Origin of the sequence: Methylobacterium guangdongense, from assembly GCF_038442355.1 — a bacterium.
Lineage (GTDB): Bacteria > Pseudomonadota > Alphaproteobacteria > Rhizobiales > Beijerinckiaceae > Methylobacterium > Methylobacterium guangdongense.
On sequence record NZ_JBBXMX010000008.1, the window covers coordinates 1 to 111,523 of the forward strand.

General features: G+C 70.3%; 103 protein-coding genes and 1 riboswitch. Of the genes, 60 read left to right on the top strand and 43 right to left on the bottom strand.

Annotated features, from left to right (window positions below):
- From AAHG09_RS16170 to AAHG09_RS16180, 3 genes are all read left to right on the top strand, one after another.
- Positions 1-988 (top strand): autotransporter outer membrane beta-barrel domain-containing protein (locus tag AAHG09_RS16170; RefSeq protein WP_342108464.1); only part of this gene is annotated, 988 nt, incomplete at its 5' end.
- Positions 989-1,923: 935 nt separating this feature from the next.
- Positions 1,924-2,445, top strand: a complete 522-nt coding sequence (locus tag AAHG09_RS16175; RefSeq protein WP_342108465.1) for a sigma-70 family RNA polymerase sigma factor — start codon at positions 1,924-1,926, stop codon at positions 2,443-2,445.
- A 61-nt stretch (positions 2,446-2,506) separates the two neighbouring features.
- The gene (locus AAHG09_RS16180; RefSeq protein ID WP_342108466.1) at positions 2,507-3,490 is read left to right on the top strand and encodes a FecR family protein; all 984 of its coding nucleotides are present in this window, start codon (positions 2,507-2,509) and stop codon (positions 3,488-3,490) included.
- Positions 3,491-3,633: 143 nt separating this feature from the next.
- On the opposite strand, the gene AAHG09_RS16185 is transcribed toward AAHG09_RS16180, so the two are convergent.
- The 5 genes from AAHG09_RS16185 to AAHG09_RS16205 form a co-directional block, all read right to left on the bottom strand.
- Entirely contained in the window at positions 3,634-3,966 is a 333-nt protein-coding gene (locus AAHG09_RS16185) for a thioredoxin family protein (protein ID WP_342108468.1), read from the bottom strand.
- The gene (locus AAHG09_RS16190) at positions 3,963-5,750 is read right to left on the bottom strand and encodes an ABC transporter ATP-binding protein/permease (RefSeq protein WP_342108470.1); all 1,788 of its coding nucleotides are present in this window, start codon (positions 5,748-5,750) and stop codon (positions 3,963-3,965) included. Before AAHG09_RS16190 ends, AAHG09_RS16185 begins: the two co-directional genes overlap by 4 nt.
- Positions 5,751-5,773: 23 nt before the next feature.
- Positions 5,774-6,688 (bottom strand): hypothetical protein, encoded by a 915-nt coding sequence (locus tag AAHG09_RS16195; RefSeq protein ID WP_342108471.1) that lies wholly within the window; start codon positions 6,686-6,688, stop codon positions 5,774-5,776.
- A gap of 8 nt (positions 6,689-6,696) precedes the next feature.
- On the bottom strand, positions 6,697-9,069 hold the full coding sequence (locus AAHG09_RS16200; RefSeq protein ID WP_342108473.1) for a TonB-dependent siderophore receptor: 2,373 nt from the start codon (positions 9,067-9,069) through the stop codon (positions 6,697-6,699).
- Positions 9,070-9,749: 680 nt separating this feature from the next.
- The gene (locus tag AAHG09_RS16205) at positions 9,750-10,787 is read right to left on the bottom strand and encodes a KpsF/GutQ family sugar-phosphate isomerase (protein ID WP_342108476.1); all 1,038 of its coding nucleotides are present in this window, start codon (positions 10,785-10,787) and stop codon (positions 9,750-9,752) included.
- A 194-nt stretch (positions 10,788-10,981) separates the two neighbouring features.
- Here AAHG09_RS16205 and AAHG09_RS16210 point away from each other — a divergent pair, with 194 nt between their 5' ends.
- Positions 10,982-12,415, top strand: coding sequence for an FAD-linked oxidase C-terminal domain-containing protein (locus AAHG09_RS16210; protein WP_342108477.1), 1,434 nt, complete (start codon positions 10,982-10,984; stop codon positions 12,413-12,415).
- Positions 12,416-12,560: 145 nt separating this feature from the next.
- On the opposite strand, the gene AAHG09_RS16215 is transcribed toward AAHG09_RS16210, so the two are convergent.
- From AAHG09_RS16215 to AAHG09_RS16230, 4 genes are all read right to left on the bottom strand, one after another.
- Complete coding sequence (locus AAHG09_RS16215; protein WP_342108479.1) at positions 12,561-13,100, bottom strand: Ros/MucR family transcriptional regulator; 540 nt, start codon at positions 13,098-13,100, stop codon at positions 12,561-12,563.
- 434 nt (positions 13,101-13,534) lie between these two features.
- Entirely contained in the window at positions 13,535-14,746 is a 1,212-nt protein-coding gene (locus AAHG09_RS16220; RefSeq protein ID WP_342108481.1) for an ABC transporter permease, read from the bottom strand.
- A 229-nt stretch (positions 14,747-14,975) separates the two neighbouring features.
- Positions 14,976-15,452 carry a DUF4112 domain-containing protein gene (locus AAHG09_RS16225; RefSeq protein WP_342108483.1) on the bottom strand — a complete coding sequence of 159 codons (477 nt, stop codon included), beginning with the start codon at positions 15,450-15,452 and terminating at the stop codon, positions 14,976-14,978.
- An 81-nt stretch (positions 15,453-15,533) separates the two neighbouring features.
- On the bottom strand, positions 15,534-16,688 hold the full coding sequence (locus AAHG09_RS16230; protein WP_342108485.1) for an aminotransferase: 1,155 nt from the start codon (positions 16,686-16,688) through the stop codon (positions 15,534-15,536).
- A 363-nt stretch (positions 16,689-17,051) separates the two neighbouring features.
- Between AAHG09_RS16230 and AAHG09_RS16235 the strand changes: the two genes are divergently transcribed.
- The 8 genes from AAHG09_RS16235 (at position 17,052) to AAHG09_RS16270 (ending at position 29,860) form a co-directional block, all read left to right on the top strand.
- A complete protein-coding gene (locus AAHG09_RS16235; protein ID WP_342108487.1) occupies positions 17,052-17,189 on the top strand; it encodes a hypothetical protein in 138 nt (45 codons plus the stop codon).
- Positions 17,190-17,536: 347 nt separating this feature from the next.
- Positions 17,537-18,931, top strand: a complete 1,395-nt coding sequence (locus AAHG09_RS16240; protein ID WP_342108488.1) for an MdtA/MuxA family multidrug efflux RND transporter periplasmic adaptor subunit — start codon at positions 17,537-17,539, stop codon at positions 18,929-18,931.
- Between the two features lie 238 nt (positions 18,932-19,169).
- A complete protein-coding gene (locus tag AAHG09_RS16245; protein ID WP_342108490.1) occupies positions 19,170-22,295 on the top strand; it encodes an MdtB/MuxB family multidrug efflux RND transporter permease subunit in 3,126 nt (1,041 codons plus the stop codon).
- Positions 22,292-25,744, top strand: a complete 3,453-nt coding sequence (locus tag AAHG09_RS16250) for an efflux RND transporter permease subunit (protein ID WP_342108491.1) — start codon at positions 22,292-22,294, stop codon at positions 25,742-25,744. The genes AAHG09_RS16245 and AAHG09_RS16250 overlap by 4 nt, the downstream gene beginning before the upstream one ends.
- A gap of 170 nt (positions 25,745-25,914) precedes the next feature.
- Positions 25,915-27,450, top strand: coding sequence for an efflux transporter outer membrane subunit (locus tag AAHG09_RS16255; RefSeq protein ID WP_412760048.1), 1,536 nt, complete (start codon positions 25,915-25,917; stop codon positions 27,448-27,450).
- A gap of 223 nt (positions 27,451-27,673) precedes the next feature.
- Positions 27,674-29,200 carry a glucose-6-phosphate dehydrogenase gene (gene zwf / locus AAHG09_RS16260; RefSeq protein WP_342108494.1) on the top strand — a complete coding sequence of 509 codons (1,527 nt, stop codon included), beginning with the start codon at positions 27,674-27,676 and terminating at the stop codon, positions 29,198-29,200.
- An 88-nt stretch (positions 29,201-29,288) separates the two neighbouring features.
- Entirely contained in the window at positions 29,289-29,576 is a 288-nt protein-coding gene (locus tag AAHG09_RS16265; RefSeq protein ID WP_342108495.1) for a hypothetical protein, read from the top strand.
- Entirely contained in the window at positions 29,573-29,860 is a 288-nt protein-coding gene (locus tag AAHG09_RS16270; protein WP_342108496.1) for a type II toxin-antitoxin system RelE/ParE family toxin, read from the top strand. Before AAHG09_RS16265 ends, AAHG09_RS16270 begins: the two co-directional genes overlap by 4 nt.
- Before the next feature lie 30 nt (positions 29,861-29,890).
- On the opposite strand, the gene rnhA is transcribed toward AAHG09_RS16270, so the two are convergent.
- From rnhA to AAHG09_RS16290, 4 genes are all read right to left on the bottom strand, one after another.
- Positions 29,891-30,364 carry a ribonuclease HI gene (gene rnhA, locus AAHG09_RS16275; protein WP_342108497.1) on the bottom strand — a complete coding sequence of 158 codons (474 nt, stop codon included), beginning with the start codon at positions 30,362-30,364 and terminating at the stop codon, positions 29,891-29,893.
- 7 nt (positions 30,365-30,371) lie between these two features.
- Positions 30,372-31,337, bottom strand: a complete 966-nt coding sequence (locus AAHG09_RS16280) for a homoserine kinase (RefSeq protein WP_342108498.1) — start codon at positions 31,335-31,337, stop codon at positions 30,372-30,374.
- Between the two features lie 209 nt (positions 31,338-31,546).
- Positions 31,547-32,548, bottom strand: coding sequence for a 4-hydroxy-3-methylbut-2-enyl diphosphate reductase (ispH, locus tag AAHG09_RS16285; RefSeq protein WP_342108499.1), 1,002 nt, complete (start codon positions 32,546-32,548; stop codon positions 31,547-31,549).
- 121 nt (positions 32,549-32,669) lie between these two features.
- A complete protein-coding gene (locus AAHG09_RS16290; protein ID WP_342108500.1) occupies positions 32,670-33,515 on the bottom strand; it encodes a C40 family peptidase in 846 nt (281 codons plus the stop codon).
- A gap of 287 nt (positions 33,516-33,802) precedes the next feature.
- Here AAHG09_RS16290 and AAHG09_RS16295 point away from each other — a divergent pair, with 287 nt between their 5' ends.
- The gene (locus AAHG09_RS16295; protein WP_342108501.1) at positions 33,803-34,135 is read left to right on the top strand and encodes a hypothetical protein; all 333 of its coding nucleotides are present in this window, start codon (positions 33,803-33,805) and stop codon (positions 34,133-34,135) included.
- Between the two features lie 21 nt (positions 34,136-34,156).
- On the opposite strand, the gene AAHG09_RS16300 is transcribed toward AAHG09_RS16295, so the two are convergent.
- From AAHG09_RS16300 to AAHG09_RS16310, 3 genes are all read right to left on the bottom strand, one after another.
- On the bottom strand, positions 34,157-34,843 hold the full coding sequence (locus AAHG09_RS16300; protein WP_342108502.1) for an SDR family oxidoreductase: 687 nt from the start codon (positions 34,841-34,843) through the stop codon (positions 34,157-34,159).
- A gap of 152 nt (positions 34,844-34,995) precedes the next feature.
- Positions 34,996-35,526 (bottom strand): DUF2239 family protein, encoded by a 531-nt coding sequence (locus tag AAHG09_RS16305; protein WP_342108503.1) that lies wholly within the window; start codon positions 35,524-35,526, stop codon positions 34,996-34,998.
- Positions 35,527-35,697: 171 nt separating this feature from the next.
- Positions 35,698-36,231 carry a PAS domain-containing protein gene (locus AAHG09_RS16310; RefSeq protein ID WP_342108504.1) on the bottom strand — a complete coding sequence of 178 codons (534 nt, stop codon included), beginning with the start codon at positions 36,229-36,231 and terminating at the stop codon, positions 35,698-35,700.
- Between the two features lie 240 nt (positions 36,232-36,471).
- On the opposite strand from AAHG09_RS16310, the gene AAHG09_RS16315 reads away from it, so the two are divergent.
- Positions 36,472-36,702: a hypothetical protein gene (locus AAHG09_RS16315; protein ID WP_342108505.1), complete on the top strand. Its 231-nt coding sequence runs from the start codon at positions 36,472-36,474 to the stop codon at positions 36,700-36,702.
- Positions 36,703-37,174: 472 nt separating this feature from the next.
- Here AAHG09_RS16315 and AAHG09_RS16320 read toward each other — a convergent pair whose 3' ends face one another.
- Positions 37,175-37,885 (bottom strand): MgtC/SapB family protein, encoded by a 711-nt coding sequence (locus AAHG09_RS16320; RefSeq protein WP_342108506.1) that lies wholly within the window; start codon positions 37,883-37,885, stop codon positions 37,175-37,177.
- Positions 37,886-38,106: 221 nt separating this feature from the next.
- Between AAHG09_RS16320 and AAHG09_RS16325 the strand changes: the two genes are divergently transcribed.
- From AAHG09_RS16325 to crcB, 10 genes are all read left to right on the top strand, one after another.
- Positions 38,107-39,108: an AAA family ATPase gene (locus tag AAHG09_RS16325; RefSeq protein ID WP_342108507.1), complete on the top strand. Its 1,002-nt coding sequence runs from the start codon at positions 38,107-38,109 to the stop codon at positions 39,106-39,108.
- Between the two features lie 110 nt (positions 39,109-39,218).
- A complete protein-coding gene (locus AAHG09_RS16330) occupies positions 39,219-40,082 on the top strand; it encodes a DUF58 domain-containing protein (protein ID WP_342108737.1) in 864 nt (287 codons plus the stop codon).
- Positions 40,083-40,232: 150 nt separating this feature from the next.
- Positions 40,233-40,697, top strand: coding sequence for a DUF4381 family protein (locus tag AAHG09_RS16335; RefSeq protein WP_342108508.1), 465 nt, complete (start codon positions 40,233-40,235; stop codon positions 40,695-40,697).
- Positions 40,694-41,728, top strand: a complete 1,035-nt coding sequence (locus AAHG09_RS16340) for a VWA domain-containing protein (protein WP_342108509.1) — start codon at positions 40,694-40,696, stop codon at positions 41,726-41,728. Before AAHG09_RS16335 ends, AAHG09_RS16340 begins: the two co-directional genes overlap by 4 nt.
- 241 nt (positions 41,729-41,969) lie before the next feature.
- The gene (locus AAHG09_RS16345; RefSeq protein ID WP_342108510.1) at positions 41,970-42,899 is read left to right on the top strand and encodes a VWA domain-containing protein; all 930 of its coding nucleotides are present in this window, start codon (positions 41,970-41,972) and stop codon (positions 42,897-42,899) included.
- Entirely contained in the window at positions 42,899-43,819 is a 921-nt protein-coding gene (locus tag AAHG09_RS16350; protein WP_342108511.1) for a tetratricopeptide repeat protein, read from the top strand. Before AAHG09_RS16345 ends, AAHG09_RS16350 begins: the two co-directional genes overlap by 1 nt.
- A 293-nt stretch (positions 43,820-44,112) precedes the next feature.
- On the top strand, positions 44,113-45,387 hold the full coding sequence (locus tag AAHG09_RS16355; protein WP_342108512.1) for a hypothetical protein: 1,275 nt from the start codon (positions 44,113-44,115) through the stop codon (positions 45,385-45,387).
- Between the two features lie 113 nt (positions 45,388-45,500).
- Positions 45,501-45,926 (top strand): EF-hand domain-containing protein, encoded by a 426-nt coding sequence (locus tag AAHG09_RS16360; RefSeq protein ID WP_342108513.1) that lies wholly within the window; start codon positions 45,501-45,503, stop codon positions 45,924-45,926.
- 176 nt (positions 45,927-46,102) lie between these two features.
- Positions 46,103-46,612 (top strand): hypothetical protein, encoded by a 510-nt coding sequence (locus AAHG09_RS16365; protein WP_342108514.1) that lies wholly within the window; start codon positions 46,103-46,105, stop codon positions 46,610-46,612.
- A 36-nt stretch (positions 46,613-46,648) separates the two neighbouring features.
- Positions 46,649-46,720: riboswitch (Fluoride riboswitch) on the top strand.
- An 83-nt stretch (positions 46,721-46,803) separates the two neighbouring features.
- Positions 46,804-47,193 (top strand): fluoride efflux transporter CrcB, encoded by a 390-nt coding sequence (gene crcB / locus AAHG09_RS16370; RefSeq protein WP_342108515.1) that lies wholly within the window; start codon positions 46,804-46,806, stop codon positions 47,191-47,193.
- 133 nt (positions 47,194-47,326) lie between these two features.
- Here the strand turns inward: crcB and AAHG09_RS16375 are convergent, their stop codons facing one another.
- Positions 47,327-48,157, bottom strand: coding sequence for a pyruvate, water dikinase regulatory protein (locus AAHG09_RS16375; RefSeq protein ID WP_091716387.1), 831 nt, complete (start codon positions 48,155-48,157; stop codon positions 47,327-47,329).
- Positions 48,158-48,618: 461 nt separating this feature from the next.
- Between AAHG09_RS16375 and AAHG09_RS16380 the strand changes: the two genes are divergently transcribed.
- The 3 genes from AAHG09_RS16380 to AAHG09_RS16390 all read left to right on the top strand — a co-directional run bounded on the left by AAHG09_RS16380 (position 48,619) and on the right by AAHG09_RS16390 (position 50,629).
- Positions 48,619-49,755 (top strand): uroporphyrinogen decarboxylase, encoded by a 1,137-nt coding sequence (locus AAHG09_RS16380; protein ID WP_342108516.1) that lies wholly within the window; start codon positions 48,619-48,621, stop codon positions 49,753-49,755.
- A gap of 10 nt (positions 49,756-49,765) precedes the next feature.
- Positions 49,766-50,197, top strand: a complete 432-nt coding sequence (gene hemJ / locus AAHG09_RS16385) for a protoporphyrinogen oxidase HemJ (protein WP_342108517.1) — start codon at positions 49,766-49,768, stop codon at positions 50,195-50,197.
- An 84-nt stretch (positions 50,198-50,281) separates the two neighbouring features.
- Positions 50,282-50,629 (top strand): lysozyme inhibitor LprI family protein, encoded by a 348-nt coding sequence (locus AAHG09_RS16390; protein WP_342108518.1) that lies wholly within the window; start codon positions 50,282-50,284, stop codon positions 50,627-50,629.
- A 28-nt stretch (positions 50,630-50,657) separates the two neighbouring features.
- On the opposite strand, the gene AAHG09_RS16395 is transcribed toward AAHG09_RS16390, so the two are convergent.
- The 4 genes from AAHG09_RS16395 to AAHG09_RS16410 form a co-directional block, all read right to left on the bottom strand.
- Complete coding sequence (locus tag AAHG09_RS16395) at positions 50,658-51,065, bottom strand: helix-turn-helix domain-containing protein (RefSeq protein ID WP_342108519.1); 408 nt, start codon at positions 51,063-51,065, stop codon at positions 50,658-50,660.
- 4 nt (positions 51,066-51,069) lie between these two features.
- Complete coding sequence (locus tag AAHG09_RS16400) at positions 51,070-51,357, bottom strand: type II toxin-antitoxin system HigB family toxin (protein ID WP_342108520.1); 288 nt, start codon at positions 51,355-51,357, stop codon at positions 51,070-51,072.
- An 83-nt stretch (positions 51,358-51,440) separates the two neighbouring features.
- Positions 51,441-52,421 (bottom strand): ATP phosphoribosyltransferase, encoded by a 981-nt coding sequence (gene hisG, locus AAHG09_RS16405; RefSeq protein ID WP_342108521.1) that lies wholly within the window; start codon positions 52,419-52,421, stop codon positions 51,441-51,443.
- Entirely contained in the window at positions 52,418-53,569 is a 1,152-nt protein-coding gene (locus tag AAHG09_RS16410) for an ATP phosphoribosyltransferase regulatory subunit (protein ID WP_342108522.1), read from the bottom strand. Before AAHG09_RS16410 ends, hisG begins: the two co-directional genes overlap by 4 nt.
- Positions 53,570-54,016: 447 nt before the next feature.
- On the opposite strand from AAHG09_RS16410, the gene AAHG09_RS16415 reads away from it, so the two are divergent.
- Positions 54,017-55,303 carry a histidine-type phosphatase gene (locus tag AAHG09_RS16415; RefSeq protein ID WP_342108523.1) on the top strand — a complete coding sequence of 429 codons (1,287 nt, stop codon included), beginning with the start codon at positions 54,017-54,019 and terminating at the stop codon, positions 55,301-55,303.
- A 126-nt stretch (positions 55,304-55,429) separates the two neighbouring features.
- On the opposite strand, the gene AAHG09_RS16420 is transcribed toward AAHG09_RS16415, so the two are convergent.
- The 3 genes from AAHG09_RS16420 to AAHG09_RS16430 form a co-directional block, all read right to left on the bottom strand.
- On the bottom strand, positions 55,430-55,684 hold the full coding sequence (locus AAHG09_RS16420) for a hypothetical protein (RefSeq protein ID WP_342108524.1): 255 nt from the start codon (positions 55,682-55,684) through the stop codon (positions 55,430-55,432).
- A gap of 68 nt (positions 55,685-55,752) precedes the next feature.
- Positions 55,753-57,291, bottom strand: a complete 1,539-nt coding sequence (gene hisS / locus AAHG09_RS16425; RefSeq protein WP_342108525.1) for a histidine--tRNA ligase — start codon at positions 57,289-57,291, stop codon at positions 55,753-55,755.
- A 356-nt stretch (positions 57,292-57,647) separates the two neighbouring features.
- Positions 57,648-58,151, bottom strand: coding sequence for a DUF3429 domain-containing protein (locus AAHG09_RS16430; RefSeq protein WP_342108738.1), 504 nt, complete (start codon positions 58,149-58,151; stop codon positions 57,648-57,650).
- A 375-nt stretch (positions 58,152-58,526) separates the two neighbouring features.
- Between AAHG09_RS16430 and rho the strand changes: the two genes are divergently transcribed.
- The 13 genes from rho (at position 58,527) to AAHG09_RS16495 (ending at position 69,960) form a co-directional block, all read left to right on the top strand.
- Entirely contained in the window at positions 58,527-59,888 is a 1,362-nt protein-coding gene (gene rho, locus AAHG09_RS16435) for a transcription termination factor Rho (protein ID WP_412760049.1), read from the top strand.
- A gap of 389 nt (positions 59,889-60,277) precedes the next feature.
- Entirely contained in the window at positions 60,278-60,889 is a 612-nt protein-coding gene (locus AAHG09_RS16440) for a Maf family protein (protein ID WP_342108526.1), read from the top strand.
- A 14-nt stretch (positions 60,890-60,903) separates the two neighbouring features.
- A complete protein-coding gene (locus AAHG09_RS16445; RefSeq protein ID WP_342108527.1) occupies positions 60,904-61,920 on the top strand; it encodes a cation diffusion facilitator family transporter in 1,017 nt (338 codons plus the stop codon).
- On the top strand, positions 61,917-62,777 hold the full coding sequence (locus AAHG09_RS16450; RefSeq protein ID WP_342108528.1) for a shikimate dehydrogenase: 861 nt from the start codon (positions 61,917-61,919) through the stop codon (positions 62,775-62,777). Before AAHG09_RS16445 ends, AAHG09_RS16450 begins: the two co-directional genes overlap by 4 nt.
- The gene (gene coaE / locus AAHG09_RS16455; protein WP_342108529.1) at positions 62,774-63,412 is read left to right on the top strand and encodes a dephospho-CoA kinase; all 639 of its coding nucleotides are present in this window, start codon (positions 62,774-62,776) and stop codon (positions 63,410-63,412) included. The genes AAHG09_RS16450 and coaE overlap by 4 nt, the downstream gene beginning before the upstream one ends.
- Positions 63,413-63,536: 124 nt before the next feature.
- Positions 63,537-63,695 carry a hypothetical protein gene (locus tag AAHG09_RS16460; protein ID WP_342108530.1) on the top strand — a complete coding sequence of 53 codons (159 nt, stop codon included), beginning with the start codon at positions 63,537-63,539 and terminating at the stop codon, positions 63,693-63,695.
- 71 nt (positions 63,696-63,766) lie between these two features.
- On the top strand, positions 63,767-64,489 hold the full coding sequence (dnaQ, locus tag AAHG09_RS16465; protein ID WP_342108531.1) for a DNA polymerase III subunit epsilon: 723 nt from the start codon (positions 63,767-63,769) through the stop codon (positions 64,487-64,489).
- Between the two features lie 176 nt (positions 64,490-64,665).
- Positions 64,666-65,874 (top strand): extracellular catalytic domain type 1 short-chain-length polyhydroxyalkanoate depolymerase, encoded by a 1,209-nt coding sequence (locus AAHG09_RS16470; RefSeq protein WP_342108532.1) that lies wholly within the window; start codon positions 64,666-64,668, stop codon positions 65,872-65,874.
- A 116-nt stretch (positions 65,875-65,990) separates the two neighbouring features.
- Positions 65,991-66,869, top strand: a complete 879-nt coding sequence (locus AAHG09_RS16475; protein WP_342108533.1) for a TIGR01459 family HAD-type hydrolase — start codon at positions 65,991-65,993, stop codon at positions 66,867-66,869.
- A gap of 125 nt (positions 66,870-66,994) precedes the next feature.
- On the top strand, positions 66,995-67,747 hold the full coding sequence (locus AAHG09_RS16480) for a bacteriorhodopsin (protein ID WP_342108534.1): 753 nt from the start codon (positions 66,995-66,997) through the stop codon (positions 67,745-67,747).
- Between the two features lie 5 nt (positions 67,748-67,752).
- Positions 67,753-68,691 (top strand): Brp/Blh family beta-carotene 15,15'-dioxygenase, encoded by a 939-nt coding sequence (locus tag AAHG09_RS16485; RefSeq protein WP_342108535.1) that lies wholly within the window; start codon positions 67,753-67,755, stop codon positions 68,689-68,691.
- 109 nt (positions 68,692-68,800) lie between these two features.
- Positions 68,801-69,625, top strand: a complete 825-nt coding sequence (locus AAHG09_RS16490; RefSeq protein WP_342108536.1) for a 2-keto-4-pentenoate hydratase — start codon at positions 68,801-68,803, stop codon at positions 69,623-69,625.
- 83 nt (positions 69,626-69,708) lie between these two features.
- Complete coding sequence (locus tag AAHG09_RS16495; RefSeq protein WP_342108537.1) at positions 69,709-69,960, top strand: hypothetical protein; 252 nt, start codon at positions 69,709-69,711, stop codon at positions 69,958-69,960.
- A 154-nt stretch (positions 69,961-70,114) separates the two neighbouring features.
- On the opposite strand, the gene AAHG09_RS16500 is transcribed toward AAHG09_RS16495, so the two are convergent.
- From AAHG09_RS16500 to AAHG09_RS16510, 3 genes are all read right to left on the bottom strand, one after another.
- Positions 70,115-71,260 (bottom strand): class I SAM-dependent methyltransferase, encoded by a 1,146-nt coding sequence (locus tag AAHG09_RS16500; protein WP_342108538.1) that lies wholly within the window; start codon positions 71,258-71,260, stop codon positions 70,115-70,117.
- Positions 71,261-71,564: 304 nt separating this feature from the next.
- Positions 71,565-72,272 (bottom strand): response regulator, encoded by a 708-nt coding sequence (locus AAHG09_RS16505; RefSeq protein WP_342108539.1) that lies wholly within the window; start codon positions 72,270-72,272, stop codon positions 71,565-71,567.
- Complete coding sequence (locus AAHG09_RS16510) at positions 72,269-72,940, bottom strand: MarR family winged helix-turn-helix transcriptional regulator (RefSeq protein ID WP_412760050.1); 672 nt, start codon at positions 72,938-72,940, stop codon at positions 72,269-72,271. Before AAHG09_RS16510 ends, AAHG09_RS16505 begins: the two co-directional genes overlap by 4 nt.
- A 133-nt stretch (positions 72,941-73,073) precedes the next feature.
- Here AAHG09_RS16510 and AAHG09_RS16515 point away from each other — a divergent pair, with 133 nt between their 5' ends.
- The 3 genes from AAHG09_RS16515 (at position 73,074) to AAHG09_RS16525 (ending at position 75,508) form a co-directional block, all read left to right on the top strand.
- On the top strand, positions 73,074-74,441 hold the full coding sequence (locus tag AAHG09_RS16515; protein ID WP_342108541.1) for an 8-oxoguanine deaminase: 1,368 nt from the start codon (positions 73,074-73,076) through the stop codon (positions 74,439-74,441).
- 378 nt (positions 74,442-74,819) lie between these two features.
- On the top strand, positions 74,820-75,077 hold the full coding sequence (locus AAHG09_RS16520; RefSeq protein ID WP_342108542.1) for a type II toxin-antitoxin system Phd/YefM family antitoxin: 258 nt from the start codon (positions 74,820-74,822) through the stop codon (positions 75,075-75,077).
- Positions 75,077-75,508 carry a type II toxin-antitoxin system VapC family toxin gene (locus AAHG09_RS16525; RefSeq protein WP_342108543.1) on the top strand — a complete coding sequence of 144 codons (432 nt, stop codon included), beginning with the start codon at positions 75,077-75,079 and terminating at the stop codon, positions 75,506-75,508. The genes AAHG09_RS16520 and AAHG09_RS16525 overlap by 1 nt, the downstream gene beginning before the upstream one ends.
- Positions 75,509-75,550: 42 nt before the next feature.
- Here the strand turns inward: AAHG09_RS16525 and AAHG09_RS16530 are convergent, their stop codons facing one another.
- Positions 75,551-77,224, bottom strand: coding sequence for a formate--tetrahydrofolate ligase (locus tag AAHG09_RS16530; protein ID WP_342108544.1), 1,674 nt, complete (start codon positions 77,222-77,224; stop codon positions 75,551-75,553).
- A gap of 398 nt (positions 77,225-77,622) precedes the next feature.
- Here AAHG09_RS16530 and AAHG09_RS16535 point away from each other — a divergent pair, with 398 nt between their 5' ends.
- A complete protein-coding gene (locus tag AAHG09_RS16535; RefSeq protein ID WP_342108545.1) occupies positions 77,623-77,943 on the top strand; it encodes a GIY-YIG nuclease family protein in 321 nt (106 codons plus the stop codon).
- A gap of 124 nt (positions 77,944-78,067) precedes the next feature.
- Here AAHG09_RS16535 and AAHG09_RS16540 read toward each other — a convergent pair whose 3' ends face one another.
- From AAHG09_RS16540 to AAHG09_RS16555, 4 genes are all read right to left on the bottom strand, one after another.
- The gene (locus AAHG09_RS16540; protein ID WP_342108546.1) at positions 78,068-79,936 is read right to left on the bottom strand and encodes a tetratricopeptide repeat protein; all 1,869 of its coding nucleotides are present in this window, start codon (positions 79,934-79,936) and stop codon (positions 78,068-78,070) included.
- Positions 79,937-80,080: 144 nt separating this feature from the next.
- Positions 80,081-80,677 carry an RES family NAD+ phosphorylase gene (locus AAHG09_RS16545; protein WP_342108547.1) on the bottom strand — a complete coding sequence of 199 codons (597 nt, stop codon included), beginning with the start codon at positions 80,675-80,677 and terminating at the stop codon, positions 80,081-80,083.
- On the bottom strand, positions 80,664-81,350 hold the full coding sequence (locus tag AAHG09_RS16550; RefSeq protein WP_342108548.1) for an antitoxin Xre/MbcA/ParS-like domain-containing protein: 687 nt from the start codon (positions 81,348-81,350) through the stop codon (positions 80,664-80,666). The genes AAHG09_RS16545 and AAHG09_RS16550 overlap by 14 nt, the downstream gene beginning before the upstream one ends.
- A gap of 70 nt (positions 81,351-81,420) precedes the next feature.
- Positions 81,421-83,094, bottom strand: a complete 1,674-nt coding sequence (locus AAHG09_RS16555; RefSeq protein WP_342108549.1) for an electron transfer flavoprotein-ubiquinone oxidoreductase — start codon at positions 83,092-83,094, stop codon at positions 81,421-81,423.
- Between the two features lie 385 nt (positions 83,095-83,479).
- On the opposite strand from AAHG09_RS16555, the gene AAHG09_RS16560 reads away from it, so the two are divergent.
- Both AAHG09_RS16560 and ypfJ read left to right on the top strand, forming a co-directional pair.
- Positions 83,480-84,370, top strand: coding sequence for a uracil-DNA glycosylase (locus AAHG09_RS16560; RefSeq protein ID WP_342108550.1), 891 nt, complete (start codon positions 83,480-83,482; stop codon positions 84,368-84,370).
- Between the two features lie 142 nt (positions 84,371-84,512).
- Positions 84,513-85,424: a KPN_02809 family neutral zinc metallopeptidase gene (gene ypfJ, locus AAHG09_RS16565; RefSeq protein WP_342108739.1), complete on the top strand. Its 912-nt coding sequence runs from the start codon at positions 84,513-84,515 to the stop codon at positions 85,422-85,424.
- A gap of 261 nt (positions 85,425-85,685) precedes the next feature.
- On the opposite strand, the gene AAHG09_RS16570 is transcribed toward ypfJ, so the two are convergent.
- Positions 85,686-85,946 (bottom strand): hypothetical protein, encoded by a 261-nt coding sequence (locus tag AAHG09_RS16570; RefSeq protein ID WP_342108551.1) that lies wholly within the window; start codon positions 85,944-85,946, stop codon positions 85,686-85,688.
- A 184-nt stretch (positions 85,947-86,130) separates the two neighbouring features.
- On the opposite strand from AAHG09_RS16570, the gene AAHG09_RS16575 reads away from it, so the two are divergent.
- Together AAHG09_RS16575 and AAHG09_RS16580 are read left to right on the top strand one after the other, a co-directional pair.
- The gene (locus AAHG09_RS16575) at positions 86,131-87,753 is read left to right on the top strand and encodes an ABC-F family ATP-binding cassette domain-containing protein (RefSeq protein ID WP_342108552.1); all 1,623 of its coding nucleotides are present in this window, start codon (positions 86,131-86,133) and stop codon (positions 87,751-87,753) included.
- An 84-nt stretch (positions 87,754-87,837) separates the two neighbouring features.
- Positions 87,838-88,317, top strand: coding sequence for a hypothetical protein (locus AAHG09_RS16580; protein WP_342108553.1), 480 nt, complete (start codon positions 87,838-87,840; stop codon positions 88,315-88,317).
- 13 nt (positions 88,318-88,330) lie between these two features.
- Here the strand turns inward: AAHG09_RS16580 and mnmE are convergent, their stop codons facing one another.
- Positions 88,331-89,656 carry a tRNA uridine-5-carboxymethylaminomethyl(34) synthesis GTPase MnmE gene (mnmE, locus tag AAHG09_RS16585; protein WP_342108554.1) on the bottom strand — a complete coding sequence of 442 codons (1,326 nt, stop codon included), beginning with the start codon at positions 89,654-89,656 and terminating at the stop codon, positions 88,331-88,333.
- 97 nt (positions 89,657-89,753) lie between these two features.
- Here mnmE and bla point away from each other — a divergent pair, with 97 nt between their 5' ends.
- The 5 genes from bla (at position 89,754) to AAHG09_RS16610 (ending at position 94,174) form a co-directional block, all read left to right on the top strand.
- A complete protein-coding gene (gene bla, locus AAHG09_RS16590) occupies positions 89,754-90,623 on the top strand; it encodes a class A beta-lactamase (protein ID WP_342108555.1) in 870 nt (289 codons plus the stop codon).
- A 21-nt stretch (positions 90,624-90,644) separates the two neighbouring features.
- On the top strand, positions 90,645-91,133 hold the full coding sequence (locus tag AAHG09_RS16595; RefSeq protein ID WP_342108556.1) for a YbaK/EbsC family protein: 489 nt from the start codon (positions 90,645-90,647) through the stop codon (positions 91,131-91,133).
- A gap of 305 nt (positions 91,134-91,438) precedes the next feature.
- A complete protein-coding gene (locus AAHG09_RS16600; RefSeq protein WP_342108557.1) occupies positions 91,439-91,795 on the top strand; it encodes a hypothetical protein in 357 nt (118 codons plus the stop codon).
- 58 nt (positions 91,796-91,853) lie between these two features.
- Positions 91,854-92,702 (top strand): pantoate--beta-alanine ligase, encoded by an 849-nt coding sequence (gene panC, locus AAHG09_RS16605; RefSeq protein WP_342108558.1) that lies wholly within the window; start codon positions 91,854-91,856, stop codon positions 92,700-92,702.
- Between the two features lie 188 nt (positions 92,703-92,890).
- On the top strand, positions 92,891-94,174 hold the full coding sequence (locus tag AAHG09_RS16610) for an OprO/OprP family phosphate-selective porin (RefSeq protein ID WP_342108559.1): 1,284 nt from the start codon (positions 92,891-92,893) through the stop codon (positions 94,172-94,174).
- An 83-nt stretch (positions 94,175-94,257) separates the two neighbouring features.
- Here the strand turns inward: AAHG09_RS16610 and AAHG09_RS16615 are convergent, their stop codons facing one another.
- Positions 94,258-95,727, bottom strand: coding sequence for an EAL domain-containing protein (locus AAHG09_RS16615; RefSeq protein WP_342108560.1), 1,470 nt, complete (start codon positions 95,725-95,727; stop codon positions 94,258-94,260).
- Between the two features lie 286 nt (positions 95,728-96,013).
- Between AAHG09_RS16615 and AAHG09_RS16620 the strand changes: the two genes are divergently transcribed.
- Both AAHG09_RS16620 and AAHG09_RS16625 read left to right on the top strand, forming a co-directional pair.
- A complete protein-coding gene (locus AAHG09_RS16620; protein WP_342108561.1) occupies positions 96,014-96,886 on the top strand; it encodes a MipA/OmpV family protein in 873 nt (290 codons plus the stop codon).
- 64 nt (positions 96,887-96,950) lie between these two features.
- Positions 96,951-97,172 (top strand): heavy-metal-associated domain-containing protein, encoded by a 222-nt coding sequence (locus AAHG09_RS16625; RefSeq protein WP_342108562.1) that lies wholly within the window; start codon positions 96,951-96,953, stop codon positions 97,170-97,172.
- A 370-nt stretch (positions 97,173-97,542) separates the two neighbouring features.
- Here AAHG09_RS16625 and AAHG09_RS16630 read toward each other — a convergent pair whose 3' ends face one another.
- Positions 97,543-97,692: a hypothetical protein gene (locus tag AAHG09_RS16630; protein ID WP_342108563.1), complete on the bottom strand. Its 150-nt coding sequence runs from the start codon at positions 97,690-97,692 to the stop codon at positions 97,543-97,545.
- A 387-nt stretch (positions 97,693-98,079) separates the two neighbouring features.
- On the opposite strand from AAHG09_RS16630, the gene mnmG reads away from it, so the two are divergent.
- From mnmG to AAHG09_RS16650, 4 genes are all read left to right on the top strand, one after another.
- A complete protein-coding gene (gene mnmG / locus AAHG09_RS16635) occupies positions 98,080-99,966 on the top strand; it encodes a tRNA uridine-5-carboxymethylaminomethyl(34) synthesis enzyme MnmG (protein ID WP_342108564.1) in 1,887 nt (628 codons plus the stop codon).
- A gap of 229 nt (positions 99,967-100,195) precedes the next feature.
- Entirely contained in the window at positions 100,196-100,834 is a 639-nt protein-coding gene (rsmG, locus tag AAHG09_RS16640) for a 16S rRNA (guanine(527)-N(7))-methyltransferase RsmG (RefSeq protein ID WP_342108565.1), read from the top strand.
- Positions 100,831-101,688, top strand: coding sequence for a ParA family protein (locus tag AAHG09_RS16645; protein ID WP_279602319.1), 858 nt, complete (start codon positions 100,831-100,833; stop codon positions 101,686-101,688). The genes rsmG and AAHG09_RS16645 overlap by 4 nt, the downstream gene beginning before the upstream one ends.
- Positions 101,689-101,749: 61 nt before the next feature.
- Entirely contained in the window at positions 101,750-102,643 is an 894-nt protein-coding gene (locus AAHG09_RS16650; RefSeq protein ID WP_342108566.1) for a ParB/RepB/Spo0J family partition protein, read from the top strand.
- A gap of 353 nt (positions 102,644-102,996) precedes the next feature.
- Here the strand turns inward: AAHG09_RS16650 and holA are convergent, their stop codons facing one another.
- The 6 genes from holA to AAHG09_RS16680 all read right to left on the bottom strand — a co-directional run bounded on the left by holA (position 102,997) and on the right by AAHG09_RS16680 (position 111,447).
- A complete protein-coding gene (gene holA, locus AAHG09_RS16655; protein WP_342108567.1) occupies positions 102,997-104,028 on the bottom strand; it encodes a DNA polymerase III subunit delta in 1,032 nt (343 codons plus the stop codon).
- A 6-nt stretch (positions 104,029-104,034) separates the two neighbouring features.
- Positions 104,035-104,580: an LPS assembly lipoprotein LptE gene (gene lptE / locus AAHG09_RS16660; protein WP_342108568.1), complete on the bottom strand. Its 546-nt coding sequence runs from the start codon at positions 104,578-104,580 to the stop codon at positions 104,035-104,037.
- Between the two features lie 117 nt (positions 104,581-104,697).
- A complete protein-coding gene (locus tag AAHG09_RS16665) occupies positions 104,698-105,690 on the bottom strand; it encodes an AEC family transporter (RefSeq protein WP_342108569.1) in 993 nt (330 codons plus the stop codon).
- Positions 105,691-105,808: 118 nt separating this feature from the next.
- Positions 105,809-107,992, bottom strand: a complete 2,184-nt coding sequence (locus tag AAHG09_RS16670) for a TonB-dependent siderophore receptor (protein WP_342108570.1) — start codon at positions 107,990-107,992, stop codon at positions 105,809-105,811.
- Positions 107,993-108,201: 209 nt separating this feature from the next.
- Complete coding sequence (locus AAHG09_RS16675; RefSeq protein WP_342108571.1) at positions 108,202-110,430, bottom strand: TonB-dependent siderophore receptor; 2,229 nt, start codon at positions 110,428-110,430, stop codon at positions 108,202-108,204.
- A gap of 129 nt (positions 110,431-110,559) precedes the next feature.
- On the bottom strand, positions 110,560-111,447 hold the full coding sequence (locus tag AAHG09_RS16680) for an acid phosphatase (RefSeq protein ID WP_342108572.1): 888 nt from the start codon (positions 111,445-111,447) through the stop codon (positions 110,560-110,562).
- Positions 111,448-111,523: the final 76 nt, after the last annotated feature.

A 111,523-nucleotide genomic window follows, 5' to 3' on the forward strand; every position in this document is an offset into this window, starting at 1 on the left:
CGACCGGCACCTGCGCGGCCAGGGCGGCGGGGCGGCTGCGTTCAGCGCGGGCGATCCGGGGCTCGGCCCGAACCGCTCGGCGCTGCAGCTGCGCGGGGCGGCGGGCACGCCGGACCAGCCGCTGGCGTCGGGCGAGGGCCGGGTCTGGGCTGACGCGCTCTACGGGTTCGGGTCGCGGGCGGGCGACCGGGCGGCGGCCGGGGCGGACCTCGGCGCGGGCGGGCTGCTCGTGGGCGTCGACCGGCAGGTCGGGGCCGACACGCTGGTGGGCGGGGCGTTCGGCTACCTGCGCGAGACCGGCACGGCCAAGGGCCAGAGGCAGGGTCCGGGCTTCGGCCTGGGTCGGACCACCGCGGACAGCTACGGCGGCACGCTCTACGCCGGCACGCGGCTGGGCGCGGTGGTGCTGCGCGGCACGGCGGGCCTGTCCTACGCGGACGGGCGGATCGACCGGAGCGTGGTGCTGGGCTCGGGGGTGGCGCGGGCGAGCGGGCTGGCCTCGGGCTGGGACGCTGGGGCGTCGGGCTTTGCCGGGTATGCGCTGGGCCTGGGGCTGCCGGTCGAGCTCGTGCCGGAGATGGGCTTCGGCGTCGACCGGCTGACCCGGGCGCGGGTGGCCGAGCGGGGCGGTCTGGCGCGCCAGGGCTTCGCCACGGCCGACCTGACCGCGGCGCGTGTCCTGATGGGCGGGCGTGTGGCGAGCCTGGCGCTGGACGGGCCGACGACCGATACGGCGGGGCTGCGTCTGGAGGGGCGGGCCTACTGGGGGCACGAGCTCGCCGACACGGTCGCCACGACGCGCTCGAGCCTGTTCGGGGTGCCGTTTGCGACGCGCACGAGCGCGCTGGGGCGGGACGGGGCGGTGCTGGGGGTGAGCCTGACCGGGCCGGTGGCGGCGGGGGTGCAGCTGTCGCTGAGCTACACCGGCGACCTGCGGCCCGGCGCCACCGCACAGGTCCTCTCCGCCGGACTCCAGGCCCGCTGGTGAGATCCATCCTACCAGCGTTAGAGCCATGCCCGATCGCGTTGCACACCGTACACGACAGCACGCGACGCGAAGGCGGTCAGGTCGATCCCATCACCCCACCTCATCCTGAGGGGCCCGCGTCAGCGGGCCTCGAAGGAGGGCGCCAGGGATCTCGGAGCTGGCTGGAGGGCTCCTTCGAGGCCTCCGCGACGCTGCGGCGCCTCAGGATGAGGGTGTCGGTTGGACAACCGATCCGAAGCGTCCGAATTCGTGTCGTGTACCGTGCGCGTTGCAATCGTGCGCGGCTCCAAGTCTCTGTTGTGCCGCGCTCTCTTGCGCCGAACCGGTATCCACTTCGGCGGAGAGCGCTCGAGGGGACGCGTCGCGCGCTCCGGTCCTGCTCCCCCCCCCCGGCGCGTCAAGCGCTGCCCGTCAGCCGGGAACACCTCAACCCGACACCGCGAATCACGTCACGCTTGCCGCAGGATCTGTCTTGAAACGGAGACGCGCGGCCTCTCCCCGGTGACGGTCGACCGGGAGGGAGCCCCGACAGAAGCGAGCGCAGCCCCGCGGACCCTTTGCGCAGACCGCCCGCAGGAGCGACGCTGGAGCGATAGGCAAGAATTCCGGTTTCGTCTCGAATTTTTCCCGATTTCCTGGCACTATCTTTAAATTCAAGCGTGTCATCTCGACTATAATCAGACCGATCCGTCAGAAATCTGATCTCTTTCTTCAACTCATCCATACGTTTCGATCCATATCAATGGCTCAAGTATTTTAACATCGGAAAAATTGCATAAAAAATATCCCGGTGCCAAACATATGGAAAGATTCTGCTTCGACTTTGGGCGCGTTCGGAATGGATCCAGACTGCCTGCCGGCTAAGATGCGAGTCGCAAACGCGGGTTGAACCTGCGTGATCTCGGGCATGCAGGTTCAGGGTCTTTGAGGACGCCATGACGGGGGTTACGGCACTTCATAAAAACGCATCCGTTCTCGATGTCTTGTTTCGAGAACACAGCCAATGGTTGACGCGGTGGTTGAATCGACAACGCTGGACCGTTGCCGCCTCGGACGACCTGACGGCGGACGTCTTTATGGCCCTGCTGCAATTGCCCGATCTGGAGCGGGTTCGGCAGCCCCGCGCGATGATGACCACGATCGCCCGGCGGCTGATCTGCGACGCGCGGCGCCGCAGCGATCTCCGGCTCGCCTACGAGGCCGAGCTGGCGGCGATGCCGGAAGCGGCCGAGATATCCGCGGAGGACCGGATGATCCTCGTGCAGGCGCTCGAAGCCATCGACACCATGCTCGCCCGGCTCTCGCAGAAGGCTCGTGCGGCATTTCTCATGAGCCAGATCGACGGCCTGCCCTATGCGGAGATCGCCGCGGAGCTGAAGGTCTCGGTGAGCATGGTGCGCAAGTACGTTGCGCAGGGGCTGCGCGCCGCCTACGAGGCGCAGATGCGCCAAGGGTGACCGGGGTAACCGTGATCACGGTGCGCGTGAGCACGTCGAGCGGATCGCACGGAGGCCGGCGATGACGAGATCCGCCAAGCACGATGCCGATCCGGGTGAGGCCGCGATCGGCTGGATGGTCGAGCTGTGTTCCGGAGCAACCACCGAACGGCAGAAGCGCGCCTTCGCGGCGTGGCTCGAGGCCGACCCACGCCATGCGGTGGCGTGGGCCCAGTTGCAGCGGGGCCTCGCACCCTGCGGGATCGCGGCCGAGCAGAAGCTGCCGGCGGGTCGGCTGAGGCGGCAGCTCGTCGAGCGCCGGCCCGATCGGCGCGCCGTGCTCGCCGGCTTGATGGCGGCTCTGGGTCTCGGGACGGCCGGCGCGGTGGTGGCGGACCGGTTCGTGCCGCTCGGCAGCCTCCTCGCCGATCACGTGACGCGGACCGCCGAGCAGACTCGCGTGCGCCTCGACGATGGCAGCGAGGTCGTGATGGCCCCCCGCACCGCCTTCGACATCGCTTACGCGCCCGGCCAGCGCGGTATCCACCTGATCGAGGGCGAGATTCTCCTGCAGGTTGCGTCCCGGGCCGCGCCGTTCCGGCTGGATGCCGGGGCCCTCAGCCTGACGGCCGCATCCGGCCGCTTCCTGATCGAGAAGCGGTCCGACAGTCTCGCGGCCACGGGCCTTGAGGGGACGGGGCAGCTCGCGTTCGGGTCGCAGCCCGCCGGCTCGATCGGGCGTGGCGAGCGCATCGGCCTCCGGGCCGGCCGGCCCGACCGGCAGCCCGTGGAGGTCGAGGATGCCGCGGCTTGGCTCGACGGGCTCCTGGTGGCGAAGAACCGCCCGGTCGCGGCGATCGTCGAGGCCCTACGTCCCTACTTCCCGGGCGTCATCCGCCTGAATCCGGCCGTGGCGGAGATCCGTGCCACGGGCGTGTTCCCCCTGCGGCGCCCGGTCGACGCCCTGGACATCCTGGGCGCCTCCCTCAACCTGTCGGTCACGCAGAGAGCGCATTATTGGGTGGCGATCGGGCCGGGCGCGCCCGGAGACGCCCGACCCGGCTAGTGCATCGATCCAAGCGGAGGCTTCAGCCGAGTCTGGAGAATTGATGCTGGAACAATGAGCGAGTGCTCACTCGCATGAACGAAGTGAGTGCGTCTGAGCACCAGGGCGCTCGCCGCCGAACCGGATTCCCATCCGGCCGCGCATCACTGGGCCGGGCCGAGATGCCCGTCGATGAAGGCACAGACCCGGGTCTTCGACAGCACGCCGGAGACGCGCCCGACCTCCGCGCCACCACGGAACAGGACGAGGAGCGGGATGCCGCGGACCGCCAGCCGCTCGGCGATCGCCGGATCGGCCTCGATGTTCGCCGCCCGCACGGTGATCTCGCCTGCATACTCGGCCGCGACCTCGTCGATGACCGGGTTCATCGCCCGGCAGGGGCCGCACCAGGGCGCCCAGAGCTTGAGAAGCACCGGCGCTGCGGCGTCGAGAATCTCGGGCTGGAAGGTGGCATCGGTCACAGGGGCTACGGTCATGCGGCTTCCTCGCGCGCGTCGTTCGACTCGCCGAGGACGAGCCGGTGGGTGTGGAAGTCATCGAGCACGTCGGAATGCGCGACGCTGATCAGGGTCAGGTTCGGCAGCGCGTCGAGGAGCAGCGCGTACATGGCCCGCGCGTTGCCCGGATCGAGGGCGCTGGTCGCCTCGTCGAGCAGGATCAGCGTCGGGCGCAGCAGCAGGGGGCGCAGGAAGGCGAGGCGCTGCTGCTCCCCCGGCGAGAGGTGCTGGTCCCATTCCGCGGTGCGGTCGAGATCCGCCGCCCGATCCCCGAGGCCGACGCGCCCGAGGAGGTCGCGCAACACCGCGTCCGGCACCGGGTCGGGCGACGGGTAGGTGATCGCCTCCCGCAAGGAGCCGACCGGCAGGTAGGGCACCTGCGGCATGAACAGGGTCGCCGCCCGCGGCGGCATGGTCAGCCGGCCTGTCGTCTCCGGCCAGATCCCGGCGAGCGCCCGCAGCAGGGTGCTCTTGCCGATGCCCGAGGGGCCGCGGATCAGCCAGCGCTGCCCGGGTGCCACCCGCCAGGCGGGAAGGCTGAGGAGCGGCGCGCCGCCGGGCCGGCCGATCGTCAGCGCCTCGACCTGCAGTGCCTCGACCTGCAGTGCCCCGACCTGCAGCGCGGCGGCCTCGGCCCGGGGCCGGCCGGGATCCGGCCGGGACGGGACGGCATCCAGCACGGCATCGAAGGCGCGCAGGCGGCGGATCGTGCCGCGCAGGATCTGAATCGTCGCCGCGGCCTCGGCGAAATACGCGATCGCCCCGTGGAACTGCTCCATCGACCGCTGAGTCTGGAACAGGTCGCCGAGGGAGAGTTCGCCCGCGACGTAGCGTGGCAGGATCAGCAGCAACGGGAACAGGCTGTTGACCTGGCCGATCGTGGCGTTCGTGACCTGGATCTTCACGGTCTGGCCGATCTGGGCGAAGAAATTCGTGCGGATCGCCGTGAAGCGCGCGGTCAGGGCCGCCTGCTCGGCCGCTTCGCCGCGCAGCAGCGCCACCTGCTCGGCGGAGCGGCGGACCTGGATCAGCTTGAAGCGGAAATCGGCGGCGCGATGCTGCCCCTCCGCGACGAGGCGCGGCAGCCTGCGCCCGGCACCCAGCACCGCGGCCGTGTGCAGGACGGTCCAGGCCACCGTCGCCCAGAGCAGCAGGCCGGGGATGTGCAGGCTCACGGGGCCGAGGGTGATCGCGCCGGCGCCCGACGCCGACCACAGGATGATCCCGAAGGTGATCCCCATCGAGGCGACCTGGATCAGCGCGAAGACGAGCAGGACCATGGACTTGGTGAAGGCCTCGACATCCTCGGCGATGCGCTGGTCCGGGTTGTCGAGGAGGTCGCGGCGCTGGGTCTCGTAATAGGCGCCGCTCTGCAGCCAGCGCGCCACGTAGCGGCCGGTCAGCCACTGGCGCCACTCGAACGCGATGGTTTCGGGCACCGAGAAGGCGATCACCGTCTGGACGATGGCGGCGCCCAGCACGACGGCGAGCAGGCCCAGCACCCCGGGCAGCCGGTCCAGCGCCCGTTCGGCCAGCATGTCGTAGAGCGCCTTGGTGTAGCGGGTGCTCAGGACGCTCGTGTAGACCATCAGGCTCTGGGCGGCGAGGTTGATCGCCACGAGCGCCCAGGCGCGGAGCGCGCTGCGGGTGATCCAGAACCCGAGCGCCAACCGGCCGAAATGGCGGAGCTTCGCTATCGGCGGGATCGCGGGTCCGGGCGCTCCCGCGCCCAGCTCCGGTCCTCCGGCGTCGTTCGACGGCACGGGGCTCGCTCTCCGCGGTCGCGTCATGCCGCCGCCGGCATGCCCGGCGGCCGGGCCGCCGCGAGATGATCGAGGCACCGTTGCGCGAGCGCGTGGACCGCCTGGAAGTAGGCCGCGTTGGCGGCGGCGAGTTGCGTGTCGAATCGCCGGGCGAGGTCCGGCGCGCGTGCGTGGAAGCGTGGCGGGAAGGCGAACGCCTCGAGCTGCTCCCCCGCCTCCAGGCTCTCGGTCCGGCAGGCCTGGAAGCAGCGCTCGACAGCCGCGTCGTCCGCCGCCGTCCAGCCGGTGGCCGCAGCCGCGGCGTGAGCTTGGATCTCGAGCCACGCCATCACGACCTCCTGGAGGATCGACGACGAGGTCGCCGGGTCCCAGGCCGCCGCTTCGACCAGCCGGCCGACGCGCTGTCCGTCTGGCTCTTGCGCGGCATCGGTCGCCGCCACGGCGGCGGCGCGGGCCGCGCGCCACGCGGCGGCTCCCGGCCGTTCGCCCGCCATCGTGGCGCGGTGCAGGGCCACGATGCGGTCCCGGGCGGCGATGACCCCCGGCTCGTCTCCGGCTTGCGCGGCCGCCTCGTCCAGCAGCGCGCACAGGATGAGACCGGGCAGGTTCGTCAGGTCGGCCCCCGGCGTCACGCCCATGAGCCAGGCCCGGGCGAGGTCGGCGGCCTCGCCCGCGTCGGCGCTCCGCTCCACATCTCCGCAGCGTGGGCAGAGGAAGTCGAGGAGCGGCATCAGGGACGGGGGAAAGCCCGTCGCCCGCGCGAAGTCCGCCGGATCGTTCGAACCGGCGATGCAGCCGGCGGGCGTCCCGCCCGTGCCGGTCCAGCTCGGCCCGAACGGCATGATCGTTCCGGCGTCGCGGTGCTCGTCGAGGCGTGCCAGCAGGACGGCCCGACGCGTCTCATCGCCCCCGAAAGCGAGATGGGAAGAGGTCGACATGACGGCGCTCAGAATTTGATCCGGGCTTCGGCCAGGATGCGACGGCCTTGACCGAGCGGGATGAAGTCCGAAACCTGAGTTGGTTCGTAGTAATAACGATCGAATATATTCCTGACGTTGAGCGAAAAAGTCAGGTTGTCCGCCGTGTAGCCCAGCATCGTGTCGAACGTCACATAGCCGGGAATCTTCGAGTTGCCCTGTTTCGGCCCGAAGTTGCTGTAGGTGCTGCTGACGGCCGCGAGTCCCCCGCCGACCTGGAAGCCACGGAGAAGGCCGTCGGTGAAGGTGTAGACGGCGAACAGGGTCCCCTTGTAGGGCGGGATTCCAGGATAGGCGTCGCCGGGCTTGGCGGTCGCGCCGCGTACCAGGGTCCGGCCGATCCCGCCGATCAGGCTGATGTTGTCGGTCAGTTGGCCCTGGAAATCCATCTCGAGCCCGCTCGACCTGCTGCCCGGGCCGAGGATGTTGCCGCGCTGGCCCGGATCATAGATCAGCACGTTACTGTAATCGTTATCGAACCGGGCCATCGTGACGATGAACCGATCATCGAGCAAGCTGAACTTGAAGCCGTACTCGGATAGATTGCTGTATCGCGGCGGCGCTGCCTGACCGTTGGCAAGGATACCTTGATTGGCCGCAAAACCGGTTCCCATCGTCCCATACACGCTCATCCACTTGGTGATGTCGTAAACGGCACCGCCGTTGTAGGTCAGAGCCGAATTATCGGAATGGAACATCTTTTTATCAAAGGTGTGCGTCTCGTTGACGCTGACGAAGTCCTCTCTGACCGATCCGAGGATATGCAGACGATCGAACAGATCGATCTTGTCCTGAAACGCGATGCCGATGTCATCGCGGTCCGTATAGGTCTTCCTCGGAAAGATTGAGCGGTTCGGCAGAAGCAAATTCAAAGGAGGATTTCTGGCATCGAATGTCAGCGGGGATCCGGGAAGGGAACTGAAATACGACTGGAAGTCGTACTGATAATCTACGCCGAACCGCATCGTCTGCTTGTAATCGCCCAGGGCGTAGACCACGATGAGGTCCGATTGGCTGACGGCGAGGCGCTCCGTTTGGGAGATATTGGCACCCAGCGGTCTGACTTCGGTCGGAGCTGCCCCCGTAGGAGCCATGATGTAGCCAACCGACGTGTAGTTGTTGGCGAAGTAAGCCGATCTGTTGCGAAGCGTAAAATCGAACGTGCCGAGTTCAGCCGTGTTAATCGTGTCGAACTTATGCTCGATGTCGATGTACGGGTTGAAGGCACGAAACGATGCGCCGGCATCGGCCGTGCCGATCGGCCGATCGCGCGAGACCCGGATCGGGCGGTCGTTGAAGGCGTAGTTGCCCACGGTGATCGGCGACAGTCCGACCACTTGGTCGAAATACCGTGCGCCCGCCGTGACGATCGTCTCGCCATCGTCCCACCGGACCTTGGGCGAGATCAAACCTTCATGAGGGGACCTGTCGCCGCCCGGCGCCGTATCGGCCGTGTTGCCCGAGAGGTTGAGGCGATAGGTCAGGCCGTCGGCGCCCTCGACAGGGCCGCCGAGATCGAAGGCGAGCGTCCGATAGAAGCGGTCGCCGAGGTAGATGCTCGCTTCCCGGATCGGTTCGGCAGTCGGCATCTTGGGGATGATGTTGATGCCGCCCCCTGCGAGGCTCTGGCCGGTGAGGTCCGTGGTCGGCCCCTTGATGACGTCGACGCGCTCCACATCCTGGATCGGCACGTTGACGCCGCGCGGCCCGACCCGGCCGCCGATCATCACGTTCTCGACGTCGAAGCCGCGGACGTAGTAGCTCGCGACGCCCTGTTTCTGGCCGGCACCGTAATCGACCGAGACGTTGCTGACGTTGCGGGCCGCGTCGAGGATCGAGGTCACCCCCTGCGCCCGGATCACCTCCTGGGTGATGCCGACCACGGAGCGGGGATTCTCCTTCAGCGGAATGTTGAGGCGGTCCGAGGTCGTGGTGTTGCCGGCGGCGAAGCCGCGGTCCCCGGTCCCGCCCGCGAGGTCGGCCACGTCGATGGCGGCGAGCGTGTCGCCGCCCGGCGCCGGAACGGACGGTGCAGCGGCCTGCGCCCGCCGGATGATCAGGCCGCCATGCGCACCCGACACCGCCGTCAGCCCGGTGCCGGCCAGGGCCCGGGCGACGGCCTCGCCGACGCTCATCTGTCCGACGATCGGCCCGGTCGTGCGGCCGCGGGTCAAGTCGGCCGGGAAGGCGATCGCCTGACCGCTGGCCCGCCCGATCTGCGCCAGCGCGCTACCGAGATCGCCCGCCGGGATGTCGAAGGCGATCTGGCTCTGGGCATGGGCCAGCGGTGCGAGCGGCAACAGCAGCGCCGACGCCGCGGTGGACAACAGGATGGCGAGCAAAGGCCCACGCCCGCGCGCCCGAAATCGCCGCTCGTCGCCGCACCCACGCGCCAACGCCAAGGTCTTCGTCATTGCAGCCCCGCCAGGGTCGCGGTTCCATCCGCGCTCACCTCCCCTGTCGATCGAGCCGCCAAAAGCGTCAGTTCAGGCGTGTAATTTTAACCGTCGCGCTTGTGCGCCCCGGTGGTACCCACAGCGGCGAACGGAAGCGGCAACCGCGGCCTCCACGTCGGCCGCTGTAGGACGGGCACTGCAGGACGGGCGCTGCCGGGCCTCCCGCGCGACGAGGCCCGTAATGCCCGATCGGATCGGTCTCCGTGAGTCCATCGAGGCGCGACAGCAGCCTCCGCCAATCGGCCGGCTCTGTACCCGGTTCGACGATCGCCAGGCGTTGGAGGGGGTTCGCCGCCCGTGATCCCGATGCCGGGACGGACGATCAGCCTCCGATCCGGCCCGAGCCGCTCCGCGGCCGCGATGACGTCAGGGGACGAAGGCGACGCCGTGATGGTCGGTGACAGCCACCGCGCAAAACCCGCGGCGGCACGCCCTGGCGACGAAGGCGCCGGCCCGACGGCTCACGTGCCGGGAAGCGCCCCGCATCCGGGGGCGAGCCTCGATGATCAGGCTGAACGCGCGTCGATAAACGTCCTGCACGCGCGCAAGGGCAGAGCCCTGGCCGGTCAGGCGATGCCGGCGCGCAGCAGGTCGTGGACGTGGACGATGCCCACCGGCCGCCCGTCCGTGACCGCGAAGACCGCGGTGATGAGCCGGCGATTCATCACTTCGAGCGCCGCCTGGGCGAGCTTGTGCGGCTCGACGGTGACGGGATCGCGGGTCATGATCGTCGAGACCGGCGTGTCGAGGAGCGCCGGGCCCATGTGGCGGCGCAGGTCGCCGTCCGTGACGATGCCGACGAGACGCCCGGCCCCGTCGGTCACGCCCACGCAGCCGTAGCGCCGGGCCGCGATCTCGATCAGCACCTCGGACATCAGCGCGCTCTCGTGGACCAGCGGCATGTCCTGCGGCCCGTGCATCACCTGCTGCACGGTCTTCAGGCGGGCGGCCAGCGTGCCGCCGGGATGAAGCGTGTGGAAGCGCGCCGAGGTGAAGCCGCGCCGCTCGACCAGCGCCACCGCCAGCGCGTCGCCCAGGGCCAGCTGGATCAGGCTGGAGGAGGTCGGGGCGAGGTCGTGCGGGCAGGATTCGCGCACGCGCGGCAGTTCCAGCAGCACGTCGGCGGCCCGGCCGAGGGTGCTCTCGCCGTTGCGGGTGATGGCGACCAGCGGAATCGAGAACCGCCGGCTGAAGCCGACGAGGTCGGACAGTTCCGCGGTCTCGCCCGACCACGACAGGGCGATGATCACGTCATCCCGGGCGATCATGCCGAGGTCGCCGTGGCTCGCCTCCGTGGGGTGGACGAAGAACGCGTGGGTACCGGTGGAGGCGAGCGTCGCGGCGATCTTGCGCCCGACATGGCCGCTCTTGCCGATACCGCTGACGATCACCCGGCCCTTGCTCTGCAGGATCGTCTGGACCGCCTCCTCGAAGGCCGCGCCCAGCCGGCCCTGGAACGCCGCGCTCGCCTCCTGAAGGGCCGCGATGCCGAGCTGCAGGCTGCGGATCCCGAGATCCCGGGTGGTGGCCAGATGCGGCGCGGGCGCGTCGTAGAGGTCGTCGCGGCGGTCATCGCGCAGGGCGCTGGAGGCGGGAGCGTTCATCGGTTCCGTTCTGAACCCGGCGGCCGGGCCGGCGATGCGAAGCATATGCGACGACGCTAGGCAGGGGTCGTGGTTGAAATGTGACGCCGGGACGACGGGGCGCCGCAGGTCGATCGCCCGCAATGCGGTTGAAGCCGCAGCCGCCCGGGTCCATGCTACCGGCACGCCACCCACAAGCAGAGGGCCCACGCCCCATGTCGATCCGCTTTCCCGAACCCGATCCCGCCATCCTCGCCCGGCGCGAGGCGATCCTGGCCGGCCTCGCGCCCCTGGTGGCGCCGGAGGCGCTGGTGGTGAGCGAGGACGAGCGCCGGGCCTTCGAGACCGACGGGCTCACCGCCTACCGGCAGATGCCGCTCGCCGTGGTGCTGCCCTCCACCACCGCGGAAGTCGCCGCGGTGATGGCGTATTGCCACGCGAACGGCGTGCGGGTCGTGCCCCGGGGCGCCGGCACCTCGCTCGCGGGCGGCGCCATCGCGCAGGCCGACGCCATCATCCTGGGCGTCGGCAAGATGACCAAGGTCCTCAACATGGACTTCGCCAACCGCACCGCCCGGGTGCAGAGCGGCATCACCAATCTCGCGATCTCCGGGGCGGTTGCCCACGAGGGCTTCTTCTACGCCCCCGACCCGTCGAGCCAGCTCGCCTGCACGATCGCGGGCAACATCGCGATGAATTCGGGCGGCGCGCACTGCCTCAAATACGGCGTGACCACCAACAACCTGCTCGGCGTCACCCTGGTGCTCAACGACGGCACCGTGGTGGAGATCGGCGGCCAGCACCTCGACAGCGGCGGCTACGACCTGCTCGGCCTCGTCTGTGGCTCGGAGGGGCAGCTCGGCATCGTCACCGAGGCCACCGTGCGGATCCTGCGCGCGGCCGAAGGGGCCCGGCCGGTGCTCATCGGCTTCTCGAAGGTCGAGGATGCGGGCGATTGCGTCGCCGCCATCATCGCGGCCGGGATCATCCCGGTGGCGATCGAGTACATGGACCGCGAGGCGATCCTGATCACCGAGGATTTCGCCCAGGCCGGCTATCCCCGCGACGCCGAGGCGATGCTGATCATCGAGGTCGAGGGCTCGGATGCCGAGTGCGACGCGATGCTGGCGCGGATCGAGACGATCGCCAAGGACTTTCGCCCGACGAGCGTGCGGGTCTCGCGCTCGGAGGCCGAATCCGCCGCGATCTGGAAGGGCCGCAAATCGGCCTTCGGCGCCACGGGGCGGATCTCCGACTACATCTGCATGGACGGCACGATCCCCACCGGCCAGCTCGGGCCGGTGCTGGAGCGGATTGGCGCGATCTGCGCCGAGAAGGGCCTGCGCGTCGCCAACGTGTTCCACGCTGGCGACGGCAACCTGCACCCGCTGATCCTGTTCGACATCAACAAGCCCGGCGAATTGCAGAAGGCCGAGGCCGCGGGCGACGAGATCCTGAAGCTCTGCGTCGAGGTCGGCGGCTGCCTCACGGGCGAGCACGGCGTCGGCATCGAGAAACGCGAATTGATGCGCTTCCAGTACGATCAGGTCGATCTCGAGCAGCAGATGCGGGTCAAGGCGGTGTTCGATCCGGACTGGATGCTGAACCCCGCCAAGGTCTTCCCGCTGGACGGCCGCTTGGCGGCCTGAGCCGGGTTTCCAAAGGGCCCAGCCCTTTGACGGGGTTCGGGGGCGGAGCCCCTGAGCCTGGACCAGCGTCCGGCGCCAGGGCTCTGTCCTGGACCCGCGAAAGGTCTCGACCTTTCGAAACCACAAGTTGCTCTGAGCGGCCGTGTCAGGCGGCCTCGACCTTGCGGCTGCCGCCGCGCCCACGGCCCCCGGCGGCCGCGCCCCGGCGGCGTGCCTGCGCGGTGGTGGCCACATCGTCGGCGACGTCGTCGTCCTGATCGGCCTGCTGGCCACGGCCGGGCTGGCCGAGCCCGAGGCTCTTCGCCAGGGCCGAGCGCTGCGCCGAGTAATTCGCCGACGTGGTCGGGTAATCGGCCGGCAGCCCGAAACGCTCGCGGTAGCTCTGCGGGTCCAGGCCGTGCTTGGTGAGGTGGCGCTTCAGCGTCTTGTACGACTTGCCGTCGATGAAGCTGATCAGCCCGTCGGGCCGGATCGACTTGCGGATCTGCGCCGGGGTCGGCCGCTCGACAGTGTCGGCGACCGGGGCGGCCGGGCCGGACCCGATCGAATTCAGCGCGCTGTGGATGCTGGCGATCAGGCTGGGCAGTTCGGCCGACGGCAGCGAGTTGTTGGACACGTAGGCCGCGACGACGTCCACGGTCCGTTCGATGTAATCCAGTTGGGATGTCGGCGTAGCGTCAGACATTCTCTGTTCCTTGCTTCGGAAACTTGGTGGGGTCCCCTCTTTTCGCGAGTTAAGACACCGCCCGAAAAAAGCAAGCTCATCTGCGCATCGTTCTGTGTCTAGCCAAAAGTCTAAGTGTGCATAGCACATCCATTCATACAGGGTGCGGTTGCATTGGCGCCATTTCGAAGGCACTTCGCGGCCGCTTTATCGCGGTCCACCGGGTGAATGCTGCACGGATCCTGGAAGCAAGTTTTTGCTGGCGGGAGAGACCTTTACCGCCGAAGGCAGCCTCAGTCTCAGCCGGTCTTGCGATCGGGTTTAAGGGTCTGCCCGAAACATCCGCAGGCTGCGTGCAAGTTTTCGTGAGGCATTGGCGCGGCTGCGACATTCGGCGCCACTGCGGGTCCGACCGATTCGCAAAAAGGTAACCTGAGGTCGCCGTCCGGTCTGGGTCAGACGAAGGTCTTGCGGGGATCGAACGCGTCGCGCACGGCCTCGCCGGCGAAGACGAGCAGGCTCAGCATGACGGCGATCACCAGGAAGCCCGTGAGGCCGAGCCAGGGGGCCGTGAGGTTATCCTTGCCCTGGGCCAGAAGCTCCCCCAGCGAGGGCGAACCCGGCGGCAGGCCGAAGCCCAGAAAGTCGAGCGACGTCAGCGTCGTGATCGACCCGTTCAGGATGAACGGCAGGAAGGTGAGCGTCGCCACCATGGCGTTCGGCAGCAGATGCACCGCCATGATGCGCATATTCGACAGGCCCAGCGCCCGGGCGGCGCGGACATATTCGAAGTTCCGGGCGCGCAGGAACTCGGCGCGCACGACGCTGACCAGCGCCACCCAGGAGAACAGCAGCATGATCCCGAGCAGCACGAAGAAGCCCGGGGCGATGAAGGCCGAGATGATGATGATCAGGTAGAGGGTCGGGATCCCGCCCCAGACCTCGATGAAGCGCTGGAAGGCGAGATCGACCCAGCCGCCGAAATAGCCCTGGACGGCGCCCGCCACCACGCCGATCGCCGAGGAGACCGCCGCCAGGATCAGGCCGAATAGCACCGAGATGCGGAAGCCGTAGATCACCCGCGCCAGCACGTCCCGGGTGGTGTTGTCGGTGCCGAGCCAGTGCCAGGGGATGTCCGAGCAGGTCGAGCCGCCAAGCTTCTCCGCGACCGGCTTGCACTGGGCGTCCATCAGCATCCAGGTCGGCGGCGACGGCGAGGGGGTCGGCAGATCCTCGTTGATCGTGTCGTAGGAGAACGGGATCGGCGGCCAGAGCGCCCAGCCGTTCTCGGCGATCTCCTTGCGGATCTCGGGGGAGCGGTAATCGGTCTGCGCGAGGAAGCCGCCGAACTTCTCCTCCGGGTAATCGACCAGCACCGGCACCAGCCATTCGCCCTTGTAGGACAGGACGATCGGCCGGTCGTTTGCGATGAACTCGGCGAACAGGCTGGCGACGAACAGGATCGTGAAGATCACGAACGACGCGTAGCCGAGGCGGTTGCGGCGGAAATTGTCCAGGCGCCGCCGGTTGATCGGCGACAGGGCGCGCCGTCCCGCCGGGGCGGGCGGCGGGGGCGCGCCCTCGTCGGGGCGCAGGACGATCGGCTGGGCGCCGGGCATCGGCGCCGGCACGGCTGCGCCCTCGCCGGGGCGGGCGACTTCGTTCATCGCTGAAAGCTCCCGAACCCCGCAGAGCGCGCATTCCCTCCCCCCTCTGCGGGGGAGGGTGGCCCGGCCGTCAGGCCGGGTCGGGAGAGGGGAGCAACGTTTCCGGAAGGGTCGCGACCGGCTTCATGTCCTGAACCGTCGCGCCGCCCCTCTCCCCCCCTGCTGCGCAGGGTACCCTCCCCCGCAGAGGGGGGAGGGAGGAGACCCAAGCGCGCGCGTCCGCAAATACTCAGCCGTCGAGCCGGGTCGCTCTGCCCTCGATCTCGCTCGGGCGCAGGCCGCCGCTGCGCTCCATCCAGCGGCGCAGCAGGCGGACGTTGCGACGGTTGGCCTTGAAGGCGGCGTCGAACAGGTCGCCCGCGATCGGCACCGCGCCCACCAGCCCGTCGAAGGCCACGTTGAGCCCCATCCGGGCCAGCAGCCAGCGCGGCGCCCCGAGGCGCTTGGCCTCGTAGACGATGAAGGACGAGATCACCATGCCGGCCACGTCGCCGATCACCGGCACGAGGCCGATCAGCGCGTCGAACCCGACCCGCCTGTTGATGCCCGGGATCACGAAGGCCGTGTCCATCAGGTGCGCCAGCGTCTCCAGCCGGGCGAGGCTCGCCTCGCGGCCGAGATCCGGCGACAGGAACGGCGGCCGGCCGCCGGACGTGGTGTCGGCCCGGGCGAAGCGCCCGGCCGGGGGGGCCTGGGTGAAATCCATGGTCGTGGTCCGTGGGAGAGCCATCGCGTTCAACGATGTGGCCCCGCGGTCGGATCCCCGCAAGGAACGCGCCCGCCGCCCTCATGATCCAGACCGGGCGAAGCCGCTCATCCGGTCGAGGGCGGCATCCAGGGTGGCGTCGTCCTTGGCGAAGCACAGGCGCACGAGGGTCCGCACGGAGGCGTCGGGGTAGAAGGCGCTCACCGGGATCGCCGCCACGCCGTGGCGGGTGACCAGCGCCTCGCAGAACGCCCCGTCATCCCCCAGACCGAGGCCCCCGATGTCGATGTTGAGGAACCACGTCGCTTGCCCCGGCAGGACGGTGAAGCCCAGCGCGCACAGGCCGCCGGCCAGCCGGTCCCGGGACGCGGCGTAGCCCGCCCGCATGGCGTCGAACCAGCGCGGGGGCTTGGCGAGGCCGTAGGCCACCGCCTCCTGCAGGTTCGGCGGCGTGGTGAAGGTGAGGAACTGGTGCGCCTTGGCGAGCCCCTGCATCAGCCGGGCATCGGCCATCACGAAGCCGACCTTCCAGCCGGTCAGCGAGAAGATCTTGCCCGCCGAGCCGATCTTCACGGTCCGCTCGCGCATGCCGGGCAGCGCCATGAGCGGGACGTGGCGCGCGCCGTCGAACACCACGTGCTCCCACACCTCGTCGCAGACCGCGGTGACGTCGTAGCGGCAGCAGAAGCGGGCGAGCAGCGCGAGGTCGTCCTGGCCGAACAGCGTGGCGCTGGGGTTGAGCGGGTTGTTCAGCACCACGACCCTGGTGCGGTCGTTGAAGGCCTCCGCCAGGGCGGCCTCGTCGAGGCGGAAGGCCGGCGGCTGCAGGGTCACAACCCGCGGCACGCCGCCTGCACGTCGGACCAGCGGCAGGTAGGCGTCGTAGAGGGGGGCGAACAGCACGACCTCGTCGCCGGGCTCGATCAGGGCGAGCAGAGCCCCCGCCAGGGCCTCGGTGGCGCCGGAGGTGACCATCACCTCGGTCTCCGGATCGAGGGTGAGTCCCTGATGCGCCGCGTAATGGGCCGCCACGGCCGCGCGCAGGGCCGGCACGCCCATCATCGGCGGATACTGGTTCCAGCCATCGACCAGGGCGCGGGCGCCGTGCTGTCGGATATCGGCGGGTCCGGGATCGTCGGGAAACCCCTGGCCGAGATTGATCGCGCCGTGGGCTCGGGCGAGCCGCGACATCGTCTCGAACACCGTCGTGGGCAGCGTCGCGAAGACCGGATTCATGCGGGGCGGAACGGAAGGTCGGGCCGGAACGGGCTCAGCATGGGCGGCCTGTAGCATGCGGTCGGCAGAATGAGGAATGTGCGCCTTCGCACAGACGTATCGCCCCGCCGAAAACCGACGGCTGACGAATGTTGACTTTCATCACTCGTATCGTAGGTTCCCTTCAAGGCTGGAACGGCGCTCCTGCCGGCGGGGCTTCGCCCCCTCGCCCCGTCAGCAGGATGCCGCTCCGGTCCTCAGAGAGGACCATCGACTTGCGGGTCGGTGGTCCTTTCGGCGTTTCAGGCCCAGTTGCGCCGGCCGGCGCAGTGACCGCATGGTCGCCGCGAACGGCCCCGGTCCTCGGGGACCGTTCCGGAATCGATGATGCGAACGGCCACACGCTGCCTGATCCTCGCCCTGGTGTTCGCCGGGGGCGGCCTCATCCTCCGCTACGCCGTGCCGGTGATTCCCGTCGATGCCGGCTTCCGGACGGTGCTGCGCGCCTATGCGGTGCCGTAAGGCGGGCCGCGGCCCGGATCGGAAGGGCGACCCGGCGGGGCGGACCATCAGCAACACGACTGAAACCTCGCCGCCCTAGTGACGGCGCATTGGGCGGGCACCGATCAGAGGCTGCCCGGGCGGCGAAGATGTCGCCGCGGTCATGAGCCGTACAGGCCCCAGATAACGTTATGGGCTTAGGTTCAACGCCGGGGGTCGTTTCCGCCCGGTGCGAAAAGAGACGGCAACGGTCTTAGACCAAGTCTTCGCGACCGGTGTCGCGGGGGCAGGCACAGGGGTTTGGACACGCGGGAACGGGGTCTTCCATCGGAGCGACGGCCTCGGCTCCAGTCAGACATGAGTCAGTCATGAACGAGAGTTCACCGATCCGGACCGACACGGCCCGCGCCTACCAGCCCGGTGAGGCACCCGTGCGCGATGTCCGGCGGCGGCGGTTCCGGCCGATCCGCTGGCTCGTGATCCTGGTGCTCCTCGCCGGGGCCGGGGCGATCGGCCATCGCTGGTACGAGGCCCGGACCGGCAAGGGCGCGGAGCCCGCGACGGCGCATCATACCGGCGGCCGCGGCGGCCGGCGCGGTGGGGCCGACATGCCGCAGGCGGTGGGCATCGCGTCGGTCACGACCGGCGACATGCCGGTGATCCTCCAGGGCCTCGGCACGGTAACGCCGCTCGCCACCGTGACGGTGAAGTCGCAGATCAGCGGCTACCTCACGCAGGTGCAGTTCCGGGAAGGCCAGACCGTGAAGGCGGGCGACGAGCTCGCCCGGATCGATTCCCGACCCTACGAGGCCCTGCTCGCCCAGTACCAGGGCCAGCTCGCCCGCGATCAGGCGCTCCTCCAGAACTCGAAGCTCGATCTGCAGCGCTACCAGACGCTGAACCGGCAGGATTCGATCTCCAAGCAGAACGTCGATACGCAGGCCGCGCTCGTGAAGCAGAACGAGGGCACGGTCGCGGCCGACCAGGCGCTGGTCGACCAGCAGAAGCTCAACATCGCCTACACGCACATCGTCTCGCCGGTGGATGGCCGGGTCGGCCTGCGGCAGGTCGATCAGGGCAACTACATCTCGGCCGCCTCGACGGCGATCGTGGTGGTGACCCAGCTCCACCCGATCTCGGTGGTGTTCACCCTGCCGGAGGATGACGTGTCGCGGGTGATGCGGCAGGTGCGGGCGGGCGCGAAGCTCACCGTCCGGGCCTACGACCGCGGCGACGCCCACGAGATCGCCACCGGCCGGCTCGACACGGTCGACAACCAGATCGACACGACCACCGGCACGGTGAAGCTGCGCGCGCTGTTCGACAACGCCGACGAGGAGCTGTTCCCGAACCAGTTCGTCAACGCCAAGCTGACCGTCGACACGGTGCGGAACGCCACGCTGGTGCCGAACGCCGCCCTGCTCCAGGGCACGCCCGGCACCTACGTCTACCTGCTGGACGGGGACAACAAGGTCACGGTCCGGCCGATCAAGACCGGCGAGACCGACGGGACCCACATCGTGGTGGCCTCCGGCCTGAACCCGGGCGACCGCGTCGTCACCGACGGCACCGACCGGCTGAAGGACGGCGCGCCGGTCCGCATCACCGAGGGCGCGCAGGCGGCCGCGGGCGACGGCAAGGCCGCCGAGGCGAAGCCGGACGGCACGGGTGAGGTGAAGCCGGGCACACCGGCCGACGGCACGGCGGAGCCGCAAGGGACAACGGAGGGCGGTCGTCGGCACCGGCGCCGTCAGGCGCAGTGAGCGCGGGCTTGGCGCGCGGTAGCCGCTTCACCCCCTTCCCCCTCTGCGGGGGAGGGTGGCCCCTGCGTGAGCAGGGGTCGGGTCGGGACGAAGTCCCGCAAGGGGGGAGCGCCGCTTCCGAAATGGGCGCAGCCTTCATGAAGGCCGGCGTCCCCTTCTGCATCGTCGCTCCCCTCTCCCCCCCTGCTTCGCAGGGTACCCTCCCCCGCAGAGGGGGGAGGGATAGGGCGCGCGCGTCATGAACCCGTCCCGCCTCTTCATCCTGCGCCCGGTCGCCACGACGCTCTTGATGCTGGCGATCCTGATCGTCGGCGGCGTGTCGTACCTGAACCTGCCGGTCTCGGCGCTGCCGTCGGTCGATTACCCGACGATCCAGATCCAGACCTTCTATCCCGGCGCCAGCCCGGAGGTGATGACCTCCTCGGTCACGGCGCCCCTGGAGCGGCAGTTCGGCCAGCTCGCCAACCTCAACCAGATGACCTCGCAATCCTCGGCGGGCGCCTCGGTCATCACCCTGCAGTTCAGCCTGGACCTGCCGCTCGATATCGCCGAGCAGCAGGTCCAGGCGGCGATCAACGCCGCCGGTAATTTGCTACCGTCAGACCTGCCGGCGCCGCCGATCTACGCCAAGGTCAACCCGGCCGATGCGCCGGTCCTGACGCTCGCGCTCACCTCCAAGACCCTGCCGCTCACCCAGGTGCGGGATCTCGCCGAGTCGCGGCTCGCGCAAAAGATCAGCCAGGTGGCGGGCGTCGGCCTCGTGAGCATCTCGGGCGGCCAGCGGCCCTCCGTGCGGGTGCGGTTCAACGCCCGGGCGCTCGCCGCCTACGGGCTCAACATCGACGATCTGCGCACCACGATCACCAACCTCAACGTCAACACGCCCAAGGGCACGATCGACGGGCCGAAGCAGTCCTACGCGATCAACGCCAACGACCAGATCCGCGACCCGAAAGCCTACAATTCGGCGATCATCGCCTATCGCAACGGCGCCCCGGTGATGCTCTCGGAGGTGGCCGACGTGGTCGAGGGGCCGGAGAACACCAAGCTCGGCGCCTGGGCCGACACGACGCCGGCGGTGATCCTCAACATCCAGCGCCAGCCCGGCGCCAACGTCATCGCGACCGTCGACAAGATCAAATCCCTGCTGCCCCAGCTCCAGGCGAGCCTGCCGGCCGCCGTGGCGGTGGCCCCGCTCACCGACCGGACCACCACGATCCGCGCCTCCGTGGAGGACGTGCAGTTCGAGCTGGGCCTCGCCATCGCGCTCGTCGTGCTGGTGATCTTCCTGTTCCTGCGCAGCCTGTCGGCGACCCTGATCCCGAGCCTGTCGGTGCCCCTGTCGCTGATCGGCGCCCTGTCGGTAATGGACCTCTACGGCTTCTCCCTCGACAACCTGTCGCTGATGGCGCTGACCATCGCCACCGGCTTCGTGGTCGACGACGCCATCGTGGTGATCGAGAACATCGCCCGCCACGTCGAGGCCGGCGATTCGCCCCTCGAAGCGGCGCTCAAGGGCTCCCGCGAGATCGGCTTCACCATCATCTCGCTCACCGTCTCGCTGATCGCCGTGCTGATCCCGCTCCTGTTCATGGGCGACGTGGTCGGGCGGCTGTTCCACGAATTCGCCATCACGCTGGCGGCCACGATCGTCATCTCGGCGGTGGTGTCGCTGACCCTGGTGCCGATGCTGTGCGCGCGGCTTCTCAAGCACGCCCCCGAGGCCCAGACCCGCCGCCGGGAGGGCGCCATCTCACGCCTCGGCCGGCGCGCCATCGACGGTACGATCGAGGCCTACGGCCGGGCGCTGCGGGTCGTCCTGAACCACCAGGGCCTGACGCTGCTGGTGGCGCTCGGCACGCTGGCGCTCACCGCCTACCTGTTCGTGGTGATCCCAAAGGGCTTCTTCCCCGTACAGGATACCGGCGTGATCCAGGGCATCACGCAGGCCGACCAGTCGGTCTCCTACGCCGCCATGGCCGAGCGCCAGCAGCGGATGGCCGAGATCGTCCTCAAGGACCCGGACGTTGCGAACCTGTCCTCGTTCATCGGGGTCGACGGCCAGAACGTCACGCTCAATTCCGGCCGGATGCTGATCAATCTGAAGCCCCGGGAGGCGCGCACGGCGTCCGCCAGCGCGATCATCCGGCGGATCTCGGCGGCGGCCGCCAACCAGCCCGGCATGCGGCTCTACATGCAGCCGGTCCAGGACCTGACGATCGACACCGCGGTCTCGGCGACGCAGTACCAGGTGATCCTGGAGAGCCCGAACATCGACGATTTCGAGACCTGGGTGCCGCGCTTCACCGAGGCCCTGGCGAAATCGCCGGTGGTGATGGACGTCGCCAGCGACCATCAGGGTCAGGGGCTCGCCGCCTACGTGACGATCGACCGGCCGACCGCCGGCCGCTACGGCATCACCCCGGCCACCATCGACAACGCCCTCTACGACGCCTTCGGCCAGCGGATCATCTCGACGATCTTCACCCAGTCCAACCAGTACCGGGTGATCCTGGAGGCCGACCCGAAGCTGCACACGACGCTCCGCAGCCTCGATTCGATCTACCTGCCCTCCTCCACGGCGACCAACGGGCAGGTGCCGCTCTCGGCCGTGGCGCGGATCAGCGAGCGGCGGGCGCCGCTGCTGATCTCGCATCTCGGCCAGTTCCCGGCCACCACCGTGTCGTTCAACCTCGCGCCCGGCGCGGCCCTGGGGCAGGCAGTCGAGGCGATCGATCAGGCCAAGGCCGAGATCGGCCTGCCGCCCTCGTTCCGGGTGGTGCCGCAGGGCTCGGTCTTCGCCTTCCAGGGGGCGCTCAGCAATGAGCTGTTCCTCGTGCTGGCGGCGATCGTCACGGTCTACATCGTGCTGGGCGTGCTCTACGAGAGCTTCATCCACCCGATCACGATCCTCTCGACCCTGCCCTCGGCGGGGATCGGGGCGCTGCTCGGCCTGATGCTGTTCGGGCTGTCGCTCGACATCATCGCGGTGATCGGCATCGTGCTCCTGATCGGCATCGTGAAGAAGAACGCCATCATGATGATCGACTTCGCGCTCCAGGCCGAGCGCGAGGACGGGCTCGATCCCCGGGAGGCGATCTTCCAGGCCTGCCTGCTGCGCTTCCGGCCGATCCTGATGACGACGCTGGCGGCGTTGTTCGCCGCGGTGCCGCTGATCCTCGGTACGGGGGTGGGCTCGGAGCTGCGCCAGCCGCTCGGCATCTGCATCGCGGGCGGCCTGATCGTCAGCCAGGTGCTGACGCTGTTCACGACGCCGGTGATCTATCTGGCGTTCGACCGGCTGGAGCGGCGGATTTCCGGGCGGCGCGATCCGGATCTCGCAGCCGGCGAGGCGCTGCCGTGAACATCTCGGAGCCGTTCATCCGGCGGCCGGTGGCGACCACGCTGCTCACCATCGGCGTGCTGCTCGCCGGGCTGTTCGCCTTCCTGAAGCTGCCGGTGGCGCCGCTGCCGCAGATCGACTTCCCGGTGATCCTCGTCCAGGCCCAGATGGCCGGGGCATCCCCCGACACCATGGCCACCACCGTGGCGGCGCCGCTCGAACGGCGGCTCGGCGCCATCGCGGACGTCAACGAGATGACGTCCACCAACACCCTGGGCTCGACCCGGATCGTGCTGCTGTTCGGCCTCAACCGCGACATCGACGGCGCCGCCCGCGACGTCCAGGCCGCCATCAACGCGGCGCGCGCCGACCTGCCCACCGCGCTCCGGCAGAACCCGACCTACCGGAAGTTCAACCCCGCCGACACGCCGATCATCATCCTCGGCATGACCTCGGACACGCTGACCCGCGGCCAGGTCTACGATTCCGCCGCCACCGTGGTGCAGCAGAAGCTCTCCCAGCTGCCGGGCGTCGGCAACGTCGATATCGGCGGCTCGTCCCTGCCGGCGGTGCGGGTGGAACTCGATCCCACCGCCCTGTTCAACTACGGCATCGGCCTCGAGGGCATCCGGGCGGCGTTGGCCTCCGCCAACGCCAACTCGCCCAAGGGCGAGATCAACGCAGGCGACCGGCGCTACCAGCTCTACGCCAACGACCAGGGCCGCAAGGCCGCCGATTACCGCGACATCATCGTGGCCTACCGCAACGGCGCCGCGGTGAAGCTCACCGATGTCGGGCAGGTGCTCGACGGGGTGGAAGACAAGCGCAACCTCGGCATCGTCAACGGCAAGCCCGGCGTGCTGCTGTTCGTCTACAAGCAGCCCGGCGCCAACGTGGTCGAGACCATCAAGGCCGTGAAGGAGGCGCTGCCGCAGATCACCGCGGCGCTCCCAGGCGGCATCGACATCAAGCTCACCGGCGACCGCAGCGCCACGATCCGCGCCTCGCTCTCGGCCACCGAGGAGACGCTGCTGGTGGCGGTCGGCCTCGTGATCCTGGTGGTGTTCGGCTTCCTGCGCTCCTGGCGGGCCACGCTGATCCCGGCGGTGGCGGTGCCGATCTCGATCATCGGCACCTTCTCGGCGATGTACCTGCTCGGCTACTCGCTCAACATCCTGTCGCTCACCGCGCTGATCATCGGCACCGGCTTCGTGGTCGACGACGCCATCGTGGTGCTGGAGAACGTCCAGCGGCATATCGAGGAGGGCAAGCCCCGGCTCCAGGCGGCCTTGATCGGCGCCCGGGAGGTCGGGTTCACGGTGATCTCGATGAGCCTGTCGCTCATCGCGGTGTTCCTGCCGATCCTGCTGATGGGCGGCCTCGTCGGCCGCATCTTCCAGGAATTTTCCGTCACCCTGTCGCTGTCGATCCTGATCTCGCTGGTTCTGTCGCTCACCACCACGCCGATGATGTGCGCCCGGTTGCTCCGGGCCGAGGGACACGGCCCCAACGGCGAACCGCCGGCGGGGCGTCGGCCGAACCTTGTGATCCGGATGCTGGAGGGCGGCTTCTCCCGTCTCCTCGGCGCCTATGCCCGGACGCTGGAGGTGGCGCTCGCGCATCCGCGCCTCGTGCTGCTGACCCTGCTCGCCACGGTGGGGCTCAACGTCTACCTCTACATCATCGTCCCGAAGGGCTTCTTCCCCGAGCAGGATACCGGCCAGATGATGGGCGGCGTCCAGGCCGACCAGCGCATCTCGTTCCAGTCCATGGAGAAGAAGCTCAAGCAGGCGGCCGCGATCGTCGGGGCCGACCCGGCCGTGGAGAGCGTGGTGGGCTTCACGGGCGGGCGGGGCACCAATTCGGCCAACGTGTTCGTCGGCCTGAAGCCGCTCAACGAGCGGGCGCCGATCTCGGAGGTGATGACACGGCTGCGGCCGAAGCTCGCCCAGGTCGCGGGGGCACGCCTCTACGTCTTCCCCCGGCAGGACCTGCAGATGGGCGGCCGCCAGAGCTTCGCCCAGTACCAGTACACCCTCCAGGGCGACACCCCCGAGGAGCTGTTCGCCGCCGCCCCGAAGCTGGTGGCGGCCCTGCAGAAGGACCCGACCTTCGCGGACGTGACCTCCGACCAGCAGGAGGGCGGGTTGGAGAGCCGGGTCGTGATCGACCGCAACACGGCCTTCCGCTACGGCATCACCCCGAACAAGATCGACAACACCCTGTACGACGCCTTCGGCCAGCGGCAGGTCTCGACGATCTACAACCCGCTGAACCAGTATCACGTCGTGATGGAGATCGCGCCGCGCTACCTGGAGACGCCGGAGACGCTCAAGCAGATCTACGTCTCCACCTCAGGCGGCAACGCGGCCGGCTCGGCCACCACCAACGCGGTGGCCGGCACCGTGGCGACAGCGGGCGGCGTCAACACCAACGCGGCGACCGGCACCAGCAGCCCAGGCAGCGCGGCCTCCGCGTCCGGCGCCTCCGCCGGTTCGGGGGCGGTGGGCGGTGCGACCGGAAGCACGGGCGCAGCCGCGGCGGTCGCCTCCGCGAGCACGGCCGACACCGCCTCGAACGCCGCCGCCATCGCGTCGGATTCCGCCCGCAACGCTTCCTCCAACGCCATCGCGGCCTCGAAGGGCGGCGCCTCGTCGAGCGCCCCGGTCTCGGCCGCCAAGGAGACGATGGTCCCGCTCTCGGCCTTCGCGCGGATCGAGCCCGGCAATGCGCCTACGCAGGTCAGCCACCAGGGCCTGTTCGTGGCGACCACGATCTCGTTCAACCTCGCCCCGGGCAAGAGCCTGTCGGACGCCACCGAGGCGATCGACCGGGCGATGGCCAACCTGCACCTGCCGGCCACGATCCACGGCGAGTATGCCGGCGCCGCCAAGAACTACGTCGCCTCGGCCTCGCGCCAGCCGCTGCTGATCCTGGCGGCGATCCTGGCGGTCTACGCGGTGCTGGGGATCCTGTACGAGAGCTTCGTGCACCCGCTCACGATCCTCTCCACCCTCCCCTCGGCCGGCGTCGGCGCGGTGCTGGCCCTGCTGGTGACCGGCACCGACTTCACCATCATCGCGCTGATCGCGGTGTTCCTGCTGATCGGCATCGTGAAGAAGAACGCGATCATGATGATCGACGTGGCGATCGATTCGGAGCGGACCCGGGGCGCGAATCCCGTGGATGCGATCCGGGAGGCCTGTCTCCTGCGCTTCCGGCCAATCATGATGACCACGCTGGCGGCGATGCTCGGCGCCGTGCCGCTGATCCTGGGCACCGGCGAGGGCGCGGAGCTGCGCCGGCCGCTGGGCATCGCCATCGTGGGCGGGTTGATCGTGAGCCAGATCCTGACGCTCTACACCACCCCCGTCGTGTATCTCACCCTTGACCGATTGAGGCAGCGGGTGCTCGACCGCCGCAGGCGCGCCGGACGGGGCGGAGAAGCGGCCCTGCCGGCCGGAGAATGATGGTTAAGGTTTCACGTGAAACATCGGCGGTCGCGGCCATCCGCGTGGGTTGGTCCACCCCGCACCCTCATCCTGAGGCGCGGCGAAGCCGCCTCGAAGGAGGGCTCCAGCTGGCCGCACGATCCCTGGAGGGCTCCTTCGAGGCCTCTGCTGCGCTCCGGCACCTCAGGATGAGGCTCAGGGTGGGATGTGCGCCTGCCACCGTCCATCGGCTCCACACCCTCGCCGCCCTCCTCCTCGCCGCCCCCCTCATGACCGGCTGCGTGGTCGGCCCCGACTATGCCCGGCCCTCCGTGGAGACGCCGCTCGGCTACAAGCAGGGCGGCGTCCGGGAGGACAGCCCGGCCTATATCGCGGCCCGCAAGAAGGGCTTCCGCGAGGCGCGGCCGAGCGATGCCGTCGAGCGCGGCGACTGGTGGCGGGTCTTCCGGGACCCGAATCTCGACCGGCTGATCCGCCTCGTCGACGTCGACAACCAGTCGCTCCGGCAGGCGGTGGCGAACTATCGGCAGGCCCGGGCGCTGGTCGCCTCCGCGCAGGCCGCCCTGTACCCGACGGTGATCGGTGCCCCGAGCATCACCCGCGCCGGCAGCGGCAGCACCGTGCGGACCAGCGAATCCCTCGTCGGCCAGGCGAGCTGGCAGCTCGACCTGTTCGGCGGCACCCGCCGCACGATCGAGAGCGAGGCGGCGCTGGCCCAATCCGACGCCGCCACGATCGCGCTGACCCGCCTGACCATCCAGGCCGAGGTGGCGGCCGACTATCTGACCGTCCGCTACGCCGACTCGCTCCAGAAGGTGCTCGACGAGAATGTCGAGAACTTCCGGAAGACCGCGCAGATCACCGAGAACCAGTACGCCGCGGGTGTGGCGGCCCGGTCCGACGTGATCACGGCCCAGACCCAGGTTCAGACCATCGAGGCCCAGGCCATCGCGGTGCGGCTGACCCGGGTGCAGTACGTGAACGCCATCGCCACCCTGATCGGGCGCCCGCCCTCCGAGGTGTCGATCCCGGTCTCCGGCATCAGCCGGAATCCCCCCGCCGTGCCGGTCGGCATCCCGGGCGACCTGCTGGAGCGGCGCCCGGACGTCGCCCAAGCCGAGCGCCTCGTCCAGGCGCAGAGCGAGCGCATCGGCGTGGCGGTGGCGGCGTTCTTCCCCACCGTGACGATCTCGGCCCAGGGTGGCGTCTCGGGGCTCACCCGCACCGGCCTGTTCTCGGCCGCCAACCAGTTCTGGTCGGTGGCGGGCTCGGCCACCGAGGTGCTGTTCGACGGCGGCGCCCGTACGGCGGCCCTGCGCTCGGCCGAGGCGGCCTACGACGCGCAGGTGGCCAATTACCGGCAGGTGGTGCTCGCCGCCTACGCGGAGGTCGAGAACCAGATGGCGGCCCTGCGCATCCTCGGCCAGCAGCAGATCGCGCAGGACAAGGCGGTCGAGCTGTCGCGCAAGGCGGTCGAGATCACGCTCAACGAGTACCGGGCCGGTACCCAGAACTTCACCACCGTGGTGACCGCGCAGGGCCTGCTCGTGACCAACGAGATCAACGCCCTCCAGGTCCGGCTCAGCCGCTTCACCGCCGCGGTGACGCTGATCCGGGCGCTCGGCGGCGGCTGGGACGTGCGGTCGCTCCCCAGCGACTCCGAGCTGAAGGGCCCGAGCCTGCCGATCGACCGGGGCGGCCAGGCGGTCCGGCCCGACGAGTAGGCCCGGGTTTCAAAAGGGATAAATCCCTTTTGCGGGTGCAGGGCAGAGCCCTGCGGTACGGATCCCGGCCCCCCGAGAGGGGTCCGGGATCCGTAGGCCGGGGTTTCACCCCGACACCCCACCAAAGGGCTCAGCCCTTTGGGATCCCGTGGGCAGGAACGGACCTCCGGCAGGACGGGTTGTCCCGCCGGTTTGCTGCACCGCAGACAGACGGGAGTCGGAGATGGCCGAGCAGACGACGGCGCTCAAGAACGATGCGGCCTGCGGCACCAAGCCGGCGCCACCCTGCACGCTGGTGATCTTCGGCGCGGGCGGCGACCTGACCAAGCGCCTGCTGATGCCCTCCCTCTACAACCTCGCGGGGGCCGGGCTTCTCTCGGACGGGTTCTCGATTATCGGCGTCGATCACGGCGAGGGCACCGATGAATCGCTGCGCGACGACCTCACCCAGACCCTGGAGGCGTTCAGCAAGGACCCGACCTCGGAGTTCCACGCCGACCATATCGACCAAACGAGCTGGGGCTTCATCCGGGAGCGCCTGCACTACCTGAAGGGCGATTTCGAGAAGCCCGAGACCTTCGAGGCCGTGAAGCAAGCGATCACCGGCAACGCGGTGTTCTACTGCGCGGTGGCGGCGCGCTTCTTCGGGACGATCGTGGACGGGCTCGGCCAAGCCGGCCTGCTCCGCCAAGAGGGCGACACCTTCCGCCGCGTGGTGATCGAGAAGCCGTTCGGCTCCGACCTCGCCTCGGCCCGGGAGCTCAACGCCCGCATCCTCAAGCAGGGCGACGAGAGCCAGTTCTACCGGATCGACCACTTTTTGGGGAAGGAGACCGTCCAGTCGATCATGGCGTTCCGCTTCGCCAACGGCCTACTGGAGCCGGTCTGGCGGCGGGAATACATCGACAGCATCCAGATCACGGCGGCCGAGACGGTGGGCGTCGAGGAGCGCAGCGGGTTCTACGAGCCGACGGGTGCGCTGCGCGACATGGTGCCCAACCACATGTTCCAGCTCCTCTGCATGGTCGGCATGGAGCCGCCGAACTCCTTCGACGCGGAGGCCGTGCGCACCGAGAAGGCCAAGCTCGCCGAGGCCGTGAAGCCGATTCCGCCGGAGGATGCGGTCCGCGGCCAGTACACGGCCGGCACCTCGGAGGGCCGCGCCGTGCCGGCCTACCGGGACGAGCCGCATGTCGCCAAGGATTCGGTCACCGAGACCTACGTCGCGTTGAAGCTCCACATCGAGAACTGGCGCTGGGCCGGCGTGCCCTTCTACATCCGCACCGGCAAGCGCATGACCGGGCGGCGCACCGAGATCGCGGTGTTGTTCAAACCAGCCCCGTTCAAGATGTTCGAGGACACGCCGACTGCCGATCTCGGGCCGACCGTGATGCGGATCCTGATCGATCCCGACCACGGGGTGAGCACCGAGTTCAACGTGAAGGTGCCGGGGCCGCAGATGACAATCGGCCGGGTGCGCTCCGGCTTCCGCTACAAGGATTTTTTCGCCGATACGCCGAATGTCGGCTACGAGACCCTGCTGTACGATTGCATGACCGGCGACGCGACGCTGTTCCAGCGGGCCGACAACATCGAGGCTGGCTGGGCGGCGGTGGACCCGCTGCTCAAGGGCTGGCCGCAGGCGGATGTGACCTTCTATCCCGCGGGCAGCACCGGGCCGAAGGAGGCCGACGAGCTCTTGGCGCGCGACGGCCGGCACTGGCTGGGGCTGGACGGGGAGACGGATTGAGCGACTTGGCTTGAGTTCTCGGCCCGGCGGACACCTGATAATCTCCAGGCTTGTCAGGAAGCCTGTCTTGCACGCCGGGAGCATTCCGTTGAGTGAGTCGATCGTCAGCTTCGCCGTGGACGAGACCTTGAGGGACGCCTTCGTCCAGGCTGCCAAAGATCTTGGTTGCGACGACGCGCAACTGCTTCGTGATTTTATGCGAGTCTACGTGCAGCAACAGCTGGATCCAACCGACCACGACGCTTGGTTTCGCCGTCAGGTTCAGATCGGAAAGGATTCGGCCGATGCTGGCCACTTGATCAGCGCAGACGAGGTTGAGGCTCGGTTTGCTGCCAAGCGTGAAGCGACACGGCAGAGGCTTGCTGCCGGGAAATGAGCGACCTGTTCTGGACGCCTGAGGCGACACAGGACCGCGATGCTATCTACGACCATATCGACCGCGACAACCCGGCGGCTGCCATCGCTCTGGATGAGCGCTTCGGCGAGAGGGCGGCTTATCTGATCGACCATCCCATGCTCGGTCGGCCTGGCCGGTTGCCCGGCACACGGGAACTGATCGTGCAGCGCAATTATATCATTGTGTACGATGTGACCGACGCTGCGGTGCGTGTGCTTCGCGTGCTGCACACCGCCTTACCATGGCCGCCGGAAAGAGGATGAGGGCCGGTTGCGCAGCAACCGAACCCGCCCTCACCGCCGCTTGAACGGCAGCATCGCCGCCACCGCCAGGGCGTCGACCCGGTTGTTGAGCGGGTCGCTGGCGTGGCCCTTCACCCAGTGCCACGCCACCTCGTGGCGCTCCCGCGCGGCGTCGATGCGGCGCCAGAGATCCTCGTTCTTCACGGGCTTCTTGTCGGCGGTGCGCCAGCCCCGCGCCTTCCAGTTGTGGATCCAGCTGGTGACGCCCTGGCGCAGGTACTGCGAGTCCGTGAACAGGTCGACCCGGCAGGGGCGCTTCAGCGCCTCCAGCGCCTCGATCGCCGCCAGGATCTCCATGCGGTTGTTGGTGGTGTGGGCCTCCCCGCCGGACAGCTCCTTCCGGGTATCACCGAAGATCAGGATCGCGCCCCAGCCTCCAGGCCCGGGATTCCCCGAGCAGGCGCCGTCCGTGTAGATCTTGACCCGCGTCGGCTCGGCCGCGGGTTCGGTCACGTCGGTGCTCATGCGGTCCTCAGCCCTGCCGCCCGTAATCCCGCGCGGCCCGCGCCTGCCGGTGGAAGGTGAGCCGGCGGCTGAATTCCCGCGGGTCCTTCGGCTTCACCAGGGCGCCGGGCGGCACGTTCAGCCAGTCCACCAGCCGGGTCAGCATGAAGCGGAGCGCCGCACCCCGGCACAGGATCGGCAGGGCCGCGACCTCGGCGGGCTCGAGCGGACGCACGGCCTCGTAGCCGGCAAACAGGGCCGTCGCCATATCGCGGTGGAAGGTGCCGTCGGGGTCGAAGCACCACGCGTTGAGGCAGACCGCGATGTCGTACGCGAACGCGTCCGTGCAGGCGAAGTAGAAGTCGATCAGCCCCGACAGGGCGTCGCCGATGAAGAACACGTTGTCGGTGAAGAGATCCGCGTGGATTACGCCGCCCGGCAGGCCCTTCGGCCAGTGCGCTTCCAAGTCGGCCAAGTCGGCCCGGGTGCGCTCGGCGAGACCGGGCTCGACCGAGTCCGCCTGAGCCTCGGCCTGCGCGAAGAGCGGCCGCCAAGCGGCGACCGAAAGGTTGTTGTCCCGCACCATCGGGAAGTCGCGGCCGGCAGCGTGCAGCGTGGCCAGCGCCCGGCCGAGTTCCCGGCAATGCTCGACGCCCGGCGCCTTGACCGAGACGCCCTCCAGGAAGCTGACGATGGCGGCGGGCCGTCCGCAGAGCTGCCCCAGGGCCTGGCCGGTCCGGTCCCGCACCGGCTGCGGGCAGGCGAGGCCCCGGTCCGAGAGGTGCTCCATCAGCCCGATGAAGAACGGCAGGTCGGCTTCCCGCACCCGCTTCTCGTAGAGGGTCAGGATGTAGGAGCCGTCGGTGGTGTGCAGGAAAAAATTCGAGTTCTCGACGCCCTCGGCGATGCCCTTGTAGGAGAGCAGGCTGCCGATCGCATAAGCCGACAGGAACTCGGCGAGCGCCGCGTCGGAGACCTCGGTGTAGACGGCCACGTGTGCTCGCGCTCGGGTTGGAATCTTCGAGATGGGCAAGCCATCCCATCCTCCGCCTCATCCTGAGGTGACCGCGAAGCGGACCTCGAGGGAGGGCTCCAGGATCACAGAGCCTGCTGGAGGACTCCTTCGAGCCCTGGGCTGCGCTCCGGCACCTCAGGATGAGGTGGAGGGTGGGATAGCCCTGACACGTGGCTTCCGGAAGCCGCCTACTCGGCGGCCTCGCTGCGCAGCTCCCGCGGCAGCGGGAACACCATGTCCTCGATCACGGTCGAGACCGTGTCGACGATCACGTCGTAGCGGGCCGCGAAGGCGTCGATGATCTCCTCCACCAGCACCTCGGGGGCCGAGGCGCCGGCCGTGAGGCCGAGCTTGCGGATGCCCTCGAAGGCCGGCCAGTCGATCTCCTCGGCGCGCAGCACGAGGCGGGTGATCGGGCAGCCGACCCGCTCGGCGACCTCGCGCAGGCGCTGCGAGTTCGAGGAGTTCGAGGAGCCGACCACGATCAGGGCGTCGACCAGCGGCGCCACCTGCTTCACCGCCTCCTGGCGGTTGGTGGTGGCGTAGCAGATGTCGTCCTTGTGGGGCCCGGTGATGGTCGGGAACTTCTGCTTGAGCGCCTCGACGATGTGCCTCGTGTCGTCCACCGAGAGGGTGGTCTGGGTCACCCAGGCGAGGTTGTCGGGGTTCTCGGGGTTCAGGGCGGCGATCTGGTCGAGATCCTCCACCAGGGTGATCGAGCCCTTGGGCAGCTGACCCATCGTGCCCACCACCTCCGGGTGGCCGGAATGGCCGACCAGCAGCACGTGGCGGCCGCGCTTGTGGTGGATCTCGGCCTCGCGGTGAACCTTGGTCACCAGCGGGCAGGTGGCGTCGATCGTGGTGAGCCCGCGGGAATCGGCGTTCGCCGGCACCGTCTTCGCGACGCCGTGGGCGGAGAAGATCACCGGGGCGCCGCCATCCGGCACCTCGTCGAGTTCGCGGACGAACACGGCGCCTTTCCGCTTCAGGCTCTCGACCACGTACTTGTTGTGCACGATCTCGTGACGGACGTAGACGGGCGGTCCGTAGATGGCGAGGGCCCGCTCCACCACGTCGATGGCCCGCACCACGCCGGCGCAGAAGCCGCGTGGGGCGCAGAGCAGGATCTCCAGCGGCGGCTTGCCGGCGGTGCCCGAGGCGGGCGCGGGGGACGCGGTTTCGGCGGTCATGCAGGGGATGTGGCGAGGGCGGGGCTATCCTGTCAACAGGCCAAGTGGTGGAACCGGCTCATGTGACGGAGGCGGACCCCACCTGTAGCACGATTGTCGCGCGGTTTGGACCTGGGTCGTCTCAAAGGCGCCGCAGGCCCGTGACGGCCCCGTAGCTGTGCGCCTGGATCCGCGTCACCGCGTCGGCCAGGGGCTCCACCGCCACCGCCATGTGGTGGCCGTTGGCGTGGATCAGCGTCTCGCCATCGAGCATCAGCCCCATATGGCCACGCCAGAACACGAGATCGCCCCGGCGCAGGCCCGCGAAATCGAGCGGCAGCGCCTGCCCGAGGGCCCGTTCCTGCATGTCGGCGTCGCGTGGGCAGGGCAGGCCCGCCATGTCGAGGCAGAGCTGCGCGAGGCCGGAGCAGTCGAGGCCGAGCGTGGTCCGCCCGCCCCACAGGTAGGGCGTCCCCACGAGGCGCATCGCGGTGGCGGCGTAATCCGGTTCGTGCTCCGCCACCGGGGCGCAGTGGCGGGCGAACACGTAGCCGCCCGGGGTTTCCAGGTAGGCGTCGGCTTCCCCCGTCACGACCAGCCGCGCCCCGAGGCTCAGATGGGCGAGGACCGGCCGCTTCAGGTCGGGTTCCGGATACAGGAAGGTGCGCAGAGCCGTGACCCGATGGGTCGGCTCCGGCCCGACCGGGCCGAGGCTGTCGGCGGGCAGGTAGCCGACATAGCCGTCGCGGGCGAGCTGCACGAAGGCGAAGCCCTCCGCCGCGTCGTAGAGGGTGACGGCGTCGCCGAGCAGTGCCTCCGTGTCGAGCCCGGCTTGCGGGGCGGGTGCGCGCCGCAGCGGGGCCGCGGGGGCCGTGACCCGGCGGGGGCTGCCCGCCACGAAGCGCGCGGCCTCGACCCGGCCCCGCAGGCGCTCATCGGCGATGTCGGTGCGGGCGGGGGTCAGCCGGGGATCGAGCGCTTCGGTCATGGGGCCATCCTACCAGACGGTGGTCGGGATTCGGTGAACGCGGTTCGGCGCGGGCGCGGACCTGTTGCCTCGCGCCCGATGCGCTCCTATGTCGCACCGGACGCCCGACGGGAAAGGATTCGGATCCGAGCTGTTCGCGTGCTCGAAGGCGCCCGCGACGACCTGTGCGGCGCAGCGGCGCGGATCGCCCAGCCATGCGCCCCCAGGGTCGGTCACACGTCTTTGATGCACTGCACAACCGCCCCGGAAAGCGCTATGTCTGTCCCATGAAGACTGCGAGTCGCCCCGTGAAGAAGACGCAGAAGAGCTTCGCCGACCTACCGCCGATCCGGGTGCGCCGCGAGCCGCCGACGGTGAACGAGGCGGTCGCTGCCGCCCAGGATCTCGCCGACGATGTCGAGCAGCAGGCCGAGATCGCGGCCGGCCTGATGGGTCTGCCGGTCGACGAGGTCCGCCCCCACGTCCTGGCGGCCAAGACCGTGAAGCCCGAGCGCGTGCCCGAGCGGATCCTGACCCAGGCGAGCCCGAGCCGGGCGCCGCGCACCGTCGTGGTCGAGCGGCGCACCCGCCCGACCGTGGTGATCGAGCGGCGCACCCGGCCCCTCGCGCCCCCGCGCTGACCGGCCCTCACGCGGACCGCGTCACCAGGGCAGCGTCTCGCCCCGGTAGTCGAGATACTGGGCGCCCGGCCGGCCGAGCTGGGCCTCGATCACGTCGGCGAGGCCCGTGACGCTGGTGGCCACGTCGATATCGGCCTCCTGCCCGCCCATGTCGGTCCGCACCCAGCCCGGGTGCAGGATCAGCACCGAGATGTTTTCGGCCCGGTGGCGGATCTCGAAGCTGCGCGCCAGGGTGTTGAGCGCCGCCTTGCTGGCCCGATAGGTCTCCCAGCCCCCCGCTTCGTTCAGGCTGACGCTGCCGAGGATCGAGCTCATCAGCGCGAGGCTGCCGCCTGGCGCGAGGCGATCCAGAAACGCCTCCGCGAAGCGGATCGGGCTGACCGCGTTGGTGAGGTAGACCTGCGCGGCGACCTCTCGCGGCACCGCGTGCAGGGGATCGTGCGCCTGCGTGGCGACGCCCGCCACCACGAAGATCAGGTCGAACCGCGCGGACCCCAGACGATCGTGCAGGGCGGCGACGCCAGCATCGTCGTCGATGTCGGCGGTCTCGATGCGCAGGGCCTTCGCGTCGAGCCGGTCGAGATCGGGGGACGGGCTGCGCTGGGTCGCGGTGACGTGCCAGCCCCGCGCCAGGAATGTCTCGACGAGGCCGAGCCCCAGGCCCCGGGAGGCTCCGACGATCAAAGCGTTCTTCTGGGATTGGGTCATGGTGGGTCTCCGGGATCGGCGGGACGGGGAGAGATCGGGTCCGGCGGTTTTGGGGCCGGGTGAGCGGCCGCGGGGGTGGTTTTCGGACGGTCGGCCTTCTGACGCGGATCCCGGAAGCTGACGATCTCAGCCGTCGGGCGCACGTCGTTGGCTCAGGTGAGGGCCGCGAGCTTCCGTGCATAGTCCCGGATGTCCGGCGGCCATGCCGACATGCGCTCTGCAAAGCCCTCGGCATCCCCGGCGAAGAGCGCCCGGATCACATCCTCGAAGCCAGGCAGATCCCCGGCCAGCGCCGAAAGGAAGCGGTAAGCGGCCTCTCTCGCCGCCTTCACCTGGGTCTGCCCGCCATCTATCCGCCGCGCTTCGTCAACGAGGCGCCGCAAGGCTTGCGATGCACCGCCTGGCTGAGATGCGAGCCATTCCCACTGACGGGGAAGCAGCGTCACCTCGCGGGCGACGACCCCGAGCTTCGGGCGGCCCCGGTTCCTCGGCCCACGATCGGGATCCGATTGCCCCTCGACGATGCCCGTGGCGTCGCCCGCATCCGTGCTTTCGGCCAACCGTGCGGTGATCTCCGCCTCGGTTCCGCGCAGATCCAGGTCGATGACGGCACCCGACCTGTCATCGAAGGTCAGAATCGGATCGTCAGCGTCCGCCGCCCGCGCTTTCACGGCCAGCGCCACGTCGAAAGAGAAGGGCCAGATTCCAAAGGTTCGCGCACCCGCATTCGAGATGGCAGATGCGCCGTTCCTGGGGCGCGAGCGGGTCGCAGGCTGGCAGACCGCCCCGGATGGATTTCTGCGGTTCCGCTTCCGCTCAACCATGGGGTGGACGTGGACGTTCGAGGACGCGCGTTATCCGCGCCGTGCGAGCGCCTGCCCGATCCCGAACAACAGCATCTCGGATATGCGATGCAGATCGAAGTGGCCGCCCCTTTCAAGCGCCGCATGCGCCGCGATGCAATGATCTGCAGCGAGGTCCAACGTGTGGACAGGATCCTGGCTGAGCGAGGCAGCGGCGATGAACGCGTCGCGGTGAGCATCGGTGGTATCGATGTAAGCGCCAAGCCCTTGCATCGCCCCCGTTTCATCGGGTGTGAGAGCCCCGCGGTTCAGCACCCAGCGGACCTCGTTCAGATCCGTCAGGATCCGGAACTCCGCCGAGATGGGGCCGCCCGTCTGGCGGACGCGACGGATGCGCGCGAAGACCCAATCGCGATCGTCCGGATGCGTGCGTGCGAGGGCCGCTTCAAGGGGGAGCGGTTGGCCGGCAAGCGCGGCATTGCCCGCCAGCAGGGCAGCCGCACCCGCATCGAGCACGGAGCGGCCCGCAGCGACGTCCGTTCCCCAGGTCCCGATCAGGCCAGCCGCGCGGAGGGCGGGATCCATTCCAGCTCTGGACAACATTCAGCCACTCCGCCGCGCCCGCGTTCTCAACGCAAGAAAAGCTGCGCCCCAACAACGAGGACGGCACTCAATTGCCTCCTCCCATCAGGGCTGCGTGAGTTGCGGTCCGTTGTCGCAATCGTGAATTGCAATTTAGTATGAGAGGACACGCTTGAGGTAGAAGATTGTTCTCTTGACCAGAGACGGGGGGCGGTTCGCTCTCGGCACAAGAGGGTGACGAGAATGGCTGAAGACCGAACCAAGAGCGCCCTGAAGCGCGTGGCGCAGGCGCTCAGCGTCAACGAGGACGTGTTTCTGGCAGGCCACCCGCGCGGTGGGTCGCCGGCCAAGGCCGCATCGGAGGAGTTGGAGCTTCTCAGGCTCTTCGCGGCGATCGCAGATCCCGAGATGCGGCGAACCTGTCTCCGATACGTGCAGAATCTCGCCGACTCTTCCGACATGGCGGCGGGATAGGGGTTCGGGGGCGCACTTCGGGACGCGATCAGCGCCCTGCCCAAGATCCCGGAGCCGCCGCATGTCGCACGGGTGCGGAAGACGCTGACGGGACCATCGCACGGGGAAACAAACGCCCGCGCTCGCCCACAAGGGGCTGAGGGGCACACCAGGTGGCGAGCGCGGGGATCGACAGGGTCGACGGACAACCCTACCGCGAGCTGAGTGAGAATACCACTACTTATGTGCGATAGCGGACATTCCTGAAGCGTCCACGCCCAACCCCGACAGCGCCGGAGCATACCGGCAGGCGGGCGTGGCGGTCAGCCGAAACCGACCACGGCGCCCTCGATACGATGCCGGGCAGTGCCCCCAACCTGTGAAAAGCAAGCGCGGCGAGCAGCCGAGAACGCCGAGCGCCAGCGCGGCGGCGGGATTGGGTCGGTCGCAGTCCCGAACGCCCCGGGCGCACCGGGCTCGACCCTGCACACAATCAATCCGCCGTCTGCACCGACCACGTGGCGTGGCGGATGCCCGGGGCGCGGGCGAGGTCGTTGGTCACGGCGTCGAGTTCCTCCGCCTTCACGGCGCTCGCCGTCAGCGTCGCCACCACGTCGACCGCGGTCTCGCCGCGCTCCTCCACCTCGACGCTGCTGACCGGGTAGTTGGCCGCCTCCAGGCGCTCCACCAGCAGATCCTGCGCCGGGCCGGCCTCGCCGGGGGCCGTGGTGACCTGGACCTCGTAGGTCGCCTCCGTGGACGATTCGCGGATCGGCGCGCGGTTGATGGCGTTCACCAGCGGCCGCAAAGCCGTGTTGCAGGCCAGGACCGTCACCATCACGAACACCGCCTCGAGGGGCAGGTCGGCGCCGCAGAACGCCCCCACGGCGGCCGAGCACCACAGGGTGGCGGCCGTGTTCAGGCCGCGGACGTTCATCCCCTCCTTCATGATCACGCCGGCCCCGAGGAAGCCGATGCCGGAGATCACGTACGCCACCGTGCGGACCCCACCGTCCGGCCCGGTCAGCCGCATGCCGAGATCGACGAAGGCCGAGGCGCCCACCGCCACCAGCACCGCCGTGCGCAGGCCCGCGGTGCGCTGGCGGTACTGCCGCTCGGCCCCGATGATCGTGCCCAGCACGAAGGCCACGAGCAGGCCGATGCCGGATTTCAGTTCTTCTGGGAGGGCGGCGTAGCTGGTCATCGGCGGTTCTTGAGAGCGCGGCAGTGACGAAACCGTGACATCACGGCCCGGTCCAGGCCCGAAAAGGGGGACGGAACCGGGATTGACGGCCGCACCGGGCAGCGGGCACACCGGCAGGAGCCTGAGGATCCCTTAAGAATTCGGGACCCGGCCGAGGAGACGTGCAGGATGCAGCACACGGCCCGAGTGGCGGAACAGGCCCGCGCAGGACGCAGTCGCGCATGAGCGACGCCCTCGCCGAACGCCGCCCCGAGACCCTTCCGGATGCGGCCCTGCACGGCCGCGTCATGGCGCTCCGCGAGGGGCTGGAGCGCGGCCTGATCGGCAGCGCCGGCCTCGTCGAGCGCCTGCTGATCGGGCTCCTCACCGGCGGGCACCTGCTGATCGAGGGCGCGCCGGGTCTGGCCAAGACCCGCGCGGTCAAGCGCCTCGCCGACGGGCTCGACGGCTCCTTCGCGCGCATCCAGTGCACGCCCGACCTGATGCCGGCGGATCTGACCGGCACCACCGTGTGGCGCCAGGACAGCGGCACCTTCGAGTTCCTGCCCGGCCCCCTGTTCCACGCCCTCGTGCTGGTGGACGAGGTCAACCGCGCGCCGCCCAAGGTGCAGTCGGCTTTGCTCGAATCCATGGCCGAGGGGCAGGTCACGGTCTCGGGGGCGACGCACCGGCTGTCCGACCCGTTCATGGTCGTGGCGACCCAGAACCCGATCGAGCATGCCGGCACCTTCCCGCTGCCCGAGGCGCAGCTCGACCGCTTCCTCCTGCACGTCGTGGTCGAGATGCCCGACGCCGAGACCGAGCGGGCGATCCTCGACCTCGTGGAGGGCGAGATCACCCATCACATCGAGGCCATGCCGGTGCGCCTGTCGCTCGCCGACGTGCGCGCGGCCCGGGAGGCGGCACTCGCCACCTACGTGTCGCCGGCGCTCAAGGATTATCTCGTCCGGCTGGTGGCGGCGACCCGCACCGACGCGGCGGCGCCGGACCTGCGCGCCATGATCGAGCACCCGGCCTCCCCGCGCGGCACCCTGGCGCTGATGCTGGCCGGCAAGGCCCGGGCCTGGCTGCGCGGCCGGGACCACGTGATCCCTGAGGACGTCACCGAACTCGCCCGCGACGCCCTCTCCCACCGGATCGGCCTGACCTGGCGGGCCGCCGCCGAGGGCAAGACCGCCCGGGGGCTCGTCGGCGAGCTGGTGCAGCGGGTGCGGGCGCTCTGACGGTGTTCGGATTCGGGCAGGCGCGCCGTCCCGCGATCCCGTCCCCCTCCGTGGGAGCGGACGATCGGGCGGGCGCCGAGGGCGGCATCCACCTCTCGGGCGAGGCCCTGATGGGCCTGCGCCACCTCGCCCGGCGGGGCTCCGCGCCCGCGACCCGGACGCTCGCGGGCCTGCCGGGCGGCATCGTCACCCGGCGCCGGGGGCGCGGCTCCGAGCCGGAGGATGTCCGGCTCTGGTCGGAGGGCGACGACCGCCGCTTCATCGACCGCAACGCCACCGCCCGGACCGGGCAGCTCCACGTACGCACCCATCACGACGAGCGCGACCGGGCCGTGGTGCTGCTCGCCGACTTCCGGCCCTCCATGCTGTTCGGCACCCGCCGGACCCTGCGCTCGGTGGCGGCCGCCGAGGCCCTGGCGCTGCTCGGCTGGCGCGTCGCGGCCGATGGCGGCCGGGTCGGCCTCGCGGTGGCGTCGGCCGGTGCGCCGACCGTGCTGCGGCCGGCGGGCGGCGAGCGCGCCATGATCGCGGTGACCGGCGCCCTCGCGCAGGCCCATGCCGACGCCCTGGACACCGTGTCGGGCGCGCGCACCGAACCGGAGCCGCCCCTCGAGGCGACGCTCGGCCTCGCCCGCAGCCTGCTGCCCGCCGGGGGCCACATCGTCATCGCCAGCGCCCTGGACGATCCCGGCCCCGGCTTCGATGACCTCCTGACCCTGCTGGCCGAGCGGATCGCCATCCGGCTGATCCTGGTGAGCGACGCCTTCGAGCGCGCGCGACCGCCGGGCTACTACCCCTTCGCCCTGGCCGACGGGCACCGTGGGACCGCGCTGCCGACCGCGACGCCCACGGGACAGGCCGAGGCCCGGCTCGCCGATTACGCGCACCGCGGCATCGCGGGCGTGCGCCTCGATGTCGAGACCGGGCCGGAGGCCTACGCGCCGCTGATGGAGCGCCTCGATGCGGTGCTGTGACGGCCTGTTCGGCCCGGATCTGGGGTTTCCAAAGGGCGAGCCCTTTGGCGGGGTTTCGGGGCAGAGCCCTGAGAGGTTTTCCAGGGCTCTGCCCTGGACCCGCGAAAGGTCTCGACCTTTCGAAACCAGAACTGAGGCCGTGTCTCCGCGATGAACCCCGTCGAGACACCGCTCGGGCTCGATCAACTCCGCGGCCTTCACCTGCCCGGCGGGGCCGCGGGGGCGTTGCAGGGCGAGATCGTGGCCGCAGCGCTCCTGGGCTTCCTCGCCGCACTGCTGGTGGGGCTTGTCCGATACGGGCGCAGCCGGGCCCGGGCCACGGTGCGCCGGGCGGCGCTGGCCGAACTCGCCCGCAGCCGCGGGCTCGATCCGGAGGCGCGGCTCCTGACCCAGGCCCGCCTGCTGCGCCGCCTCGGCCGGACGCTCGCGGGCGACGCCGAAACCCGGGCGACCGGTGCGGACTGGGCCGCCCGACTCGACTGGCTGTTCCGGACCGACTTCTTCACGCGGGGCGCCGGGCGGGTGCTGGCCGACGGCCTGTACCGGCGGCAGGCGCCGGACCTCGACGCCCTGGATGCCGAGCTCGGCCGCCTGATCGGAAAGCTGCGGGCATGAGCGATGTTCTGCCAGCTTGGCTCAGCGCCCTCCTGTCGGCCTTCGACCTCGCCGCGCCCTGGGCGCTCCTGGCCCTGCCGCTGCCGCTGCTGGCCGCCCGCCTGATCCCGGCCGAGCCGGAGGGCGGCAGCGGGGCGCTGCGCGTCCCCGGCACGCTGGTGGGCGAAGGCCGGTCCGGCGCCGATCTCGCCGCCCGCGGCCGGCGCCGGGCCGCCCTGACCTGGACCCTCTGGATCGCCCTGGTGGCGGCACTCTCGGGTCCGCGCCTCGTCATGCCGGCGACCGCACTGCCCGCCTCCGGCCGCGAGATCATGATCGCCATGGATCTCTCGGGCTCCATGGAGCGGCGCGACTTCGCCCTCGACGGCGAGACCGTGACCCGACTCACCGCGGTGAAGCGCGTGGGCACCGATTTCATCCGGCGCCGGGCCGGCGACCGGATCGGCCTCGTGATCTTCGCCGATCAGGCCTACGTGGCCGCCGCCCCGAGCTTCGACACCGCGGCGGTCGCCCGGGCGCTCGACGAGGCGACGATCGGCATCAGCGGCCGCTCCACCGGCATCGGCGACGGGCTCGGCCTCGCCCTCCGGCGGCTGGACCCGCGGGATGCCGGGGGCGAGGCCGCCTCCGATCCCGCGGGCGGCAAGGCCGCGAAGGCCGTGATCCTGCTCTCGGACGGCGCCAACAATGCCGGCCAGACCGCCCCCAAGGATGTCGCCGACCTCGCCAAGGAGCTGGGCATTAAGGTCTACACGATCGCGCTCGGCCCCCGCGACATGGCGGACGCCGATGGCGAGCAGGACGTGGTCGACACCGAGACCCTGCGCGACATGGCGCAGGCCAGCGGCGGCCAGGCGTTCCGGGTGCGCACCACCGACGATCTCGTCAAGGTCGCCGACGCGATCGACCGGCTGGAGGGCGGCCGCGCCCTGGCCCCGCCCCTGCCGCTGCGCCGGGACCTCTGGCCCTGGCCGGCCGCCCTGGCGCTGCTCAGCGCCGCCGCGTTGCTCGCCAGCCGGAGGGGGGCGTGATGGGTGCGGCGTTTGAAGTCGGTATACGTTCACGCGCGGCCCCTTTCCCGGGTGTATGCAGCGTTAGCGGAATGCGACCCGGGATCCAGCACGGGACAGCGCGAAGCGTCCGTTTAGATCAACCCGTGCCGCTATCGCGGCGCGTCCTGTGCTGGGTCCCGGATCAGGTTCCGCTGGCGCTCCACCTGTCCGGGAAAGGGTCCGGCACCGATCAAGGCCGCGCCATCTCCGGGTCAGCCCCATGAGCGCCCTCGACGCCTTCGCCCTCCTGCGCCCCTGGTGGTTCCTGGCGATCCCGGTCGTCGTCCTGCTGGCGCTCCGCGCCGCGTCCCGCTCGGCGCCGCTGGGCGACTGGGTCCGGGCGGTGGATCCGGGGCTGATGGCCCACCTCGCCCGCACCGGCGCGGTGCTCGGCGGACGCCGGCAGGCCAACCTCGCCGCCGCGCTGGCGGCCGGGCTCATCGCCCTGGCGCTGGCCGGCCCCGCCGTGGAGCGCACGGACGGACGCACGTTCCGCAATCTCGACGAGACCGTGATCGTCGTCGACCTCTCGCGCTCGGTCGCGGAGGGCGGCAACCTCCAGGGGGTCCGACAGGCCGCCGCCGCGGTCGCCGAGGCCGCCGGCACCCGGGCGGTCGCCCTCGTGGTCTACGCGGGCGACGCCTATCTCGCCGCCTCCCCCACCACCGACCGCGACAGCCTCGGCACCACCCTGTTCGCGCTGGACGCCGACACGGTGCCGGACCGCGGCTCCCACCCCGAGCGCGGGTTGGCGCTCGCCCGCCGCACGCTGGCGGAGGCCAACGTGGTGTCGGCCGACGTGGTGCTGATCAGCGACGGCGACGGCATCGGCGAGGCCGCCACCCGCGAGGCGCGGGCCATCGCGGCGCAGGGCTGGCGGCTCCAGGCCCTGTTCGTCCCCGCCGACAAGCCGCTGCCGCCGAACGCGCCGAAGCCCGACCGCGCCGCCCTCGACGCCCTGGTGCGGGCCGGCGGCGGCACGGTCGCCGACATCGCCACCCCCGGCCCGGTGCTGGATGCGGTCGGCGCCGGCTTGGCCCAGCACCTCGCGGCCGGCGGCTACGGCGTGCTCGCCTACGCGGATCTCGGGCGCTGGCTCCTGTTGCTCGCGGCCCTTCCGGCCCTGGTCCTGTTTCGCAGGAGCGCGTGATGCGGCTCACCCTCCCCGACACGGGCTTCGCCGCCCCGCTCCGGGCCGGCCTGCCGCCGCGCTGGCGGCACCTTGCCCGGATCGCCGGTCTGGCCCTCGCCGGCCTCGGCCTCCTGGCGTTGCTCGCGGTCTCGCAGCCCCGCACCGGGTTCGGGCGCCTGCTGATGGGGATCGGCCTGCCGGCACTCGCCGCCGACATCTTCGCCGACCCGGCCTGGCGCGCCGCCGCGCTCTACGAGGCCGGCCGCTACGCGGATGCGGTCGCGCTGTTCCGCGCCGGGGGCCGCCGGGCGAGCTACAACCTCGGCAACGCCCTCGCCAGGGCCGGTGACCTCGACGGGGCGCTCGCGGCCTACGACGAGGCCCTGCGCTTCAACCCCCGGGACGCCGACGCCCAGGCCAACCGCTCGCTGATCGCCCGGATGCAGGCCGAGGTGATCGACCGCGGCCCCGGCGGCGGCATCGCCAACGGCACGGCCCAGTACGGTGCCCGCTACAACAACACCGCCAACCAGGACCAGAACAACGACATCAACGCCGCCTCCAGCGGCGAGGGTCTCGCCGGCAACAAGGAGTCGAACGCCAGCGCGTCGCTGCCCGGCAACAGCAAGGTCGCCCGCCGCGGCAAGGCCGAGCAGCAATCGATCGACACCGGCAAGGGCCAGGCCCGGGGCTCGGCCGGCGATGCGGCGGGCCGCGGCCGGACCGGGGGCGGCTCCGCCATGGTGGCCGAGGCCCCCGAGCGCGAGGTCCGCCGGGTGACCAAGAGCTTCGAGGCCCACGAGATCCGCCCGGACCGGCTCTGGCTCCAGACCCTGCCGGACGATCCCGGCCGTTATCTCAAGCTGCGCCTGCGCGCCGAGCAGACCCGCCGGGTCGAGGCCGGCACCGCGATTCCCGCCGGGAGCAACCCGTGGTGAGTTTTTTGGCGTTTTCCGTGACGCGCGATCCCCCTCCCCCCTCTGGGGACGACCAGCCTCACACATCGCGCCTGATGACACGGTCACAAGACGGGACGCGGGTCCCCTCTCCCGTTCGGGAGAGGGACAGGGTGAGGGTCGAGAACTCTCAGAACAAGGCGCGCCCTGTCGGCGCGTCGATCGGGTGCCTAATCCTGACCGTTCTCGTCCCTCACCCCAACCCTCTCCCGCACGGGAGAGGGGGCCTGTCGCGTTCTGTCGCCAGCGTCAGCGCTCAATCGGGATGGACGGATATGGTCGCTTCAGGAGGAGGGAAGGGCCGTGCCGTGCTGGCGGCCCTGTTCCTCGCCCTCACCCCCCTCCCCGCCCACGCCGAGATCGAACCCGGCGACCTCACCCTCACGGTCACCGCGGAGTTGAACGGCAACAGCGCCCCCTTCCCCCGCGAGATGGTGCTGTTGAAGATCCACGGGGTCTACAAGCAGCCGATCCTGCTGGAGGAGGTGGTGCAGCCCTCGCTCGCCAACTTCTCCTGGACCCAGCTCGGCCGCGACCATTGGAGCAAGGCCAAGCTCCCGGACGGGCAGAGCGCCATCGCGTTCGACCGCACCGTGGCGATCTTCCCGCACCACGCCGGGCAGTTCACCATCGAGCCCTTCACCCACAAGCTCACCGTCAACGATGTCGGCGAGCGCCGGGTGGTCGAGGTGCGCTCGCAACCGATCCCGTTCCCGGTGGCGCAGTGGACCGCCCCGACCGGCGGCCCGGACGCCAAGGAGCCCTGGTGGCTGCCCGCCAAGGACGTGGCGATCACGGATTCCTGGAGCCCGGATCCGGAGACCATCAAGGTCGGCGAGACCGCCCGCCGGATCGTCACCCTGGAGGCCCAGGGCATGGTGGCCGAGGGCCTGCCGCCCCGGCCGGTGATGCGCACCCGCGGCATCATCACCTTCGCGGGGCCCGTCACCCGCGAGACCCTGCTGACCCCCTCGGGCCCCGTGGCCCGGGCCACCTACCAGTGGGACGTGAAACCCGGCGTGCCGGAGATCATCCCCCTCGACGCGATCGCGATCCCCTGGTTCGACACGAACACCCGCACGATGCGCGAGACCGAGATCCCGGCCCGGCAGATCGGCGGCGGCCTGCCCGATCGCGAGACCGACCGGGCGCCCCCGCCGATCCCCGCCCCGCTCACGGTCGCCGCGGCGGCGCTCGCCGCCTTCGGGCTCGGGCTGGCGCTGATCGGCTTCGGCCTCGGCCGGCCGACCCTGCGTCTGTCCGGGCCGACCCGGCGCCGTCTGCGGGCGGCTTCCCGCGCCAACGACCCGGCCGGGTTCCGCGCCGCCCTCGACGCGGCCATGCGCGAGGCACCGGAACTCGCCCGGATCTGGCGGGCGCGGCCCGATCTCGCTGCCGCCTTCGCGGATCTCGACCGGTCGGTGTTCGGCGCCTCGGGGGCGGCCGCGCCCGATCTGCCGGCCCTGGCGCGCAGCCTGTCGCGCGGCCAACCGGTCGCCGCGGCGCCCGGCCCGGACCGGCTGGCGCCCCTCGACGGACCGGCCCGCTGAGCGGAGCCGCGCGGGTCTCTGCGATCCTCGCCTTGTGAAGGGCGGCCCGGGAACAGCCCGCGCGGCTATGATTTGGGTCGCCGGCGCCGATCGCCACCGGAGACTGTCCCGACATGTCCACGATTCTGACCCGACCCGTGCTTGCCGCCGCGCTCGCCGCCACCCTGGCCCTGCCGGCCGTGCTTCCGACCGCGGCCTTCGCCCGGTCCTCCGGCACCGAGCGCACGCTGAAGATGGTCGACACCGACAGTGACGGCACCATCGACCTCGCCGAGGCCCAGGCCGCCGCCGGCAAGGTCTTCGACGGCGCCGAAAAGGACAAGGACGGCACCGTCGACGCCAAGGAGCTGAAGGGCCGGGTCAGCAAGAAGGACCTGAAGGCGGCCGACCCCGATTCCGACGGCACCCTCGACCGCAAGGAATACCTCGCGTTGGTCGAGCAGCGCTTCAAGGCCGCCGACCCGGATGGCGACGGCAAGCTCGACGCCAAGGAACTCAAGACCCCCGCCGGCCGGAGCCTGCTGCAGCTCCTCAAGTGAGACCGACCTGATCGACGGCCATTGCACAGTTCCTGGGCAAGGACTATTTCTGTGCAATGGCTCAAGATCTGAGCAGGCATCAATATTTTGCACGATCTTGCGTCATCTGAGCGACCTCCATAGGTTTGCAGTATCCGGTCGAACAAGAACCGGATGAACCAACAGGGAGGAGCGCGATGCCACGCGCGATCGACGTCAAGGACAGGTTCCGCGCGCGGCTGCAGGAGGCCGATGCACGGAGCAACGATTTCCGGAAGAAGCTTCTCGAAGAGGGCACCCGGGCGCTGCAGCCGGTGGTGGGCGTCCTCAACCTGATGGCCGAGGTGCTCAACGAGGAGGACAATGTCCACGGCAGCATCACGGGCCTGGAAGCCAAGATCGATCAGGACAACTTCATCAGCCTGTGCGCACAGCTGCGCGGGACCGAAGCCGAGCAGAAGATCAAGATCAAGTACGGGCCGGAACTCGGCGGCAGCAACTTCATCTCGGTCTCGGGCCTGAACCAGCGCTACAACGAGCGCCTCATGCCGGGCGCGGGTCGCTGCGCCAGCGGCCGGACGGTCGGCAGCGACATTCAGCTCGACGAGCACCGGGGCGACGAATTGGCCGAGGTGGTCCGCGAGGTGGTGGAGGATTTCTACGCCGCCCAGATCGAGCAGCGCAGCCACTTCGCCTTCGCCCGGTAAATCGGATTCCCCTGTCGGCGATCCTGCGCTAAGCCTGTCGCCGATGGGGATGGAGCTCCCCGACAACCGCCCGGCCCATCAAGCCGGGCTGATGGCTCCTACCGCACGGGCGCGCGTTCCGCCGTCCGCGGTGGGGCCGTGCGCCGAAGCCGCGACGCGCGACGCCGCCCGACCGAACAGGAAGGGCAGGCATGATCAACACCCTCATCGTCATCCTCGGAGCCGGGCTCGGCGGCGGGGCCCGCCACGGCATCAACGTGGCGGTCAGCCGGCTCCTGCCGGGCCTCGGCTTTCCCCTGGCCACGCTGATCATCAACGTGCTGGGCTCGTTCCTGATGGGCGTGCTCGCGGAAGGCTTCGCGCTGCGCGGCGCGGCGGGCCATCCGGCGCGGCTGTTCCTGACCACCGGGATGCTCGGCGGCTTCACCACCTTCTCGACCTTCTCGCTCGACGCGATCAGCCTGTACGAGCGCGGCGAGACCGCCACGGCCGCGCTCTACGTGCTGGCCTCGGTCGCGGCCGGCCTGGTCGGACTGGTGGCGGGCCTCGCCCTGGTGCGCGCAGTTTTGAGCGGCAGCTGAAAAGTCCTGGTTTCAAAAGGTCTCCGACCCTTTGCGGGCGCAGGGCAGAGCCCTGCTGCCGGGCTTCGCCCGGTGCCTCAGGGGCGCCGCCCCTGGACCCCGCCAAAGGGCTTGCCCTTTGGGAACCCCGGACTCAGTCCGCGATGAACTTCAGGCGGTGGTCGCGATAGAGGTCGACGATCGCGGCCGCGGTCTCCTCGATCGAGCGGCGGGTCACGTCGATCGTCGGCCAGCGGTTCTTAGTGAACAGCCGACGCGACATCGTGATCTCGTCGGCCACCGCCGAGCGGTCGACGTAGAGGGAGGATTCGTCGGCGTTGAGGCTGGAGAGCCGGTTCTGCCGGATCTGCACGATCCGCTCCGGCGAGGCGAACAGGCCGACCACCAGGGGCTTGCGGGCGCGCTCGATCGCCGGCGGCAGCGGCATGCCGGGCACCAGCGGCAGGTTCGTGGTCTTGAGGCCGCGATTGGCGAGGTAGATCGAGGTCGGCGTCTTCGAGGTCCGGCTGACGCCCAGCAGGATCACGTCGGCCTCCTCCAGATCCTCCGGCAGGTTGCCGTCGTCGTGGGCCAGCGTGAAGTTCATCGCGTCGATGCGCTTGAAGTACTCCGCGTTCAGCATGTGCTGGGCGCCGGGCCGGGCCGTGGTCTCGGCGCCGAGATAGGCGCGCAGCAGATCGTGGACCGGCCGCAGCACCGACAGGCAGGGCGAGCCGGTCTCCCGGGCGACCTCCTCCAGCCGCTCGCCGAGGTCGCCGCCCACCAGGGTGTAGAGCACGAGGCCCGGCGCCGCCCGGATCTCGGAGATCACCCGGTCGAGCTGCGCCGCCGAGCGCACGAGGGGATAGACGTGCTCGATCGCCGAGACGCCCTCGTACTGCGCGGCGGCTGCGCGACCGACATTGATCAGCGTCTCGCCGGTCGAGTCGGAGACGAGGTGGAGGTGGAAGTAGCTGCGGCCCATCCGGACGCCTTTCGCGAGGCCCAGGTTGTCCACCGCCGGCCGCCAGGGGAGTCGATGAGTGTGGATAGGATGCCCCGCCGGGCCGGTCCAGCGTCAGGCGATGTTCGGTTATCGACTCCGCCGTTCACAGGCCGTTGATCGGCCCACGCGGAATCCGGGCCCGTGGGAGAATCCGGGACGCAATCGGGGTGCGCACAGGACTCGGCGTTGCCAAGCCGCTGACGGACCGTCCGGTTCTCGCAAGTTGGAGCAAATCCTTTAAAGCCTCGTTAACGGCGCGGCGGCGGGGACGGCCTGTGGATCGGTTTGCGACCCCGAATCTCAGGCCCCCAATAGAAAAAACAGAGTCCTAGAATCTCTCTTTTCTTTTCGAAGGGGCCTGTGTGGGGATCGGCGCGCCTCGACTCGACAGGAGGCGCGCCGACGGGCATGCGGGGTGGGGCAAACGGGGTGGAGCGCAGATGACGGGGACGCCGAAGGGGGAGCGCAAGGTCCTGCGTGTCCTCGAGGGAGAGGCCATCGGGCCACCCCCCGCCTGGATGATGCGCCAGGCCGGCCGCTATCTGCCGGAATATCGGGCGACCCGGGCCGAGGCCGGCTCGTTCCTCGACCTCTGCTACAGCCCGGATTTCGCCGTCGAGGTCACGCTCCAGCCGATCCGGCGCTTCGGCTTCGACGCGGCGATTTTGTTTTCGGACATCCTCGTCATCCCCCACGCGCTCGGCCAGGACGTGCGCTTCGTCGAAGGCGAGGGGCCGCGCCTCGACCCCCTCGACGGACGGGACACCTTTTCGCGACTGCGTGAGGCCGGCGACCCGGCGGTGATGGATCACCTCGCCCCGGTCTTCGAGACGGTGAAGCGGCTGCGGTCCGAACTGCCCGGCGAGACCACGCTGCTCGGCTTCTGCGGCGCTCCCTGGACGGTGGCGAGCTACATGATCGGCGGCCGCGGCACGCCGGACCTTGCCCCCGCGCGGGCGCTGGCCGAGGGCGATACCGCGCTGGTCGACACCCTGATCGATCGGCTCGTCACGGTGCAGACCGACTACCTCGTGCGCCAGCTCGAGGCCGGCGCCGACGCGGTGCAGATCTTCGAGTCCCATGCCGGCACCCTGCCGCAGGCCGTGCCGGCCTCCGGCGGGATCGTCGAGCCCGTGGGCGACGTCGCCGAGAGCGCCCTGCCGGACGCGCCCGCCGCCGACGCCCTCACCCGCTGGTCGCTGCAGCCCATCGCCCGGATGATCGCGGGCGTCCGCGCCCGGGTGCCGGGGGCGAAGATCATCGTGTTCGCCCGCGGCTCGGGGCTCGACGGCCATGCCCGGGTGGTGCCCGAGACCGGCGCCGACGCCGTCGGGGTCGATTGGGGCGTGGACCTGAAGGCCCTGCGCGGCCGGATCCCGGCCTCGACGGTGACGCAGGGCAACCTGCATCCCGACACGCTGATCGAGGGCGGCCCGGCCCTCGACGCGGCCGTGGATGCCGTGCTGGCGGCGACCGCCGGCCTGCCGCACATCTTCAACCTCGGCCACGGCATCACGCCGCAGACGCCGGTCGCCCATGTCGAGCGCATGCTCGCCCGGCTGCGCGGGCAGGGCTGAGGCCGAGCGCGTGCTGTACGACTGGATCAAGGCCCTTCACGTCATCAGCCTGATCGCCTGGATGGCGGGGATGCTCTACCTGCCGCGGCTGTTCGTCTACCACGCCGGCCTGCCGGCGGGCTCGGCGGCGCAGAGCGCGACCTTCAAGGTGATGGAGCGCCGCCTCCTCAAGGCGATCATGACCCCGGCCATGATCGCCACCTGGGTGTTCGGGCTGACGCTCGCCTGGATGAGCGGCTTCTACGCGGCCCCCTGGCTGCAGGCGAAGTTCGCGCTGGTCCTGGCGATGTCGGGCATCCACGGCTGGCTCGCCCGGATGGTCAAGGATTTCGCCGCCGACCGGAACACCCGCGCGCCCCGGTTCTACCGGATCCTCAACGAGGTGCCGACGCTCCTGATGATCGGCATCGTCATCCTGGCGATCGTCAAGCCAGGCCTCTGATCCGGAGATCCCGTGATCCCGGGCCCGATCCACCGCGCCGGTGCGGCGTGGGGAGCTTTTCGCGGGCCAGCTCGTTCTGAGCCCATGGCGAACCGACTCTCCACCGCCCTGGCCCTGACCCTCCTGGCGTTCAGCCCGTCCGCCCACGCGGCGAGCTTTTCCTGCGATAGGGCCGAGGCCGCCGACGAGAAGGCGATCTGCGCGCATCTCCCCCTCAACGACCGGGACGTCGAGATGGCGACCCGGTTCGAGATCCTGAAGGCGGTTCTGCCGATGGGCGGCCAGACGAAGCTGCGCGAGGATCAGGAGGCGTGGCTGCAGGAGCGCCGGACCTGCGGCGGCGATACCGCCTGCCTGACCGGGATCTACGATGCGCGGCTCAAGGTGCTGCGTGCGGTGCTGTCGGAGTTCGCCAAGCAGGGGCCGCAGTAGGGATCGCCAGCGCGGTCTCGCCGAGCCCTCAAAGGTCGAGGAACATCTCCGCTGGAAACGCGAACCGCGCGCTCAAAACCCGGGCCTGACGGATGTTGATCCGCCGCTTCCCGCTCAGGATCTCGGAGATGACCGATTGAGAGCCGACTTCCGGCAGGTCACCCTGGCCGAGACCGCGTTCATCCATGATGGCGCGCAGGGCGGCGGCACCGGTGACCTGCGGCATAGGGTGATGCGTTTCGTCGTAGGCCTCGATCAGGTCACCCATACGGGAGGCGAGAATCGCCAGGGGGTGATCCTCATCCTCGCCGACGAGACGCAGGATCTGGTCCATGGCCTCGACCAGTCGGTCGTATTCGACACGGCCTGCCGGAGCCGTCAGCAGGGGGGCAACGTGCGGCCAATGCTCAACCGCCTTTTCCACAAGGGTGGTCATCGATCTACACCTTCCACTTGCCCTTGTCGTAGGTGGCGTGATCCATGATCGCCTGGATGTAAATCTTCTTGAACTTATATTGAACGACGGCGACTAAGCGCAGTTTGTTGCCGCCAATATCGAAGACATGCAGGCGGCCAACCTTGTCGGTTGCCGGAAACAGCGCCTTCATCTCCGCGAAGTCGCAGGGTTCCGAACTCTTTATCAGTCGATACCAAGCATCCAATGCGTCGGCAGCGCGTGGCCATGTCCGCTTGGCGTCCCAGATCCGAGCTTGAGTGATGACGTGCATCGGTTCGAAGCCGCATCGCAGTTTGCGATACTAGCGGATCGGCGTCAGGGCGGAAAGCCACCCCTGCTGGCTGTACGGTGGCACTACAACCGCGCCAGCAGCCGCTCCGCCAGCGGGTTCTCGGCCGCGAAGGCGTAATCCACCCGCCGCACCGTTACGGCCCGCGCTCCGGCCTCGACCAGCGCGCCGGCCAGCTCGAACACCGCGCCCTCCGGGCAGCGCAGCACGATCTCGCCCTCGGGTCCCCGCGGGGCGCCGTAGGGCAGTTCCGCCTCGTGCAGACCCGCCAGGGTGGCGAGGTCGATCGTGCCGCTCTCCGGCAGGGCGGCGCGCACCTCCCGGGTGGTCCGGGCACGCTCCTCGGCGGCGATCCGGCCGAGCACGGTGCGGAGTGCCGCCCGCTGGCCCTCCCCCCAGGGCGCCTTCAGGGACGCCACGAGATTCGCCTCGGAGCGCAGGATGACCCCGTCCTCCAGGATCTTCAACGCGTTGGCGCTGAGCGTCGCCCCCGTGGTGGTGATGTCGACCACGATCTCGGCCGAGCCCGCGGCCGGTGCCCCCTCGGTGGCGCCGAGGCTCTCGACGATCCGGTAATCGGCCACCCCCTTCTCGGCGAAGAACCGGCGGGTCAGGTTCACGTATTTGGTGGCCACCCGCAGGCGGCGCCCGTGGCGGGCGCGCATCCCGGCCGCGACCTCGTCGAGGTCCGACATGGCGCGCACGTCGATCCAGGCCTGGGGCACCGCCACCACCACGGTGGCGTTGCCGAAGCCGAGCGGCGTCAGCAGCTCCACCTGGCCGCGCACGTCGGGCAGGGTCTCGCGGATCAGGTCCTCGCCGGTCACCCCGAGATGGGCGGCACCGGAGGCGAGCTGCGCGGCGATCTCGGAGGCCGAGAGGTAGCGCACCTCGACATCCGGCACGCCCAGGAGCTTGCCCCGGTAGTCGCGGGCGCCCGCTCCTTGTGCGAGCTTCAGCCCGGCCCGGCCGAAGAACGCGTTGGCGTTCTCCTGAAGCCGGCCCTTGGAGGGAACGGCCAGGATCAGGGGTTCGGACGCGTTCATTGTCCAGCTCCCGCCACGCGCTCGATCCAGAAGGTGCAGCCGACCGCCGGCAGCGGCACGGGGCTGCCGAGATGACCGAGCAGCCCGTCGTAGCGCCCGCCGCCGACCAGGATCGGGCCGTCGCGCGAATTATCCCCCTCGGCCACCTCGAAGATGAAACCGGTGTAGTAGTCGAGGTTGCGGGCGAAGCCGCCCTGGAAGCGGAACCGCTCGATCGGCAGGCCGCGGGCCGCGATGAAGCCCGTGCGTTCCTCGAACAGGTCGAGGGCGGCCGAGAGGGCGTCGTGGCGGATGTTCGCATCGGCGACCAGCGCCCGCAGGTCGCGCGCCGCCGCGTCCGGATGGCCCGCGATGGCGCGGTAGCGCTCGAGCACGGAGCGGTTCTCGGCGTTGAGCCCGGCCCCGCCATGGGCCTGGGCGGCCGCCTTGGCGAGGAAGCGCTCGGCGATCTCGCCGGCGCTGCGCCCGCCCACCGCCGAGATCCCGGCGATCGCCAGAACGTCCTCCACGAAGGCGCGCACGCCCCGCGGATCCTGGCCCTGGATCGCCGCCAGGAGGCCGGCATGGGGATCCTCCGGCCGCGCGCCGGCGCCGTTGGTCACGGCGTCGAGGGAGCGGCCGGCGGCGAGCGCCCGGAGCGTCCGGCGCTTGGCGGCCGGCGGCACCGCCAGCCCGTCGAGGAGCGCCACGGTCAGCCCCATGTCGCCGAGCCGGACCGCCGGGTCGGACCGGCCGAACAGCGCGAGGCCTTCCAGGGCGAGGCCCAGCACCTCGGCATCCGCGGCCGGCGTGTCGGTGCGCCCGATCGACTCGATCCCGGCCTGGAAGAACTCGTCGGGCTCGTCGGCGGCCAGCCGGAAGACCGGGCCGCAATAGCTGTAATCGGCCGCCTGCCCGTCGGCTTGCGACCGGTGCAGGCGGCAGACGGGGATCGTGAATTCCGGCCGCAGGCACAACTCGGCCCCGCCCGCATCCTGGGTCACGAAGATCCGGCGGCGGATGTCCTCGCCCGACAGTTCGAGGAACGGCTCCAGGGGCTGCAGCACCGGCGGCGTCACCGGCCGATAGCCCGCCGCATTCAGATGGGCGGAGAGCCGCGCGCGCGCCGCATCCCCCACCCCCGTCTCGCCTGCCTCCGGTCGTGTCATCGTGTCCACCTCGCGGGCGCTCTGTAGCAACCGCGGCCGGGCTTGGCGACCGTGGCCGATAGCGGGGGCGGCGCTTCCACGACCGAGCCTCCACCGATCACGGGATCCCAAAGGGCGCTTGCCCTTTGGTGGGTCGCCAGGGCAACGCCCTGGCCGTGCTCGCGCATCAAGTCCCGGTTGTTTCGAACCGGAGATCTCTGCTGCGAACCCACGTTCCATGCAATCATCCGCTAAATCTAGGATCTATGCGCTTTATATTGGCGTTGCAGAGCGTCTGTTTCGATAAAACAACGAATTCTTGCACGAAAGATGCGTAGTTCTATGAACATGACGGCCATATACAGCGCCGTTAACGCTCGAAAGCGCTTCGATCGATGACGGATTGCTTCGGCTCAAGGCTGTGATCCATGATCGGACCATCCAGGAAGGCCGTGATCGGATACCGTGATGGCTCGAAAAACCTCATCGGCCATCATGCGGTCGCGATGCCTCGGGATCGCCCTCCTGACGCTTCTCTGCGTGGCTCAGCCGCCCTCCCAGGCCGCCGAGCCCAAGCTCGAACGGGTCGTGATGGTCTCCCGCCACGGCGTGCGCGCGCCGAGCGCCTCGGCGACCGCGCTGGAAGCCAGGACAGGCCGGCCCTGGCCGCCCTTCCCGGTCGAGTCGGGCGAGCTGACGCCGCACGGGGCCGAGGCCCTGTCGCGCATGGGGGCCTATCTGCGGAGCGTCTACGCCAAGGCCGAGCTCCTGCCCGAGACCGGCTGCCCGGCGGTGAACGCCGTGCAGGTCTGGGCGGACGGCGCCGCGAACCGCACCCGCCGGAGCGGCCAGGTCCTGGCCGACGCGATCGTCCCCGGATGCGGCCTCGTCGCCCGTCACGGGCCCGTGGGCGCCCTCGATCCGGTCTTCGACAGCGGGCGGGTCTGTCCCCTGGATCCGGCCGAAGCCCTGGCGGCGGTCCAGGGCCGGACGGCGGGCGGATTCGCGGTCACCGACAAGGCCTCCGAGAAGGCCATCGCGGCGCTGAAGCGGGTCCTGGGTCCTGCTGCCTGCAAGACGGTCCCGGCGGCCTGCCTGGATGGCCCGAGCACCCTCGTCGCCACGCCCACCGGGCCGAAGATCGAGGGTCCGCTGGCGCTGGCCGCCACCGTGTCGGAGAACCTGCTCCTGGAATACGCCGAGGGCCTGCCGGCCGATCAGGTGGCCTGGGGCCAGGGCGTGCCGGAAACCCTGGCGGCTGTGCTCCCGGCCCATCGGCGGGCGGCCGATCTCCTGCGCCGGACGCCCGAGATCGCCACGTTCCGCGCGGCGACGCTGCTGCGGATGCTGGCCGACCTGCTGCAGGGCGAGGCGCCCCGGGGCCTCGGCGTGCCGCCGCTCGGAGCGAGCGCGCGCCTCGTCGTGCTGGCCGGCCACGACACCACCCTGTCGAACCTGTCGGGCGCCCTCGGCCTCGGCTGGTCGCTTCCCGGGCAACCGGACCCGACCGCCCCCGACACCACCCTCGCCTTCGAGGTCTGGCGCCATGCGGAAACCGGGCGGCGGACGATCCGCATCCGGATCTTCGCCCAGACCCTCGATCAGCTGCGCTCCGTCCGGGCGCTCGGCCCCCAGGACCCACCGGTCTCCCTGCCGCTGACGATCGGGATCTGCCCGGCCCGGGACGGCGGCTGCGACTTGGAGATGTTCACCACCAAGGTCCGCGCCGCCCTGCCGCCGGTCTGTGTGCGATAGATCCCCGTCCGGGTTTCGAAAGGGCGAGCCCTTTCGCGGGTCCAGGGCAGAGCCCTGGGGTCTCTTTCAGGGGCTCCGCCCCCCGAACCCCTGCCCAAGGGCTCGCCCTTGGGGAACCCCGGACTTTCAGAGTGGGCGGATGCTTCCGAGCCGTGCCCCGCGGGGCCGACGGCCCGGTTTGCGCCGGGTCAGGGCGCTGAGCGCGGGGGCTGCGGCGACGCCGGCGCTGAGGATGGGGGCGCTGCCGGTGCCGGGCGTCGCAACCGCCACGGCGCTGGGCAGCCGGCCAGGGACGGGGCGGGCCGCCGAAGCCGGCACCGCGCACGCGACCAGCAGGGCGGCCGACAGGATCAGGGACTTGGTGGTCGTCTCGGCACGCATCCCCGGGATCTCCCTGCCGATCGGGTCGCGGCATCGACCGGGGACAACGCCGCCGGAGGCTTCGCGTTTCACCCCGCGGTCGATGGGAAATGCCGAGCCAGCACGGCGCGCACCTGCGCCACCAGATCGGCTTCGGGACACGAGAACTGCGCGGGCCGCGCCGCCTTCCACTCGGCGTTGCTGGCGATGGAGTCCGCCGCCCGGGCCCCCTCGATCAGGTCCTTGATCTGGACCTCGCCGGCCAGCCGCTCGTTCGAGCCCTGGATGACCGCGACGGGCGCGCGGCGGCGATCGGCATACTTCATCTGCGCCTTCATGCCGGCGCTGCCGAGATAGAGTTCGGCCCGGATGCCGTCGGCGCGCAGCAGCGCGACGAGGCGCTGGTAATCCGCCATGTTCTCCCGGTCGAGGACCAGCACCACCACCGGGCCGGGGGTCTCGGCACCGGCAAGCAGCGGGCTGTTCACGAGCTGCAGGGCCGAGAACAGGCGCGAGACGCCGATCGAGAAGCCCGCCGCCGGCACCGGCTCGGCCCGGAAGCGCCCGACCAGCCCGTCGTAGCGTCCGCCCCCCGCCACCGAGCCGAAGCGCACGGTCTGGCCGTCCTCGTTGGTCACGGGAAACGTCAGCTCGGCCTCGTAGACCGGGCCGGTGTAGTATTCGAGGCCGCGCACCACGCTCGGATCGGCCCGGATCACGTCGTGGCCGTAGCCCGCGGCGGCGCAGAGGCGCATGATCGCGTGCAGCTCGGCGATGCCCTCCCGGCCGGTCTCCGAGTCGCCGACCGCGTCGTGCCAGCCGCCGAAGAACTTTTCCCAGAACGCCACCTTGTCGGCGCCGTCCGCGGCATCGGCCTGGAACGACACGTAGGCGAGGATCCGCCCGATCGCCGCCTCGTCGAGGCCCGCACCCTTGGTGAAGTCGCCGCTCTCGTCCTTGCGGCCGGCGCCCAGGAGCTGACGCACCCCGTCGACCCCCAGCCGGTCGAGCTTGTCGATCGCCCGCAGGACGGTGAGCCGCTGGCCGGCGCGGGTCTCGCCCGCGAGGCCCGCCGCCTCCATCACGCCGTCGAGCACCTTGCGGTTGTTGACCTTGACCACGTACTGCCCGCCGAGCCCGAGCCGGTTCAGCGTGTCGGCCATCAGCATGCAGATCTCGGCATCCGCCGCGACGCTGCCGGCGCCCACGATGTCGGCGTCGAACTGCATGAACTGGCGGAAGCGGCCCGGCCCCGGCTTCTCGTTGCGGAACACGTAGCCCGCCCGGTAGCTGCGGTAGGGCTTGGGCAGGGCGTCGAAGTTCTCGGCCACGAACCGGGCGAGGGGCGCCGTCAGGTCGTAGCGCAGGGAGAGCCACGCCTCGTCGTCGTCCTGGAACGAGAACACGCCCGCGTTCGGCCGGTCGAGGTCGGGCAGGAACTTGCCTAGCGCCTCGGTGTACTCGACGAAGGGGGTCTCCAGGGCCTCGAAGCCGTAGAGCTCGAAGCTCCGCCGGATCGTCTCCAGCATCCGGTGCTGCGCGGCGATCTCACCGGCGCGCCGGTCGACGAAGCCGCGCGGCAGGCGGGGCTTGAGGGTTTCGGGCTTCGCGGTTTCGGGCTTGGACATGGAACGCGTTCGCTTCTCGCGGGCCAGAGCCCGGATCCGGCATCGGATGGAGTCGTCCCCGGCGGCCGGGGATCCTGCGTCCGGGCTCTAGAGCATGCCGGGGGAAAGGGGAATTCGGTTCGCGGAACCGTCAGTGCCGCCCCTGCATCTGGCGCCCGGCCTTTTCCCAGGCGCATGCAGCGAAAGCGGAATGCGCCCGGGATCGAGAGCAAGACGTCGCGAAGCGTCCTGATATCAGCACGATGTGCCGCTTGCGCAGCGTATCCTGTGCTCGGTCCCGGATCAGGTTCCGCTGGCGCTCCACCTGTCCGGGAAAGGGCCGCGATTTATCCGCAACGGTCTCCTGCGTCAGCGGCTCAATACGGCGCGGTCAGCTTCAGCCAGAGCAGGACCGCGAGGCTCACCACGGCGATCGGCATCTGGAGCGGGCGCAGGCGGGCATGGGCGAGCGGCACCTCGCTGGCGCGGGCCTGGATCGGGTCGAGGATGCCCACGAGGGCGTAGCCGAGGATCAGCATCGCCAGCGCCGGCACGGCCTTGCCCACCACGGCGGTGCACAGGCTGAGCAGCCCGAGCGCGTAGAGCACCAGCATGGTGACGATCTGCGACAGCCGCGGGCCGCCCTCGGTCCGGAAGCTGACGCCCCGGTGGACGCCGGCCAGGAACAGCAGGATCGAGGCCGCGTACAGGAGCGTGAACAGGGCCACGAGGTAGTCGAGCGGCTGCCCGTTCAGCCACCACGCCGTGGCGGCACCGGCCGCGATCGGCACCATCGGGCCGAAGCCGAACACGATGTCGAGCCACGGGATCCGGCGCGGCTCGTGCGTGGTGAGGGTGCGTCCAGCGGCGTCGTCGCGCATGGCGGTCAGAGTAGCTCTCGGGTCGAGGATCGGGTGATGTCTGTTGCGCCGCAGCGCCGGCACGGTGAACGATCGCGCGCGGGCCCGGTTCCGGGCCCTCGGCTGCGCCGCCTGTCTAACGCCGACGGCGCCCTTCGGCGAGAGCCTGCGCGAAGCCCTTGAGTGCGGCGGGAAAACGCGTTATCTCTATCGCGCCCTCACCACAAGGTCTGCGCCGCAGCGCGCCCGTGAGCCGTGAGGGTCCTGCCAGACCGGTTCGCCAACCTGATCCTCGGGCCCCTCGCCGCAGCGCGGCCCGCCCTTCGGCGCCCGTCCCCCGGGCGCTTTGGCATAGGACCGGCCCTCCCACCTTCTCCGTCGGTTGCAAGACACCCCATGACGCCACACCCCGACGCCCTCGCCGAGATCGAGACCGCGGAGCCGGCCGATCTGCCCGCCGAACGCCCGACCATGCCGGCCGCCCTCGAGGGCGTCCGCGAGGTCAAGCTCCAGGACCTCAAGTCGAAGACGCCGACCGACCTGACGGCCTTCGCCGAGGAGGTCGAGGTTGAGAACGCCTCGACCATGCGCAAGCAGGAGCTGATGTTCGCCATCCTGAAGCAGCTCGCTGCCAAGGAGGTCGAGATCATCGGTTCGGGCACCGTCGAGGTGCTGCAGGACGGCTTCGGCTTCCTGCGCTCCTCCGACTCGAACTACCTGCCCGGCCCGGACGACATCTACATCTCGCCGACCCAGATCCGCCGCTTCGGCCTGCGGACCGGCGACACCGTCGAGGGCCCGATCCGCGGCCCCAAGGACGGCGAGCGCTACTTCGCGCTCCTCAAGGTCAACACGATCAACTTCGAGAACCCGGAGAAGATCAAGCACAAGGTCCACTTCGACAACCTGACGCCGCTCTTCCCGACGAAGCGGTTCAAGCTCGAGCTGGACAATCCGACCAAGAAGGATTTCTCGCCGCGGATCATCGACATCGTGGCGCCGATCGGCAAGGGCCAGCGCGCCCTGATTGTGGCGCCGCCGCGCACGGGTAAGACCGTGCTGATGCAGAACATCGCGCAGTCGATCACCCTCAACCATCCCGAGTGCTACCTGATCGTGCTGCTCATCGACGAGCGGCCCGAGGAGGTCACCGACATGCAGCGCTCGGTGAAGGGCGAGGTCATCGCGTCGACCTTCGACGAGCCGGCCACCCGCCACGTGCAGGTCGCCGAGATGGTGATCGAGAAGGCTAAGCGCCTCGTGGAGCACGGGCGCGACGTGGTGATTCTGCTCGACTCGATCACCCGCCTCGGCCGCGCCTACAACACCGTGGTGCCGTCCTCCGGCAAGGTGCTGACCGGCGGTGTCGACGCCAACGCCCTGCAGCGGCCCAAGCGCTTCTTCGGCGCGGCCCGCAACATCGAGGAGGGCGGCTCGCTCTCGATCATCGCCACCGCGCTGATCGACACCGGCTCGCGCATGGACGAGGTCATCTTCGAGGAGTTCAAGGGCACCGGCAACTCCGAGATCATCCTGGACCGCAAGGTCTCCGACAAGCGCATCTTCCCGGCGATCGACATCACCCGCTCGGGCACCCGCAAGGAGGAGCTGCTGGTCCCGCCGGATTCGCTCAAGAAGACCTACGTGCTGCGCCGCATCCTCAACCCGATGGGCGTCACCGACGCGATCGAGTTCCTGCTCGACAAGCTGCGCCAGACCAAGAGCAACGGCGACTTCTTCGACTCGATGAACACCTGAGGGGCCGGTTCAACGGGTATCCCGACCCTTCCCCTCATCCTGAGGTGCGGCGCAGCCGCCTCGAAGGAGGGCTCCAGGGATCGCGGTGGCATCTAGAGGGCTCCTTCGAGGCCTCCGCTGCGCTCCGGCACCTCCGGATGAGGTGCGCGGGTGGGAGGCCGGTATTCCGGCCTCTGTCCCGCTGCGACACGAAAACCGGCGGCTGCGGAATACGGCCGTTGACCTTCCCCTAACCCGACCCTGCCACAACCATCTCCGGGCGCCAGGTTGCGTAACGGCCCCGCGACAGCCCCGCCGGCCGGTCCAGTCCGACGGCGGGGCTCGTCGCAGCCTCGTCGTCGGCGCGACCCCCGGCTTGCCCCCGGCCCCGGATCCGTGACACTGGCGCGATGCCCCGCTCGCCCTGGACCGGTCCGCACCCGCTCCTCCTCGCCTCGACCAGCCCGACCCGGCGCCTCCTGCTGGAGGGCGCCGCTTTGCCGGTCGAGACCGCCGCGCCCGATGTCGACGAGCGCGCCCTGGAAGCGCAGAGCGCCGGCCTGCCGCCGCCCGACCTTGCCCTGCACCTCGCCCGCGCCAAGGCCGAATCGGTGGCGGCCCGTTTCCCCGGACGCCTCGTCGTCGGCGCCGATCAGGTGCTCGCCTGCGACGGCACGGTGTTCCACAAGCCGGCCGACGCCGCGGCCGCCCGGGCGCAGCTCGCGCGCCTGTCCGGCCGGACCCACGCCCTGCATTCCGCCGTGGCGCTGGCCGGGGCGGTCGAGGATGCCTTCGTGGAGACCGCCCGGCTGACCCTGCGCGCCCTCGATGACCGGGGTATCGCGGCCTATGTGGATTGCGCCGGCGAGGATCGCGTGCGGGCGAGCGTCGGCGGGTACCAGCTCGAAGGGCCGGGCATCCACCTGTTCGAATCGGTCGCGGGCGATCACAGCACCGTGCTGGGCCTGCCGCTTCTGCCGCTCCTCGCGCGGCTGCGCGCCGCCTGCTACCTGGCGTTCTGAAGGGGAGTACTGTCTTGGCCGGACACGACCATTCGCACGGCGGCCACGATCACGCGGGCCATTCCCATGGGGGCCATTCCCACGCGGGCCATTCGCACGGCGGACACGCTCACGGGGGGGCCGGCGGCCACGTCCATGCGCCCAAGAATTTCGGGCCGGCCTTCGCGATCGGCATCGCGCTCAACACCGTCTTCGTGGTGGTGGAGGCGATCTACGGCTATCTCGGCAACTCCATGTCGCTTGTAGCCGATGCCGGCCACAACCTGTCGGACGTTCTGGGCCTCGTGGCCGCCTGGGTCGCCGCGATCCTCGTGCGCCGGCAGGCCACCGCGCGCTTCACCTACGGCTACCGCGGCTCGTCGATCCTGGCCGCCCTGTTCAACGCCGTGTTCCTGCTGATCGCCATGGGGGCGGTGATCTGGGAGGCCCTGGTCCGGCTGGTCCACCCCGAGCCCGTGGCCGGCACCACCGTGATGGTGGTGGCCGCCATCGGCATCCTGGTGAACGGCATCACCGCGTGGCTGTTCGCCAGCGGCGCCAAGGGCGACATCAACATCCGCGGCGCCTTCCTGCACATGGCGGCCGACGCCGCGGTCTCGGCCGGTGTGGTGATCGCCGGCCTCGTGATCCAGCTCACCGGCCTCGTCTGGCTCGACCCGGCGGTCAGCCTGGTGGTCGCCGGCCTCGTGGTCTGGGCGACCTGGGGGCTGCTGCGCGACAGCGTGGCGATGTCGCTCGACGCCGTCCCGTCGGAGATCTCCCCCGAGGCGGTGACCGGCTTTCTGCGCGAACGGCCCGGCGTCGCCGACCTCCACGACCTGCATATCTGGCCGATGAGCACCACCAGCGTCGCCCTGACGGTCCATCTCGTGATGGAGGACGGCCATCAGGCCCATCGCGTGGCCGGCAACGGCTTCCTGGCCGAGACCGCCGAGGGCCTGCGCGCGCGCTTCGGCATCGTCCACGCCACGATGCAGATCGAGGAGGTCGGCGGTCCGGCCTGCCGGCTCGCACAGGACTGCGCGGCATGACCTCCGGCACCCCCCGTGCCTTCGTGGTCGGCCACCCGATCGCCCATTCGCGCTCGCCGCTGATCCACGGCCACTGGCTCGCCGAGCACGGGATTGCCGGCTCCTACGAGCGCCTGGACGTGGCCCCGGAGGCCTTTTCGGACTTCATCCGGGCGCTGCCGGATTCCGGCTTCCGGGGTGGCAACGTCACCCTCCCCCACAAGGAGATGGCCCGCGCGCTCGCCGACACCCTGACCCCGCGGGCGGAAAAGATCGGCGCGGTGAACACCCTGGTGGTCGGGCCCGACCGGCGGATCCACGGCGACAACACCGACGCGCCGGGCTTCTGCGCCCATCTCGATCACAGCCTGGGGGCGGACTGGCCGGCGCGGGGGAACGGCACCGCCGTGGTGCTGGGCGCCGGCGGCGCGGCCCGGGCGATCGTGGTCGGGCTGGCCGAGCGGGGGATACGGCGCATCCGCGTCGCCAACCGCACCCCGGCCCGGGCCGAGGCGGTGGCGGCGCTGGCCCCCGGCATCGCCGAGCCCCTCGCCTGGGACGACCTGTCGGCGGCGCTCGCCGAGGCCGGGCTCGTCGTCAACACCACGTCGCTCGGCATGAAGGGCCAGCCGCCCCTCGAAATCGATCTCACGCCCCTGCCGCCGGGGGCCGCGGTGGCCGACATCGTCTACGCGCCGCTGGAGACCGATCTCCTGGCGGCGGCGCGCCGCCGGGGGCTCGCTGCCGTGGACGGGCTCGGCATGCTGCTGCATCAGGCGGTGCCGGGCTTCGCGGCGTGGTTCGGCCCCCGCCCGACCGTCACCCCCGCGCTGCGCGACCGGATCGTGGCGGATCTCGCCCCGAATCTGGCCTCATGAGGCCGAAGGCCGGGTCCGGACCGATCGTGCTCGGGCTCACCGGCTCGATCGGCATGGGCAAATCGGCGACCGCTGCGATGTTCGCCCGGCGCGGCGTCCCGGTCCACGATGCGGATGTCGCCGTTCACGCGCTCTATGGGCCCGGCGGCGCGGCCGCGGCGGCGATCGGGGCGGAATTTCCGGGCGTGCTCGATGCGGAAGGCGGCGTCGACCGGACGCGCCTGCGCGCCGCGGTGCTCGACGCGCCCGACCGGATGGCGGCGCTCGAACAGATCGTCCACCCGCTGGTCCGGGCGGCCAGCACCGACTTCCTCGCCCGGCACGCGGACGCGCCGCTCGTCGTCCTCGACATCCCCCTCCTCTACGAGACCGGCGGCGAAGGGCGCTGCGACGCGGTCGCGGTGGTGAGCGCCCCGCCGGAGGTCCAGCGCGCCCGGGTGCTGGCCCGCCCCGGCATGACCGAGGCCGCCTTCGCGGCGATCCTGGCCAAGCAGATGCCCGACGCCGAGAAGCGGGCGCGGGGGGATTTCGTCATCGACACGAGCCGGGGCTTTCCCGCGGCCGAGGCCGAGGTGGCGCGGATCATCGCCCGGCTGACGGGGGACGGTGCGGCCGCGCACCCGGCGGACGGATGACCCGGTCACACGGTTGCATATCTGCGGTTGTCGTTCACGGGGGTGAACTGATCGCAGGGTGGATGCGATGGTGCGGCGTCTCCGAGTCTCTGGTTCAAATCGACCCTGGCGCCTGCTCGCCGTGATGGCGCTCGCACTGCTCGGCGTCGCCCCGGCTGAGGCGCAATATGCCGGATCCTGCCCGCCGCCAAAAAAGTTCGCGGCCGGCGCCTGTGTCACCGTCTGCCCGGCCGGCTACGAGGATCAGGGGCGCGTCTGCGTCTACCGCAACATGTCGCGGTAGGGGCACCGGAGCTTAACCGTGAGGGCCTATCAGGCTAAGGCTCTGCCCCTTGTCTGCGAGCCGCGAGACCCATGCTGCGCGAGATCGTCCTCGACACCGAGACCACCGGCACGGAGGCCAAGGGCGGCGATCGGCTGATCGAGATCGGCGCCGTCGAGCTCCTGAACCACATCCCCACGGGCCGGACCTTCCACCGCTACTGCAACCCGCAGCGGGCGGTCTCCGAAGGCGCGTTCAACGTCCACGGCCTGTCGGACGCGTTCCTCGCCGACAAGCCGGTCTTCGCCGAGATCGTCGGGGAGCTCTTGGACTTCCTGGGCGACGGGCGGCTCGTGATCCACAACGCGCCCTTCGACGTCGGCTTCCTCAACATGGAATACGCCCGGCTCGGCGACCGCGCCCCCCCGCCGATCCGCCTGGAGGACGTGGTCGACACCCTGCCGATGGCCCGGCGCAAGCACCCGGGGGCGGCCAACAACCTCGATGCCCTGTGCAGCCGCTACGGCATCGACAACACGAAGCGCACCAAGCACGGGGCGCTGCTCGACGCGCAGATCCTGGCCGAGGTCTATGTCGAGCTGCTCGGCGGCAAGCAGACCAGCCTCGGGCTCATGGAGGCGGCCACCGTCGCCCCCGCCGGGGGATCGGCCGGCCGGCAGGCGGCCGCCGCGGCCCCGCGTTCCTACCGGAGCCGCCTGACGGAGGACGAACGCGTGCGCCACGATGCCTTCCGGGCGAGCCTCGGCACCGCCGCGATCTGGGGCGACTATATCGGCACCGACGAGCCGGCCTGACGCGCCCGGCAGACCCGCGTCGCAGGGGTGTTGCGGCGCAGCACGGCGAGGTTTATTGCAACGCACAATCCAAGCTCGGCGTACCATCGGTCGGATGGTGAGGATGGTCCATGCGGTGGCTTCGGCGCGTCGGTCCCAGCCGTGACAGGAATGCTGAGATAGCGAGGCGCACACGCATGACCGACGACCTCGGCAGCCGTGGCGGGGAGCCGACCGACGGGGCCAGCCCCTCGCCCTGGGCCGACATGATCGAGGCGACCCGCCTCACCGGCCTCGGCCGCCTGGACGAGGCCACCGCGCTGATCCAGCGCAGCCTCGGCGGCGCCCCGCAGGCCCGCCGCGACGCGGCCGCCCCTGAAGCGCGGCCCGGGACGGCGCGGGATCCGGCCTCGGACGCCAGCCCGCGGGTGCGCGAGGTGGTCGGCCAGGTCGTGCGCGGCCTCGCGCCCGTCCTGAAGGGCCTGGGCAAGCCTCTGCGGCAGCCCGGCCCGCCCGCCGACCCCTCCTCCGTCCCGCCGGGGGGCCGCTTCGTGGCCCTGAGCTACACGGAAGCCGCCGGCAGCCGCGACTACAAGCTGTTCATCCCGAGCCGTCCGGATGCCCGGGCGCCGCTCGTCGTCATGCTACACGGTTGCACGCAGAACCCGGACGATTTCGCCGCCGGCACCGGCATGAACATCCTGGCCGAGCGCGCGGGCGTGTTCGTGGCCTACCCGGCGCAGAGCCGGCAGGCCCATGCCCAGCGCTGCTGGAACTGGTACGATCCCCGGGACCAGGCCCGCGGCTCCGGCGAGCCGGCGATCATCGCGGGCCTCACCCGCGCGGTCATGGCCGAGCACCCGATCGACCCGGCCCGGGTCTATATCGCCGGCCTGTCGGCGGGGGGCGCGGCCGCCCTCAACATCGCCCGGGCCTACCCGGATCTCTACGCCGCCGTGGGGGTGCATTCCGGCCTCGCGGCCGGCTGCGCCCGGGACCTCGGCTCGGCCCTGATGGCCATGCAGGTCGGGGCGCCCGGGCTCGCCGCGCCGACGCCGTTCGGCGCGCCCGCCCCGGCGACCCGCGTGCCCACCATCATCTTCCACGGGGAGGATGACGGGACGGTGAGCGTGCGCAACGCCGATCAGGTGCTGGCCCAGGCCGACGTGACCGGGCTGACCGCGCGCTCCGAGACGATGGAGGGGCGCGGCCATCCCTTCACCCGCACCCGCTACCGCGATTCGTCCGGCCGGGTCGTGGTGGAGGATTGGCGGGTGCGCGGCGCCGGCCACGCGTGGTCGGGCGGCCACCCCGAGGGCAGCTACACGGACCGCGACGGCCCCGACGCCTCCCGGGCGATGCTCGACTTCTTCGCCGAACATCGGCTAGGCCCGAAACGCCGGTAAGGGGTTGCCAAGGGGCGAGCCCTTTGGCGGGGTCCAGGGGCAGAGACCCTGGGTCTTGGCAGGGCGCTGCCCTGCACCCGCAAAAGGTCCCGGACCTTTTGAAACCAGGACTTGTGATGACCGCTATCCCGACCCTGAACGGCCTCGGCGCCATCGCCGACCGGTACGACCTGATCCTCTGCGACGTCTGGGGCGTGCTGCACGACGGCCAGAAGGCCCACGCACCCGCCGGCGAGGCGCTGATCCGCTTCCGCGGCCTGGCCGGGGACCGGCCGCGCCGGGTGGTGCTGGTCTCGAACGCCCCGCGGCCCGGGGACGGCGTGGGGCGGATCCTCGACCGGTTCGGGGTGCCGCGGGAGGCCTACGACGCGATCCTCACCTCGGGCGACCTCACCCGCGGCCTGATCGCGGCGCGGCCCGGCGCCCGGATCCGGCATCTCGGGCCGGAGCGGGATCTCGGCATCTTCCAGGGCCTGGACCTCAGCCTCGTGCCGGAGGACGAGGCCGACCTCGTGGTCTGCACCGGCCTGTTCGACGACCGCAGAGAGACCGCCGACGATTACCGGCCGGAGCTGACGCGGCTGGCCGCCCGCGGGCTGACCATGATCTGCGCCAACCCCGACCTCGTGGTGGAGAGCGGCAACCGGCTGATCCCCTGCGCGGGCCTGCTGGCGGCGGCCTACGCGGAGATCGGCGGCCCGGTGGTCTATGCCGGCAAGCCGCACCGGCCGGTCTACGAGGCGGCGCTCGCCAAAGGCGGCGACCTGACCGGCGCCCCCGTGGATCCGGCCCGGGTCCTGGCGATCGGCGACGCGATCCGCACCGATATCGCGGGGGCGCACGGCTTCGGCATCGCGAGCCTGCTGGTCGCCCGGGGCATCCACGCGGAGGAACTCGGCGTCACGGCCGAGCACCATCGGCTGGGCGACATCGCGGACTGGCTCGGCCGGCAGGCGGTGCGTCCCGATGCGGTGATCGAGCGGCTGCGCTGGTAGGACGGTACGTCGCGCGGCAGCCTGCTGCGACACCGGTCGTCCGAAACAATTCCATGCCCGTCCCATTGGAGAGGCGCTGCAACGTTCGCGTGCAGACATTTCATCCATGAGGCAGCGGGATTTCGATGACGCCCCAATTCTGGTTGTGGCTAGGCTTTGCAGGCATGGCGGCGGGCGCCGCCGCGATCCTGATCCTGGCGAAGCGGCGGACTCCCGCCGAAGAGGCCGACGGGATCATCCACGGGATCGTGCCGATCATCGCGGCCTGCTCGTACTTCGCCATGGCGACCGGGCAGGGAAGCCTCGTCCTGCCCGCCGGCCCCGATGCGGCCGAGGCCGCGCGCCAGTTCTACTTCGCCCGCTACATCGACTGGACGTTCACCACGCCCCTGCTGCTCGTCGGCCTCGCCCGCACGGCGATGCATTCCGGCATGCGCCGGCCGGCCGTGGTCTGGGGGCTGGTCGGCTCCGATCTGATCATGATCGTGACGGCCTTCGCGTTCGGTCTGTCCGACGTCGCCGCGGTGAAGTGGACGTGGTTCGCGATCTCGTGCGGCGCCTTCCTGGCGGTGTTCTACGGGATCTTCGTGCAGCTGCGCGAGGAGAACGCCGGCGAGCGGGCCGACGTGCGCAAGGCCTTCCTGCGCAACGCCGTGTTCCTCACCGGTGTCTGGTGCGCCTACCCGGTCGTGCTGCTCGTCGGTCAGGACGGCCTCGGCTTCCTGTCGCCGACCGTCGCGTTGGCGGTGATCGCGATCCTCGATCTGACCGCCAAGGTCGTCTACGGCATCATGGCGACCCTGGAGACGACCCGCGCCGTCGATCGCGACCTGAAGGCCGGGCCCGTCACCGCCCCGCCGCTGCGCCGGGCGGCCTGAAGCCGATGGCGGCGCGCGCCTCCGTCTCCCGTCCCGGGATCGCGGTCGGCGTGCGCCGCGCCCGCATCCGCCCGTCGGGGATTCACGTCCTGCACGGGGCAGCCGGCCTGGTCGGGCTCGGGCTGGTCGCCTCTTCGGGCCTGCCGCGCGACGCCGCTTGGCTGGTGGCGCTGACGGCGGTGATCCTTCTCGGGGTTCCCCACGGGGCCCTGGACGGTGCGGTGGCGGCACCCCTGCTGCGTCCGCGCTGGGGGCGGGCGTGGTTTCCGGTCTTCGCGGTGCCGTATCTTGGGCTCGCGGGCGGCGTGCTCCTGGCGTGGCAGCTCGCCCCCCTGGCCACCCTGGCGGCGTTCCTGGCCATCTCGGTCCTGCATTTCGGCACGGAGGATGCCGGACCCGGCCGGCCGTTCGAAGCCCTCGTGCGCGGGGGCCTGCCGGTCGCCCTGCCGGCGCTGCTGCATCCGGAGGCGACGGCGCGCGTCTTCGCGGTCGTCGCCCGCGTGCCGATGCCGGACCTCCCCGGCTGGTGGTCGGCAGCCGCTTGGCTCTGGCTGGCCCTGGCGGCGGCCTGGCTCCTGGTCGGCCGGCCGCGGCCGGCGGTGTGCGCCGAGATGGCTGTCCTGGGGGCGGCCTTCCTGGCGCTACCGCCGCTCACGGCCTTCACCCTGTACTTCATCGGCCTCCATGCGCCCCGGCACATGCGGGCGCTGGTGCGCGATCCGATGAAGGCTCCGGGCATCGACACGATGCCGCGGGCGGTCCGGGCTGCGCTGCCGATCTTCGCCCTGACCCTCGGCCTGGGCGCCGGACTCTGGCCGCTCTACGCCGCCGGCGCACCGGATGCGGTGGCCAACCTCCTGACCGTGACGCTCCGGATGCTGTCCGCCCTCACGGTGCCCCACATCCTGCTCGATCACCTCGCGGCCCGGTCGGCGAGCCCGTGACCACGACGGTCCGGAGGCCCTGACGGCCGAACCGACGCCCGCCCGCCATCCGCGCTGGACAAACGACCGGTCGCCCCTCACCGAGGGTCGGTTTCGGGAGCCACGCTCAATGACCGTCCCCATCCCGGCCGCCACCCATGCCCGGACCATCCTGGCCGCGCACGAGCATCGCCGCCCGATCGCGCCGCTGACCGACTGGGACCCGACCTTCGACCTGCCGGCGGCCTACCGGGTGGCCGAGGCGGTGTGCCGCCTGCGGGCCGCCCGGGGCGAGCGGGCGGTCGGCCGCAAGATCGGCTTCACCAACACGACCCTCTGGGACCGGTACGGCGTCCGCGCGCCGATCTGGGGCCACGTCTACGATACGACCCTGCGCGACCGCTCGGCCCTCGCCGGCCCCGTGGCGCTCGCCGCCTTCGTCGAGCCGCGCATCGAGCCGGAGATCGTGTTCGGGCTCGCCCGCGCCCCGGAACCCGGCATGGACGCCCGGGCGCTGATCGGATGCGTCGCCTGGGCGGCCGCGGGTTTCGAGATCGTGCAGTCGCTCTATCCGGGCTGGCGCTTCGCGGCCCCCGACACGGTCGCGGCCTTCGGGTTGCACGGGCTGCTGGTCGTCGGCACGCGGGTGCCGATCACCGCGGCCGAGCGGCCGGCCTGGATCGAGCGGCTCGAACGGTTTTCCGTCGCTCTGCGACGGGACGGGGCGCTGGCCGAGCGGGGCAGCGGCCGGAACGTGATGGGCACCGGCCCGCTCGCCGCCCTCGGCCACCTCGTCGATGTGCTGGCTGACGATCCGTCCTCCCCGCCCCTCGCGGCCGGCGAGATCGTCACGACCGGCACCCTGACCGACGCGTTGCCGGTGGCGCCCGGTCAGTCCTGGCAGGCCCGGATCGACGGATTGCCGCTGCCCGACCTCGATCTCACCGTGAGCTGAGGCGGGCGCCCGGTCTTGCCGGGGGATCGCGCGACGGATCAGGCCCCGGCAAGGGGTCGACGTCTTGGCGATGTCAAGTTGCCATGCCATCCAAGGGCATGCCCGGTCGCCTGCGGAGACGCTACACCACCTTCCTGGTCGCTGTGACGCCGGAGCGGGCCCGCAAGGCGCCGCGCCCGGTGGTCTACGCGGTGATGAAGCCGAATGCCGAGGAGGCCCTGGAGGCCGTGCGCGGCCTCGCCGAACCCCGGGCCGACGTCGCCCTGGTGGGCGGGCTGTCGACCCGAATCGCCAAGGCGCTCAAGCTGAAACCCGACGAGCCCCGGGCGGTGTGACGCCCCACGCCGCTGCTCCTGCGAAGCCTGACCTGAACAGCGGTGCGCGTGCGGTGGCGGCGCGCGACCCGTGGCGGTCATGCGGACCGTTCGTGGCGCCCCTCAGAGGCGGCCGCAGGTCGATCATAGCGTGGCCGCTCGCCCGACCTCACGTTCACGCGATCTGTTTTTTGGGCTCACGGGCCTCGAACGCGGCGCCCGAAAGCCCGTGTGGCAACCCCAACACCCTGCGCGCCTCGGTGAGCAGGACGAGATGTTTGACGGTTTCCGGACCCGTGGACGGGATCGACCGGCTCGCTTCGGCGATCAGACCCTGAAACTTCCTTCGATTGAGACCGCGCCGGTCCGTGCTGGCCCGGGCAGCTTCCAGAACGGCCTGAATGGCCTCGACCCGGAATTCAGCTTCAGCGAGTCGGGCTGCCGCATCTTCAGCGGATTGGGCCGTGTTGAACGGACTGGCCGTGATCTGCCGAGACTGCTCGGCCAGTTCGATGATGATGCAGTCCATCAACTGCTTGCGTTTCGCTTGAAGGTCGCCTTGCGGCAGAGGTTCCCGGCCTTTCCGGAGCCAAGCGTAGAATTCGGTGGCCTCGGCTTCAGTCACCTCCTCTACCCGGAGGTCGATGTAGCCTGCCGCGGCGAGTTCCAAGATCATGAGCTGAAAGCTTGCCGGGACGAACACCCAAGCATGCGCGTCCGTATAGTGCGGCAGTCCTGCCGCAAGCCGCCAGTTTGGCTCGTCTGAGACTGAAGAGACCGGACTGATCGGTCGCGTATCTGCGCCGTGCCAAGCTCCTTCGCCGCCCGGCTTGTGCGCCATGTTCAGTGCATAGTCGATGTGGGTACGAACCGAATGGCGATCGCGGCGCTGACAGAAGGCTTCGATCGCATCGGCGGTGGACGACGGGTGGCGATAGAAATCGAAGCACTTGCGCTTGTCGGGCGCCGCCAGGATGACGATGCCATCCGGTTTGATTAGGGTCTGCGCGGCCTGAAGAAAGGTCACGATATCTGGGGTATGCTCGATGACGTGGCTGGCGATGAAGGCATCGAAGGTGCCATGTTGATCGTCCGGCACAGCGTCGACGATAGACCCGCGCTGCCAGACAAAGTCGACCTCTTCGATCCGCGATACATCCTGATCAGCGTACTTGGTCCGCAACGCCTCTCGGGAGGCGTGATCGACCACGAAAGTGTTCCAGCCATCGCGCTTGGGGGCAAGCGGACTGAAGCTCGGCCCAACCTCGATGATACGCGCGCCCTTGGTCAAGGATCGCAGAAGGCGTTGTGTCCGGTCCATGCGCCTCTACTCCTGGTTGAAGAGTGGACGTACACCAACCTGCCCTTTCGGTCACGGCGCCGTGAGAATCTGCATGGCTGCCATGAGCGCGAGCGGTTGCCCGGACGGTGGCGTGAGCGCGACTTCCAGCCTGCACCCGTCCGACCGCACCGCTGCCGGTGCGCACCCATGACGGCACGCCCCCATGGGCACGCGCGGAGACGTGGTCCGCTCCCTTGCCGTGCCGCCCGATAGCGGACCGTCGGACATCCACGCACAGCGGCGGTTTCCCCGGCGAAGCCGTTTTCGTTCAGATCCCGGCGTCTCAATCCACCGCGAGCCGGTAGCCCACCCCCCGCACCGTCTGCAAAAAGACCGGGTTGGCGGGATCGACCTCGGTCTTGCGGCGCAGGCGGTTGATCTGCACGTCGACGGTGCGCTCGGCGGCCACGCCTCCGCTCCCCGCGAGCTGCTCGCGCTCCACGTTGGCGCCGCCTGCCAACGCCAGGATGGTCAGGATCTCGCGCTCGCGTTCGGTGATGCGGATCAGCTCGTCGTCCCGGCGCAATTCGCCCCGGTCGATCCGGAACGCGAAGGGCCCGAACGTCACGGTCTCGGGCGCCGCCTCGCGGGGGCGCGGGCTGCGCTTGATGATGTTGCTGAGCCGGAGCGTCAGCTCCCGGGGCTCGAAGGGCTTGGGCAGGTAATCGTCCGCCCCGATCTCCAGGCCCATCACCCGGTCGTTCGGGTTGGAGCGGGCGGTGAGCATCAGGATCGGCACCCGGGAGGTCTCGCGCACGCTGCGCGCGTAATCGAAGCCGTTCTCGCCCGGCATCATCACGTCGAGCACCATGGCGTCGAACACCACGCTCTGCGCCCGGGCCCGGGCCTCGGCGGCGCTCGCCGCCGCGGTGACCCGGAACCCCTGGTCGGTCAGATAACGGGCCAGCAATTCGCGCAGGCGGCGGTCGTCGTCCACCACGAGGACGTGCGGGGCCTCGTCGGGCAGGTCGGCCCGGGCGGGATGACTCATGCGCCGCCCCCGCGCGATCCGTTCCCGATTCCGTTGCGATCGGGAACGGGTCTCACTCTGTGTTGCGCCGAACCGGTGTCCCCTTCGGCGGAGCGCGCGCGCGTCCCGCGCCGCGCCATCAGGCTCTGGACCGCCGGCCGGTCCTCGGGCTCGATCATCGCCATCAGAAAATCCTCCGGCGAGCCCCGGGCATCCGGCGCGGCCAGCGCCCGGGCGAGGCGGCGGGCCTGGACGCGGGTCAGGTCGGCCGCCAGCTCCGCCCCCGATTCCGTGCAGTACAGGAGGCGCTGGCGCCGGTCGCTCGCACCCGGCTTCTGCACGACGTAGCCCTGGCCGATCAGGTCCTTGAGCACCCGGTTGAGGCTCTGCTTGGTGATCCGCAGGATATCGAGGAGTTCGGCGATGGTCAGGCCGGGATAGCGGTCGACGAAGTGCAGCACCCGGTGGTGCGCCCGGCCGAAGCCGTAGGCCGACAGGATCCGGTCGGGGTCGCCCACGAAGTCGCGGTAGGCGAAGAACAGGAGTTCGATCAGGTCGTCGCTGCCGAGGGCGGCCGGCGCGGCGCCCGGGACGGGTTTCGCCGCGAAGGACTCCGTGAAAGTCTCCTGGCGCGGGGCTGTCCGTGTCACGGGGCGGCCGCTCCCAACGGGTGATAGGTCAGTCCCCATGACGTTTCTCAAGGCGGCCCGGGTCCGTCAACCCTGGCCGGCCCCCGGAAACAGTCTGCCCGAGGAGAGTGTTGCGGGCCATCCGGTCCCTCCGCTACGCAGGGTCGTCGGGTGAACAGGAGCGGTCGGACGCATGGCGCAAGCAGCTGAACCAGCCTCCCACCGCGTGTGGATCCGCGACCCGCTCGCCATCCTGGCCGCGGGGGCCGAGGGCGGGATCGTGGTGGAGGGCACCCGGATCGTCGAGCACGTGGCGGCGGGCGCCCGGCCCGGCCGCCCGGTGGACGAGACCTTCGACGCGTCGCGCCACGTGGTCATCCCGGGGTTGATCAACACCCACCACCACGCCTTCCAGACGCTGACGCGTGCCCATCCGATCGCGATCAACAAGCCGCTCTTTCCCTGGCTGAAGGCGCTCTACACGATCTGGGGGCGGATCACCCCGGAGGCGTTCCGGCTGGCCACCCGGGTGGCCTACACGGAGCTGCTGCTCTCGGGCTGCACCACGGCGGGCGACCACCACTACCTGTTCCCGAAGGGGCTGGAGGATTCGGTCGACGTCCAGGTGGACGAGGCCCGGGCGCTCGGCATCCGCGCCTTCGTGACCCGCGGCTCGATGAGCCTGTCCGACCGGGAGGGCGGCCTGCCGCCCCAGGCGCTGACGCAGGACGACGACACGATTCTCGCCGACAGCGAGCGGGTGCTGAACCTGTTCCACGACCCCGCCCCCGGCGCCATGGTGCAGATCGGGCTCGCCCCCTGCTCGCCGTTCGCGGTGACCAAGCGCCTGATGCGCGAGAGCGCGGATCTGGCCGCCCGGCACGGAGCCCGCCTGCACACCCATCTCGGCGAGACGCTCGACGAGGACGATTACTGCCAGGTGATGTTCCAGTGCCGGCCGGTGGAGTACCTGGAGGAGGTCGGCTGGCTGAACGATCGGGTCTGGCTCGCCCACGGCATCCATTTCAACGACGCGGAGGTCGCCCGGCTCGGCAAGGCGGGGGTCGGCGTGTGCCACTGCCCGACCTCCAACATGACCCTGGCGTCGGGCCGCTGCCGCACCTGCGAGCTGGAAGCGGCGGGGTCCCCCGTCGGTCTCGGGGTCGACGGCTCGGCCTCGAACGACAGCTCGAACCTGATGGAGGGCGTGCGCCACGCCGTGATGCTGAGCCGGCTTACCTATGGCGCGGAGGCGGTGACGCATCTCGACGCGCTGCGCTGGGCGAGCGAGGGCTCGGCGGCGTGCCTGGGCCGCTCCGATATCGGTCGGATCGAGCCGGGGCGGGAGGCGGATCTCGCGCTGTTCACCCTGGACGACTTACGCTTCTCCGGTGCCCACGATCCGCTGGCGGCTCTGGTCCTGTGCGGCGCCACCCGGGCCGACCGGGTGATGGTGGCGGGGCGCTGGCGGGTGATCGACGGGCAGCCGGTGGGGGTCGATGTGGCTCGCCTGCGCGAGGACCATTCGCGGTTGGCGGTGGCGCTGTTCGGGGGCGCGTAAGTTCTGGTTTCAAAAGGTCTTTGACCAGCCCTTTTGAGGTGTTTGCAGGATCACTTGGACGCCGGCAGAGCGCGCGCTCCTCCCCTTGCGGGGAGGAGTCGGAGGTGGGGGTGGTGCAGAAGGCACCGGGCCGCTCGATTCTGCACCACCCCCACCCCTGGCCCCTCCCCGCAAGGGGGAGGGGAAAAGGCGGTGCTGCTTGAATACGTTCGGGCGACGGATCGCGATCCTTGCAAGCAGCTCAAACACCTTGAAAGGGCTGGTCTTCGACCATTTGCGGGTTCAGGGCAGCGCCCTGCGGACGGCCGCCGTTGCTTGGACCGGAAATTTGTAGTAACGTTTCTACAAGAGCCGTTCGATCTTATCCGGGCCTTGAGCATGGCAGTCACCACCCTCACGAGCCGAGAATTCAATCAGGATACGGGCCGCGCCAAAAAGGCAGCAGCCGAGGGGCCAGTCTTCATCACGGACCGCGGCAAACCCGCCCATGTCCTGCTCAGCATTGCCGAGTATCAGCGACTGACAAGACAGCAGCCCAGTATCGTCGAGGCTTTAGGGTGGCCAGCCGGTATCGAGGATGTCGAGATCGAGTTTCCGCGTTCCGGCGATCTACCCAGGGCGGCCGACTTCTCCTGATGTTCCTGCTCGACACCAACGTCGTGTCAGAACTGCGCAAGGCGCGGACCGGCAGGGCCGATCCACGGGTCACAGCCTGGGCGAGCGCGATACCGGCAAGCGATCTCTTTCTCTCGGTGATCGTCGTCCAGGAACTGGAGATCGGGATTCTGCAGGTTGAACGCAGGGATCCGGCTCAGGGGGCGCTTCTGCGCGCGTGGCTGGAGGATCATGTCCTGCCGACCTTCTCCGATCGCCTTCTGCCCGTCGACGCAGCCGTCGCTCGGCGCAGCGCACGCCTGCACGTTCCAGATCCCCGCCCCTACCGCGATGGGTTGATGGCCGCCACGGCGCTCGTCCGGGGCATGACGGTGGTAACCCGCAACGTCGCCGACTTTGCGACGACTGGCGTACCCCTGCTGAACCCTTGGGATAGCCCCACGCGCCCGTGACCAGCCCCTGATGAAGCCGGCCCGCGGTGCGCGGAACCAATCTCAGAACAGCCCGTCGATCTGCCCGTTGGCATCGAGCCGGATCGTGTCGGCGGCCGGCACCCGGGGCAGGCCCGGCATGGTCATGATCTCCCCGCAGATCGCCACCACGAAGCCGGCGCCGGCCGAGAGCCGGACGTCGCGCACGCCGACGATGTGGCCCTCGGGGGCGCCCATCAGGGTCGGGTCGGTGGAGAACGAGTACTGGGTCTTGGCCATGCAGATCGGCAGGTGGCCGTAGCCGTCCTTCTCGAAGGTGGCGAGCTTCCCGGCGGCCTTGGTTTCGATCTGGATGTCGGCGGCGCCGTAGAGCTTGGTGGCGATCGCCCGGATCTTGTCGGTGAGGCGGCTCTCGGTCTCGTAGGCGTGCCGGATCGGCGCCGGCTCGGCTTGGGCAAGCTTCACCACCGCGCGGGCCAGCTCCTCGGCGCCGGCCCCGCCCTCCGCCCAGTGGCGGCAGGTGATCGCCTCGACGTCGAGCCGCTCGCGGCACAATTCCTTGAGCTTGGCGTGCTCGGCATCGGTGTCGGCGTAGAAGTGGTTGACGCCGACCACCACCGGCAGGCCGAAGCCGCGCAGGTTGGTGACGTGCCGGGCCAGATTCGCAAACCCCTTCTCCAGGGCGTCGAGGTTCTCACCCCCGAGGTTCTTCTTGTCGACGCCGCCATGCATCTTGAGGGCGCGGATCGTGGCCACCACCACGACCGCCGAGGGGGTGAGGCCGGCCTGCCGGCACTTGATGTCCAGGAACTTTTCCGCGCCGAGATCGGCGCCGAAGCCGGCCTCCGTCACCGTGTAGTCGGCGAGCCGCAGGCCGGCCCGGGTGGCGATCACCGAGTTGCAGCCATGGGCGATGTTGGCGAAGGGGCCGCCATGGATCAGCGCCGGGTTGCCCTCCAGCGTCTGCACGAGGTTCGGCTGCAGGGCGTCCTTGAGCAGCACCGTCATGGCGCCGGTCGCCTTCACGTCCTTGAGGGTGACGAGCTTGCGGTCCCGGGTCTCGGCGATGACGATCCGGCCGAGGCGCTCTTCGAGGTCGGCAAGGTCCTTGGCGAGGCAGAACACCGCCATCACCTCGGAGGCCACGGTGATGTCGAACCCGTCCTCCCGCGGGAAGCCGTTGGCGACGCCGCCGAGCGACTGGGTGATCTGGCGGAGCGCCCGGTCGTTCATGTCGACGACGCGGCGCCAATGGATGCGGCGGACGTCGATGTTGAGCTCGTTCGCCCAGTAGACGTGGTTGTCGATCAGCGCGGCCGCGAGGCTGTGGGCCGCCGTGATGGCGTGGAAGTCGCCGGTGAAGTGCAGGTTGATCTGCTCCATCGGCACGACCTGCGCCTTGCCGCCGCCGGCAGCTCCCCCTTTCATGCCGAAGCACGGGCCCAGCGAGGGCTCGCGCAGGCAGATCATGGTCTTCTCGCCGATGCGGTTCAGGGCGTCGCCGAGGCCCACCGTGGTGGTGGTCTTGCCCTCGCCGGCCGGGGTCGGGGAGATCGCGGTGACCAGCACGAGCTTGCCGGGCTTCTTGTTCTCCAGCCCGGCGATGTAGCCGTGGTCGATCTTGGCGATGTGCTTGCCGTAATGGTGGAGCGCGTCATCCGGGATGCCGAGCTTTTCGGCGACCTGCGCGATTGGCTTCAGGGTCGCGGCGCGGGCGATCTCGATATCTGACGGCATGGGCGTTCCCTCCCTGAATCACGGGCCCGGAGCCCGCCGCCGGCTGTTGCCGTGCGGATGTCCACCTGTGCGGGCGGCCGCCCGCGAACGGCTGCGCAGTGTGCGACAAACGGACGGGAAAAGCGCGTCGATTTTTATGAGGTGGCGGACAAAACAAGTTTTTTGGTCTGCAGGCTGAAACAGGGCTGCAGGGCGTCGCCAGGCCGGCTTTCCTACCCACGCCCTCGTCCTAAGGTGCCTACGTCAGCGGGCCTCGAAGGAGTTCTCCGGAGATCGCGTGGCCGGCTGGAGGGCTCCTTCGAGGCCTCCGCTGCGCTCCGGCACCTCAGGATGAGGTGTGTGGGTTGGATCTCCGAATCCGGCTAGGCTTTTGCTCCTTCGCTGGGACGAATCGGGTCGTGGCAGCCTTTGTGTACATGCTGCGCTGCTCAGACGGCAGCTACTATGTCGGCTCTGCTCGGGGCGAAAGCTTGGACAAGCGGCTCAGCGAGCATCAGGCCGGCACGTATCCCGGCTATACCAGTCGGCGCCGACCTGTGACGCTGGTTTATGCCGAACAGTTTGACCGCATCACCGATGCCATCGCGGCTGAACGCCGGCTCAAGGGCTGGAGCCGCGCCAAGAAGGAAGCACTGATCCGAGAGGATTGGGACGCCTTGCAGCAACTGGCGAAACGCCCGGCTGCGCAACCGCCCTCCAAACAATCCCCCTCATCCTGAGGTGCCGAAGCGTAGCGGAGGCCTCGAAGGAGGCCTCCAGAAGACGCTGCGATCCCTGAAGGGCTCCTTCGAGACTTCCGCTACGCTCTGGCACCTCAGGATAAGGGTTTGGGTAGGAGGCTGCTCACCCCCCCGACTTCTTGGCCTTGTCGGCCGCACCCGGCGCCTCGTGGGGCTGCGGCGCCCCCTTCGGGAGTTCCGGGTTCTCGGCGTTGTGCGGGGCGGCCACCGGGGCCGGCACCGTCTCGGCGGTGGCGGTCGGCTTCTCGATCTCGGGCAGGCCGTCCTTCAGCTTCGCGTTGATCTGCGCGAGGTCGTCCGGCTCGGGGTTCAGGTCCTTGGCGTGCTGCCACTGGAACTTGCCCTCCAGCCGCCGGCCCGCGCGCCAGTAGGCGTCGCCCAGGTGATCGTTGATGGTCGGATCGCCGGGCTTCAGCTCGACGGCCTTCTCCAGCTCCCGCACCGCGTCGTCCCAGCGGCCGAGGCGGTAATAGGCCCAGCCGAGGCTGTCGACGATCATGCCGTCGCGCGGGCTGGCATCGACCGCCTGCTGCAGCAGCTTGAACGCCTCGTCGATGTTGGTGTTCTGGTCGACCCAGGAATAGCCCAGATAGTTCATCACCTGCGCCTTGGCGGCCGGCTGGCTGGCCGGCACCAGGGACAGCGCCTTCTTCAGGTCCGCCTCGGCCTTCGGCCATTGCTTGGCGCGCTCGTAGGCGGTGCCGCGGAAGTAGTAGGTCGTCCAGTAATTGGACTGCGGCCGGTTGCCGATCAGGTCGATGGCGCGGGTGTAGGTGGCGGCCGCCTCCTCGTACTTCTTGCGCGCCCGCTGGACGTTGCCGAGCGCCGTGATGACGTCGATGTCGTCGGGATGCGCCTTCATGGTGGCGTCGAGGTGCTCCAGCGCCTCGTCGCCCTTGCCCATCTGCTCCAGGTTCAGGCCGACCTGGATGTCGGCGTTGAGCTTGAGCGGAGAATTGGCCGGGATCTGCGCGTAGGCCTCGTTGGCGCGCTCCGGCTGCTTCATCCGGTCGAGCGTGTCGGCCAGCGTCAGCCGGGCCAGCGCATGGTCGGGGGCGAGGTAGAGGGCGAGCCGCAGGTAGATCACGGCGGGCAATTCATCGCCCTGCGTCGAGCCCGCCGAGCCCAGCCCATACAGCACCTCGGCGGCACCCTCCTGGGCGTTGGCGATCAGCCGCGTGAGGGGCTTGCCGGCCTTCAGCTTGTCGAGGGCGTCGCGCACCAGCGGGTGGCGGGGCGAGAGCTGGTCGAAATCCGAATAGGCCTGGATCGCGAGGTCGGTGCGGCCGAGGCTGGCCTCCAAGCGTGCATAGGCGTCGACGATGCGCAGGGTGTTGTGGTCGGCGTCGTAGGCCGCCTTGAGGCGCCGCTCGGCCTCGGCGTTGTCGCCGGTCACCGAGGCGATCAGGCCGGCATGGTAGTCGCGGAAGGTGTTGTAGTAGCGCTCGCCGCGGAGCTTGTTGACGGTCTCCAGCGCCTTCTTGCCGTCGCCCGCGCCGGCATACGACCAGGCGGTGAGCAGCGTGGCGGTGAGATCGGTCGCCGCGCCCCGGCCGCTGCGCGAAAAGTTCTGGCGGGCGGCGGCCCATTGGCCGGCCTTGATCTGGCGCACCCCGAGGGAGAGGTTGGCGAGCCCGTTGGTGGGATCGCGGGCGATCAGCTTCTCGGCGGTGCGGAACGCATCCGGCAGGGCGCCGTCGGCCAGGAGCGAGATGAAGGCGCGCTCGACGAGTTCGGCGTTGCGCGGGTCGGCCTTCACGGCCTCGCGGTAGTAGGTGGCGGCCGCCGCCGTGTCCCGGGCCGCACCCGCGATGTAGGCGGAGAGGAAGTTGCCCTCCAGCGAATCCGCGGGCTCGTAGTCGGTCACCGGGACCGATTCCTTCGGCTGCGCGGCCAGCACGGCCTGCGGCAGACCGGCGGCGAGCAGAAGGGCAAGCGCCGAGACGCTCCGGCGGGCGCGGGATGTCATCATGAACCGATCGCGGCTCCTGGGCGCCGGCCAGCCAAGGGGCCGGGCGCGAGAATGGCGGGTTATCCCCGGAAAAGCGCCGGGGACACTGAACCCATCCCGCCAGCCCCGCAAGGCGAAAGGATGGCGCGGGCTGGCCGAGGGGGTTCAGGCAGACATCACCAGTTCGACAGCCAGACCGTCGAGCACGGCCGTCAGCGAGGCGTCCTGCAGGAGTTCGGTGACGGGCTCAGCCGCCAGCAACGCGACAGCACGGTCGTAGACGACGCAGCAGACCGCGCCGGTCAACCGGGAGCCGTACAGGATGCCGTCGGCATCGCTCATCGCGTGGATCGCGCGGCTGAGACGCGGGCCTTGCCGATGGGCCTTGGCGCGGCCGGCATCCGTAGAGATGCCGAGGCGGAGCAGACCGGTGGTGCGGAGGTCGATGACGGTCAGCGGCTTGGACGCGCTCACCCGCGTCACGCCCCAGCGCGCGATCTCCGCCGCGCCGATCCGGCGTCGGCGGCGATTTTCGAAGCGATCCCGGATCAGCGTTTCGGCCAAACCGGTCGTCAGGTCGATGGCGAGATAGAGAACCTTGAAGCCGTCGTCGGGACTGGAGAAACGCGACCGGCCGAACCCCATGCCGAGGGGAGTCGATCGATGGGCCAGGGGTGTGACGCGGTAGTAGCCGACGGGCTGGAAGGCGATGGCCAGGCTGGCGAGAACCGCGGGATCGAGCTTCGGCTCACGCGAAGTCATCGCGGGCCGCGTCGATGACGGGGGCGACCCGCCCCCGCTTCAGATCGTCGAGTGGCGATCCGCCGCGCGCATACGGTTCAATCAGCCAGAGCCAGGCGGTGCGCGGATCCCCGATGATGGCCAGCACCGGCGCGAGCCCTTCGACCGGACGGCCATCGACGAACTGGGCGAGGGGGAACAGGTGCTTGCGCGTCCCCTTCAGCAAGCCCACGACCGCACCGTCGCGCCGCCAATCCTGAAGGGTGGAGCGCGCGATCCCGAGCCGGGTCGCAAGCTCGCCCGCGCCGGCCAGGGGGCCGGCCCATTCTTCCAGCGTCACCGGGAGCGCGTGGGCCGCGAGCCGTTTCAGGCCGTCCCGGCGATCGATCGTTTCGCCCGCCGGGGCCCCGTGACTCACTTCGACCACGCCCCCTGGGTTCAGGATCAGCGTCTGCGCCGCCCCTTCGCCAGATTTGGCCGGGGCTGGTCCTTCCGCCCTCAGATGGTCCAGGACGGCGTGCATGGCCCGGACTGCATCGCCCCGCTCCACTGCCCGGCCGACCGCAGCCATCAGGCCTGCCGCATGCTCCAACGCTTCCGGCTTCGCCCCCGGATTGCGCCTCCGGAGTACGGCCAGCACGTCGTCGGATCGGATGTCGAGGCCGTCCCGCCCGGCCGCACAATCCCGCGCCATCGGATCAACCCTCCAGATCCGCATAGTTTCGTGCGGATTGTGCGGATTGTCCAGATCTGGAGGGCCGCCCTCACATGTTCGGATAATTCGGCCCGCCCGGCCCCTCCGGGGTCACCCAGTCGATGTTCTGGTTCGGATCCTTGATGTCACACGTCTTGCAGTGGACGCAGTTCTGCGCGTTGATCTGGTAGCGCACGCCGTCGCTCGCCGAGGCATCCTCCACCCACTCGTAGACGCCCGCCGGGCAGTAGCGGCCCGAGGGGCCGCCGTAGACGTCGTGCTCCGAGCGCTTCTGCAACTCCAGGTCGCGGACCTTGAGGTGGGGCGGCTGATCCTCCTCGTGGTTGGTGTTCGACAGGTAGACCGAGGAGAGCCGGTCGAAGGTCAGCTTGCCGTCGGGCTTCGGGTAGGTGATCGGCGTCACCTCGGAGAGCGGCTTGAGGCAGGCATGGTCCGGCTTGCCGTGACCGAGCGTCCCGAACGGCGAGGCGCCGAGGATGCTGGTCGCCCACATGTCGATGCCGCCGAGCCCCACGCCCACCAGCGTGCCGTATTTGGACCAGAGCGGCTTGACGTTGCGCACGGCCTTCAGGTCCTGCCCGATCGGGCTGTCGCGCCAGCCGGCCTCGTAGGCGGTCAGCTCGTCCCCCGCGCGGCCCGCCTTCAGGGCGTCCGCGATGGCGTCGGCCGCCTGCATGCCGGACAGGATCGCGTTGTGCGAGCCCTTGATCCGCGGCACGTTCACGAACCCCGCCGAGCAGCCGACGAGGCAGCCGCCCGGGAAGACCAGCTTCGGTACGGATTGCCAGCCGCCCTCCATGATGGCCCGCGCGCCGTAGCCGATGCGCTTGGCGCCCTCGAAGGTCTCGGCGATCATCGGGTGGGTCTTGAACCGCTGGAACTCCTCGAACGGCGACAGGGTCGGGTTCTCGTAGTTCAGGTGCGTGACGAAGCCGACCGAGAGCAGGTGGTCGTCGAAATGGTAGAGCCAGGAGCCGCCGCCGGCCTTGTTGGGGAGCGGCCAGCCCATCGTGTGCTGCACGAGGCCGGGCTCGAACTTGCCGGGGGCGAGCTGCCAGAGCTCCTTCACGCCGAGCCCGTACTTGAAGTGGTCGCTGTGCCGGTTGAGTTCGAACCGCTGGATCAGCCCCTTGGTGAGGTTGCCCCGGGCGCCCTCGCCGAACACCGTGTACTTGCCGCGCAGTTCCATGCCGCGGGTGTAGTCGTCGCGCGGCTCGCCCGACTTGCCGATGCCGAGATCGCCCGTGGCGATGCCCGCCACCGCGCCGTTGCCGTCGAACAGCACCTCGGAGGCCGGGAAGCCCGGGTAGATCTCGACGCCGAGCGCCTCGGCCTGGGCACCGAGATACTTGCAGGTGTTCGAGAGCGAGCCGACGAAATTGCCGTGGTTCGACATCAGCTTGGGGAAGAACACGTTCGGCAGGGTGATACCGCTGTTCTTGGTGAGCATCATGAACTCGTCGCGCTGGACCTCGGTCTTCAGCGGACGCTCCGGATCCTGGCGCCACTCGGGCAGCAGCCGGTCGAGGCCGATCGGGTCGATCACCGCCCCCGACAGGATGTGGGCGCCGACCTCGGAGCCCTTCTCGACGACGACGACCGAGATCTCCTCGCCGATCTCGGCGGCGCGCTGCTTCAGGCGGATCGCGGTGGCGAGGCCGGCGGGGCCTGCGCCCACCACGACCACGTCGAAATCCATGCTCTCGCGTTCGGGCAGCGCCATCCTCGCCTCTCCGTGTTCTTGTCTCAGAGTCGTCGCGACGACTCTCATGCTGCCGTCTCAAGCGATTCCAAGCTAGAAAGGCAAGTTGCCGACGCTCAAGCTCAAGGCAAAGTTCCCGTTGCCGCACCCGGGGGGTATCGGGGTATTCCCATCGACCCTCTCATCCTGAGGCGCCGGAGCGCAGCGGAGGCCTCGAAGGAGGGCTCCAAGGCTCGCTCGGCCGGCGGGAGCCCTCCTTCGAGGCCCGCTGACGCGGGCACCTCTGGATGAGGGGAGTGGATGGGACGATCCGTTCCGCGACTGCCGGCTCCGCGCTATTCGGTCACGCAAGTCCTTGCCACCCGAAGCGATTCGGCGCGTTGTCCACAGGTTCCGGCGATCCCACATGACAGATCAGATGCCGAGCCCCTCCGACGCGCAAGCCGACCTGATCGCCTATCTCGACTTCCACGTGGAGGCCGGCGCCGACGCGGCCCTCGACGAGCACCCGCACGACCGCTTCACCGAGGCCGACGCGCCGGCGCCCGCCTTGCGCGCGCCGCGCCGGGCGGCCCCGCGGGCGGTCGACCAGACGGCCAGCCCGGTCGCCAACACGCTCGTGCCGCCCCCCGGCTCGGCCCCGCCCGCCGCCGCGCCGCGGACCTTCGGCCGGGCCGCCAGCGCCCAGCCCGACGAGGCCGCGTCCGACGCCCGCATGCGGGCGCGTCAGGCCAAGAGTCTCGACGAGCTGGAGCGGATCCTCGCAGATTTCGACGCCTGCCCGCTGCGCTTCACCGCCAAGAACCTCGTCTTCGCCGACGGCAATCCGGAGGCGCGGGTGATGTTTCTGGGCGAGGCGCCGGGCGCCGACGAGGACCGGATCGGCAAGCCGTTCATGGGCCGCTCGGGCCAGCTCCTCGACAAGATGATGAAGGCGATCGGGCTCGACCGGACGAGCGCCTATATCGGCAACATCGTGCCCTGGCGGCCCCCGGGCAACCGGAACCCGACCCCCCAGGAGGTGGCGGTGTGCCGGCCCTTCGTGGAGCGGCAGATCGAGCTGGTCGATCCCGACATCATCGTCTGCCTCGGCGCCCCCGCGACCCAGACGCTCACCGGCTCCAAGGATGGGATCCTGCGCACCCGAGGCCGGCTGTTCCCGTACAAGCTGCCGAATCGCGAGGTGAAGCTCCTCGCGACGCTCCACCCGGCCTTCCTGCTGCGCCAGCCGGTGCAGAAGCGGCTGGCCTGGCGGGATTTCCGGTCCCTGCGCGCCCTCCTCGACGGGAAAGCTTGACCGCGGAAGCGGAACCGGCTCTCCCCTCCCGCCATTAGAGCTTCGGTCCCGCCGGCGGTTCGCCGCCGTCCGGACAGGACGACGCACGACACATCGCGCCCCGCCCGCGGCGGCCGGCGCAGCATCGATGGCGGGACCCACCATGCGCTGGGAAGATCTACGCAGCTCCGACAATGTCGAGGATCGCCGGGGCGAGGGCGGCGGTGGCGGCGGCATGGGCTTCCCCGGCGGCGGCGCCGGCGGGCTCGGGATCGGCACCATCGTGGTGCTGCTGATCATCAGCTACTTCACGGGCATCAACCCGGCGATCCTGATCGGCGGCGCCGAGCGGATCGGCGGCGGGCACAGCCAGCAGGAGCAGCCCGCCGACCCGCAGACCCAGGCCAAGCGCCGCCAGGCGCCGACCGACGAGAGCGGCCGGTTCGCGTCGAAGATCCTGGGCAACACCGAGGACGTGTGGAGCCAGATCCTGCCGCAGCAGACCGGCAAGCAGTACACGCCGACGACCCTGGTGCTCTACACCGGCGGCACCCGCTCGGGCTGCGGCTCGGCGCAGGCCGCGATGGGGCCGTTCTACTGCCCGCTCGACAAGAAGGTTTATCTGGATACCGGCTTCTTCAAGGAGATGGCCTCGAAGTTCGGCGTGAAGGGTGATTTCGCCTATGCGTACGTGATCGCCCACGAGGTCGGCCACCACGTCCAGGACGTGCTCGGCATCCTCGGCAAGGTTCAGGCCCGCCAGCAGCAGGCCTCGAGCAAGACCGAGGCGAACGCCCTGTCGGTGCGCATCGAGCTGATGGCCGATTGCCTCGCCGGCGTCTGGGCCAAGAACTCCAACGACAAATACGCCGAGCTGGACCAGGGCGACATCGACGAGGCGCTCAACGCCGCCGCCCAGATCGGCGACGACGCGCTGCAGCGGCGCTCGCAGGGCTACGTGGTGCCGGATTCCTTCACCCATGGCTCCTCGGCCCAGCGCCAGCGCTGGTTCACGGCCGGCTACAAGAGCGGCCAGACCAAGGCGTGCGATACGTTCCGGACGGCCGGGAACTGAGACTGCCTGAGCGGCAGTCTTCGCGAGCGCAACCGATTCAGGGTTGAGCGCGAGTCCCCTCTCCCGTGCGGGAGAGGTCTGCTTTCGCAGAAGGCCGGGTGAGGGGTGAGACGTTTCAGGGCGAGGCGCGCCCTGTCGGCACGTCGACGGTGTGCCCTATCCTGAGCGTTCTCGTCCCTCACCCCAACCCTCTCCCGCACTGGAGAGGGGGCTCGTCGTGCCTGATCGCACATCCGGCCGGACCCGTCCGACCGGGGCGGGTCAGGCCTTGCTCAGCCGCCGCGCGTTGGCCTGGACCTTCCGCCGGTAGCTGCGGATCACCTTGCCGTTCGAGGCGCCCGCGGCGAGCATCAGGGCGGCCTCGCCGGCGGCCAGCATCTTCTCGGTCACCATGAGCTGCGCCTCGGCCTGGGCGGCCGGCCCGCCGAAGGCGAACATCACCATGCGCTGGGCAATCACCCCCTGAGCCTCCAGGCTCAGCATGGCCATGTCGAGACCCGTCGTCCACCAACCCAACAGCATCGCGTTCCTCGTGTTGCCCCTGGCAACGGTTGCATAGGACAACGGCCGAGCCTGGTTCCGGGTCCCGGCATGCGCCCAGCTCTGCGCGGAGCGCAAGCGTTATCCCGCACTGCGGCATCGTGCCTTTGCGCCGCCGCGGCCAATGCCGTAAGCGCCCGGGAGCCCCCCGGACAGCGCCCGCCCCATGATACGCCTCGACAAGATCACCAAGCAGAACGGGCGGCAGCTCGTCTTCATCGAGGCCTCGGCCGCCCTGCAGAAGGGTGAGAAGGTCGGGCTCGTCGGCCCGAACGGGGCCGGCAAGACCACCCTGTTCCGGATGATCATCGGCCAGGAGCAGCCCGACGAGGGGCAGGTCTCGGCCGACCGGGGCATCACGATCGGGTATTTCAGCCAGGATGTCGGCGAGATGTCCGGCCGCAGCGTCGTCACCGAGGTGATGGACGGCGCCGGCCCGGTCAGCACGGTGGCGGCCGAACTCGCCGAGCTCGGCGCGGCGCTCGCCGACCCGGACCGTGCCGACGAGATGGATGCGTTGATCGAACGCTACGGCGAGGTCCAGGCCCGGTTCGAGGAGCTCGACGGCTACGCCCTGGAGGGACGGGCCCGGGAGGTGCTCGACGGCCTGAGCTTCAACCAGGCGATGATGGACGGGGATGTCGGCGCCCTCTCGGGCGGGTGGAAGATGCGTGTGGCGCTTGCCCGCATCCTGCTGATGCGCCCGGACGTGATGCTCCTCGACGAGCCGTCGAACCACCTCGACCTGGAGAGCCTGATCTGGCTCGAATCGTTCCTGAAGGCCTATGACGGCGCCCTGCTGATGACCTCGCACGACCGCGAGTTCATGAACCGCATCGTCACCAAGGTGATCGAGATCGACGGCGGCGCGCTCACCACCTATTCGGGCGATTACGCCTTCTACGAGGGTCAGCGGAAGCTCAACGAAGCCCAGCAGCAGGCCCAGTTCGAGCGCCAGCAGGCGATGCTGGCGAAGGAGATCGCCTTCATCGAGCGGTTCAAGGCCCGGGCCTCCCACGCCGCCCAGGTGCAGAGCCGGGTGAAGAAGCTCGACAAGATCGAGCGGGTCGAGCCGCCCCGGCGGCGGCAATCCGTGGCCTTCGAGTTCCAGCCGGCGCCCCGCTCGGGCGACGACGTCGTGATGCTCAAGGGCGTCCACAAGCGCTACGGCAGCCGCACGATCTACGATGGGCTCGACTTCTCGGTGCGCCGCCGGGAGCGCTGGTGCGTGATGGGCATCAACGGCGCCGGCAAGTCGACGCTGCTGAAGCTCGTCACCGGCACGACGGAGCCCGATGACGGCGCGGTCACGATCGGCGGCAGCGTCAAGCTCGGCTATTTCGCCCAGCACGCCATGGACCTGCTCGACGGCGACCGCACCGTGTTCGAGACCCTGGAGGACGCGTTCCCCCAGGCTGGCCAGGGCTCGCTGCGGGCGCTCGCCGGCTGCTTCGGCTTCTCGGGCGACGATGTCGAGAAGCGCTGCCGGGTCCTGTCCGGTGGCGAGAAGGCCCGGCTGGTCATGGCGCTGATGCTCTACGACCCGCCGAACTTCCTGGTGCTCGACGAGCCGACCAACCACCTCGACATGGGCACCAAGGAGATGCTGATCGCGGCGCTCGCCTCTTACGAGGGCACGATGCTGTTCGTCTCGCACGACCGGCATTTCCTGGCCGCGCTCTCCAACCGGGTGCTGGAGGTGACGCCCGAGGGCATCCACCAGTATGGCGGCGGCTACACCGAGTACGTGGCCCGCACCGGCCAGGAGGCGCCTGGCCTGCGGAGCTGACGGCCAGGCCTGCGACGGCTGCACCGCTTAACCTATCGGACGACCCAGGTTAGGCTCGCACGAAACGGCCGGGTGCCAGACGCCGTGCGACGCTGTCTCAAGTTCCTCCACACGATGGGCTCGGCCGGGCTGCTCGGGGCGCTGGCCTCCCTGGTGGTCATGCTGGCGCTGACCCCGCACCCCTCCGCCCTGCCCGGCTACGCGGCGATGCGCGGCGCGATGGGGGCGGTCGCCACCTGGGTGTTCCTGCCGTCGCTCGCCGTGACCCTGATGTCGGGCCTGATCGCGATGGCGATCAACCGGGCCTACCTCAACGCCGGCTGGGCGTGGCTGAAGCTCGCCACCGGCGTCCTGATGTTCGAGGGCGGGCTGGTCTACGTCCAGGGGCCGATGAAGCAGGAGGCGGAGCAGAGCGCCCGGGCGCTCGCCGGCCTCCTCGATCCGGCGGCGCTGGCGGTCTCGCTCCCCGGCGAGCGCGGGACGCTCTGGGTCCTGCTCGCGATCTCGGCCGCCAATGTCGCGCTGGGGATCTGGCGGCCGCGCATCCTGCGGATCCCGAGCTGAGGCTCGAGAACCCCTATTTGCCGATACAAAAGCCGGCAAACAATCGATCGAGCACATCCTCGACCCCGACATGACCGGCGACTTCGCCGAGGGCCCGGACGGCGAGGCGAAGATCCTCGGCGACGAGTTCCGGTGGCCCGGCGGCCCCGGCATGCAGACGGTCCAGATGCGCGAGGCAGGCCTCCAGGGCGGCCCGGTGGCGCGCCCGGGTGATCAGCGCGTCGCCCTGCCCCAGACCGGTTTCGGCGTGGACCTGGATGGTGTCGACCAGAATATCCAACCCGTAACCCGTCCGGGCCGAGACCCGAAGATGGCCGTCCGGTCTCCGGTCTTGAAAGCCGGCTAACAGATCGGCCTTGGTCTGCACCGTCAGGATCGGGACGGGGGCGCCGGCGAGGTCTGGTTCGGCGCCGCCCGGCGGCACGAGGGCCAGCACGAGATCGGCGGTCTCGATCCGCGCGCGGGTGCGCCGGATCCCCTCCGCCTCGACGGCTTCCGCCGTCTCGCGCAGCCCGGCGGTATCGACCAACAGGACCGGCAGGCCGGCGAGATCGAGCCGCACCTCGAGCGCATCCCGGGTCGTGCCGGGCGTGTCCGACACGATGGCGACCTCCCGCCGGCTCAGCGCGTTCAGCAGCGTCGACTTCCCGGCATTGGGCTCGCCCGCCAGCACCACGGTGAACCCGTCGCGCAGCCGCTCGCCCCGGCGGCCGTCGCGCAGGACCGCGGCGATCTGGTCGCGGAGGGCTTCGGCCCGGCTGAACAGGGCGGCGTCGAGACCGGCCTCGTCGACATCGCCCTCATCGGCGAAATCGAGGGCGGCTTCCGCGCCGGCCAGGCAATCGATCGCCTCCGCGCGCCAAGCCGCGACCTGCCGGCTGAGCGCACCGTCGAGCTGGCGCAGGGCCTGCCGCCGCTGGCCCTCGGTCTCGGCGTCGATCAGGTCGGCGACCGCCTCGGCCTCGGCCAGATCCATCCGGCCGTTGAGCACCGCCCGCCGCGTGAACGCGCCGGGTCCGGCGGCATGGCATCCCGGCATCCGGGCGAGGGCGGTGAGCACGCCCATCCGTACGGCCGGCCCGCCGTGCAGGTGGAGTTCGGCCATGTCCTCGCCGCTATAGGTGTTCGGCCCCGGAAGCCACGCGACGAGCGCCCGGTCGAGTTCGGTCCCGTCGGCCGGGTCCCGCAGGGTCCGCAGCGAGAGCCGGCGGGGGGATGGCAAAGCCCCGCACAGGGCGATCAGGACGTCCCGGGCGGCCGGTCCGCTCAAGCGGATCACCGCGACGGCGGCCCGGCCGAAGCCGCTGGCCGGGGCGAAGAGGGTTCTGGTCTCGGTCATGGCTGCAGCGTTGCACAAGCTTCGCCTTGTTCAGGCCGTGGGGGTGTTTCACGTGAAACAGGCCGGCCCCCTATACCCCATCCCGCTGGAGCCCAGGATGCACCCGACACGCCGCAGATTCTGCCGCAGCCTGCTCGCTGCGCCGCTCATCCTGCCGACGCGGTTCGCGGCAGCGAACGGAGAGCCGGACATCGCATCGATCGAGCGGCGCATCGGCGGCCGGATCGGCGTTGCGGCCGGATCGGCGGACCGTGTCCTGCTCCACCACCGGGCGGACGAGCGCTTTCCGATGTGCAGCACCTTCAAGGTCCTGGCCGTCGCAGCTTTGCTGGCGCGGGTCGATGCCGGCACCGAGAGCTTCGACGCGATGGTGTCGTACGGCGCGGGCGATCTCCTGAATTACGCGCCCGTGACCCGGAAGGCGTTGGAGACGGGCGGCGGCACCGGGCGGCTCTCCGTGCGGGATCTCTGCGCCGCCGCGATCGAATGGAGCGACAACACGGCGGCCAACCTGCTGCTCGTCCGCCTCGGCGGACCCGAGGGACTGACCGCGTGGCTGCGCGGCGTCGGCGATCCCGTGACCCGGCTCGATCGCAACGAGCCGACCCTGAACAGCGCCCTCCCCGGCGACTCGCGCGACACCACAACCCCGGAGGCGATGCGCGCGACCCTCGGCCGGATCCTGCTGGGCTCGGTCCTGGCGCCGCCGTCGCGCGACCGGCTGGAGCATTGGATGGTCGGGAGCCAGACCGGCCTGACGAGGCTTCGGGCGGGCTTGCCCGCGGACTGGGCCGCCGGCGACAAGACCGGCACCGGCGTGAACGGGACGGTCAACGATGTGGCGATCCTGCGGCCGCCCGGGCGTGCGCCGGTCACCGTCGCCGTGTACATCACCGGCTCCACGATGCCCGCCGCGGCGATCGAAGCGGCCCATGCCGAGATCGGCCGCCTCATCGCCGCCGCGTGAGATCGATTCCCCGACGACGCCATGGCCAGATCAGCCCCCAAGACCACCCGGGCGACCCAGGTCCTCGACAAGGCCGGCACGCCCTACAGCGTCCACGCCTACGATTACGATCCCGACGCCCCGCGGATCGGCCTCCAGGCCGCGGAGGCTTTGGGCGTGCCCCCCGGCCGCGTGCTGAAGACCCTGATGGCGGCGGTCGACGGGCGCACAATCTGCCTGCTGGTCGCTTCCGACCGGGAGGTGGCGATGAAGCGGGTGGCGGCCGCCTTCTCGGGCAAGGCCGCCGCGATGCTCAAGCCCGCGGATGCCGAGCGGCTGACCGGCTACCATGTCGGCGGCATCAGCCCGCTTGGCCAGAAGCGCTTGTTTCCCACCGCGATCGATGCCGGCTCCCTCGGCGATCCGGGCGCCGCCATCCACGTCAACGGCGGTGGACGCGGCCTGCAGATCCGTCTGACGGAGGGGGATCTGGTGGCGGTGCTGAAGGCGCTGGTCGTGCCGCTGACGTGAGGGCCCAACGCGCCGTGTCGAACGGTCGTCCAACCCACCCCCTCATCCTGAGGTGCCGGAGCGCAGCGGAGGCCTCGAAGGAGCTCTCCAGATAGCCCTGCAATCCCTGGACGTCTCCTTCGAGGCCCGCTTCGCGGTCACCTCAGGATGAGGGGGTGGATTGGATTTTCGCTTGGTTGACGTCCCGCTTCAGCGGGGTGGACCGTTCCAACCGGTACGCGATCGCATATGGCTCAACGCTTCGGGTAATCAGCCGTTTACCGCGATTCGCCACGGTACCGGCCTATCGCGGAGATGGATGCGACATGCGGATGATCGGGCGCAGGGACACGATGGCGCTCGGATTCGCCCTGCTGCTCGCCGGCCCCGGCGCGGCCGCGGACCTCGATGTCCGGGGTCCCTACGGGCCGGAGCCGAGCGCCCGCCTCCGCTTCTTCCCGCGCAGCGACGGGGTCGACCGCCCGCCGGTCTACGCCTACCGGACCCGCCCCGTACCGCTCGGCTGCACGCCGCGGCGGGCGGCCGTGCCCACCAACGCGCCCGACGATCCGAGCTATGTCGGCTCCGAGTACGGCTTGGCCCATCCTAGCTATTACGGATTCACGCCGCCGCTCGGCGTCGACGATCCCTTCGGCCGCTCCCTGCTGCCCTACTGTCCCTGATTCCCCTCCCCGGCCGCATGCTCTAGACGGGCGGTCCCGCCCCTCCGGAGCCCGTGCCGTGCCCGATTCGGTTCCCCAGCGCTTCAGCGATCCGGCTGCCCTGCGCCACTGCGTGGCCGCGTGGCGCGCCGCGGGCGAACGGATCGTCCTGGTGCCGACCATGGGGGCGCTGCACCGGGGCCACCTCGCCCTGGTGGCGGAGGCGCAGCGGATCGGCGCGCACGCGGTGGTCAGCATCTTCGTGAATCCGACCCAGTTCGGCCCCAACGAGGATTTCTCACGCTATCCGCGCGATCTCGACGCCGACCTCGCGCTGCTCGGCGAGGCGGGGGCCGACGCCGCCTGGACGCCCACGGTCGAGACCATGTACCCGCCGGGCTTCGCCACGCGCATCGAGGTCGCGGGCCTGTCGGAGGGGCTGTGCGGCCCGTTCCGGCCCGGCCACTTCGCCGGAGTCGCCACCGTGGTGACCAAGCTGCTCAATCAGGTCCGGCCCGACGTCGCGCTGTTCGGCGAGAAGGATTTCCAGCAGCTGCGGGTGATCCAGCAGGCGGTGGCCGACCTCGACCTCGGGGTCGAAATCCGCGGCGTCCCGACCCTGCGCGAGCCGGACGGCCTCGCCCTGTCGTCGCGCAACCGCTACCTGTCGCCCGAGGAGCGCGCCGTCGCCCCGAAGCTGCACGCGGTGCTGGCCGAGATCGCCCTCGCCTCCCGCAACGGCACCGGCGTCGCCGGGCGGATCGCTGCCGGTCGGGCCGCCCTGGAGGCGGCTGGCTTCCGGGTCCAGTATCTCACGGTCTGCGATGCCCGCACCCTGGTGCCGGTCGAGCGGGTAGACGGCCCGGCCCGCGTGCTCGCGGCCGCCTTCCTGGGCCGGACGCGGCTGATCGACAATCTCGCGGTCTGAGGCCCGGCGTCCCGTCGGGATTTCACCCCGACACCCCACCAAAGGGATGATCCCTTTGGAATCCCCCTGTCCCTGCCCGGTTCGAGATCCCGATACCCGTGGCCGCCGAGCCACCCCGGTAGAATATCGCGTGCCGTCCAATCCCATGATGTTGGCGTTGCGGCAGCGACCTGCTCTCTGCTCGCGGTGTGATCAGAGTACGCCCGGCCCCAGCCTTCCTGGCCGCCACCCTCGCCTGCGCGGCCCCCGCGCGCGCCGGCGATGCCATCGAGGGCATGGCGGGGCCCTACGGCGAGCGCCTGCGCTACGACGAGAAGGGCTTGAGCCTGACCTTCCCGGAGTCGGACGTCACGCTCCAGATCGGGGGCCGGCTCCACCTCGATGCCGGTGGGGCGCGCTTCAGCCGGCCCGAGGGGCCGGAGGCCTTCCCCGACAACTTCGTGGTGCGCCGCTCCTGGATCGAGCCGACGCTCACGATCGGCCGGGACTGGGTGATCGCCTTCCAGTACGATTTCAGCGATCCCGTGCTGCCGATCAACGATGCCTTCGTGGCCTGGAAGGGGCTGCCCGACACGATCGTGACGCTCGGCAACATGAAGGTGCCGCTGAGCCTCGAATGGCTGCAGAGCAACAACGACACGCTGTTCGTCGAGCGCTCCCTGGCCAACGCCTTCGTGCCGGACCGCCGGTTCGGCTTCGCCATCGGCCAGCATGGCCAGGCCTGGACCGCGGTGGCCGGGGTGTTCGGCAACGCGGCCAGCAACGGCATCACGGGGGACGGGATCGCGGCCGCGGGCCGGGCGACCTGGGCGCCGATCCTGGAGGAGCGCGAGACCCTGCATGTCGGGCTCGCCGGGATCTATCGCCGCCGCTCCCGGGGGGATGGCGATTTCAGCTTCTCCACCACCCCGGAGGCGGCCCTGTTCACCCGCTCCTTCGTGAATACCGGAGACCTGCCCGACGCGGCGAGCGTATCGCGGATCGGCGCGGAATTCGCCTATCGCAACGGCCCGTTCCTGGTGCAGGCCGAGTACATCCGTGCGGAGATCGAGCGCTTCGGCGGCCCCGGGGGGGGCGCCCCGGGTCTCGGCTTCCAGGGCGGCTACGTGGAGGCCGCCTGGGTGCTGAACGGAGAGGGACGCGGCTACGCGCTCACCCCGAAAGGCGGCACCACCTACGCGACCTTCAAGGGTGTCACCGTGGCGGAGGGCCAGCGGGTCTCCCGGGGCGGGATCGGCGTGTTCGAGCTGGCGGCCCGCTACAGCACCATCGACCTCGACGCCCGGGGCTTCCGCGGCGGCCTCGAGCGGGACGCGACGCTCGGCCTGAGCTGGTATCCCGAGCCCAACCTCCGCCTGATCGCCAACTACATCCACGGCCGCGTGCGGCCGGGCGAGGCCTCGGCCGACACGGTCGGGCGTGCGCCGTTCTCGGTCGATACCGTGGTCGGGCGCCTGCAGATCTACTGGTAGGTCCGGGTTTCCAAAGGGCTCAGCCCTTTGGCGGGGTTCGGGGGCGGAGCCCCTGATATCGCGATCCGGGCTTGTGCGGGACCTCAAACCGCCCGGCGCAGGACCGAGCGGAAGGGCCGCCGCTCGGGGCCCGGCTCGGTGGGGGGCGCCGGGGTCTCGGGCGGTGCGGTCAGGACCTCGGCCCGCACCGGGCGGGGCGCCGCGAAGGCCGCGCCCTGCGCGAAGGGCACGTCGAGGTCGATCAGGTCGGGGACGTCGGCCTCGTCGCCGACGCCCGTTGCGACGAGGCGGATCCCAACCCGCGCCAAGGCCGGACCCGTGTCCTCGACGGCGATATCCGACAGGGGGCGCCCCACCTGCGGCCGCAGCAGCATCGCGGCCGGCACCCGGACCTGGCCGATGCCGAGGGCGGCGAGTTCCACCGCGTCGAAGCGCAGGTCGTCCGGCCGGTCGAGGCTGAAGCCGATTCGTCCGCGCAGGGGCATCAGCAGGCCGCGCTGGCCGGCATCGAGGCCCCGCCAGCTCGCCTGCGGCAGGGCGATCACCAGCCCGGCGAGCGACGGATCCTCCGCCACCGTGCGGCCGAGCTCGCGCAGCAGGCCGGGCTCGAACAGCGAGAGCGGCGAGAGGCTGTAGGTCAGCAGGGTGTCGCTGCCGCGGCGGGCGAGGTGGCGCACCACCAGGGAGGCTCGCTGCAGCATGCGGCGGTCGAGTTCGGTGGTCCGGCCGTAGCGCTCCAGCACCGGCAGGAACGTCTCCGGCTCGGCCGGGGCCGCAGGGTTGAGACCGCCGATCCGCAGCCGCGCCAGCGCCTCGTAGGCCACGACCTTGCGCTGGGGCAGGCTGACCACCGGCTGCAGGTGGATCTCCAGCCCATCCTCCTCGAAGGCCTGGATGATCTCGGCCTCGCCCGCCGGGTCCCGCGCCGGGCGGGGCGGGATCGGCCGGCTCTGAACCGGCCGCGGCGGGATCGGCCGCGGGGGGATCGGCGCGGATGCCTGCGGCTCGGGGGCGGGCGGCTGAAGGGCGGGCGGCGCGAAGGCGGCCGGCCGCGCCGGTGCCCGGGGAGCGGCAGCGACCGGCGCTGGCGCGATCGGCTCCGGCATGACCGGCGCGGGGGCGACCGGCGCGGGGGCGACCGGTACGGGAGCGACCGGTACGGGCTTGGCCTTGAGGCTCGCGATCTCGGCATCCTGCGTGCTCACCACCGCGGTGAGGTCGCGCACGATGCCCGAGAGCAGGCCGAACTCGACGGTCAGCTCGTCGATCTGAGCCCGGAGCGCCGCCTCACCGGATTCGGGGGCCGGCTTGGCGCTGGTGGTTTCGACCTTCAGCAGGCGGCGGGACAGGAGATCGACCTCGCCCGACAGTTTCTCGCAGCGTGCCGTCAGGGTCTTGATGCGGGTGAGGGCGAGGCCGGTCGCCGCGGTCGCCACGGCACCGAGCGTCAGGGCACTCCAGAGCGGCAGGAACACGGCGAGCGGCCCGAACACGACGAGCCCGATGAGGGCGACCGTCAACAGCCCCGCGTACCGGCCGAGGACCGGGACCATCGTCTGAACACCTGCCGGACTCGCGCGCCGGTCGCCGGGAAGATCCCGCGCGAAGCCCCGCCGGGCGCGAATCGAATCCGTCGATCAATGGCCCGGAGGGACCGGCGCGGCAAGGCCGTGGGGTGGCGCTCCTCAATCGGGCACCTGTTAATTCCGTGCGGTGTGACGCCCGCGCCCGCTGGAACGTTGCGGAATCATCACGGCGCGCGCGATTGCGTGGCCGTATGGGATGAGTTGCGCGCGTCGCAAATGCACGGGTCAGCAAAAGGCGCCATAAAGCGTGGCCATGAGCTCCGTACCTCCGCGTAAGCCCCGACTTTGCACCGTTCTCGGTGCCAGCGCGCTCCTGGCCGTCTGTGGGACGACCGTGTCCCGGGCGGCCGATCTCACTGCTGATCTTCCGCGGGCGGCGCCGACCTTCACCATGGTCGATCCCAACACCTGGATCGTGACGCTGAGCGGCTCGATTCAGGCGATCCCGCGCTACCCCGGCGCGAGCGACTACACGGCGGTGTTCTATCCCTCGGTCGACATCCGGAAGGTGGGCGAACCGCGCCGCTTCTCGACGCCGGACGACGGCTTCAGCTTCGCCCTGTTCGACAACGGCACGTTCCGGATCGGCCCGACCGCGCGGTTCGTGCCGGGGCGCTACTACGGCGACGACCGGCGGCACCTGTTCGGCTTCCGCGATGCACGCTTCGCCGTGGAACCCGGGGTGTTCGCGGAGTTCTACCCCGTCTCCTTCATCCGCACCCGCGTGGAGGCCCGGCAGGGGGTCTACGGGCATCACGGCACGGTCGGCTCGGTGGCTGCCGATTATCTGATCCCGGTGGACAAGTTCCTGTTCTCGATCGGGCCGCGCTTCAACATCGGCGATGCCAGCTACGCTCGGAAGTACTTCGGCGTGTCGCCGATCGAGGCCGCGCTCAACGGCCGCGTCACCCCGTACGATCCGGCGAGCTTCTACTCCGCGGGGGTGCTCGGCGGCGTGACCTACACGCAGAGCGAGACCTGGGCCTACACGGCCTATGCCGGCTACACCCGGATCCTGGGGGCTTCCGGCGACAGCCCGCTGGTGCGCCGGCCGTTTGGCAACCCGAACCAGTACCAGTTCGGCCTGCGGATCGATTACGCGTTCCGGATGCCGGCGCTGTTCTGATCTCCGGCTTGCGCGGGCCGCATCGAGCCCCGACATTTCGGCGATCCAGTTCACGGAGGCCGACATGGATGCGACGCGCGCCGACCTGCTGATGCGGGTGGATGGCATGACCTGCGACGGCTGCGCCGCCGCGGTGACCCGCACGGTGAAGCGCCTCGACCCGGCGGCGGAGGTTCAGGTGGACCGGCCAACGGGGCAGGTGGCGATCCGCACCGACGCCCAGGCGCTGGCGATCGCCGACGCCCTCGCCAAGGCCGGCTACACGGCCACGGCCATGACGGGCTGAGCCCCGGTTTCGAAAGGGCGAGACCGTTCGCGGGTCCCAGGGGTTCCGCCCCCGAACCCCTGCCAAAGGGTTCGCCCCAACCCTGTTAAGGTGTTTGGCCGAGCGTGCATCGCCGGCACCGCGCGCCCTTTCCCGGACAGGTGGAGCGCCAGCGGAACCTGATCCGGGATCCAGCATGAGAAGTGCCGCGCCAGCGGCACAGGTCGATCCCGATCGACGCTGCGCGACGTCGTGCGCTGGGTCCCGGGTCGCATTCCGCTGACGCTGCATGCGCCCGGGAAAAGGGTGATGCATCCGATCAGACCGCCAAACACCTTAAAAGGGCTGGGGCTCGCCCTTTGGTAACCCGGGATCGCGGGGCGAACAGCCCCTACGAGCGGGTCAGGTACATCCCGGTCAGCAGCAGGGCGAAGGCCGCGAGGCCGAACAGGCCTTCCTTGCGATGGCTGGTGTCGAGGAAATGGGCGGCCGCGCCAGCCGCACAGCAGGCGGCCCCCAGGCCGATCGTGAGCGAGGACATCGTCGTCTCCCCCACCGCGCGTCGCCGAGCGACGCTGCGAAGCGAGGTCGCCCGGGTGCCTGCCGGGCACGGGCGCTCGGCCAGGAATCGGGGACGGGACAGGTTTGCACGGGCGGAATCCGCTGGCAAGCGGCGTTGTACAAGTCTTCATTGCTTGATGAAAAGTAAAGCACGTCTGTCTATTCTCGATGCATGGCGGATGCGTTTAAAATACTGTATTCGCCCGTCGTGCTGGGCGGGTCGCGACCGGCCCGGGCTCGCCTGCCTGTTGCGGGCCCGTTGACCCACGCGCCCGCCCACCTTTAGACCGGCAGGCAGCCTGTCCGGGCCATGCTGTCCCCGTTGGGACCGGCCCGGCAACACATCTGCAGATCTGTTCGAGCCCCGATGCCCATCCCCTCCCCCGACCGGTTCGATGTCGCGGTCGTCGGCGGCGGCCATGCCGGCGTCGAGGCCGCCGCCGCCGCGGCGCGCTGCGGGGCGCGCACCGCCCTGGTCACCCATGATCCGGCCACGATCGGCGCCATGTCGTGCAACCCGGCGATCGGCGGCCTCGGCAAGGGGCATCTCGTACGCGAGGTCGATGCCCTGGACGGGCTGATGGGCCGGGTCGCGGATGCCGCCGGCATCCAGTTCCGCCTGCTCAACCGCCGGAAGGGTCCGGCGGTGCGCGGGCCCCGGACCCAGGCCGACCGGAAGCTCTACGCCGCCGCCATGCAGGCGGCCATCGCCGGGACCCCGGGCCTGACCGTGGTGGCGGGCGCCTGCGAGGATCTGGTCCTCGACGCGGAAGGCCACATCCAAGGTCTCGTCCTGGCGGACGGGCGCAGCCTCGCCTGCGGCGCGGTGGTGCTGACCACCGGCACCTTCCTGCGCGGCCTGATCCATATCGGCGAGCGCCAGATTCCGGCCGGCCGGGTCGGCGAAGCCCCCGCCGTGGGGTTGGCCCGGACCCTCGACCGCCTCGGCCTGCGCCTGGGGCGCCTCAAGACCGGAACGCCCCCGCGCCTCGACGGCAGGACCATCGACTGGTCCGGCCTGGAGATGCAGGACGCCGATGCCGATCCGGTGCCGTTCTCGACGCTGACGGAACGCATCACCAATCCGCAGATCCGTTGCGGCATCACCCGGACCACCCAGGCGGTCCACGACCTGATCCGCGCCAACCTGCACCGCTCGCCGATGTATTCCGGCGGCATCGCCAGCCGGGGCCCGCGCTACTGCCCGTCGATCGAGGACAAGGTGGTGCGCTTCGGCGACCGGGAGGGCCACCAGATTTTTTTAGAGCCTGAAGGGCTGGACGATCCCACCGTCTATCCGAACGGCATCTCCACGGCCTTGCCCGAGGCGGTTCAGCACGAGCTCGTCCGGCTGATCCCGGGCCTGGAGCGGGTCGAGATCCTGCGGCCGGGCTACGCCATCGAGTATGATTACGTCGATCCCCGGGAGCTCAATACGGGCCTGCAGGTGAAACGCTGTCCCGGCCTGTTCCTGGCGGGGCAGATCAACGGCACCACCGGCTACGAGGAGGCGGCCGGGCAGGGGCTGGTCGCCGGCCTGAACGCCGCGCGCCGGGCGGGCGGCCTCACGACCGCGACCTTCGACCGGGCCGAATCCTATCTCGGCGTGATGATCGACGACCTCGTGACCCACGGGGTCAGCGAGCCGTACCGGATGTTCACCTCGCGCTCGGAGTATCGGCTGTCCCTGCGGGTCGACAACGCCGATGCGCGGCTGACCCCGCGGGGCATCGATCTGGGCTGCGTCGGCGCGGCGCGGGCGGCCCATTTCGCCGCTTCTCAGCAGGCGCTCGATACGGCCCGCACCCGATTGGATTCTCTGACCCTGACGCCGAGTCAGGCGGCGTCCCACGGGATCAGCCTGAACCGCGACGGCATCCGCCGGTCGGCCTTCCAGCTGCTCGCCTATCCGGAGATCGAATGGCGGGATCTCGCGGCGATCTGGCCGGACCTCGCCGCCGTGCCGCCGCTGGTCGCCGACCGACTGAAGACTGACGCGACCTACGCGGTCTATCTCGACCGGCAGAACGCCGACATCGCGGCCTTCCGTCGGGACGAGGCGGTGCGGCTTCCGGCGAGCCTGGACTACGCGGCGATCAGCGGCCTCTCCAACGAGATGCGTACCAAGCTGGAAACCGTCCGGCCCGGCACGCTGGGGCAGGCGGCCCGGATCGAGGGCGTGACGCCCGCCGCCCTGACGCTGCTGGCTGCCCATGCCCGGCGGGGGGAGCGGGTCACGGCGGTGGGGCGGTGATGGGGTGGAGGAGAGCGGGAGTACGCGCTGAACCCGACGCGAACCTCGCATCATCCCACCCACACCCTCATCCCGAGGTGCCGGAGCGTAGCGGAGGCCTCGAAGGAGCCCTCCAGCCGGCACTGCGGTCCCTGGAGCCCTCCTTCGAGGCCGCTGCGCGGCACCTCAGGATGAGGTCGTGGGCTGGGTGGACCATGGTGGCATGTCCCGCCGGATCTCCGAGCCGCCCATGACCGATCCCGACCGCAAGCGGGTCCTCGCCGCCTCCGGTGTTTCACGTGAAACAGCCGAGCGCCTCGACCTCTACGTCGCCCAGCTCCGGCGGTGGCAGCCGATCAAGAACCTCGTCGGCCCCGCCACCCTGGCGGAGGTCTGGAGCCGGCACATCGACGACGCACTCCAGCTCCTCGACCTCGCGCCGCAGGCGAAGACTTGGCTGGATCTGGGCTCCGGCGCCGGTATCCCGGGGCTGATCCTTGCCGTCGCGGGGGCGGAGCGGGGCATCCGGGTCGATCTCGTCGAGAGCAACGCGCGCAAATGCGCCTTCCTCACGGAGACGGCCCGGCTCACCGGGGCGCCGGCCCGGGTGCGCAACGCGCGGATCGAGGCGGTGATCGACGAATACGTCGGAGCCGCCGAGATCGTCTGTGCCCGGGCGCTTGCCCCCCTGCCCCAACTCCTCACTTGGACGGAGCCATTGTTGAAAACGGGCACCACCGGACTGTTTCCGAAGGGCCGGGATGCGCAAGCCGAATTGACCCAGGCAGCCGCGCAGTGGACAGTCGTTAACGACCTCGTGCCGAGCCGGACCGATTCCGAAGCCCGGATCGTGCGCGTCACCGCCCTCGCCGCCCCGAGTCACCGATGAGCGAAGCCATCCTCGGCGAGCCAGCCGACCGGTCAATGGAGTCTGCCGTGCGTCGCCCCGTGCGTGTCCTCGCCCTCGCCAACCAGAAGGGCGGTGTCGGCAAGACCACGACGGCGATCAACCTCGGCACCGCGCTCGCGGCCATCGGCGAGGACGTGCTGGTGATCGACCTCGACCCGCAGGGCAACGCCTCCACCGGCCTGGGGATCGACCGGGCGAACCGGCGGGTCTCGACCTACGAGGTCATGGCGGGCGAAGCCTCGCTCGCCCAGGCGGTGATTCCCACGGCGGTGCCGCGGCTGTCGATCGCGCCCTCCACCATGGATCTCCTCGGGCTGGAGCTGGAACTCGCCACCCTGCCCGACCGGGCGCATCGCTTGCGCGGTACGCTCAAGAGCCTGACCCAGGCACCGAGCCTGAGCCGGATCAGCTACGTGCTGATCGACTGCCCGCCCTCGCTGAACCTGCTGACCATCAACGCCCTGGCGGCGGCGGACGCCGTGCTGGTGCCGCTGCAATGCGAGTTCTTCGCCCTGGAGGGCCTCAGCCAGCTGCTGCGGACCGTCGAGCAGGTGCGCGGCGCCCTCAACCCGAAATTGACGATCCAGGGCATCGTGCTGACGATGTACGATCCGCGCAACAACCTGTCCGCCCAAGTGGTGGCGGATGTGCGCGGCTTCATGGGCGACAAGGTTTACGAGACCGTGATCCCGCGCAACGTGCGGATCTCGGAGGCGCCCTCGCACGGCAAGCCGGCCCTGTTGTACGACCTGAAATGCGCCGGCAGCCAAGCCTATCTGCGCTTGGCCTCGGAGGTGATCCAGCGCGAGGGCCGGGTTCCGGCGGCAGCCTAACGGCGCGTAGAAAGACCCCCGGTAAACGGGGGGCGTGTGGAGTGTGAGACGGGTGGCAAGCATGGCGGAAGAGGGGGCAAGACCCCGGCTGGGGCGCGGTCTCGCCGCGCTGATCGGCGATTTCGGCGATGCCGCGCCGGCGCCCGAGAAGGTCGAGGGGCAGCGCAAGGTCGCCATCGAGTTCCTGCGGCCCAACCCGCGCAACCCGCGGCGCAGCTTCGGTGAGGTGGAACTCGCCGAGCTCGCGACCTCGATCACCCAGCGCGGCCTGATCCAGCCGATCGTGGTCCGCCCGATCGGCGACGTGCCGGGCACGTTCGAGATCGTGGCCGGCGAGCGGCGCTGGCGGGCGGCCCAGCGGGCCGGGCTGGACGAGGTGCCGGTGGTGGTGGTCGAGATCGACGACCGCGCCTCGCTGGAATTCGCCATCCTGGAGAATGTCCAGCGCAGCGACCTCAACCCGATCGAGGAGGCCTCGGGCTACGAGCGTCTGATGCAGGACTTTTCGTACACCCAGCGGGATCTTGCCGAGATCCTGGGCAAGAGCCGCAGCCATCTCGCCAACACCCTGCGGTTGCTCAACCTGCCGCCCGCCGTGCAGGACCGCCTGGCCGCGGGCGAGCTGACCGCCGGCCATGCCCGCGCCCTGCTGGCGGTGAAGGACCCGGAGGGTCTGGCCCGCCGGGTCGTCGCCGAGGGCCTGTCGGTGCGGCAGGTGGAGGCCCTGGCCTCGGCCGAGGCCGAGCCGTCCGAGACCCCCCGCCCCGGCCGCCCCCGCCTCTCGGCCGAGCGCTCGGCGCCGGTGCGCGATCTGGAGCTGCGGATCCGGCGGGCGCTGGGGGTGGAGGTGACGTACCGGCCGAAGGACGAGGCTTCGGGCGAGATCCGGATCCGCTACGAGACCCAGGACGAGCTGCAGGGGCTGCTGAACCGATTCAAGGTCTCGGACGGCTGACGCGGGCCTTTCTGCAGGAAGATGGGGCGCCCGTCCCGCGTCTCCCTCTCCCCTCTGTCGGCCACGGGCGATACAGGTTTGGGGCCTGCAGGTGATGACGGAGCGCGACAGGCCCCCTCTCCCGAGCGGGAGAGGGCTGGGGTGAGGGGCGAGAAGGTTCAAAACCGGGCGCGCCATCAATGCGGGACAGGCTGAGCCTTTTCCTGAAAGTTCTCATCCCTCACCCTGTCCCTCTCCCGCACGGGAGAGGGGGCCCGCGCCTCATCCTGCGAAAGGATGAATCCGCCAGGCCGTCAAATCTGTGTTGCCCGTAGCCGGTAGAGGGGGGCGGGAAACGCGCGGATCCGGTCTCTTTACCGCCGCCGGCGGGCGCCCGCTTCCGCGACCCGCAGCAGCGCCGCGGAGGCCAGCGCATGGGCGAGTTCCGGCTCGGCCCGCCGGCAGGCCAGGACGGCCGCCTGCAGGGCCACCGCGGCCTGCCGCAGGGTGCCGGGCGCCCAGGTGCCGAGCTGCCCCTCCAGGCTGGCCTTGCGCTTGAAATGCAGCCCCCGCCATGTCGCCACCATCATGGACGGCGTCTTGTCGGGGTTGTCCAGCCGGGTCGTCAGCAGCGTCAGGGCGTGCCGGAGGGCCGAGCCCAGCACCACGCCCGGATCCAGGCCCTCGTGCCGGAACCGCCGGTAATCACGCTCCACCGCTTCCCGGCGCCCGTCAAAGGCGGCGTCGATCAGCGTGTTGAGCACGCTCGCCGCCACGTCGCTGGTGATCGCCTCCACGTGATCGAGGGTCACGGTCCCCTCCCCGGCCGCGTAGAGGGCGAGCTTCTCGATCTCCATCAGGCTCGCCCGGCGGTCACCGCCGAGGCTGCGGGCCAGGACCTCCCGGGCGGCCCGGTCGATTCGCAGGCCGCGCTCCTGAAGGGTCCGGTCGATCAGGTCGGCCAGCGTGCGCTCGTCATCGGCGTAGCAGGGGATCGCCAGCGCCTTGGGTGAGCGCTCGCACAGGGTGCGCAGCGGGTTGTTCTTGGCGAGATCGCCCGCCTCCACGACGATGCGAGCCTCGGCCACCGGCGCGCCCAGCACCGCCTCGACGGCCGGCGCATAGTTGCGGCTCCCGGGCCGGACCCAGATCGACCGGCGCCCGCCGAACAGGCCCACCGTGCCGGCCTCGTCGCAGAGACGGCCCGGATCGGACGCCAAGGCGTCGCCGTCGATCCGCACCAGCGCGAAGGGATCGGCCGGGTCGGTGACGAAATCCTCGGCGAGCTTGCGGGCGCGCTCGGTCACCAAGCCGGTATCGGGGCCGTAGACGAGGATCACCGGAATGCGCGGATCGGGCCCGCGCCGGATCAGCCCCTCGATCTCTCCGGCCTTGACGGCGACCATTCCGGCTTACGGCTTGGTCGACAGCACGGCGGCCAGCCGGCTCTTGATCTGGTCGGACAGCACGCTGGCGAGCCGGATCTCGGCGTCGCGCGCGGCCCGCTGGCTGGCGAAGCGCTGGACCGACCGATCGTAGGTCGCGGTCGAGGTCGCCACGCCCTCGGTGTAGACCTTGGTGCCCGAGAGGTCCTCCAGGCTGTACTTGATGTTGGCCACCAGGGTGCCGGCCTCGGCGCGGCCGGTGGTCGAGGACACGATCGGGGTCTGCACGATCTCGGAGCCCGAGAGCTTCAGCCGGTAGCGCTTGGTCGCGGGCTGGCCCGAGCCGTCGAGGTCGAACACCAATTCACTGCGCAGGTAATGGCCCAGCCGCTCCTGGCCCTGGGCCATCGCGACGTCGTCGACCTGCACCGAGGCCAGCAGCGCCTGCACCGATTCGCCCGAGGCGGTCGGCCCGTAGAGGGGCCGGAAACAGGCCGACAGGCCCACGCAGAGGCCGCCGATGCAGGCGAGGCGTGCGATCCGCCCCGCGCGTGAAACACCCGAACCCGCCATACGCCGTCGTTCCGCCCCGTTCTCGAGGATCGTTCTAGCGCGGACCGGGGTGGCCGCGCCACACGCTACGCGGCGCGGGTTACGATTCCTCTGCGGCAGGACCGTGGTCGTCAGGTTTCAGAGTGTCGCCAGATATCCCGAGACGGTGACCACCGCCAGCACGGTGGAGACCAGCACCACGGTGGCGGTCAGGTCGGCCTCGCGCCGGTAGAACTCCGCCAGCATGAACGGCCCGGTGCCGGTGGGCAGCGCCGCCATCAGCACAGCGGTGTGGAGCAGGAGGGGCGGTAGGTCGAACACGTACCGGCCGAGCCCGTAGGCCAGCAGCGGATGGGCGGCGAGCTTCAGCCCGACCAGCAGCGCCGCGATCCGCGCATGTGCGCCGCTCCCCTGCCCGCCCCGGCTCCGGCGCTTCTGGGCCAGGAACAGGCCGAGCGCCACCAGGGCGCAGGGCGAGGCCGCGCCCCCGAGGAGCTTCAGGAACGTCTCGACGGGCGCCGGCACGGCGAGGCCGAGGCTCGGCACCAGGGCCCCGAGCGCGGGGGCGACCAGCAGCGGGTTGCGCACCAGCGAGCGGCCGACCGCGAGCCAGATCGGCACGCGTCGACCCGCCTCCCTGTCGCCCTGCCCGCCCCCTTGCCCGCCCGCCGGATCGGCCCGGCGCAGCCCGGTCTCGATCAGCACGATCGCCACCGCGAACACCGCGCAGACCGTGAGGATCACCGCCACCGTGGTGGGGGCGAGCGCCTCCGGCCCGAAGGCGACGAGGGCCAGGGGGAAGCCCATGAAGCCGGTATTGGCGTAGCCGGCGTTGAGGCCGTCCAGGGCGGCATCCGCCAGGGGGCGCCCGGCCCCGCGCCGGATCAGGACGGTGAAGGCGAAGACCGCGAGGCTGCTCAACCCGAAGGCGCCGATGAAGCCGGGCTTCCAGAGGGCGGCCCAATGGGCGTGGGCGGTGACGTCGAACAGCAGCGCCGGCAGGGCGAGGAAGACCACGAACCGGTTGAGTTCCGTGGTGGCGGCGGCGCCGAGCACGCCGATCCGCCGGGCGAGCCACCCGGCGAAGACGAGCGCGAAGATCGGCAGCACGACCGGGAGGGTCGACAGCATGGCGGGTCCGGATCGGAGGACGAGGCTCCGGCCTTAGGACGAAGTGCCCGCCGATCTCCAGTGCCGGGGGCGGGGACCTGCCATGCCGGCGTCCCGATGCCTCCTGCCCGCCCGTCGGCTACCAGCGGTAGATCAGGCTGCCGATCACGGTCGCGGGGGCACCGCGGTAGCAGTAGCTGTACTGGCAAGTCGCGTAGGTTCGGTCGAAGATGTTGAAGCCGTTGATCTGCGCGCGCAGGCCCTGATACTTTGGGTCGATCGCCGCGAAGTCGTAGGCAACCAGGGCGTCGAACTGCGTGACCGTGGGGTTGCGCACCGTGTTGGCGTCGTCGGCGTAGCTCGTGCCGCGATAGCGGATGCCGCCGCCGAGCGTCAGGCCCCGCAGGGGCGAGAAGGCCGGGAAGGCGTAGGTTAAGAACGACGTATAGCTATCCCCCGGGATGCCGGACACGAAGTTCCCGTCGAGCGGCTGCCCCGTCGCGGAGGTCTGCCGCAGGTAGCGGATGTCGAGATGCGTGTAGGCGAGGGTCAGGTTCGTGCTTGGCGCGAGGTTGGCGGTCATCTCGGCCTCGAAGCCGTGCGAATGGACCGCGCCGGTCGGGATCTGATTGACCGGATTGGTCGGGTCGGTGCGCAGGATGCTCGACTGGACGATATCGAAGCCCGCGAACGCCGCCTGGATGTTGGTGCCGGGGATCAGGTATTTGACGCCCGCCTCGATCTGGTCGCTGGCCGTGGGCTTGAACGGCTTGCGGGTCACGACGCTGATGCCCGGCTGCGGCGCGAAGGCCGTAGCGTAGCTCGCGTAGGGCACGAGCCCAGGCGCGAGATTGTATCCGAGGCCGACACGGCCCGTGAAGGCGGTGTCGTCCTGGCGCTGCAGCGCGCGCTCGGGCGCGGCGCGGCTCGCCTGAAACACCCAGTCCTGACGCCCGTTCAGGGTCAGCACGAAGTCGCCGAACCGGGCCTGATCCTGCATGTAGAGACCGAGCTGGTCCTGCACTTGGCGCGCGGTCGAGCCCAGGATGGGCGAGGGGATGGGCTGAGTGCCGGAGTTGCGTGTCAGGAGGTTGATGTCTGGCGCATCGCCGAACCCCGCGCGGGTGCCGAACGTGTAATGCGCATAGTCCAGCCCGGCGAGCAGGGTGTGGGCCACCGGGCCGGTGGTGAAATGAGCCTCGACCTGGTTGTCGAGGGTTTCCTGATGCAGCGCCTCACGCAGGCGGCCGGTCGAGCGGGTGCCGATCGTGCGGCTGTCGTTGATCGAGTTGATCGAGACGTATTTGAAGTCGACGAACGTGCCGGAGTGACGGAAATTCTGGCGGACGATCAGGTCCGGTGTGACCCTATGCTCGAAGGCGTAGCCGATCCGATATTGCTCCTGGTTGGTGTCGTTGAAGCGGGCATCACCCGTATAGTAGCGGGTCACGCGAAAACCCGGGTCGTTGTAGAAGAAGGCCGTACCCGGCAGCGTCGTGGCTTGGTACTCGCCGAGGAGCGTCAGGCTCGTGTCGGCGGAGGGCTTCCACGTGAAGGCCGGGGCGATGTTCAGCCGGTCGTCCTTCGCGCCCCGCAGGAAGGTGTTGGATTCGCGGCGCACGCCGATCAGCCGATAGGCCATGGTGCCGTCTGAGCCAGGGACGGGACCGCCGACGTCGAGGTTGCCCTGATAGCGGTCGTAGCTGCCGCCCTGGAACCAGATTTCGCCGAACGGCTGGAAGACCGGGCGCTTGGAGGTGGCATCGAGGATGCCGCCGGGGGAGCCAAGACCATAGAGACCGGAGGCCGGTCCGCGCAGGATGGTCACCGCATCAAGACCATAGGGCTCGATGCGCGGGATCGTGAGGTTGGCCGCGATCTGGCGAAGGCCATCCCGGTATATGCCCGTGTAGGTGGTGTCGAAGCCACGGATGACGATCGCGTCGAAGCGCGGATCGAAGCCGCTGACCTCGGTCGCCGCGCCCGGCGTGTAGGCCAGGGCCTCGGTGAGCGTCTGCACGTTGCGGTCGTTGAGCTGCTCGCGGGTGACGACCGAGACCGATTGCGGGGTCTCGATCAGCGGCGTGTTGGTCTTGGTGGCGGTGGGGCTGACGCGGGCGACGTAGCCGGTGATGCCGGATGGCCCCCCGCCCCCGCCGCTGGTCGCGGCGCCGCCGCTGATAGTGCCGCTAACCGGGGCCGCCGGGCGGGTGGTCTCCACGCTCAGCTCATCGAGCTGCACGTTCGACACCTGCGCGGCGGCGGGGCCGGCCAGGGCCGTCGCGGTGAGGAACAGGCTGAAACGGATACGACGCATGGACATGAGAGAATCCCGGCCGCGCCATCCCCCGGCGCGTCCGCTCCCATCCTGCCGTCACGGATCCGCAATCAAGACAAAAATGTGTTGTTTATCAAACACTTATAGCGTTTCAAAATTCCCCGGCCTGGGGCTGTTCCGCGGGGGCAGGGTGTCCCTTCAACCACCGGTCGGCGGGTCGAGATCACCCGTCCGACCCTTGGCGCAGACGCCGTCTACCAGCGGTAGATCAGGCTGCCGATCACCGTCGCCGGGGCGCCGCGGAAGCAATTGCCGAACGCACAGGTGTTGTAGGTCCGGTCGAACACGTTGGTCGCGTTGATCTGCGCGCGCAGGCCCTGGTACTTCGGGTCGATCGCGGCGAAATCGTAGGCCACCAGGGCGTCGTAGAGCGTCACGGTGGGGTTGCGGACCGTGTTGTCGTCATCCGCGAAGCTCGTGCCGATGTAGCGGATGCCGCCGCCGATCGTCAGGCCGCGCAGGGGCGAAGAGGTCGGAAACGCGTAGGTGAGGAACGACGCGTAGGTGTCGGCGGGGATGCCGGAGACGCGGTTGCCGTCCTGCGTCGCCCCCGTGAACGCGGTCTGGCGCACGAAGCGGAAGTCGAGGTGCGTATAGGCGATGGTCAGGTTCGTGCCCGGCGCGAGGTTGGCGGTCGCCTCGGCCTCGAAGCCGCGGGAGCGCACGGCGCCGGTGGCGGATTGGAAGGCGATGTTGGTCGGGTCGGTCCGCAGGATGCTCGACTGCTCGATGTCGAAGCCCGCGAACGCCGTCTGGATGTTGGTGCCGGGGATCAGGTACTTCACGCCGGCCTCGATCTGGTCGCCGGTCGCCGGCTTGAAGGCCTGCCCGCGCACGTCGGTGCCCACCTGCGGCGTGAAGGTCGTGGCGTAGCTGGCATAGGGCACGAGGCCCGGCGCCAGGACGTAGCCCAGGCCGACGCGGCCCGTGAAGGCGGTGTTGTCCTGGCGGGTCGCCGCGCTGACGGGCGTCGCGCGGTTGTCCTGGCTGACCCAGTCGTGCCGTCCGTTCAGGGTCAGGATGAAATTGCCGAACCTGGCCTGGTCCTGCATGTAGACGCCGATCTGATCCTGCGCCTGGCGGGTCGGGCTGGCCAGCACCGGCGTCGGGATGAACTGCCGGCCGTAATTCTGGGTGATCAGGTTGAGGTCGGGGGCCGGGCCGGCCCCGAAGCGGTTGCTCAGGCCGTAATGAGCATAGTCGACGCCCGCCAGCAGGGTGTGGGCGACCGGGCCGGTGACGAGGTGCGCCTCGAGCTGGTTGTCCAGCGTCTGCTGCACCAGCCCCTCGCGGATGTAGCCGGTCGAGCGCGAAGCCAGCGTGCGCGCCGCGTTGATGGAATCGATGCCCGTGTACTTGGCGCTGAGGAAGATGCCGTAGTGCCGGAAGTTCTGGCGGAAGATCAGATCCTCCGAGAACCGGTGCTCGAAGGCGTAGCCGATCCGGTACTGGGTCTGGTCGAGGCCGGCGAAGCGCGGGTCACCACTGTAGTACTTGGTCACCCGGAAGCCGGGATCGTTGTAGTAGAATACGGTCGCGGGCGTGTTGCGGACCTGGAACTCGCTCAGGAAAGTCAGGGTGGTGTCGGCCGAGGGCTTCCACGTGAAGGCCGGGGCGATGTTGAGCTGGTCGTCGTTGGTGCCGCGGCCGATGAAGGTGCCGGCTTCCCGCCGCACGCCGGTCAGCCGATACGCCATGGTGCCGTCCGAGCCCTCGACCGGGCCGCCGAGGTCGAAATTGCCCTGGAAGCGGTCGAAGCTGCCGGACTGGAACCAGACCTCGCCGAAGGGCGCGAAGACCGGGCGCTTCGACGTCACGTCGAGGATGCCGCCCGGTGAGCCGAGGCCGTAGAGGCCCGAGGACGGGCCGCGCAGGATCGTCACCGCCTCCAGCCCGTAGGGCTCGATGCGCGGGAAGATGAAGCCGCTGCCGATCTGGCGCAGGCCGTCGCGGTAGACGCCCTGGTTGGAGAGCACGTCGAAGCCGCGGATGAAGACCTGATCGAAGCGCGGATCGAAGCCCGACACGTTGATGCTCGCCCCCGGGACATAGGCCAGCGCGTCGCTGAAGCTCTGCACGTTGCGGTCGTTGAGCTGCTCGCGGGTGACGACCGAGACCGATTGCGGGGTCTCGATCAGCGGCGTGTTGGTCTTGGTGGCGGTGGGGCTGATCCGGGCGACGTAGCCGGTGACGCCGGACGGCCCGCCCCCGCCGCCGCTGGTCGCCGCCGTGCCGCCGTCGCCCAGGCTCAGGTTGCCGCCCAGCCCCGCACCGGCCGGAACCACGGGCCCGGGGCCGACGGCTTCCACGGAGATCTCGTTGAGCTGCACGCTCCGGTCCTGGGCGATGGCAGGGCCGAGGGCGGGCGCCACGAGGGCCGTGGAGGCGAGGAGCAGCCCGAGGCGGGCGGAACGCATGAACATCGGAGACCCTGTTGTGTGCCGTTGGAGTGGCACTGGGCTCACGATGGTTCGATCACGGGTTGTTGATCAAGGCGAATACGTGTTGTAAATCACACACTTAGAAGACTTAAAAAGTGGAATTGTTCGAGCCTAGAATTCCAGCGGCGGCTCCCGCAGGGCGTCGGCCTCCCGGGTGCAGGTGGCCTGATCGGGGGGCGTTCCGGCCCCCGCCATGGCGGCGCGGAGTTCGGCGCGGGCCTTCTCCAGGTCGGCCCGGAAGGTCGGATCGCCCATCAGGGCGGCGAAGACCGACGTGCCGGTCAGGCGCCCCGCCACCACGTCGCTCAGCCAGTGCACGCCGCACACGACGCGGCTCTCGCCGTAGGCCCGCCCGCGCACCAGGATCGGGGTCGCCTTCTCGGGCACCAGGGCGGCCAGGATCAGCGCGTAGGCCCAGCCCTGGGTGGCGTGGCCGGACGGGTAGCTGAAGCTGTCGGTGAGCGCCTGGGTCCGCATCACGCAGATCGGGGCCTCGTTGCCCACGAAGGGGCGCAGGCGCCGGTAATGCACCTTCGGGGCCCGGGTGGCATGGGCGAGGTCGAGGCGGGCGCGCTCCAGCAGGTTGATCACCGCCGGCACCCGGGCCTGATCGATCCGCGTGCCGAGCACGCAGGCGAAGTTCTCCAGCACCGCGGCGGCGCCCTCGGCCACGTCGTTGGCGGCGATCTCCCAGCGGGGGCTGCCCTTGAGGGCGCGGGTGTTGACGAAGGCCGCCCGGTCGGCCTTGTCGAGGGGCGCGTCGTGGCCGGGGGGCGGCGGCAGGATCTGGACCGCGTCCGGCAGGGCCGCGTCGGCGAGATAGGGCTTCACGGCCGGCTTGCCGGGCTTGAGCGTGTCGGCGCCGAGGGAGGGCGGGGCCGAGGGCTGCGCCGACGGGGCAGGGCGGGGCGCCTCTTCGGCCGGGGCCGGGATGGCGGAGGCCAGCAGCAGGACGAGGATCGCCGAAGGGAGGGCAGGGCGGAGCGGGAGGCGCATCATCGAATCCGGGGCTCTATCGGACGCTTCCGCGGGATGCCCCCGCGCTGCCGGACGAACGGTTCAGCCGGCCCGGTCA

What these genes read in the sequence shown, in the direction of transcription:
- AAHG09_RS16175 (WP_342108465.1), top strand. Translation starts at nt 1,924, where the DNA reads ATGACGGGGGTTACGGCACTTCATAAAAACGCATCCGTTCTCGATGTC.
- AAHG09_RS16180 (WP_342108466.1), top strand. Translation starts at nt 2,507, where the DNA reads ATGACGAGATCCGCCAAGCACGATGCCGATCCGGGTGAGGCCGCGATC.
- AAHG09_RS16185 (WP_342108468.1), bottom strand. Translation starts at nt 3,966, where the DNA reads ATGACCGTAGCCCCTGTGACCGATGCCACCTTCCAGCCCGAGATTCTC.
- AAHG09_RS16195 (WP_342108471.1), bottom strand. Translation starts at nt 6,688, where the DNA reads ATGTCGACCTCTTCCCATCTCGCTTTCGGGGGCGATGAGACGCGTCGG.
- AAHG09_RS16205 (WP_342108476.1), bottom strand. Translation starts at nt 10,787, where the DNA reads ATGAACGCTCCCGCCTCCAGCGCCCTGCGCGATGACCGCCGCGACGAC.
- AAHG09_RS16210 (WP_342108477.1), top strand. Translation starts at nt 10,982, where the DNA reads ATGTCGATCCGCTTTCCCGAACCCGATCCCGCCATCCTCGCCCGGCGC.
- AAHG09_RS16215 (WP_342108479.1), bottom strand. Translation starts at nt 13,100, where the DNA reads ATGTCTGACGCTACGCCGACATCCCAACTGGATTACATCGAACGGACC.
- AAHG09_RS16220 (WP_342108481.1), bottom strand. Translation starts at nt 14,746, where the DNA reads ATGAACGAAGTCGCCCGCCCCGGCGAGGGCGCAGCCGTGCCGGCGCCG.
- AAHG09_RS16225 (WP_342108483.1), bottom strand. Translation starts at nt 15,452, where the DNA reads ATGGATTTCACCCAGGCCCCCCCGGCCGGGCGCTTCGCCCGGGCCGAC.
- AAHG09_RS16230 (WP_342108485.1), bottom strand. Translation starts at nt 16,688, where the DNA reads ATGAATCCGGTCTTCGCGACGCTGCCCACGACGGTGTTCGAGACGATG.
- AAHG09_RS16235 (WP_342108487.1), top strand. Translation starts at nt 17,052, where the DNA reads ATGATGCGAACGGCCACACGCTGCCTGATCCTCGCCCTGGTGTTCGCC.
- AAHG09_RS16240 (WP_342108488.1), top strand. Translation starts at nt 17,537, where the DNA reads ATGAACGAGAGTTCACCGATCCGGACCGACACGGCCCGCGCCTACCAG.
- AAHG09_RS16245 (WP_342108490.1), top strand. Translation starts at nt 19,170, where the DNA reads ATGAACCCGTCCCGCCTCTTCATCCTGCGCCCGGTCGCCACGACGCTC.
- AAHG09_RS16255 (WP_412760048.1), top strand. Translation starts at nt 25,915, where the DNA reads ATGAGGCTCAGGGTGGGATGTGCGCCTGCCACCGTCCATCGGCTCCAC.
- zwf (WP_342108494.1), top strand. Translation starts at nt 27,674, where the DNA reads ATGGCCGAGCAGACGACGGCGCTCAAGAACGATGCGGCCTGCGGCACC.
- AAHG09_RS16270 (WP_342108496.1), top strand. Translation starts at nt 29,573, where the DNA reads ATGAGCGACCTGTTCTGGACGCCTGAGGCGACACAGGACCGCGATGCT.
- rnhA (WP_342108497.1), bottom strand. Translation starts at nt 30,364, where the DNA reads ATGAGCACCGACGTGACCGAACCCGCGGCCGAGCCGACGCGGGTCAAG.
- ispH (WP_342108499.1), bottom strand. Translation starts at nt 32,548, where the DNA reads ATGACCGCCGAAACCGCGTCCCCCGCGCCCGCCTCGGGCACCGCCGGC.
- AAHG09_RS16290 (WP_342108500.1), bottom strand. Translation starts at nt 33,515, where the DNA reads ATGACCGAAGCGCTCGATCCCCGGCTGACCCCCGCCCGCACCGACATC.
- AAHG09_RS16300 (WP_342108502.1), bottom strand. Translation starts at nt 34,843, where the DNA reads ATGACCCAATCCCAGAAGAACGCTTTGATCGTCGGAGCCTCCCGGGGC.
- AAHG09_RS16310 (WP_342108504.1), bottom strand. Translation starts at nt 36,231, where the DNA reads ATGGATCCCGCCCTCCGCGCGGCTGGCCTGATCGGGACCTGGGGAACG.
- AAHG09_RS16315 (WP_342108505.1), top strand. Translation starts at nt 36,472, where the DNA reads ATGGCTGAAGACCGAACCAAGAGCGCCCTGAAGCGCGTGGCGCAGGCG.
- AAHG09_RS16320 (WP_342108506.1), bottom strand. Translation starts at nt 37,885, where the DNA reads ATGACCAGCTACGCCGCCCTCCCAGAAGAACTGAAATCCGGCATCGGC.
- AAHG09_RS16325 (WP_342108507.1), top strand. Translation starts at nt 38,107, where the DNA reads ATGAGCGACGCCCTCGCCGAACGCCGCCCCGAGACCCTTCCGGATGCG.
- AAHG09_RS16330 (WP_342108737.1), top strand. Translation starts at nt 39,219, where the DNA reads ATGGGCCTGCGCCACCTCGCCCGGCGGGGCTCCGCGCCCGCGACCCGG.
- AAHG09_RS16335 (WP_342108508.1), top strand. Translation starts at nt 40,233, where the DNA reads ATGAACCCCGTCGAGACACCGCTCGGGCTCGATCAACTCCGCGGCCTT.
- AAHG09_RS16340 (WP_342108509.1), top strand. Translation starts at nt 40,694, where the DNA reads ATGAGCGATGTTCTGCCAGCTTGGCTCAGCGCCCTCCTGTCGGCCTTC.
- AAHG09_RS16345 (WP_342108510.1), top strand. Translation starts at nt 41,970, where the DNA reads ATGAGCGCCCTCGACGCCTTCGCCCTCCTGCGCCCCTGGTGGTTCCTG.
- AAHG09_RS16350 (WP_342108511.1), top strand. Translation starts at nt 42,899, where the DNA reads ATGCGGCTCACCCTCCCCGACACGGGCTTCGCCGCCCCGCTCCGGGCC.
- AAHG09_RS16355 (WP_342108512.1), top strand. Translation starts at nt 44,113, where the DNA reads ATGGTCGCTTCAGGAGGAGGGAAGGGCCGTGCCGTGCTGGCGGCCCTG.
- AAHG09_RS16360 (WP_342108513.1), top strand. Translation starts at nt 45,501, where the DNA reads ATGTCCACGATTCTGACCCGACCCGTGCTTGCCGCCGCGCTCGCCGCC.
- AAHG09_RS16365 (WP_342108514.1), top strand. Translation starts at nt 46,103, where the DNA reads ATGCCACGCGCGATCGACGTCAAGGACAGGTTCCGCGCGCGGCTGCAG.
- crcB (WP_342108515.1), top strand. Translation starts at nt 46,804, where the DNA reads ATGATCAACACCCTCATCGTCATCCTCGGAGCCGGGCTCGGCGGCGGG.
- AAHG09_RS16375 (WP_091716387.1), bottom strand. Translation starts at nt 48,157, where the DNA reads ATGGGCCGCAGCTACTTCCACCTCCACCTCGTCTCCGACTCGACCGGC.
- AAHG09_RS16380 (WP_342108516.1), top strand. Translation starts at nt 48,619, where the DNA reads ATGACGGGGACGCCGAAGGGGGAGCGCAAGGTCCTGCGTGTCCTCGAG.
- AAHG09_RS16390 (WP_342108518.1), top strand. Translation starts at nt 50,282, where the DNA reads ATGGCGAACCGACTCTCCACCGCCCTGGCCCTGACCCTCCTGGCGTTC.
- AAHG09_RS16395 (WP_342108519.1), bottom strand. Translation starts at nt 51,065, where the DNA reads ATGACCACCCTTGTGGAAAAGGCGGTTGAGCATTGGCCGCACGTTGCC.
- AAHG09_RS16400 (WP_342108520.1), bottom strand. Translation starts at nt 51,357, where the DNA reads ATGCACGTCATCACTCAAGCTCGGATCTGGGACGCCAAGCGGACATGG.
- hisG (WP_342108521.1), bottom strand. Translation starts at nt 52,421, where the DNA reads ATGAACGCGTCCGAACCCCTGATCCTGGCCGTTCCCTCCAAGGGCCGG.
- AAHG09_RS16410 (WP_342108522.1), bottom strand. Translation starts at nt 53,569, where the DNA reads ATGACACGACCGGAGGCAGGCGAGACGGGGGTGGGGGATGCGGCGCGC.
- AAHG09_RS16415 (WP_342108523.1), top strand. Translation starts at nt 54,017, where the DNA reads ATGGCTCGAAAAACCTCATCGGCCATCATGCGGTCGCGATGCCTCGGG.
- AAHG09_RS16420 (WP_342108524.1), bottom strand. Translation starts at nt 55,684, where the DNA reads ATGCGTGCCGAGACGACCACCAAGTCCCTGATCCTGTCGGCCGCCCTG.
- hisS (WP_342108525.1), bottom strand. Translation starts at nt 57,291, where the DNA reads ATGTCCAAGCCCGAAACCGCGAAGCCCGAAACCCTCAAGCCCCGCCTG.
- AAHG09_RS16430 (WP_342108738.1), bottom strand. Translation starts at nt 58,151, where the DNA reads ATGCGCGACGACGCCGCTGGACGCACCCTCACCACGCACGAGCCGCGC.
- rho (WP_412760049.1), top strand. Translation starts at nt 58,527, where the DNA reads ATGACGCCACACCCCGACGCCCTCGCCGAGATCGAGACCGCGGAGCCG.
- AAHG09_RS16440 (WP_342108526.1), top strand. Translation starts at nt 60,278, where the DNA reads ATGCCCCGCTCGCCCTGGACCGGTCCGCACCCGCTCCTCCTCGCCTCG.
- AAHG09_RS16450 (WP_342108528.1), top strand. Translation starts at nt 61,917, where the DNA reads ATGACCTCCGGCACCCCCCGTGCCTTCGTGGTCGGCCACCCGATCGCC.
- coaE (WP_342108529.1), top strand. Translation starts at nt 62,774, where the DNA reads ATGAGGCCGAAGGCCGGGTCCGGACCGATCGTGCTCGGGCTCACCGGC.
- AAHG09_RS16460 (WP_342108530.1), top strand. Translation starts at nt 63,537, where the DNA reads ATGGCGCTCGCACTGCTCGGCGTCGCCCCGGCTGAGGCGCAATATGCC.
- dnaQ (WP_342108531.1), top strand. Translation starts at nt 63,767, where the DNA reads ATGCTGCGCGAGATCGTCCTCGACACCGAGACCACCGGCACGGAGGCC.
- AAHG09_RS16470 (WP_342108532.1), top strand. Translation starts at nt 64,666, where the DNA reads ATGACCGACGACCTCGGCAGCCGTGGCGGGGAGCCGACCGACGGGGCC.
- AAHG09_RS16475 (WP_342108533.1), top strand. Translation starts at nt 65,991, where the DNA reads ATGACCGCTATCCCGACCCTGAACGGCCTCGGCGCCATCGCCGACCGG.
- AAHG09_RS16480 (WP_342108534.1), top strand. Translation starts at nt 66,995, where the DNA reads ATGACGCCCCAATTCTGGTTGTGGCTAGGCTTTGCAGGCATGGCGGCG.
- AAHG09_RS16485 (WP_342108535.1), top strand. Translation starts at nt 67,753, where the DNA reads ATGGCGGCGCGCGCCTCCGTCTCCCGTCCCGGGATCGCGGTCGGCGTG.
- AAHG09_RS16490 (WP_342108536.1), top strand. Translation starts at nt 68,801, where the DNA reads ATGACCGTCCCCATCCCGGCCGCCACCCATGCCCGGACCATCCTGGCC.
- AAHG09_RS16495 (WP_342108537.1), top strand. Translation starts at nt 69,709, where the DNA reads ATGCCATCCAAGGGCATGCCCGGTCGCCTGCGGAGACGCTACACCACC.
- AAHG09_RS16500 (WP_342108538.1), bottom strand. Translation starts at nt 71,260, where the DNA reads ATGGACCGGACACAACGCCTTCTGCGATCCTTGACCAAGGGCGCGCGT.
- AAHG09_RS16505 (WP_342108539.1), bottom strand. Translation starts at nt 72,272, where the DNA reads ATGAGTCATCCCGCCCGGGCCGACCTGCCCGACGAGGCCCCGCACGTC.
- AAHG09_RS16510 (WP_412760050.1), bottom strand. Translation starts at nt 72,940, where the DNA reads ATGGGGACTGACCTATCACCCGTTGGGAGCGGCCGCCCCGTGACACGG.
- AAHG09_RS16515 (WP_342108541.1), top strand. Translation starts at nt 73,074, where the DNA reads ATGGCGCAAGCAGCTGAACCAGCCTCCCACCGCGTGTGGATCCGCGAC.
- AAHG09_RS16520 (WP_342108542.1), top strand. Translation starts at nt 74,820, where the DNA reads ATGGCAGTCACCACCCTCACGAGCCGAGAATTCAATCAGGATACGGGC.
- AAHG09_RS16525 (WP_342108543.1), top strand. Translation starts at nt 75,077, where the DNA reads ATGTTCCTGCTCGACACCAACGTCGTGTCAGAACTGCGCAAGGCGCGG.
- AAHG09_RS16530 (WP_342108544.1), bottom strand. Translation starts at nt 77,224, where the DNA reads ATGCCGTCAGATATCGAGATCGCCCGCGCCGCGACCCTGAAGCCAATC.
- AAHG09_RS16540 (WP_342108546.1), bottom strand. Translation starts at nt 79,936, where the DNA reads ATGATGACATCCCGCGCCCGCCGGAGCGTCTCGGCGCTTGCCCTTCTG.
- AAHG09_RS16545 (WP_342108547.1), bottom strand. Translation starts at nt 80,677, where the DNA reads ATGACTTCGCGTGAGCCGAAGCTCGATCCCGCGGTTCTCGCCAGCCTG.
- AAHG09_RS16550 (WP_342108548.1), bottom strand. Translation starts at nt 81,350, where the DNA reads ATGGCGCGGGATTGTGCGGCCGGGCGGGACGGCCTCGACATCCGATCC.
- AAHG09_RS16555 (WP_342108549.1), bottom strand. Translation starts at nt 83,094, where the DNA reads ATGGCGCTGCCCGAACGCGAGAGCATGGATTTCGACGTGGTCGTGGTG.
- AAHG09_RS16560 (WP_342108550.1), top strand. Translation starts at nt 83,480, where the DNA reads ATGACAGATCAGATGCCGAGCCCCTCCGACGCGCAAGCCGACCTGATC.
- ypfJ (WP_342108739.1), top strand. Translation starts at nt 84,513, where the DNA reads ATGCGCTGGGAAGATCTACGCAGCTCCGACAATGTCGAGGATCGCCGG.
- AAHG09_RS16570 (WP_342108551.1), bottom strand. Translation starts at nt 85,946, where the DNA reads ATGCTGTTGGGTTGGTGGACGACGGGTCTCGACATGGCCATGCTGAGC.
- AAHG09_RS16575 (WP_342108552.1), top strand. Translation starts at nt 86,131, where the DNA reads ATGATACGCCTCGACAAGATCACCAAGCAGAACGGGCGGCAGCTCGTC.
- mnmE (WP_342108554.1), bottom strand. Translation starts at nt 89,656, where the DNA reads ATGACCGAGACCAGAACCCTCTTCGCCCCGGCCAGCGGCTTCGGCCGG.
- bla (WP_342108555.1), top strand. Translation starts at nt 89,754, where the DNA reads ATGCACCCGACACGCCGCAGATTCTGCCGCAGCCTGCTCGCTGCGCCG.
- AAHG09_RS16595 (WP_342108556.1), top strand. Translation starts at nt 90,645, where the DNA reads ATGGCCAGATCAGCCCCCAAGACCACCCGGGCGACCCAGGTCCTCGAC.
- AAHG09_RS16600 (WP_342108557.1), top strand. Translation starts at nt 91,439, where the DNA reads ATGCGGATGATCGGGCGCAGGGACACGATGGCGCTCGGATTCGCCCTG.
- AAHG09_RS16615 (WP_342108560.1), bottom strand. Translation starts at nt 95,727, where the DNA reads ATGGTCCCGGTCCTCGGCCGGTACGCGGGGCTGTTGACGGTCGCCCTC.
- AAHG09_RS16620 (WP_342108561.1), top strand. Translation starts at nt 96,014, where the DNA reads ATGAGCTCCGTACCTCCGCGTAAGCCCCGACTTTGCACCGTTCTCGGT.
- AAHG09_RS16625 (WP_342108562.1), top strand. Translation starts at nt 96,951, where the DNA reads ATGGATGCGACGCGCGCCGACCTGCTGATGCGGGTGGATGGCATGACC.
- AAHG09_RS16630 (WP_342108563.1), bottom strand. Translation starts at nt 97,692, where the DNA reads ATGTCCTCGCTCACGATCGGCCTGGGGGCCGCCTGCTGTGCGGCTGGC.
- mnmG (WP_342108564.1), top strand. Translation starts at nt 98,080, where the DNA reads ATGCCCATCCCCTCCCCCGACCGGTTCGATGTCGCGGTCGTCGGCGGC.
- rsmG (WP_342108565.1), top strand. Translation starts at nt 100,196, where the DNA reads ATGACCGATCCCGACCGCAAGCGGGTCCTCGCCGCCTCCGGTGTTTCA.
- AAHG09_RS16645 (WP_279602319.1), top strand. Translation starts at nt 100,831, where the DNA reads ATGAGCGAAGCCATCCTCGGCGAGCCAGCCGACCGGTCAATGGAGTCT.
- AAHG09_RS16650 (WP_342108566.1), top strand. Translation starts at nt 101,750, where the DNA reads ATGGCGGAAGAGGGGGCAAGACCCCGGCTGGGGCGCGGTCTCGCCGCG.
- holA (WP_342108567.1), bottom strand. Translation starts at nt 104,028, where the DNA reads ATGGTCGCCGTCAAGGCCGGAGAGATCGAGGGGCTGATCCGGCGCGGG.
- lptE (WP_342108568.1), bottom strand. Translation starts at nt 104,580, where the DNA reads ATGGCGGGTTCGGGTGTTTCACGCGCGGGGCGGATCGCACGCCTCGCC.
- AAHG09_RS16665 (WP_342108569.1), bottom strand. Translation starts at nt 105,690, where the DNA reads ATGCTGTCGACCCTCCCGGTCGTGCTGCCGATCTTCGCGCTCGTCTTC.
- AAHG09_RS16670 (WP_342108570.1), bottom strand. Translation starts at nt 107,992, where the DNA reads ATGTCCATGCGTCGTATCCGTTTCAGCCTGTTCCTCACCGCGACGGCC.
- AAHG09_RS16675 (WP_342108571.1), bottom strand. Translation starts at nt 110,430, where the DNA reads ATGTTCATGCGTTCCGCCCGCCTCGGGCTGCTCCTCGCCTCCACGGCC.
- AAHG09_RS16680 (WP_342108572.1), bottom strand. Translation starts at nt 111,447, where the DNA reads ATGATGCGCCTCCCGCTCCGCCCTGCCCTCCCTTCGGCGATCCTCGTC.